The sequence below is a fragment of the Roseivivax sp. THAF30 genome, assembly GCF_009363575.1.
In the GTDB taxonomy this organism is placed as follows: domain Bacteria; phylum Pseudomonadota; class Alphaproteobacteria; order Rhodobacterales; family Rhodobacteraceae; genus Roseivivax; species Roseivivax halotolerans.
Genome location: NZ_CP045389.1, coordinates 285597 through 396164 on the forward strand (window position 1 = coordinate 285597; position 110568 = coordinate 396164).

115 protein-coding genes, 1 tRNA gene and 1 pseudogene (2 of these 117 running past the window's edge) are annotated in these 110568 nt (G+C 64.4%); 68 read left to right on the top strand and 49 right to left on the bottom strand.

What is annotated here, in order from left to right; all coding sequences use genetic code 11:
• From mbfA to FIU91_RS01315, 8 genes are all read left to right on the top strand, one after another.
• Positions 1–378: the 3' portion of an iron exporter MbfA gene (gene mbfA, locus FIU91_RS01280; protein ID WP_152461112.1), read on the top strand. 597 nt of this gene lie to the left of the window's left edge; the window shows 378 of its 975 coding nt (coding positions 598–975); its start codon lies beyond the left edge, outside the window; it ends in the stop codon at positions 376–378.
• A 47-nt stretch (positions 379–425) separates the two neighbouring features.
• Entirely contained in the window at positions 426–1121 is a 696-nt protein-coding gene (locus FIU91_RS01285) for a nitroreductase family protein (protein WP_152461113.1), read from the top strand.
• Between the two features lie 45 nt (positions 1122–1166).
• Entirely contained in the window at positions 1167–2093 is a 927-nt protein-coding gene (locus FIU91_RS01290) for an AEC family transporter (RefSeq protein ID WP_093012288.1), read from the top strand.
• Between the two features lie 69 nt (positions 2094–2162).
• Positions 2163–2993 (top strand): S-formylglutathione hydrolase, encoded by an 831-nt coding sequence (gene fghA / locus FIU91_RS01295; RefSeq protein WP_152461114.1) that lies wholly within the window; start codon positions 2163–2165, stop codon positions 2991–2993.
• Positions 2990–3448: a YaiI/YqxD family protein gene (locus tag FIU91_RS01300; RefSeq protein ID WP_093012294.1), complete on the top strand. Its 459-nt coding sequence runs from the start codon at positions 2990–2992 to the stop codon at positions 3446–3448. Before fghA ends, FIU91_RS01300 begins: the two co-directional genes overlap by 4 nt.
• Positions 3445–4068 (top strand): HAD family phosphatase, encoded by a 624-nt coding sequence (locus FIU91_RS01305; protein WP_152461115.1) that lies wholly within the window; start codon positions 3445–3447, stop codon positions 4066–4068. Before FIU91_RS01300 ends, FIU91_RS01305 begins: the two co-directional genes overlap by 4 nt.
• Positions 4065–4976 carry an ornithine cyclodeaminase family protein gene (locus FIU91_RS01310; protein ID WP_152461116.1) on the top strand — a complete coding sequence of 304 codons (912 nt, stop codon included), beginning with the start codon at positions 4065–4067 and terminating at the stop codon, positions 4974–4976. The genes FIU91_RS01305 and FIU91_RS01310 overlap by 4 nt, the downstream gene beginning before the upstream one ends.
• The gene (locus tag FIU91_RS01315) at positions 4973–5908 is read left to right on the top strand and encodes an alpha/beta fold hydrolase (RefSeq protein WP_152461117.1); all 936 of its coding nucleotides are present in this window, start codon (positions 4973–4975) and stop codon (positions 5906–5908) included. The genes FIU91_RS01310 and FIU91_RS01315 overlap by 4 nt, the downstream gene beginning before the upstream one ends.
• On the opposite strand, the gene FIU91_RS01320 is transcribed toward FIU91_RS01315, so the two are convergent.
• Both FIU91_RS01320 and FIU91_RS01325 read right to left on the bottom strand, forming a co-directional pair.
• Complete coding sequence (locus FIU91_RS01320) at positions 5883–7133, bottom strand: MFS transporter (protein WP_093012303.1); 1251 nt, start codon at positions 7131–7133, stop codon at positions 5883–5885. The two genes, FIU91_RS01315 and FIU91_RS01320, sit on opposite strands and share 26 nt — an antisense overlap.
• Positions 7134–7209: 76 nt before the next feature.
• Positions 7210–7635: a tellurite resistance TerB family protein gene (locus tag FIU91_RS01325; protein ID WP_152461118.1), complete on the bottom strand. Its 426-nt coding sequence runs from the start codon at positions 7633–7635 to the stop codon at positions 7210–7212.
• A 137-nt stretch (positions 7636–7772) separates the two neighbouring features.
• On the opposite strand from FIU91_RS01325, the gene FIU91_RS01330 reads away from it, so the two are divergent.
• The 6 genes from FIU91_RS01330 to FIU91_RS01355 all read left to right on the top strand — a co-directional run bounded on the left by FIU91_RS01330 (position 7773) and on the right by FIU91_RS01355 (position 19365).
• Positions 7773–9350, top strand: a complete 1578-nt coding sequence (locus FIU91_RS01330; RefSeq protein WP_152461119.1) for a lysine--tRNA ligase — start codon at positions 7773–7775, stop codon at positions 9348–9350.
• 141 nt (positions 9351–9491) lie between these two features.
• Positions 9492–9911 (top strand): DUF4864 domain-containing protein, encoded by a 420-nt coding sequence (locus FIU91_RS01335; RefSeq protein ID WP_152461120.1) that lies wholly within the window; start codon positions 9492–9494, stop codon positions 9909–9911.
• Positions 9912–10015: 104 nt separating this feature from the next.
• Positions 10016–12298 carry a right-handed parallel beta-helix repeat-containing protein gene (locus FIU91_RS01340; RefSeq protein WP_152461121.1) on the top strand — a complete coding sequence of 761 codons (2283 nt, stop codon included), beginning with the start codon at positions 10016–10018 and terminating at the stop codon, positions 12296–12298.
• 76 nt (positions 12299–12374) lie between these two features.
• Positions 12375–15872: a DNA polymerase III subunit alpha gene (dnaE, locus tag FIU91_RS01345; RefSeq protein WP_152461122.1), complete on the top strand. Its 3498-nt coding sequence runs from the start codon at positions 12375–12377 to the stop codon at positions 15870–15872.
• Positions 15873–16345: 473 nt separating this feature from the next.
• Positions 16346–17767, top strand: coding sequence for a tetratricopeptide repeat protein (locus FIU91_RS01350; RefSeq protein ID WP_152461123.1), 1422 nt, complete (start codon positions 16346–16348; stop codon positions 17765–17767).
• Positions 17767–19365, top strand: coding sequence for a hypothetical protein (locus FIU91_RS01355; RefSeq protein WP_152461124.1), 1599 nt, complete (start codon positions 17767–17769; stop codon positions 19363–19365). The genes FIU91_RS01350 and FIU91_RS01355 overlap by 1 nt, the downstream gene beginning before the upstream one ends.
• A 298-nt stretch (positions 19366–19663) precedes the next feature.
• Here the strand turns inward: FIU91_RS01355 and FIU91_RS01360 are convergent, their stop codons facing one another.
• The 3 genes from FIU91_RS01360 to FIU91_RS01370 all read right to left on the bottom strand — a co-directional run bounded on the left by FIU91_RS01360 (position 19664) and on the right by FIU91_RS01370 (position 23903).
• Complete coding sequence (locus FIU91_RS01360) at positions 19664–21910, bottom strand: hypothetical protein (RefSeq protein ID WP_152461125.1); 2247 nt, start codon at positions 21908–21910, stop codon at positions 19664–19666.
• A gap of 202 nt (positions 21911–22112) precedes the next feature.
• Positions 22113–22427 carry a hypothetical protein gene (locus FIU91_RS01365; protein ID WP_152461126.1) on the bottom strand — a complete coding sequence of 105 codons (315 nt, stop codon included), beginning with the start codon at positions 22425–22427 and terminating at the stop codon, positions 22113–22115.
• A gap of 144 nt (positions 22428–22571) precedes the next feature.
• Positions 22572–23903, bottom strand: a complete 1332-nt coding sequence (locus FIU91_RS01370; RefSeq protein ID WP_152461127.1) for a plasmid recombination protein — start codon at positions 23901–23903, stop codon at positions 22572–22574.
• Positions 23904–24382: 479 nt separating this feature from the next.
• Between FIU91_RS01370 and FIU91_RS01375 the strand changes: the two genes are divergently transcribed.
• From FIU91_RS01375 to FIU91_RS01400, 7 genes and pseudogenes are all read left to right on the top strand, one after another.
• Complete coding sequence (locus FIU91_RS01375) at positions 24383–24913, top strand: hypothetical protein (protein ID WP_152461128.1); 531 nt, start codon at positions 24383–24385, stop codon at positions 24911–24913.
• The gene (locus FIU91_RS01380; protein ID WP_152461129.1) at positions 24906–25307 is read left to right on the top strand and encodes a hypothetical protein; all 402 of its coding nucleotides are present in this window, start codon (positions 24906–24908) and stop codon (positions 25305–25307) included. The genes FIU91_RS01375 and FIU91_RS01380 overlap by 8 nt, the downstream gene beginning before the upstream one ends.
• Positions 25308–25433: 126 nt before the next feature.
• Entirely contained in the window at positions 25434–25616 is a 183-nt protein-coding gene (locus FIU91_RS01385) for a hypothetical protein (protein WP_152461130.1), read from the top strand.
• Complete coding sequence (locus tag FIU91_RS01390) at positions 25613–27196, top strand: recombinase family protein (RefSeq protein WP_152461131.1); 1584 nt, start codon at positions 25613–25615, stop codon at positions 27194–27196. Before FIU91_RS01385 ends, FIU91_RS01390 begins: the two co-directional genes overlap by 4 nt.
• Positions 27197–27567: 371 nt before the next feature.
• A pseudogene (locus FIU91_RS19765) lies at positions 27568–27864 on the top strand (peptidoglycan-binding protein); the annotation flags it as partial.
• A gap of 363 nt (positions 27865–28227) precedes the next feature.
• Positions 28228–28707 carry a hypothetical protein gene (locus FIU91_RS19610; protein WP_254702013.1) on the top strand — a complete coding sequence of 160 codons (480 nt, stop codon included), beginning with the start codon at positions 28228–28230 and terminating at the stop codon, positions 28705–28707.
• A 4-nt stretch (positions 28708–28711) separates the two neighbouring features.
• A complete protein-coding gene (locus FIU91_RS01400; protein ID WP_152461133.1) occupies positions 28712–28996 on the top strand; it encodes a hypothetical protein in 285 nt (94 codons plus the stop codon).
• A 132-nt stretch (positions 28997–29128) separates the two neighbouring features.
• On the opposite strand, the gene FIU91_RS01405 is transcribed toward FIU91_RS01400, so the two are convergent.
• Positions 29129–29620, bottom strand: a complete 492-nt coding sequence (locus FIU91_RS01405) for a HugZ family protein (RefSeq protein WP_152461134.1) — start codon at positions 29618–29620, stop codon at positions 29129–29131.
• A gap of 20 nt (positions 29621–29640) precedes the next feature.
• Positions 29641–30300, bottom strand: coding sequence for a hypothetical protein (locus FIU91_RS01410; RefSeq protein WP_152461135.1), 660 nt, complete (start codon positions 30298–30300; stop codon positions 29641–29643).
• 145 nt (positions 30301–30445) lie between these two features.
• Between FIU91_RS01410 and parA the strand changes: the two genes are divergently transcribed.
• The 3 genes from parA to zapE are packed head-to-tail and all read left to right on the top strand — an operon-like array spanning position 30446 to position 33024.
• Positions 30446–31087, top strand: coding sequence for a ParA family partition ATPase (parA, locus tag FIU91_RS01415; RefSeq protein WP_152461136.1), 642 nt, complete (start codon positions 30446–30448; stop codon positions 31085–31087).
• Between the two features lie 34 nt (positions 31088–31121).
• Positions 31122–31967, top strand: a complete 846-nt coding sequence (locus FIU91_RS01420) for a DUF6206 family protein (RefSeq protein ID WP_152461137.1) — start codon at positions 31122–31124, stop codon at positions 31965–31967.
• On the top strand, positions 31960–33024 hold the full coding sequence (gene zapE, locus FIU91_RS01425; protein WP_093011149.1) for a cell division protein ZapE: 1065 nt from the start codon (positions 31960–31962) through the stop codon (positions 33022–33024). Before FIU91_RS01420 ends, zapE begins: the two co-directional genes overlap by 8 nt.
• Before the next feature lie 299 nt (positions 33025–33323).
• On the opposite strand, the gene FIU91_RS01430 is transcribed toward zapE, so the two are convergent.
• From FIU91_RS01430 to FIU91_RS01445, 4 genes are all read right to left on the bottom strand, one after another.
• Entirely contained in the window at positions 33324–34598 is a 1275-nt protein-coding gene (locus FIU91_RS01430; protein WP_152461138.1) for a folylpolyglutamate synthase/dihydrofolate synthase family protein, read from the bottom strand.
• On the bottom strand, positions 34595–35548 hold the full coding sequence (gene accD, locus FIU91_RS01435; protein ID WP_152461139.1) for an acetyl-CoA carboxylase, carboxyltransferase subunit beta: 954 nt from the start codon (positions 35546–35548) through the stop codon (positions 34595–34597). Before accD ends, FIU91_RS01430 begins: the two co-directional genes overlap by 4 nt.
• 72 nt (positions 35549–35620) lie before the next feature.
• A complete protein-coding gene (locus FIU91_RS01440) occupies positions 35621–36499 on the bottom strand; it encodes a CPBP family intramembrane glutamic endopeptidase (protein WP_093011158.1) in 879 nt (292 codons plus the stop codon).
• The gene (locus FIU91_RS01445) at positions 36496–37440 is read right to left on the bottom strand and encodes a fatty acid desaturase family protein (protein ID WP_152461140.1); all 945 of its coding nucleotides are present in this window, start codon (positions 37438–37440) and stop codon (positions 36496–36498) included. Before FIU91_RS01445 ends, FIU91_RS01440 begins: the two co-directional genes overlap by 4 nt.
• A 103-nt stretch (positions 37441–37543) precedes the next feature.
• Between FIU91_RS01445 and FIU91_RS01450 the strand changes: the two genes are divergently transcribed.
• Complete coding sequence (locus tag FIU91_RS01450; RefSeq protein WP_172974890.1) at positions 37544–38161, top strand: HAD family hydrolase; 618 nt, start codon at positions 37544–37546, stop codon at positions 38159–38161.
• Positions 38162–38316: 155 nt separating this feature from the next.
• Complete coding sequence (locus FIU91_RS01455) at positions 38317–38868, top strand: helix-turn-helix transcriptional regulator (protein WP_093011169.1); 552 nt, start codon at positions 38317–38319, stop codon at positions 38866–38868.
• Between the two features lie 33 nt (positions 38869–38901).
• Here FIU91_RS01455 and FIU91_RS01460 read toward each other — a convergent pair whose 3' ends face one another.
• The 8 genes from FIU91_RS01460 to FIU91_RS01495 all read right to left on the bottom strand — a co-directional run bounded on the left by FIU91_RS01460 (position 38902) and on the right by FIU91_RS01495 (position 47168).
• Entirely contained in the window at positions 38902–40689 is a 1788-nt protein-coding gene (locus FIU91_RS01460; protein WP_172974891.1) for a pilus assembly protein TadG-related protein, read from the bottom strand.
• Positions 40676–41095, bottom strand: a complete 420-nt coding sequence (locus FIU91_RS01465; protein ID WP_172974892.1) for a TadE/TadG family type IV pilus assembly protein — start codon at positions 41093–41095, stop codon at positions 40676–40678. Before FIU91_RS01465 ends, FIU91_RS01460 begins: the two co-directional genes overlap by 14 nt.
• Before the next feature lie 5 nt (positions 41096–41100).
• Positions 41101–42072, bottom strand: coding sequence for a type II secretion system F family protein (locus tag FIU91_RS01470; protein ID WP_152461144.1), 972 nt, complete (start codon positions 42070–42072; stop codon positions 41101–41103).
• Positions 42065–43009, bottom strand: coding sequence for a type II secretion system F family protein (locus tag FIU91_RS01475; RefSeq protein WP_172974893.1), 945 nt, complete (start codon positions 43007–43009; stop codon positions 42065–42067). Before FIU91_RS01475 ends, FIU91_RS01470 begins: the two co-directional genes overlap by 8 nt.
• A gap of 9 nt (positions 43010–43018) precedes the next feature.
• Positions 43019–44656 carry a CpaF family protein gene (locus FIU91_RS01480; RefSeq protein WP_152461146.1) on the bottom strand — a complete coding sequence of 546 codons (1638 nt, stop codon included), beginning with the start codon at positions 44654–44656 and terminating at the stop codon, positions 43019–43021.
• A gap of 8 nt (positions 44657–44664) precedes the next feature.
• Complete coding sequence (locus FIU91_RS01485; protein ID WP_152461147.1) at positions 44665–45879, bottom strand: hypothetical protein; 1215 nt, start codon at positions 45877–45879, stop codon at positions 44665–44667.
• A gap of 76 nt (positions 45880–45955) precedes the next feature.
• Entirely contained in the window at positions 45956–46159 is a 204-nt protein-coding gene (locus FIU91_RS01490) for a Flp family type IVb pilin (RefSeq protein WP_152461148.1), read from the bottom strand.
• A 520-nt stretch (positions 46160–46679) separates the two neighbouring features.
• Complete coding sequence (locus tag FIU91_RS01495) at positions 46680–47168, bottom strand: peroxiredoxin (protein ID WP_152461149.1); 489 nt, start codon at positions 47166–47168, stop codon at positions 46680–46682.
• A gap of 76 nt (positions 47169–47244) precedes the next feature.
• On the opposite strand from FIU91_RS01495, the gene FIU91_RS01500 reads away from it, so the two are divergent.
• Positions 47245–48456: an NAD(P)/FAD-dependent oxidoreductase gene (locus FIU91_RS01500; protein ID WP_152461150.1), complete on the top strand. Its 1212-nt coding sequence runs from the start codon at positions 47245–47247 to the stop codon at positions 48454–48456.
• Entirely contained in the window at positions 48453–49010 is a 558-nt protein-coding gene (rsmD, locus tag FIU91_RS01505; RefSeq protein WP_152461151.1) for a 16S rRNA (guanine(966)-N(2))-methyltransferase RsmD, read from the top strand. The genes FIU91_RS01500 and rsmD overlap by 4 nt, the downstream gene beginning before the upstream one ends.
• 32 nt (positions 49011–49042) lie before the next feature.
• Here rsmD and FIU91_RS01510 read toward each other — a convergent pair whose 3' ends face one another.
• From FIU91_RS01510 to sfsA, 3 genes are all read right to left on the bottom strand, one after another.
• Positions 49043–50215 (bottom strand): MFS transporter, encoded by a 1173-nt coding sequence (locus tag FIU91_RS01510; protein WP_152461152.1) that lies wholly within the window; start codon positions 50213–50215, stop codon positions 49043–49045.
• Entirely contained in the window at positions 50208–51020 is an 813-nt protein-coding gene (gene map / locus FIU91_RS01515) for a type I methionyl aminopeptidase (RefSeq protein WP_093011204.1), read from the bottom strand. Before map ends, FIU91_RS01510 begins: the two co-directional genes overlap by 8 nt.
• Before the next feature lie 114 nt (positions 51021–51134).
• Positions 51135–51842, bottom strand: a complete 708-nt coding sequence (sfsA, locus tag FIU91_RS01520; RefSeq protein WP_152461153.1) for a DNA/RNA nuclease SfsA — start codon at positions 51840–51842, stop codon at positions 51135–51137.
• Positions 51843–51891: 49 nt separating this feature from the next.
• Here sfsA and FIU91_RS01525 point away from each other — a divergent pair, with 49 nt between their 5' ends.
• The 7 genes from FIU91_RS01525 (at position 51892) to FIU91_RS01555 (ending at position 57072) form a co-directional block, all read left to right on the top strand.
• Positions 51892–52614, top strand: coding sequence for a molybdopterin-binding protein (locus FIU91_RS01525; protein WP_152461154.1), 723 nt, complete (start codon positions 51892–51894; stop codon positions 52612–52614).
• Positions 52611–53330 carry a GNAT family N-acetyltransferase gene (locus tag FIU91_RS01530; RefSeq protein WP_152461155.1) on the top strand — a complete coding sequence of 240 codons (720 nt, stop codon included), beginning with the start codon at positions 52611–52613 and terminating at the stop codon, positions 53328–53330. The genes FIU91_RS01525 and FIU91_RS01530 overlap by 4 nt, the downstream gene beginning before the upstream one ends.
• Positions 53327–53899, top strand: coding sequence for a peroxidase-related enzyme (locus tag FIU91_RS01535; RefSeq protein ID WP_093011216.1), 573 nt, complete (start codon positions 53327–53329; stop codon positions 53897–53899). Before FIU91_RS01530 ends, FIU91_RS01535 begins: the two co-directional genes overlap by 4 nt.
• Positions 53874–54800, top strand: coding sequence for an OmpA family protein (locus tag FIU91_RS01540; protein WP_152461156.1), 927 nt, complete (start codon positions 53874–53876; stop codon positions 54798–54800). Before FIU91_RS01535 ends, FIU91_RS01540 begins: the two co-directional genes overlap by 26 nt.
• Before the next feature lie 70 nt (positions 54801–54870).
• Entirely contained in the window at positions 54871–55821 is a 951-nt protein-coding gene (gene ispH, locus FIU91_RS01545) for a 4-hydroxy-3-methylbut-2-enyl diphosphate reductase (RefSeq protein WP_152461157.1), read from the top strand.
• Positions 55822–55947: 126 nt separating this feature from the next.
• On the top strand, positions 55948–56562 hold the full coding sequence (locus FIU91_RS01550; protein ID WP_093011225.1) for a LysE family translocator: 615 nt from the start codon (positions 55948–55950) through the stop codon (positions 56560–56562).
• Positions 56563–56619: 57 nt separating this feature from the next.
• Complete coding sequence (locus FIU91_RS01555) at positions 56620–57072, top strand: DUF3429 domain-containing protein (protein WP_152461158.1); 453 nt, start codon at positions 56620–56622, stop codon at positions 57070–57072.
• A 1-nt stretch (position 57073) separates the two neighbouring features.
• Here FIU91_RS01555 and FIU91_RS01560 read toward each other — a convergent pair whose 3' ends face one another.
• Positions 57074–57514, bottom strand: coding sequence for a YqaA family protein (locus tag FIU91_RS01560; protein ID WP_152461159.1), 441 nt, complete (start codon positions 57512–57514; stop codon positions 57074–57076).
• A gap of 9 nt (positions 57515–57523) precedes the next feature.
• On the bottom strand, positions 57524–58093 hold the full coding sequence (locus FIU91_RS01565; RefSeq protein ID WP_093011234.1) for an NYN domain-containing protein: 570 nt from the start codon (positions 58091–58093) through the stop codon (positions 57524–57526).
• Between the two features lie 133 nt (positions 58094–58226).
• On the opposite strand from FIU91_RS01565, the gene folK reads away from it, so the two are divergent.
• From folK to FIU91_RS01650, 17 genes are all read left to right on the top strand, one after another.
• The gene (folK, locus tag FIU91_RS01570; protein ID WP_152461160.1) at positions 58227–58829 is read left to right on the top strand and encodes a 2-amino-4-hydroxy-6-hydroxymethyldihydropteridine diphosphokinase; all 603 of its coding nucleotides are present in this window, start codon (positions 58227–58229) and stop codon (positions 58827–58829) included.
• An 80-nt stretch (positions 58830–58909) separates the two neighbouring features.
• Entirely contained in the window at positions 58910–59266 is a 357-nt protein-coding gene (gene rpoZ / locus FIU91_RS01575) for a DNA-directed RNA polymerase subunit omega (RefSeq protein ID WP_152461161.1), read from the top strand.
• Between the two features lie 38 nt (positions 59267–59304).
• A complete protein-coding gene (locus FIU91_RS01580; protein ID WP_093011243.1) occupies positions 59305–61446 on the top strand; it encodes a bifunctional (p)ppGpp synthetase/guanosine-3',5'-bis(diphosphate) 3'-pyrophosphohydrolase in 2142 nt (713 codons plus the stop codon).
• A gap of 15 nt (positions 61447–61461) precedes the next feature.
• Positions 61462–62118, top strand: coding sequence for a DUF2062 domain-containing protein (locus FIU91_RS01585; protein WP_152461162.1), 657 nt, complete (start codon positions 61462–61464; stop codon positions 62116–62118).
• 34 nt (positions 62119–62152) lie between these two features.
• Positions 62153–62905 carry a pyridoxine 5'-phosphate synthase gene (locus FIU91_RS01590; RefSeq protein WP_152461163.1) on the top strand — a complete coding sequence of 251 codons (753 nt, stop codon included), beginning with the start codon at positions 62153–62155 and terminating at the stop codon, positions 62903–62905.
• Positions 62902–63348 carry a hypothetical protein gene (locus FIU91_RS01595; protein WP_152461164.1) on the top strand — a complete coding sequence of 149 codons (447 nt, stop codon included), beginning with the start codon at positions 62902–62904 and terminating at the stop codon, positions 63346–63348. The genes FIU91_RS01590 and FIU91_RS01595 overlap by 4 nt, the downstream gene beginning before the upstream one ends.
• Positions 63345–63809, top strand: a complete 465-nt coding sequence (locus FIU91_RS01600; protein ID WP_245760223.1) for a nucleoside deaminase — start codon at positions 63345–63347, stop codon at positions 63807–63809. The genes FIU91_RS01595 and FIU91_RS01600 overlap by 4 nt, the downstream gene beginning before the upstream one ends.
• Positions 63806–64207, top strand: coding sequence for a holo-ACP synthase (gene acpS / locus FIU91_RS01605; protein WP_093011256.1), 402 nt, complete (start codon positions 63806–63808; stop codon positions 64205–64207). The genes FIU91_RS01600 and acpS overlap by 4 nt, the downstream gene beginning before the upstream one ends.
• 53 nt (positions 64208–64260) lie before the next feature.
• Positions 64261–65094, top strand: coding sequence for a signal peptidase I (lepB, locus tag FIU91_RS01610; protein WP_093011259.1), 834 nt, complete (start codon positions 64261–64263; stop codon positions 65092–65094).
• On the top strand, positions 65091–65777 hold the full coding sequence (rnc, locus tag FIU91_RS01615) for a ribonuclease III (RefSeq protein ID WP_093011262.1): 687 nt from the start codon (positions 65091–65093) through the stop codon (positions 65775–65777). The genes lepB and rnc overlap by 4 nt, the downstream gene beginning before the upstream one ends.
• Complete coding sequence (locus tag FIU91_RS01620; RefSeq protein ID WP_245760224.1) at positions 65774–66694, top strand: DMT family transporter; 921 nt, start codon at positions 65774–65776, stop codon at positions 66692–66694. Before rnc ends, FIU91_RS01620 begins: the two co-directional genes overlap by 4 nt.
• Entirely contained in the window at positions 66691–67599 is a 909-nt protein-coding gene (gene era, locus FIU91_RS01625) for a GTPase Era (protein ID WP_093011265.1), read from the top strand. The genes FIU91_RS01620 and era overlap by 4 nt, the downstream gene beginning before the upstream one ends.
• Positions 67592–67927, top strand: a complete 336-nt coding sequence (locus FIU91_RS01630) for a DUF1491 family protein (protein WP_093011268.1) — start codon at positions 67592–67594, stop codon at positions 67925–67927. The genes era and FIU91_RS01630 overlap by 8 nt, the downstream gene beginning before the upstream one ends.
• Before the next feature lie 109 nt (positions 67928–68036).
• Positions 68037–68774: a DNA repair protein RecO gene (recO, locus tag FIU91_RS01635; protein ID WP_152461165.1), complete on the top strand. Its 738-nt coding sequence runs from the start codon at positions 68037–68039 to the stop codon at positions 68772–68774.
• A 44-nt stretch (positions 68775–68818) separates the two neighbouring features.
• Entirely contained in the window at positions 68819–69484 is a 666-nt protein-coding gene (gene pgsA, locus FIU91_RS01640) for a CDP-diacylglycerol--glycerol-3-phosphate 3-phosphatidyltransferase (protein WP_093011274.1), read from the top strand.
• The gene (moaD, locus tag FIU91_RS01645; RefSeq protein ID WP_093011277.1) at positions 69484–69729 is read left to right on the top strand and encodes a molybdopterin converting factor subunit 1; all 246 of its coding nucleotides are present in this window, start codon (positions 69484–69486) and stop codon (positions 69727–69729) included. Before pgsA ends, moaD begins: the two co-directional genes overlap by 1 nt.
• A complete protein-coding gene (locus FIU91_RS01650; RefSeq protein ID WP_093011280.1) occupies positions 69729–70166 on the top strand; it encodes a molybdenum cofactor biosynthesis protein MoaE in 438 nt (145 codons plus the stop codon). Before moaD ends, FIU91_RS01650 begins: the two co-directional genes overlap by 1 nt.
• 9 nt (positions 70167–70175) lie before the next feature.
• On the opposite strand, the gene FIU91_RS01655 is transcribed toward FIU91_RS01650, so the two are convergent.
• Both FIU91_RS01655 and FIU91_RS01660 read right to left on the bottom strand, forming a co-directional pair.
• Positions 70176–71570: an aspartate aminotransferase family protein gene (locus FIU91_RS01655; RefSeq protein WP_152461166.1), complete on the bottom strand. Its 1395-nt coding sequence runs from the start codon at positions 71568–71570 to the stop codon at positions 70176–70178.
• A gap of 57 nt (positions 71571–71627) precedes the next feature.
• Positions 71628–72317, bottom strand: coding sequence for a GntR family transcriptional regulator (locus FIU91_RS01660; protein ID WP_152461167.1), 690 nt, complete (start codon positions 72315–72317; stop codon positions 71628–71630).
• Positions 72318–72469: 152 nt separating this feature from the next.
• On the opposite strand from FIU91_RS01660, the gene FIU91_RS01665 reads away from it, so the two are divergent.
• From FIU91_RS01665 to FIU91_RS01685, 5 genes are all read left to right on the top strand, one after another.
• On the top strand, positions 72470–73555 hold the full coding sequence (locus FIU91_RS01665) for a polyamine ABC transporter substrate-binding protein (RefSeq protein WP_152461168.1): 1086 nt from the start codon (positions 72470–72472) through the stop codon (positions 73553–73555).
• Positions 73556–73622: 67 nt separating this feature from the next.
• On the top strand, positions 73623–74747 hold the full coding sequence (locus FIU91_RS01670) for an ABC transporter ATP-binding protein (RefSeq protein ID WP_093011292.1): 1125 nt from the start codon (positions 73623–73625) through the stop codon (positions 74745–74747).
• Between the two features lie 3 nt (positions 74748–74750).
• Positions 74751–75641 carry an ABC transporter permease subunit gene (locus tag FIU91_RS01675; RefSeq protein WP_152461169.1) on the top strand — a complete coding sequence of 297 codons (891 nt, stop codon included), beginning with the start codon at positions 74751–74753 and terminating at the stop codon, positions 75639–75641.
• Positions 75638–76459, top strand: coding sequence for an ABC transporter permease (locus FIU91_RS01680; RefSeq protein WP_152461170.1), 822 nt, complete (start codon positions 75638–75640; stop codon positions 76457–76459). Before FIU91_RS01675 ends, FIU91_RS01680 begins: the two co-directional genes overlap by 4 nt.
• Positions 76456–77769, top strand: coding sequence for an FAD-binding oxidoreductase (locus FIU91_RS01685; RefSeq protein ID WP_152461171.1), 1314 nt, complete (start codon positions 76456–76458; stop codon positions 77767–77769). Before FIU91_RS01680 ends, FIU91_RS01685 begins: the two co-directional genes overlap by 4 nt.
• A 115-nt stretch (positions 77770–77884) precedes the next feature.
• Here FIU91_RS01685 and FIU91_RS01690 read toward each other — a convergent pair whose 3' ends face one another.
• The 10 genes from FIU91_RS01690 to FIU91_RS01740 all read right to left on the bottom strand — a co-directional run bounded on the left by FIU91_RS01690 (position 77885) and on the right by FIU91_RS01740 (position 88396).
• Entirely contained in the window at positions 77885–78262 is a 378-nt protein-coding gene (locus FIU91_RS01690; protein ID WP_093011304.1) for a hypothetical protein, read from the bottom strand.
• A gap of 13 nt (positions 78263–78275) precedes the next feature.
• On the bottom strand, positions 78276–79046 hold the full coding sequence (locus FIU91_RS01695) for a DUF6478 family protein (RefSeq protein ID WP_152461172.1): 771 nt from the start codon (positions 79044–79046) through the stop codon (positions 78276–78278).
• Positions 79047–79127: 81 nt separating this feature from the next.
• Positions 79128–79826, bottom strand: a complete 699-nt coding sequence (locus FIU91_RS19295) for a dihydroxy-acid dehydratase (protein ID WP_172974894.1) — start codon at positions 79824–79826, stop codon at positions 79128–79130.
• Positions 79826–81589 (bottom strand): dihydroxy-acid dehydratase, encoded by a 1764-nt coding sequence (gene ilvD / locus FIU91_RS01710; RefSeq protein ID WP_152461175.1) that lies wholly within the window; start codon positions 81587–81589, stop codon positions 79826–79828. The genes FIU91_RS19295 and ilvD overlap by 1 nt, the downstream gene beginning before the upstream one ends.
• A 259-nt stretch (positions 81590–81848) precedes the next feature.
• The gene (locus FIU91_RS01715) at positions 81849–82784 is read right to left on the bottom strand and encodes a glyoxylate/hydroxypyruvate reductase A (protein ID WP_152461176.1); all 936 of its coding nucleotides are present in this window, start codon (positions 82782–82784) and stop codon (positions 81849–81851) included.
• Positions 82784–83923: a rod shape-determining protein RodA gene (gene rodA, locus FIU91_RS01720; RefSeq protein ID WP_152461177.1), complete on the bottom strand. Its 1140-nt coding sequence runs from the start codon at positions 83921–83923 to the stop codon at positions 82784–82786. Before rodA ends, FIU91_RS01715 begins: the two co-directional genes overlap by 1 nt.
• On the bottom strand, positions 83920–85863 hold the full coding sequence (gene mrdA / locus FIU91_RS01725; protein ID WP_152461178.1) for a penicillin-binding protein 2: 1944 nt from the start codon (positions 85861–85863) through the stop codon (positions 83920–83922). The genes rodA and mrdA overlap by 4 nt, the downstream gene beginning before the upstream one ends.
• Positions 85860–86396: a rod shape-determining protein MreD gene (gene mreD, locus FIU91_RS01730; RefSeq protein ID WP_093011325.1), complete on the bottom strand. Its 537-nt coding sequence runs from the start codon at positions 86394–86396 to the stop codon at positions 85860–85862. The genes mrdA and mreD overlap by 4 nt, the downstream gene beginning before the upstream one ends.
• Positions 86393–87319, bottom strand: coding sequence for a rod shape-determining protein MreC (gene mreC, locus FIU91_RS01735; RefSeq protein ID WP_152461179.1), 927 nt, complete (start codon positions 87317–87319; stop codon positions 86393–86395). The genes mreD and mreC overlap by 4 nt, the downstream gene beginning before the upstream one ends.
• Positions 87320–87349: 30 nt before the next feature.
• The gene (locus FIU91_RS01740) at positions 87350–88396 is read right to left on the bottom strand and encodes a rod shape-determining protein (protein WP_093011331.1); all 1047 of its coding nucleotides are present in this window, start codon (positions 88394–88396) and stop codon (positions 87350–87352) included.
• A gap of 307 nt (positions 88397–88703) precedes the next feature.
• On the opposite strand from FIU91_RS01740, the gene FIU91_RS01745 reads away from it, so the two are divergent.
• The gene (locus FIU91_RS01745; protein WP_152461180.1) at positions 88704–91205 is read left to right on the top strand and encodes an FAD-dependent oxidoreductase; all 2502 of its coding nucleotides are present in this window, start codon (positions 88704–88706) and stop codon (positions 91203–91205) included.
• 100 nt (positions 91206–91305) lie between these two features.
• Here the strand turns inward: FIU91_RS01745 and FIU91_RS01750 are convergent, their stop codons facing one another.
• Together FIU91_RS01750 and FIU91_RS01755 are read right to left on the bottom strand one after the other, a co-directional pair.
• The gene (locus FIU91_RS01750; protein WP_152461181.1) at positions 91306–92268 is read right to left on the bottom strand and encodes an acetyl-CoA carboxylase carboxyltransferase subunit alpha; all 963 of its coding nucleotides are present in this window, start codon (positions 92266–92268) and stop codon (positions 91306–91308) included.
• Positions 92269–92326: 58 nt separating this feature from the next.
• Entirely contained in the window at positions 92327–92920 is a 594-nt protein-coding gene (locus FIU91_RS01755) for a LysE family translocator (RefSeq protein WP_152461182.1), read from the bottom strand.
• A 198-nt stretch (positions 92921–93118) separates the two neighbouring features.
• Between FIU91_RS01755 and FIU91_RS01760 the strand changes: the two genes are divergently transcribed.
• Genes FIU91_RS01760 through FIU91_RS01780 form a run of 5 tightly spaced genes read left to right on the top strand, consistent with a single transcriptional unit; the run spans position 93119 to position 96378 of the window.
• A complete protein-coding gene (locus FIU91_RS01760; protein WP_152461183.1) occupies positions 93119–93577 on the top strand; it encodes a GAF domain-containing protein in 459 nt (152 codons plus the stop codon).
• Complete coding sequence (locus FIU91_RS01765; protein ID WP_152461184.1) at positions 93574–94185, top strand: LysE family translocator; 612 nt, start codon at positions 93574–93576, stop codon at positions 94183–94185. Before FIU91_RS01760 ends, FIU91_RS01765 begins: the two co-directional genes overlap by 4 nt.
• A 9-nt stretch (positions 94186–94194) precedes the next feature.
• Complete coding sequence (locus FIU91_RS01770; protein ID WP_152461185.1) at positions 94195–94806, top strand: LysE family translocator; 612 nt, start codon at positions 94195–94197, stop codon at positions 94804–94806.
• Between the two features lie 23 nt (positions 94807–94829).
• Positions 94830–95726 (top strand): homocysteine S-methyltransferase family protein, encoded by an 897-nt coding sequence (locus FIU91_RS01775; RefSeq protein ID WP_093011353.1) that lies wholly within the window; start codon positions 94830–94832, stop codon positions 95724–95726.
• On the top strand, positions 95719–96378 hold the full coding sequence (locus FIU91_RS01780; RefSeq protein WP_371418232.1) for an RluA family pseudouridine synthase: 660 nt from the start codon (positions 95719–95721) through the stop codon (positions 96376–96378). The genes FIU91_RS01775 and FIU91_RS01780 overlap by 8 nt, the downstream gene beginning before the upstream one ends.
• Positions 96379–96462: 84 nt before the next feature.
• Here the strand turns inward: FIU91_RS01780 and truB are convergent, their stop codons facing one another.
• From truB to FIU91_RS01825, 9 genes are all read right to left on the bottom strand, one after another.
• A complete protein-coding gene (gene truB / locus FIU91_RS01785) occupies positions 96463–97368 on the bottom strand; it encodes a tRNA pseudouridine(55) synthase TruB (RefSeq protein WP_152461187.1) in 906 nt (301 codons plus the stop codon).
• Between the two features lie 52 nt (positions 97369–97420).
• On the bottom strand, positions 97421–98806 hold the full coding sequence (locus FIU91_RS01790; RefSeq protein ID WP_254702014.1) for an MATE family efflux transporter: 1386 nt from the start codon (positions 98804–98806) through the stop codon (positions 97421–97423).
• 40 nt (positions 98807–98846) lie between these two features.
• The gene (locus FIU91_RS01795; protein WP_152461188.1) at positions 98847–99038 is read right to left on the bottom strand and encodes a Trm112 family protein; all 192 of its coding nucleotides are present in this window, start codon (positions 99036–99038) and stop codon (positions 98847–98849) included.
• Positions 99035–99682: an LON peptidase substrate-binding domain-containing protein gene (locus FIU91_RS01800; RefSeq protein ID WP_093011362.1), complete on the bottom strand. Its 648-nt coding sequence runs from the start codon at positions 99680–99682 to the stop codon at positions 99035–99037. The genes FIU91_RS01795 and FIU91_RS01800 overlap by 4 nt, the downstream gene beginning before the upstream one ends.
• A gap of 27 nt (positions 99683–99709) precedes the next feature.
• Positions 99710–100630 carry a thioredoxin gene (gene trxA, locus FIU91_RS01805; RefSeq protein ID WP_093011365.1) on the bottom strand — a complete coding sequence of 307 codons (921 nt, stop codon included), beginning with the start codon at positions 100628–100630 and terminating at the stop codon, positions 99710–99712.
• 171 nt (positions 100631–100801) lie between these two features.
• Positions 100802–101590 carry an exodeoxyribonuclease III gene (locus FIU91_RS01810; protein ID WP_152461189.1) on the bottom strand — a complete coding sequence of 263 codons (789 nt, stop codon included), beginning with the start codon at positions 101588–101590 and terminating at the stop codon, positions 100802–100804.
• 17 nt (positions 101591–101607) lie between these two features.
• Complete coding sequence (locus FIU91_RS01815; protein ID WP_152461190.1) at positions 101608–102633, bottom strand: succinylglutamate desuccinylase/aspartoacylase family protein; 1026 nt, start codon at positions 102631–102633, stop codon at positions 101608–101610.
• Between the two features lie 60 nt (positions 102634–102693).
• Positions 102694–103968, bottom strand: a complete 1275-nt coding sequence (locus FIU91_RS01820; RefSeq protein ID WP_152461191.1) for a multidrug effflux MFS transporter — start codon at positions 103966–103968, stop codon at positions 102694–102696.
• Positions 103969–104107: 139 nt separating this feature from the next.
• A complete protein-coding gene (locus tag FIU91_RS01825) occupies positions 104108–104761 on the bottom strand; it encodes a peroxiredoxin (RefSeq protein WP_152461192.1) in 654 nt (217 codons plus the stop codon).
• Positions 104762–104903: 142 nt separating this feature from the next.
• On the opposite strand from FIU91_RS01825, the gene FIU91_RS01830 reads away from it, so the two are divergent.
• Positions 104904–106349: an aldehyde dehydrogenase family protein gene (locus FIU91_RS01830; protein WP_152461193.1), complete on the top strand. Its 1446-nt coding sequence runs from the start codon at positions 104904–104906 to the stop codon at positions 106347–106349.
• A gap of 7 nt (positions 106350–106356) precedes the next feature.
• Here the strand turns inward: FIU91_RS01830 and FIU91_RS01835 are convergent, their stop codons facing one another.
• Both FIU91_RS01835 and FIU91_RS01840 read right to left on the bottom strand, forming a co-directional pair.
• On the bottom strand, positions 106357–107031 hold the full coding sequence (locus FIU91_RS01835) for a GntR family transcriptional regulator (RefSeq protein ID WP_093011385.1): 675 nt from the start codon (positions 107029–107031) through the stop codon (positions 106357–106359).
• A gap of 33 nt (positions 107032–107064) precedes the next feature.
• The gene (locus FIU91_RS01840; RefSeq protein WP_152461194.1) at positions 107065–107757 is read right to left on the bottom strand and encodes a M48 family metallopeptidase; all 693 of its coding nucleotides are present in this window, start codon (positions 107755–107757) and stop codon (positions 107065–107067) included.
• A 117-nt stretch (positions 107758–107874) separates the two neighbouring features.
• Between FIU91_RS01840 and FIU91_RS01845 the strand changes: the two genes are divergently transcribed.
• The 4 genes from FIU91_RS01845 to bchJ all read left to right on the top strand — a co-directional run.
• A complete protein-coding gene (locus FIU91_RS01845) occupies positions 107875–108195 on the top strand; it encodes a TIGR02300 family protein (RefSeq protein ID WP_093011391.1) in 321 nt (106 codons plus the stop codon).
• A 101-nt stretch (positions 108196–108296) separates the two neighbouring features.
• A tRNA-Ala gene (locus tag FIU91_RS01850) sits at positions 108297–108372 on the top strand.
• 171 nt (positions 108373–108543) lie between these two features.
• Entirely contained in the window at positions 108544–110169 is a 1626-nt protein-coding gene (gene bchE / locus FIU91_RS01855) for a magnesium-protoporphyrin IX monomethyl ester anaerobic oxidative cyclase (protein ID WP_152461195.1), read from the top strand.
• A gap of 2 nt (positions 110170–110171) precedes the next feature.
• A protein-coding gene (bchJ, locus tag FIU91_RS01860) for a bacteriochlorophyll 4-vinyl reductase (protein WP_152461196.1) crosses the window boundary here: on the top strand, positions 110172–110568 show its 5' portion. The gene runs 326 nt beyond the window's last position; only the first 397 of its 723 coding nucleotides appear in the window; the start codon lies at positions 110172–110174; the stop codon falls past the right edge of the window.

Here is a 110568-nt window from a genome sequence, read left to right on the forward strand (position 1 = left end):
ACGGCCTTCGCGACGCAGGACACCTGGACCACCTTCCTCGTCGGACTTGCCGCCAGCGTCGGCGCGGGCATCTCGATGGGCTTTACCGAGGCTGCGTCCGATGATGGAGAGCTTTCCGGCCGCGGCTCCCCCGTCAAGCGTGGCATCGCCTCGGGCGTGATGACGACTGTCGGCGGGCTCGGGCACGCGCTGCCCTATCTCATTCCGCATTTCTGGACCGCGACGATCACCGCCATCATCGTCGTCTTCATCGAGCTCTGGGCCATTGCGTGGATCCAGAACCGCTTCATGCAGACGCCATTCCTGCGCGCGACCTTCCAGGTCGTCCTCGGTGGCGCGCTGGTCTTCGCTGCCGGGGCGCTGATCGGGTCCGGTTGACGGGACGGGGAAAAGCGGCTCTCGTCCGGGCTGAGAGGAGAGAGCCGATGCCCAAAGACGACCAGCCGGTCTATACCCCCTTGCCGCTGCCCGACCGGGTGCAGCTCCCGCCCGAAGAGGCGCTCTCCGCCGCAGAGGCGTTCCGCGTCTACATGCAAAAGCGCCATTCGGTGCGCGACTACGCGGAGACGCCGGTCCCCGAAGCGGTCATCCGCGCCTGCATCGCCGCGGCGCATAGCGCGCCGTCCGGGGCAAACCGGCAGCCTTGGCATTTCGTGGCGATCTCGGACCCGGGGATGAAGGCGCGCGTCCGCGAAGGTGCTGAAGAAGAGGAACGTCAATTCTACGGCGGCGGCGCCGGGGACGCGTGGCTCCAGGCGCTGGAGCCCATAGGCACAAGCGTCGAGAAGCCCCATCTCACCCGCGCCCCTTGGCTGATCGTCGTTTTCGCAGAGCGCTGGGGCGTCGATGCGGAGGGCGCTCGCTACAAGAATTATTACGTGCCCGAAAGTGTCGGCATCGCGACGGGCATGCTCATTGCAGCGATCCATCACGCGGGGCTCGTCTGCCTCGAGCACACGCCGAACCCGATGAAGTTCCTTAACGAGATGTGTGGCCGGCCCGAGCGCGAGAAGCCGGTGATGATCCTGCCCGTTGGCTACCCTTCCGAGGATGCGACGGTGCCGGAATCGGCAAAACGCAAAAAACCCCTCGACGAAGTGATGACGATCCTCGCCGAGTGAACCGATCGCGTTGACCCCGCGCGAAAGCTCGCTCAAAAACGTTCCATGCTGGCGATCTTCCTCAAGACCCTGCCTTTTTTCGCGTTGATCGGGCTGGGTTACGGCGCGGCCAAGACGCGTTTCTTCACCGAGGAAGCCAGCGCGTACCTCACGAAATTCGTGTTCTACTTCGCGCTCTCGGCGATGCTGTTTCGCTTCTCGGCGAACCTGTCCTTTGCCGAGATCTTCGATGCCTGGCTGGCAATGGCCTATCTTTGGGGCACGGCCTTCGTCTACGCGGTCGGGCTTCTGGTCGCGTTCTGGCGGCGCGTGAAGGTCGAGACCGCGGCGATCGAGGCGCAATGCGCGGCCATCGGCAACACCGGCTTTCTCGGCGTGCCGATGCTGGCGCTTCTCTTGGGCGACGAGGCGGTCGGGCCGATTATCCTCGTTCTGTCGATCGACCTTATCGTGTTCTCCTCGGCTCTCGTGATCCTCGTTGAAGGCTCGCGCGACGGACGCATGAGCCTTGGCGTTCTGAAGACAATCGGCATGGGCCTTGTGAAGAACCCGATGATCGTCTCGATCACCCTTGGGCTCGCGGTCGCCGCGTCGGGCTGGACGTTGCCGGTGCCGGTCAACGAGTTCGTCACCATCCTTGGCAACGCGGCGACACCGGGCGCGCTTTTCGCCATCGGCGCGTCCCTCGCCTCGAAATCGGCGGAGCGCCTCTTTATCGCGGGCTGGCTCAGCTTCGCCAAGCTCATGCTGCATCCCTTGTTCGTGGCGATTGCCGCGCTCGTCCTGTTTCCGGTCGAGCCTTATGCCGCGGCGGTCGCGGTCTCGGCGGCCTCGCTGCCGGTCGCGGGCAACGTCTTCATCCTCGCGCAGCATTACGGCACCTCGCCGCAGCGGGTCTCGGCCTCGATCCTGATCTCGACAGCGGCGAGCATCGTCACCGTTTCGGCCTGGATCGCCTGGGTCACGAGCTGAGTCACTTGCGCCGCACGGACGCGCCCGCTAGCCGTTCGGGACAGCACCGACAAACGTCAGGAGACGCGCATGGAAACGAAATCCGAGAACCGGTCCTTCGGCGGAACGCAGGGCGTCTACAGCCACGCCTCCGAGGCCTGCGGTTGCGACATGACCTTCGCGCTGTTTCTGCCCGAGGAAGCGCGCACCGCGCCGGTGCCGCTTCTGTGGTTTCTCTCGGGGCTGACATGCACCCACGAGAACGCCATGACCAAGGCAGGCGCGCAGGCCTGGGCCGCCGATCACGGCGTCGCTCTGTGCTTTCCCGATACCTCCCCGCGCGGTGACGATGTCGCCAATGACGAGGCCTTCGATCTCGGGCAGGGCGCGGGGTTCTACGTCAACGCGACGCAAGACCCTTGGGCGACGCACTTCAAGATGTGGGACTACATCACCGAGGAATTGCCGACGCTTCTGGAGCGGAACTTCGCACTCGACATGGAGCGGCAAGCGATCAGCGGGCACTCGATGGGCGGGCACGGTGCGCTGACGATCGCCATGCATCTTCCGGACCGCTTCCGCTCTGTCTCGGCCTTCGCGCCCATCGCGAACCCGACTGAGAGCGATTGGGGGCGGAAGCAATTCACCGCCTATCTCGGCGGCGATGCCTCCACCTGGGCACTGCGCGATTCCACGCGCCTCATGGAGGAGCGGGGCTTCGACGGGCCGGTGCTGATCGATCAGGGAACAGACGACCAGTTCCTGCACCTTCTGAAGCCCGAAGCGCTCGCCCACGCGATGACGGCCCGGCGGCAGGACGGGGCGTTCCGGATGCAGAAGGGCTACGATCACAGCTACTTCTTCATCTCGACCTTCATGGAGGAGCATGTCGCCTTCCACGCCGAGGCACTTTACGCGTGAGCGTACTCTACGTCGATGCCGATGCCTGCCCGGTCAAGGAAGAAGCCGAGCGCGTCGCGACCCGGCATGGGCTCGAGATGAAGCTCGTCTCGAATGGCGGCTTGCGTATGTCGCGCAACCCGCTGGTCGAGGTGGTGATCGTGCCCGACGGCCCGGATATCGCCGATATGTGGATCGCGGATCGCGCGGGGCCGGGCGATGTGGTCGTCACCGGCGATATCCCGCTTGCCGCACGTGCGATAGAGAACGGCGCGCGGGTCTTGGCGCATAACGGCGAGGCCTTCACCGAGGCCAATATCGGCCAGCGCCTCGCGACGCGCGATCTGATGAGCGATCTGCGTGCCGCCGATCCGTTCCGGCAGGGCGGTGGCCGCGCGTTCTCGAAGGCGGACCGCGCGCGCTTTCTCGACGCGCTCGAACGCGAGCTGCGTGCGGCGCAAAGGGTCGCCCGATGAGCGCGCCGGACGCCGTCGTCTTCGATATCGGCAACGTGCTGATCGAATGGCAGCCCGAGCGCTATTTCGACGCTAAGATCGGCGAGGCGCGGCGCAAGCGGCTCTTCGCGGAGGTCGATCTGCACGAGATCAACGACCGCGTCGATCGTGGCGGCGATTTCCGCGAGACGATCTACGGTGCCGCCGAGGGTTACCCCGAATGGCGCGAAGAGGTGCGGCTCTGGCACGACGATTGGGGCAAGATCGCGGGCCCCGAGATCCCGGAATCGGTCGCCCTCCTGCGCCGCTTGCGCGACAAGGGCGTGCCGGTCTTCGCGTTGTCGAATTTCGGCGTCGCTCCATTCGAGATTGCCCGGGTGATCTGGCCGTTCCTCGAGGAATTCGACCGCGCCTACATCTCGGGGCATATGGCAATGGCAAAGCCCGACGCGGAGATATACGCCGCACTCGAGGCCGACTCCGGGATACGCCCGGACAGGCTCTTTTTCACTGACGATCGTGCGGATAACATCGAGGCAGCGCAGGCGCGCGGCTGGCGCACTCACCACTTTAACGGCCCCGACGGGTTCGGGCGCGCGCTCGTCGAACAGGGGCTTCTGGAGAAAGGCGATCTTCCGTGACAACACCGGCCGTGATCCCCTTCGAGGACGGCGAAGCGAGGCTCGACTGGCTCGGCCTTTGCGATGCCTTCGAGGCCGGGCACCGGCTGCCCAAGGCCGAAATCGCGGACAAGTTCCTCTACCGGGGTGACGACACGCTGCTCAACCGCTCGGCCTGGATCGACGGGTTGGGTCTGGCCGTGAAGGCCGCCACGATCTTTCCCGGCAACGGCGCCAATGGACTGCCGGCGATCAACGGTGCGGTGAACCTTTTCTCCGATACGACGGGTGAGCTGGAAGCGGTCGTGGATTTCCACCTCGTCACGAAGTGGAAAACCGCGGGAGACAGCCTTCACGGTGCGCGCAAGCTTGCTCGGCCGGATAGCCAGAAGATCCTCCTGGTCGGCGCGGGCACGGTCGCACGCTCCATGGTCGAGGCCTATGGCGCAGTCTTCCCGAATGCCGAATTCACGGTCTGGAACCGCTCGCCCGAGGGCGCGGCGCGTATGGCCGAAGATATTCCGGGGCTGAACGTGGCCGCCGACCTCGAAGCGGCGGTCGGCGAGGCCGACATCATCCTGACGGCGACGATGGCGAAGGAGCCGGTGATCCGCGGCGAGTGGCTGCGCCCCGGCCAGCATCTCGACCTCATCGGCGCATTCCGGCCCGATATGCGGGAGGTCGACGACGCGGCGCTGCAAAAAGCGCGGATCTTCGTCGACAGTTTCGAGACGACGCTCGATCATATCGGAGAGCTCAAGATCCCGCTGGCCTCGGGCGCGATCCGCCGCGAGGACGTGATCGCGGATTACTACTCGCCCGAGGCCTTCACGCGGAGCGACGACGATATCACCATCCTGAAGAACGGCGGCGGCGCGCATCTCGACCTGATGTGCGCCCGCTACATCCACCAGGCCTGGGCCGGATGATCTGGGCGCTCGCGCTTGCCCTGGCGGTGGTCGCGGCCCTGCCGGTCATGCGGGAGCGGATGCGGCAGGATGTGCGTACCCTTCGCGACACCGCGCCGGGCGAGCTGGTGCCCCTCAGCCAGGGTGTCACCCATTGCCGCTGGCTCGGGCGAACGCGCGGGCCGGTGGCTGTCTGCATCCACGGCCTGACCACGCCGTCGACCGCGTGGGAAGGACTTGCGCGGCAACTCGACGAGACCGGATTTCGCGTCTTGGTCTACGATCTCTACGGGCGCGGCCTGTCCGACGCGCCGCGCGCCCGGCATACGCCGGGCTTCTACGTGCGGCAGCTCCAGGACGTGCTGGATCACTACGATCTGACCGAGGATCTGACGCTCATCGGCTATTCCATGGGCGGAGTGATCGCGACCGCCGCGGCGGCCCAAGAGCCGGGCCGCTATCGACAGGTCGCGTTGGTGGCGCCTGCCGGGCTCGGGATGCCGTTCAGTCGTTTCCAGCGGTTTGTCATCGACTGGCCCTGGATCGGCGACTGGCTGTTTCACATGCTCTGGCCAGGCCGGCACCGTGCCGCGATCGATAGGGGGCAGGCGCCGGAGCTCGTGCGGGAGGCGCAGCGCGATGCGCTGGACCGGCGGGGCTTCGTCGGCGCGGTGCTCTCGAGCCTCAGGCACAGCCTGTCGAAGCCCGTGCCGCGCCTGCATCGCGCGCTTGCCGAGACGGGGCTTCCCGTTCTGGCGGTCTGGGGCAATGTCGATCCGGTCATCCCGCTGTCTGGCATGGGGCAACTCGCCCAGGCGAACCGCGAGGCCCGGCAGGAGGTCGTTGCCGGGGCCGATCACGGTCTGCCCTTCACCCATCCCGAGGAGCTTGGGCTCGCGCTCGCACGGCTGATGGACGAAGTCCGCGTCAGGTCGTCGCAACAGGACGCATAGGCGGCGCGTCGCGGTTTTCCTTCACGCCGAGATGCACAAGCGCCGAGAGCGCGCCGACCCCGACGCCAACCCACCAGACCATCGTGTAATCGCCGGTGAGGTCGTACATCCGCCCGCCCAGCCAGACGCCCACGAAGCTGCCAAGCTGGTGCGAGAAGAAAACGATGCCGTAGAGCGTGCCCATGTAGCGCAGCCCCCAGATATGCGCGACGAGCCCGGAGGTCAGAGGCACGGTGGCAAGCCAGAGCGCGCCCATGACAGCGCTGAAGACCAAGACCGAAAGCGGCGTGATGGGCAGTGCGATGAAGAGTGCCGCCGCGATGGTTCGTCCGGTATAAATCGCTGCGAGGAGGTATTTCTTCGGGAAGTAATTGCCGAGCCAGCCCGCGATCAGCGTGCCCGCGATATTGAACAGCCCGATGAGCGAGATCGCCACCGCGCCAAGCGCCGAGGTCGTGGTGATGCCGATGGAATGCAGAACGCCGCCCTGCAGGATCGGCCCGCACATCTCGGTCACGAGGGCCGGGAAATGCGCCGTGACGAAAGCCAACTGATAGCCGCATGAGAAAAAGCCGATGAAGATCAGCGAAAAGGACGGATCGCGGAAGGCCCGGCCGAGGATATGGCCCAATGTTTCCTCGAGCTCGGCCTTGGACGCCTCGGGCGCGCGGATCATCGGAAGGCAGAGAAGCACGCAGAGGATCGCTGCGGCGAAGACGAGGAAGATGTCCTGCCAGGCCATGAAGCCCAGCATCCATTCGGCAAGCGGCGCACCGAAGACCTGACCCGCGCTGCCGGCCGCGGTCGCGATCGCCAGCGACATCGAGCGGTTCTTGGCCGATGAAGATCGCCCGACCACCGCGAGGATGACGCCGAAGCCCGTGCCCGCGACGCCGAAGCCCACGAGCACCTCCAGCATCTGATGCGCCTCGGGTGTCGTCGCGAAGGACGACAGCACGAGCCCCGCCGCATACATCAGCGCGCCGATGATGATCGCGAGGCGGTCGCCCATCTTCTCGGCGAGCGCGCCGAAGATCGGCTGCCCGATCCCCCAGGCGAGGTTCTGGATCGCGATGGCGAGTGAGAACTCCGCGCGCAGCCAGCCGAATTCCTCTGCGATGGGGATCTGGAAGACGCCGAAGCTCGCGCGGATCGCGAACGACACGAGAATGATGATACAGCCCGCGATGAGAACGGGCGTGACGAGCGGTGCGGGACGGTCCATGACGTCTCTCCTTCGACGTCATGAATTACCGGCAGGGGCCCGCTACGGCAATTTCTTCATTGTATTGGTGACGATTTCACGCCCGCATGTGCCGTGCGCGGGCTCCGCGCTCGATCGCGGCGGCGTGCAGGCGGTCGAGCTCGAGTTCGTAGCGCAACTCCTCGAGAAGCCGCAGCTCGGTGTCGGTGAGCGTTCCGTCCGCGGCGGCGACATCGCAGGAGAGCGCGTAGGCGGTCTCGTGCAGGCGCTCGGGCAGCGCTTCGCGCATCAGGCCGAACAGCGCGTCGAGCCCATCATCCTGATCGAAGAGGTCGAAGACCATCTGCGAGAGATGCTTGATCCGGTCGGTGTCGTAGCCAAGGAAAACGGGCAGGGTGCCGACGATGGACTGGATCTTCACCAGCTCGGAGGTGCGGATATTCTCGTCCGAAGCCGACACCGCGACCATCAATGCAACGAGCGCATCCTGCGGGGACATCGAGTGTTCTACGCTATCGGGCATCGTGCGTCATCCTTGGGGGTCACGGGAACTCGTCGTAGAAATATTGACCCGGTCCCGACACCGCAATAGGTAGCGCACGCTTGAGCACCTGGGGCCCGTGAAACAGGCGGTGCCCCGCCACAAAAGGAAAGAGCAAGATGTCGGACTTCCGCGACGCCGCGATGAATTCGAAGGCCTGGCCGTTCGAAGAGGCGCGCCGCCTTCTCAAACGCTACGAGGCGGGGAAGGTGAAGAAGGACCACATCCTTTTCGAGACGGGTTACGGACCCTCTGGCCTGCCGCATATCGGCACCTTCGGTGAGGTCGCGCGCACCACGATGATCCGCCGCGCCTTCGAGGCGATCTCCGATGTGCCGACCCGTCTCATCTGCTTTTCGGACGATCTCGACGGTATGCGCAAGGTGCCTGACAACGTGCCGAATCCCGAGGCGCTGAAAGAGCATCTGCAAAAGCCGCTGACATCGGTGCCGGATCCGTTCGGCAAGTTCGAAAGCTTCGGGCATCACAACAACGCCATGCTGCGGCGCTTCCTTGATACGTTCGGCTTCGAATACGAGTTCTATTCGGCGACCGAATACTATCGCTCGGGCGCTTTCGACGAGGTGCTTCTGCGCGCCTGCGAGCGCTATGACGACATCATGGAAGTCATGCTGAAATCGCTCCGCGAAGAGCGCCAGCAGACCTATTCGATTTTCCTGCCCATTCATCCCGAAACGGGCCGCGTCCTCTATGTGCCGATCAAGAACGTCGACGCAGCGAACGGCGAGATCACCTTCGACGACGAAGGCGGTCGCGAATGGACGCTGCCGGTCACCGGGGGCAACGTAAAGTTCCAGTGGAAGCCCGATTTCGGCGCGCGCTGGGCCGCGCTGGGCGTCGATTTCGAGATGTATGGAAAGGACCATTCCACCAATACGCCTATCTACGACCGGATCTGCGAAATTCTCGGCGGCGCGAAGCCCGAGCATTTCACCTATGAGCTTTTCCTCGACGCGTCGGGTGAGAAGATCTCCAAGTCGAAAGGCAATGGCCTGTCGATCGACGAATGGCTGACCTATGCCTCGACTGAGAGCCTTGCCTATTACATGTTCCTCAAGCCCAAGACCGCCAAGCGGCTGAGCTGGGACGTGATTCCCAAGGCCGTGGACGAATACCACCAGCAGCTCCGCGCCTATCCGGGGCAAAGCCCCGAGCAGCAGGCCGCGAACCCCGTTTGGCATATTCACGGCGGCGATGTGCCGGCCTCCACGATGGTCGTGCCCTTCGCGATGCTCCTCAACCTCGCCTCGGTCTCGGGCGCCGAGGACACGGAAACGCTTTGGGGCTTCATCATGCGCTATGCGCCGGATGCCTCGCCCGAGGCCAATCCCGACCTCGATCAGGCGGCCGGCTTCGCGATCCGCTACTACGAGGACTTCGTGAAGCCGCAGAAGGTCTATCGGGCGCCCGACGAAAAAGAGGAAGCCGCGATGCGCGATCTTGCCGCGCGGCTTCAGGCGCATGACGGGCCGACCGACGACGAGACGCTGCAGAGCCTCGTGTTCGCAGTCGGGAAAGAGCACGAGTTCGACCCGCTCCGGGACTGGTTCAAAGCTCTCTACGAGGTGCTTCTGGGCGCAAGCCAGGGCCCGCGTTTCGGCGGGTTCATCGCGCTTTATGGTATCGAGGAGAGCGTACAGCTCATCGAGCGGGGCCTGCGCGGCGAGCTCGGCTGAGGTTGGTCTGGCAGGGCGGATGCCCGGTTTCCGGGCGCAGGCTTCGCGCGCCTTCCCGAAACTCTTGTCGTGACACATGCGTGACTTTGGCTGATGCCGGGGTCGCGCTATCTTCCCTTGCGTCAGCAAGAGGAGGACCTCATGAGACATGCGCGTATCCTTGGGCCCGTCGCCGCGCTCTGGCTTGCCCTGCCGGCCTGGGCGCAGGAAGTGGTGGCCCCGGTACCCGGCATCGAACAGACGATCTCGGGCCAGATGCAGGCGTTCGACGCGGGCGACGTGGAAGGCGCTTTCGACTTCGCAAGCCCGATGATCCAAGGCATTTTCCGCACGCCGGAGATGTTCGGCCGCATGGTCGAGCAGGGCTACCCGATGGTCTGGCAACCCTCTGACGTCGATTTCGGCGATCTGCGCGAGGTGGATGGCCGGCTGACCCAGCGGGTGATCGTCACCGACGACGCAGGCCGGGTCCACATGCTCGACTACAGAATGCTCGAGACCGAGAACGGCTGGCTCATCGACGGCGTCCAGATCCTGCCGCAGCAAGGCTTCGCCGCCTGATCCGCGCAACGCTCGGCTGCCCAAGCCCCCGTTAATGCGGCACAGCTACCCCTGACCCTTGCAAGGTAAACGCAGCGGGCGTTTCGGTCAGGAAAGGGGTAGCGATGAACAAGGCGATCACCGACGGCTGGGAGATCATGCCGCCGCCATTTGCGGACGGGCTCGGCGTCTGGTCGAGCCAGGATGGCACGCCCGGCTCCGACACCTACGCCAATATTCCTACCGCAGCTTTCGTCTCGGCCGACCAGGATTTCGGTGGCTGCCTCGAACTTCTGAAGACCGAAGCGACACAGCGCCTGCGCTACATGGGCGACACGCGGATCGAGCCGGGCGTCTACCTGCGCGTGACCGCACGGGTAAAGGTGCTGTCTGGCAGTCTGCCATCCGTACGGATTGCGGCCTGGGCGGGCCGCGCGAACAATCAGGCGGTCGGCGGGATTCCGACTGCGGGCCCCGCCACGCAGATTCCGGGCTACGGCGAGATCGTCGAGGTGAGCGCGATCATCGGCTCCGGCAATCGCTCTGGCGTTGATCTCGTCTGGGGCGCGGAGCCGACTTTCGGTCATTTCGGGCTCGACCTGACCGGCGCGACCGGATCGGTCGTCCGCATCGACGATCTGGTCATCGAGGATGTCACCTCGGTCTTCCTGCGCGACATGCTGGGCTATGTCGATGTGCGAGACTGGGGCGCGCGGGGCGATGGCGTCACCGATGACAGCGCGGCCTTCGAAGCGGCGGATCAAGCCGCAGGCGGGCGGACGCTGTTCGTCTCGGTGGGCGAGTATCTTCTGGCGCAGGACGTGACCATCGACAGCGAAGTCGTCTTCGAGGGCCGTGTCACAATGCCCACCCATCGCCGTCTGTCGCTGACGAAAAATTTCAGCCTGCCCGCCTATATCGATGCGTTCGGCGACGAGGAGGAGGCGCTCCGCAAGGCTTTGCAGGCGCTGATGAACGACGCCGACCACGAAAGCCTCGACATGGCCGGGCGGCGCGTGACCCTGACCGGGCCGCTCGACGTGCGCGCAGCGGTCGCGAACCGCGCGAGCTACGCTCAGCGGCGGGTTCTCAGGAACGGGCAGCTTCAAGCGGCCCCTGGAGGAAACTGGGGCGAAGTCGTCGTCACCCGGCAGGCAAGCTATTCGCCGTCCAACGCAACCCGTCTCACCGGTATCTCGAATGCCGGGGAAATTCCCGTCGGCGCGCTCGTGGAAGGGGCGGGTGTCGGACGCGAAATCTACGTCCGCAGCGTCAATCCCGGTGCCGGCGACGTTGTTCTTTCGCAGCCGCTCTCGGATGCGACGGGAACGCAGACTTTCACCTTCCGGCGCTTTGCCTACATGCTCGACTTCTCCGGCTTCGACCGGCTCGACGTCTTCCAGCTCGAAGATATCGAATTTCAGTGCGGGATCGAGGCCTCGGGCGTGATGCTTGCACCGACCGGCACGATCATGGTCATCCGTGAATGCACGTTCAATCGACCGAAGAACCGCGGCATCACCAGCCCCGGTGAGGGCTGCCAGGGCATGTTGATCGAACATTGCCAGTTCCTCAGCCACGAAGGCGGCGAGCTTACGCAGAACCGGCAATCCGTTGCGATCAACGTGAACGCCAATGATGTAAAGGTGCGTGACAACCGCGCGTCGCAATTCCGGCATTTCCTCGTGGCCTCCGGCGCGCAAAACATCATTTCCGGCAATCACTTCTTCCAGGGAGACGCGGCGGAGAACGGGATACGCAGCGCGGGCATCGTGATCGCACTTCGGGCCTGCAATACGCAGATCTCGAACAACTACATCGACAATTGCTTCATCGAATGGACCAACGAGCGCGAGCCTGAGCCCGATTTCACCGGGGGCTTCGGCTTTGCGGGCCTCTCGATCACCGACAACGTGCTATTGTGCTCGAAGGTCGCCACGAGCTTCTCATACATCGTCGTGAAGCCCTACGGGACCGGGCATTTCATCAACGGCATGACCGTGACGGGCAACACCTTCCGCGCCTCCTCGGGCACGATAGACCGGGTCGAGCGGCCTGATACGAGCTTCGCCCCGCTCGATTTCAGCCGGATGAAACGGGTCTATTTCGCCGACAACACGTTCCACAACATCGAAAAAGCCTCTCGCAATCCGCTGATCGTCGCGCACGCGCAGAACACTCATGCCGATACGTGGATGGTGGAGACGGGCGGCGAGCTGCCTTTCGACGCTTGGGCGACCGAGGTGGACGGGATCGTGCATACCTCGCGGCTGCGGAACGCGGCCAATGTCAGCGAATGGTGGATGCCCTATGTCTCGACCCGGGAAGGCGGGCAGAGCAACCGTGTGCACCTGATCTATCCCGGACAGGTTCGGGGCGATGCGAACGTGACGATCCGCATGGATTGAGCGGGCACGCGCGGGTGCGTGCGGATCGGCAGATTTATGACTTTTCGCACGCGGCGCACCCAAATACTGTGGCGCCATGGCAGATCCCCGATTCATCCACCTGCGCGTTCACACCGAATATTCCCTGCTCGAAGGGGCGGTACGGCTCAAGAAGCTGCCCGGCCTCTGCGAGAAGATGGGGATGCCGGCGGTCGCCGTGACCGACAAGAACAACCTTTTTGCGGCGCTTGAGTTTTCGGTCACAGCGGCGGGGGCGGGCGTGCAGCCCATCGTCGGCTGCCAGGTCGATCTGCGTTTCTCCGATCCCCAGCCCGGAGAGCGTCCCCGCGATCCCGCGCCGGTCGTGCTGCTCGCGCAGTCCGAGGCGGGTTACGAGAACCTGATGAAGCTCAATTCCTGCCTCTACCTGCGCGGCGACGGGGAGCTTGCGCATGTGACGCTCGATGAGCTCGAACGCCATTCTGAGGGCGTGATCTGCCTGTCGGGCGGGCCGGATGGACCGGTCGGAATGCTGCTTCGGCAGGGCAGCCGGGGCGCGGCCGAGGCGCTGATGGTGCGGCTCCATGCGATGTTCGGGGATCGCCTCTATGTCGAGCTTCAACGCCATCCCGGAGAGGACGGCCAACCCGAGGCCGAACGCCTGACCGAGCGCGGCTTCGTCGAAATGGCCTATGAGATGGGCCTCCCGCTCGTCGCCACGAACGATGTCTATTTCCCGAAATCGGACATGTACGAGGCGCATGATGCGCTGATCTGCATCGCCGATGGCGCCTATGTCGACCAGCAGGAGCCGCGCCGCCGCCTGACGCCGCAGCATTATTTCAAGTCGCCCGAAGAGATGGTCACGCTTTTCGCCGATCTGCCCGAGGCGGTGGAAAACACGGTCGAGATCGCGCGCCGCTGCGCCTTCATGACCTACAAGCGCGACCCGATCCTGCCGCGATTCGCCGATGACGAAGTCGAGGAGTTGCGCCGTCAGGCCAATGAAGGCTTGCAGGCCCGCCTCGCCGTCATCCCCCATGCCGCCAGCGTAGAGGACTACCAGGCCCGGCTCGATTTCGAGCTCGGCATCATCGAGGGGATGGGCTTTCCCGGCTATTTCCTGATCGTTGCGGACTTCATCAAGTGGGGCAAGGAGCATGACATCCCGGTGGGGCCGGGGCGCGGTTCGGGCGCGGGCAGCCTGGTTGCCTATGCATTGACGATCACCGACCTCGATCCATTGCGCTACAAACTCCTCTTCGAGCGGTTCCTGAACCCCGAACGTGTCTCCATGCCCGACTTCGACATCGACTTCTGCATGGATCGCCGCGAGGAGGTCATCCACTACGTCCAGGAGAAATACGGCCGCGACAAGGTCGCCCAGATCATCACCTTCGGCGCGCTTCTTTCGAAGGCCGCCGTGCGCGACGTGGGCCGGGTGCTCCAGATGCCCTATGGACAGGTCGACCGGCTGTCGAAGATGATCCCCGTCGAGGGGGTGAAGCCCGTCTCCATCGAGAAGGCGCTCGCGGACGAGCCGCGCTTGCGGGAGGAAGCCCGGAACGAAGAGGTCGTAGACCGGCTCCTGACCTATGGCCAGCAGGTCGAGGGTCTTTTGCGGAACGCCTCGACCCACGCCGCAGGCGTCGTCATCGGGGATAGGCCGCTCGACGAGCTGGTGCCGCTCTACCAGGATCCGCGCTCGGACATGCCGGCGACGCAGTTCAACATGAAATGGGTCGAACAGGCGGGCCTCGTGAAGTTCGACTTCCTTGGATTGAAAACGCTGACCGTGATCCAGAATGCCGTGGATCTCATCCACAAGTCCGGCCGCGATCTGCACGTCGGAGCCGATGGCACCACGCTCTATGAGCCCTTCGACGGGGCCGAGAACGATATCGGTCAGATCCCGCTCGACGACGAAAAGACCTATGATCTTTACTCGCGGGCCAAGACGGTCGCGGTGTTCCAGGTGGAAAGCTCGGGCATGATGGATGCGCTGAAGCGCATGAAGCCGACCTGCATCGAGGACATCGTCGCGCTGGTGGCTCTCTACCGCCCCGGTCCGATGGAAAACATCCCCGTCTATTGCGAGGTCAAGAACGGGCTGCGCGAGCGGGCGGGCATCCACCCCTCGATCGACCACATCCTCGACGAGACGCAAGGCATCATCGTCTACCAGGAACAGGTGATGCAGATCGCGCAGGAGATGGCGGGCTACTCGCTTGGCGGTGCGGACCTGTTGCGCCGCGCGATGGGCAAGAAGATCCAAGAGGCGATGGACGCCGAGCGCCCCAAATTCATCGAAGGCGCCAAGAAAAACGGCGTCGATGACGACAAGGCACTGGAGGTTTGGAACCTCCTCGACAAGTTCGCCAATTACGGCTTCAACAAGTCCCACGCTGCGGCCTATGCGGTGGTCAGCTATCAGACCGCATGGCTCAAGACGAACCATCCGGTGGAGTTCATGGCCGGCGTCATGAACTGCGATATCCATCTCACCGACAAGCTCGCGATCTACTTTGAAGAGGTGAAGAAGGGGCTTGAACTGCCCTGGGTGCCGCCTTGCGTGAACCGCAGCCAGGCCATGTTCGATGTTCAGAACGGAGAGCTGGTCTACGCCCTCGGCGCGCTCAAGAATGTCGGCGTCGAAGCGATGCGGCTCGTGGTCGAAGGGCGCGGAACACAGCCTTTCGCGACGCTCTACGATCTTGCGCGGCGCGTCGATCTCAAGCGCGTGGGCAAGCGCCCGCTCGAGATGATGGCGCGTGCGGGCGCGTTCGATCAGCTCGATCCGAACCGGCGGCGGGTCTTCGACAGCCTCGATGCGCTGGTCGCCTATTCGGCGGCGGTGCAGGAGCAGAAGACCTCGAACCAGGTCTCGCTTTTCGGCGATGCGGGCGAGGATCTGCCCGAGCCGCGCCTTGCACCGGTGAACGATTGGCTGCCGGCAGAGCGGCTCGCCGAGGAGTTCAAGGCGATCGGCTTCTATCTCTCCGGGCACCCGCTCGACGATTATCTCGCAGCGCTGAAGCGCAAGGGCGTGATGACGCTCGACGAGGTGATGCGGAAAGCCGAGGGCGGCCCGTTTCTTGCCAAGCTCGCTGGAACCGTCGCCGGGCGGCAGGAACGCAAATCGGCGAAGGGCAACCGCTTTGCCTTCTGCCAGCTCTCCGACCCGACCGGGGCTTACGAGGTCACGCTCTTTTCCGAGACGCTGGAGAAAAGCCGCGAGCACCTGGAGACCGGCGCGAAGGTCGTGGTGACGGTGGAGGCGACGCTTGAGAGCGATCAGCTCAAGCTCCTGGGCCGGTCAGTCGCGCCGGTGGACGTGGCGGTCGCCGATGCCGGTGCGTCGGGCCTTCGGATCTACCTCGAGGAGGAAGCCGCGATTCCGCAGATCGCATCCGTTCTCAGCCGTGCGGCCGAGCAGATGCCGAAAGCGGGCCGGGGCCCCGTGCACCTGTGCCTGTCACATCGCGATTTGCCCGGCGAGGTCGAGATCGGGCTGGAGGAAGAGTTTCCCGTCACGCCCGAGATCAAGGGCGCGATCAAGTCGCTCGCAGGCATCATGGACGTCGTGGAATTCTGATCCGAAAGACGCGGACAAGCCGCGACATGTCTGGCCTGCCGATCGTTCCGATCGTCAGGCGGGCGAGGGGCGCTGCTCAAGCGTTGATTGCATGATTCGACGGCTAATCTGAGCCCGTGCGTGGCTTGTTATTGCGGCAAATGTTGCAAGGAGCTTAATTTGCCCTTCATTTGCAGGTTCGGTCCCGCCATCAATGTTGGAGTGAGCGGCCTTTCAGCTAACCGCTGTAAAAGCTCGGTCGCAACGAGCGCGGGAACGGGATCTTCGCTGCAGTAGAGCCGAGAGCCCGCTTGAGCGACCATTCCGTTAATCGCAATAAATTTCCAGCTCAGAATGGCTTCCTTGCCTCAAAATTAGCGATGAAGGCGTTCACGACACACGGGTCTATTCAGACGACCTACACACGACCCTTGATTGACACAATTTTGGCTATTAACGTCAAAGCTTAAAATCCAAATGCTTAAAGGTTTAATATGACACTTAGGCTCTTCATTTTTGTATTCTCTTCCATTCTTTTAAGTGCCGAAGTGATGTTAGCTGACCCTCTGCCACCCGAATGGCAGGTCAAGCGTGATGAGGGCAATCTTCTAACGGATCATGCCTGCAAAGGAAGCGGGTATGCCGACAAGAAATTCTGGAGGAAAGTCGAAGAAGGCGACGCTGTGCTGATGAACAACGTCAACTGGCTGCGCACGAACTGTGGGCGCTCCGAGATTATTTCGGGTGAAGAAGCTTGGGAATACATGCGCAAGTCGGCAGATCTGGGCTATCCAATCGCGCAGAAGAACCTCGGAATGGTGATGCTGACAACTGGCAAATATGGTGTCGGGAAACAGCCTGAGCGCGGAGCCGAACTGTTGGAGTCCGCTGCTCGAGGTGGGTTCGGGGTGGCCGCCCTGGAACTGTCGGAGCTTCTCATCGACGGTGACGTACTGCCGCGCGACATCGGTAAGGCGAAAGAGCTTTTTGAGATCGCCCAGCGTGAGAATATGAAAGGCGACCAATTTCGGATCGTAAGAGCCAAGCTCAATCGCATTGAAAATGAGGAGGCGGAAAGCGGATCAACCGTAGTTGAGGCGGCAGCGAATTCGCAAACGGGACGCGATGACATTGCGGCAGAAGCAATTTTTGCGGATTTAAAAGAACAATTCGGCGAAGGGTTCGGGGCTGATACCGGTTATCTCGAGAACTCCGATGTGTACTACTTCAGTCACTGTAGCGCAACATCATTCGGAAAGCTTGCGGTTTTCCGGCTGCAACAAGGCGGCGAGGCGCAGATCTGGAGCGACGAGAGCGCTTGCGTGAACGGTGTCGACGAGACAGACGTGAACAGCGATGGCGAACCGGAGATACGTTACTACACTCAAGGCGGCGGGTCTGGATTCTACTCGGCATCCGTGAGCTTTCTTCACTGGCCGCAGGGCGATCCTCAGCCGAAAAAGGGGCTGAAATATGAGACCTATGCGTATTCCTGGTGGGATGGGCTTTATGCGCAATATGGTTACGACAAAGGTGTTGCCAGCCTGATGGTTACTACGACCAGGGAGCTGGTTGAGGGACCGAGCTGCGAATGGGACGAGTATTGTCCGAGCAGGCCGAAGGATGCAGAGTGCCGGGCAGCGATACGTTGTCCAGTGACTGTGGAGAAGAAGCTCTTCGTCGCCGGGGAGGATGCACCTTATCCTGACGTGCTTCGCGGCGAACGTGAGTGGGAGCGTTTCGTTCGGGACGTCTATGAAGGTACCGGCTTCAGATTGGCGAACAAGGATGCTCCCGAGGGGATCATTGGCGCTTCACTGAGCCCGTTGGAGAAGGTTCTGGATACCGCTGAGGGCGAGCAGCCGGGTGAGGTCTCAAAAGCACGTAAAGACCTGATCAGCGACTGGCTGAACTGATGTGGATCAAAATGCTTCGTCTATCTCTCTGCGCTGCGTTGACGCTTGGCGCGAGTGGATCCTATGCCGAGATCTACAAGATCGAGAACATCGGTACGGGCGATCTCCGTGGATCGACCGACGGACTGAACTTCAGCTACGATGTCCACCTTCGTCTCGAAACCTTGTTGCGTGAGCCGGTGGTCGGGACACGGTTCCGGTGGCGGCTCAATCCCAATTTCAGTGAGTTCGAGGTATCCGAGCTGATATCGGACGAGCGGCGGAGAGTGAAACTCTTGAACGTGCCACGCGAGGCACAGCTCAAGGCACGTATCTACGACGTAGACATCGAGTTCGAAATGTCGGGGGCCACAGGCGTCTACTACCTGTTGGCCGACGGCGGCGACCCTGGCCCCGGTGATGGCGAGACCTGGAGCTTTAATGTACCTGGCTCGCCAGACTGGGATGAGCTCTTCTACCGTACACCTCTCGATGGGCCGAATGACCGGGCTGACTACGTATCGGAAAGCGAGGCGAAAAGGATCTGGAAGGAGGGGCTGCGCCTGCATACTGCCCGGCTCGTGGATGTAAAGGTTTCGACACATGACTTGGTGCGCTGGTACGTGCAGCAAAGCAAGAAGCCTGAAATTGAAGTGACCAAAAAGGCAATCCGAAACCTGGCGGCGGGGATCCAGCAGGGGTTTGGATACGAGATTGACCCAGAAGAGTTCGCCGAGGTGACCCCGGAGGAGCGCTGGGACACCGAAGGCATGAGCAACCTTCCCGAAGAGGAGGGTCTGCGCGCGGCCGAGATCGACTACAAGATCCTGAGCGAGCGGCTTGGCAAGCTTTTGGCGATGCCCAAGAAGTTCGAGCCGACGGGCGATCTGATCCTGTTCGACGCGGCGGTGGCCGAGTTGCGCTCAGATATTGCGGAGCTGGCGGACAAGCGCACCGATCGCGGCCTCAGAGATTATCCTTTGGCGCTGGGGTTGTCGCCGCGGGAGTTCGAGGAGGGGCGCGATATTGTGACGAAGAAATACCGCTTGCTCTCAATCCCAAACCGAACTGGGCGCCGCGAGATTGGTGACGAGGATTATTTTTATAGTATCGGTAACACAGAGTTTGCCATTTTTGACTCGAGTGGAAGGCAGCTCACGCTGGGAATTGAGAGCGATCGAATAAGTCTAATACTAGATAAGTATGTCGTATATGGTGACTGCATTTATGACTTGGAAACTGGAGACATAATTACAACCAGAAAGGGTGGTAGGGTGCTTTACTTGGGAAACTCGTGCAACAAGAGAGGCTGGCGCGCCGATTACCTGAACATTTTTCTCGAAGGGAGCAAAACAGAAGCCAAGTCTCACGGGAACTGGAGCTTGCTGAATGAGACCTTTAATGCGATGGGCGGACAGCCGAGATGGGCGACCATTGAGATAAATGGTAGCACACGGATTATAAACATTGGTTGCGACACCATTTTCGGGGGATACGACGAATATACATTATATGATGAGGATCTGAATGAGATTTATCATGAGTATGACGATGACAAGACTAAGCGGCTCGCGGAAAGAGAGAATCTGGAGGCAAAAGGAGTTCCTAATTGCCTTTAGTTATAGCGCCACTATTATGAAATAATCTTTCAAGTTGGCGGTCCGAGGATCTACTTAATGACCGTCGGCAGTTTTTCGATCAGCCTTCTCAGAAGTAGCGCGCGCTGGATCCTGGATTTGTACAGCGGGCGTTTCAAACTGACGATATCAAGCGCTCAGATATCCCGGCAAGCGCGAAAGCCTCCTTCTACAGAGTTTTTTGCAAGCTGAAACCATGGATGTGGAACGTGCACCAACCGGCTCCTGAAAATAGTATCAATTCACCTTCAAAAATATTGAAAGATCGCCAAGTTTGCATTTATGGGTGGAGAAGGATCACATCCCGCGTCAAAATGTCCGCCTCATAGATCCGGGTGAACCCGTCATCGAGACAGGGATCGGGGCGATAGGCCTCGGGCGGATCATAGGGCAATATGTCATCCAAAATGCTCGTTCCGATAGGGACGAGGTCATATCCCCATGGACCACTTGATGGCACGCATTCATATCCCGGGCCGGGATTGACCCACGCGCAGGCTGAAACTTCGTAGTCCAGCGATGGTGAGATGTCGGGAGCCCAAGTGATTTCCGGACCAAATGGCCCGTCTTTGCAGCGATCCCCTGGTTGCAGGGTGATCACGGCGCATCCGTTGGGTGGCACTGGATCATACACGACCTCGGGGGCTGGATCGGGGAAAAGTGGCACAATCAATGGCTGACCACCACGAATGACGCAGGTGTAGCCCGGCGCCGGATCGCGCAGGGCGCAGGTCTTCAGGTAAATTTGTGCGTTGATCGCACCCTGATCGGGCATCAACACCCATTTACCGTTCTTGTAGACGCATTTTGTGAACGGTGGACGCGGCATAGCTTCGTTAAAGCACCCACCTTCCATCGTCGTGGTCGCGGGTTTGAGGGCTTCAGCCTCGCTGGCCGCCTTTTCGGCCTCCTTTGCCTGCTTGGTTGCTTCTGCCCGCGCGGCTTCGTTTTCGGCTTTTGACTGATCGACCCTGGCCTGGGCCGCGTCGCGCTGCCGGTTCAGATCTTCGGGGTCTGGCAGTGCATCGCGCTTCTTTTTTGCCTCGTCGACTGCGTCGTCGGCCGCATCAAGCTCTGCATTGCGCTGTTGGAACTGTTCCTCGGTGAGATTGTGCGCATCTTCGTCGATTTTATTCTTTTTCTCGGCACGTCGGTCCTTGGCCGTCGCGACTGCAGCATCGGCCATAGCGCGCCGTTCGGGCAGCGCCTCAATCTGATGATTGATCTGATCCAGCGCAGCCTCGTCCCGACGCAACTCCGTCCGCGCCAAGGATGCAGCATGTCGCGCCTGCGCCAGACTACTGGCCGCCCCGCAGGCATTGGTGCATAGCCGGACAATCTCAGATAGATAGGTCTGTGTATCGGAAAATTCACGCACAACCCCGAAGATTTGATTTCGATCCACACTTCCCGTTACGGCAAAAGTCGAGGTGAATTTCTTCGCTTCCTCTGCTGTGTTCGCAATTCGCTTATAAATCTTTTGACGACCATCGGTGATGTCGTGTTCGCAGGCCGTGTGACAGGTGGCCCGTTGACCGGCGAGTTGAAGAAGGTTTGCGCCCAGATCGCCCGAGGCATACCATTCGAAAGGAATGCGCGCAGGAAGCCCCGGAAAAGCAGTATTCTCCCGAGCGCTCAACGGGTTCCAGTTATGGTCGGCGATCACCTTAGTCGCCATCGCATCAGTGTGGTTGAGCGACATCGATATCTCCGGGAAGTCTCCGTATTGCCCGAGGTAGGCTTCTTCAAAGACTAATCTGAGCCGATTGGAGTCAAAGCCGAACCGCCTTGAATTTCCATCCGGCCAGCCCTCGACCGCGGCCAATGGCCGGACGCCTTCCGTCAAGTCGGATTCGTATCCAACCAGTGCCTGATCCGGAGATGGGTCAAAACAGCGTTGGCATTTGCAAATCTCGCGGGTGGCATCGTCAGGCAAGTAAGAAATACCCCATTCAGACGGCAACACGGCGTCCGGGAAGAGCACATGCGCCAACGCAAGGTTAGCCAGTTCTCGGATATTGTCCCGTCGGACGGCAGAGAGCCCTGCTTCGTCTGTGGCCGCCAGTCGGGCAAGGCTGACCGCAGGCGTGATCAGAGCCATGTCGATTCCGTGGCGGGAAATATCATCATATATTCGCAGCTGCGCCTGTTCAGCCGGAAGGCCGCTGCCTGCCCACTCAAGCCCCACCGCAAGCGCGCGAATGCCCAAGGTGAGCGAGCGCAACTCCAACCTCTCGCGATCCAGCGTGCAAATCGATTTTTGGAGATGTGGGTTGAAGACACCCACTTCATGGGTCACTGGCGTCTCCTCGATCGACGGGTCGCGCAACCGTGCAAGGCAATGCAGAATATCAGGTTTTCCGGTCAGGCGGTCCGTAATCCGCTGTTCGAGATCGGGAATATCATTGAGATCAATGCGCACGTGGCGCGGTTTGAGCTCAGTCAACGTAAAATCAAAGGCAGCAGCTGGCGGCGGCAGGAAGACGATCGTGCCAAAAGCCAAAACAAGCTTAACAAAATTTATCATTTACAGATCCTTTATTAAAATAATTAAATTTTTATCTTGTAATTTCCAATCGGGCCATTCTTTTACGCCAAGGTTGCTAGAATTTACTTACAGCGCAAGCGTTAATCCGATTAACGGCGCCGCCGTCGGTTTTTCGGGCAAACAAAAAGGCGCGGCTCCAGGTGCCGCGCCTTTACCACTGATCGTGGGGAGTGGATCGGCCTCAGTCGGCCTCTCCGCTGTCTTTGGGATTGCACGAGGGCTTTGAGGCTTTCTGCGCATCGATCTCGGCCTTGCGGGCCTCGACCAGCTTGGTGACCTCCTCGGGGCGCAGCTCGTGCACGGCGATCTTCTTCGCCAGGCTGGCAGGTGCATGCACCTCGAGATGCGTGAAGAAGAGGCGGAGGAACTCCACGTCTGCGGTTTCGAGAAGCTTCGGCAGCTTGTTCTGCAAAAGCTTGATCATGGACGCCTCCGCGGTGTTGCGGTCGTCGGTGGCGAGGATCGTGCCGAGGGCACGTTTTTGAGCTGGGGTCATGATTGATCCTTCCTTTTGCTCGATTGAATTTCCGGGCATGGCCCGCGGCCCCGGGGTCGATCTCCTGGACATCTCACCCTCGGCTGAAGGGGACGTGTGTTCCTCTGGGATTGGGCAGAAAAACTTTTTTCAAAGTTTGATTGCTCAGCTCTCATCGCGGTCCGCCTGATCGCGGCCGCCCTTCTGATCGAGGTGCCGCAGACCAAGGAGGCGCTTGGTCAGCCCCTTCCGCAGCCCTGCGATCGTCTCACGGGCAGAGCTTGGCAATTTGCTCGCGATCTCCACGATCGTGTCATCCGCTTTGCGGATTTCCTCGACATCCCGCGCGACACTGCGGCGGGCTGCCTCCTGCGCTTCGCCTCGCAAGCGCGCGAGGGCCTTGCGGAACAGCGTGCGGGCTTTCTGCAGGCGCGGGCTTGCCGGTTTCTCTGAAGCCGGTTTCGGTGACGGACCGCTTTCGCTTGCCGGCTCCTCGTTGCTTGGAGCCTCCGCACGTTCCACCAGATCGATGTCGCCAGACGCCACGGCAGTGGCAAGGTCCAGAACCTCGTCGGCTTCGCTCTCGCGCTGCGCGACGACGCCTTCGCGGGTCTCAAGCTCGGAAGCCCGCGTAGAGAGCTTGCGCTCTTCTTTTCGTCGCCAATCCCGCGGCGAGACATGCTGCCGCTTTTCCGGCACATCGACCTTTGGCGCGTCGCCGCGACGCGTGGCATTCTTTTCGATCGCGTCCCGGATCGCCTTGGCGCGTTTCTCGCCCCGCACCAGGCCGATCTGGCTGAACCAGGCGCCAACGCTGTCCTGCGCCAATTCATAATCCTCGATCATCGCGTGCTTGGACGGCTGCAGCATATGCCGGCCATCCTTGGTTCTGGCCCGCGGCAGGATCACCGCATGGATGTGATAGGCCTCCTCGTCGAGATCCGCGCGGGCATGCACGACATCCTCGCCGAAGTGCTCTTGCAGCCAGGCGACCGCCAGCTCTTCGAACTGGGCCTCGTGCCTGTTGAGGGCGCGCGCCTCGCCCTCGTCGCCGAAGAGTTCGTCGATGGGTTGGAAGCCTGGCGCTGTCGGCTGGGCGGCTTGACGTGTCTCCGGTGACGTCTTTGCGTTGCCCGCTTCGAACCACTTCCGGTTCACCGTCAGGATGACCTCTCGCATCGGCCCATGCTGGGTCGCCCGCCAGGGATCGCGCGGGCCTTCCGTGATGCGTTTGTGCAGCTCGCTCTTCCGCCGCCGCCTCTTCAGCTTATCGAGCTCATCGGCAAAGTTCTCCGTCGCCATCTCCCGCACTTCGTCCTGCACCTCGCGCGCCCAGCCCACCGAGCCGAGAAGACGCCGGTTGTCCTTTGAGCGCGTCTTGTCCACATGCCCGAGATCGCCGCCCTTGCGCGTCCGGTGGCCCTCGTAGCCTCCGAGATCCTTCGGCCAAAGCCCCGTCATGCGCAGCACCACGGGCGTGCCTGTCGTCTCTGTCATTGTCCGTCCTCCGTTGTGGAGGTCGGGACATCTGGTCGGGCCGAGTTCCGCAGAAACGGGTTGGGATCAGCGCTTCGCGTCAAAGGCTGCGCGAGCGGTGCAGTCTCCCTTACTCACTAATCAGCCCGCGCAGTCGGCGCGCTGCGCGCGCCTTGGTGCTCGGGCTGTCGTTCGCCGGGGCGCTGCCCCGGACCCCGCTCTCCGAGGGGCAGGAGGTCGTTCGCCACTCTCCTGCACCGCTGGCGTCTCCGACGGCTCGGAGCATCGTTCCGCACTCCTCCGAGACCACCTGCTCGCAGCTCCCCGCGCGGGGCCGAGAGGGTCTGCCCTCTCGACGCTCTCCCAAAGTGAAGCCGGAGCCCGGGCCCGGGATCCTCTTTGAAGCGACGCGCGGCTTGTGCCGCGTCGCTTCAAAGAGGCCCCGAGCCTCGGAGACAGGAGCAACGCGGTGTTTCTCATCCCAGAAAGGAAGACACCGCATGAACACGTCCCAACCCCACACCGCCTGGAAAGACAGCCTCGCCCCGGGCGATGTCGTCTCGTTCTGCTTTCCGCATGAGCGGGAAGGCTCCAACGCGCCCAAGGTGCGCCCGAGCCTCGTCCTCGACGTCGAGATGCGAGACGGCCAGCGCTACGCCCATCTCGCCTACGGCACGACCTCGCCCACCACCCGCCGGGCGGGCTATGCGATCGACGTCACCGATGCAGACGAGATCGCATTCGCGTCGCTGCACAAACCGACCCGGTTCGATGCTGGCCGCCGCATCATCGTCTCGCTCGCCAACCATAACTTCGATGTCAGCCCGACCCGCGGCACGCCGGTTCTCGGCCGTCTGACCGGCCGCGCCATCGAGCGCATGCACCGCATCCGCGCGCGCATTCACGCCGAGCACCACATGCGCCGGGCCGGGCTCTTCCGGACACGGCGCGGGTATAACCCGGCGCGCGAGATCACCGTCGAGCGACGGAAGGACGGGCGGATCATGGCCCGGGAGACGCGCAATGTCTGATCCGCTGCAGAGCGCTCTCCTCGCCGTCATCGAACTGGTCCCCGCCGCCAAGAGCGCTCTCGCCGAGGCGGGGGCACAGTTGGATGCAAGCCAGCGCAAGGCTGCGTTCAAGTTCTCGGGCAAGCTGGACGACGGCAAGGTGTTCCATGACCGCCACCTCGAAGAACTGGAGCGGCTGCTGAAGCCGCTCCAGAAGATCATCGAGGCCGGTGAGCGCACCGAGGTGATCGTCGACGAGGGCTATGTCGACGAATCCTGGATCCAGACGATCCTGATCCCCGAGGTCCGCGAGCTGCAAGAGACCTGCGCGCCGCTCTTCAAGCTGCGCGACGCGCTCCGCCATGTGCGGGATCTGCGCCGCGTCGATCGGATCTATTCCCAGCTCGCACACTGACCCCCTGCGGGGCATCTCCGGGTGCCCCGCAAAAAAATCAAAATCGATCCAAACCTCGATTTCTCGGTTTCTGGGCCGAGACCGACGTCCTCCTCGAGCCAAACAAAGCACCGAGAAGGACACAACATGCAGGCCCAGACAGATCGAGCAACACTTCACGCCGCAAACGACAACCCGGGCGGAGACCAGAGCGCAGAAGTCGCGCTCTGCGGTCTCGTCACGCTCCTCGCGCGTGCAGAGATCCGCCGCGCCTCCGAGGCCGCGGCCAACACAAACACCGACAAGAACAAGAAAGGAGGCCGCGCATGACGACCCGTGTCGCCGTTTACGCCCGCTATAGCTCTGGACTTCAAAAGCCGACGTCGATCGAAGACCAGATCGCGATGGCAGAGGTTCTCTGCAAACAAAAAGGCTGGACCATCGTCGAGACATTCGTCGACATGGAAAAGACCGGGCGGAATACCAATCGCGCCGGCTACCAGGCCATGAAGGCGGCGGCACAACGCCGGCAGTTCGACATCGTCGTCACTGAGTCCATGAGCCGCCTGAACCGCAATGTTCGGGACTCCATCGACATCTATACACTGCTCTCGTTTCAAGACGTTAGCCTCTACACGATAGAGGAGAAGCATCAGGATTTCCTCGGGGTCCTGTTCCTCGGCTATGGCTCGCAAGCGCAAAGCGAGAAGATCGGCGAAGCCACGCTTCGCGGCATGAAAGGCGCAGCGAAGCGGAAGCGCCTTCATGGCAAAACGTTCGGCTACCGCAAACGCGACGCAGAGGACGGATGCAACCGCGAGATCGATGAGGAGAAGGCAGCTGTCGTGAGGCGCATCTTCGAGGCATTTGCCTCTGGCCAGAGCGCAAACGCCATCGCGGAAAGCTTGAACGCGGATCGTATCCCCGCACCGAAGGGCGGAAGCTGGGAAGGCTCGACGATCCGAGGCAACCCCGCCGGCGGGGAAGGCATCCTGCGCAACCGCCTCTATATCGGCATCGCCAGTATCTGCAGAACGAAGCACACCTATCATCCCGAGACGTTCAAGAAGAGGATCAAACCGACACCGGACCAACTGGTCGAGCAAGAGATTCCTGAACTCCGGATCATCGATCAGCCGCTCTGGGAGGCTGTCGAGGCCGAACTCGCGCGGCGGGCCGCCGCCTCGCCGAAGGCAGCGCGGGCTGCGCGGCGGAAGACGTACCTGCTCTCCGGTCTTCTGACCTGCGGCTGCTGCGGTGGTTCCTACATCACGATAAACAAGACGAGCTACGGCTGCAGGGAGGCGCGCAGAAAAGGCTGCAGCAACAAGGTTCTGATCTCCCGTAAACGCATCGAGGCGCGGGTGTTTGCAGCCCTCGATCAGGCCTTCCGGTCGCCCGAGCTCATCGCGCAGTTCGAAGCCGCCATGGAATCCGAGCGGAAAGCGCTCGCAGACGGCAGCCTCGATACAGAACGGGCGCGCATCAGCGCCGCGCTCAAAAAGGCGGATCAGGGCAAGACCAACATCCTGAACGCGATTGCCGAGGGTGCGCCCTATGCGATCTTCAAGGAGAAAGCGGAAGCCTTGGAGCTCGAGATCACCGAGCTCACGCAGCGCGTCTCGGACATCGAAACACAGATCGAGAACAGCACGCAGGTCATGGAAAGTGGCGCGGCCGTCTATGAGCGCGTCCTGAGCCAGCTGACGCAGCTCCTCTCCGATCCGGACTTCGTGGAGGAGGCCCACGGCTATCTCGCGGCGCTCATCCGGAAGATCGTGCTCATGCCGGACGAGACCGCAGAGCACGGGTTGAGCGCTACCATGGAGCTCTCCAGCGAGGCGTTGCTGCCGGGGGTCAGCGGTGATCGAGGCGCAAGCTCGAAGAGCGGCACCAAGGTCGTTTGCTGACGAGCGGCGCATGCGCTCGAGAAGCGCCGATCTCGACTTCGAAAAGCACCTCCGTCATGCATCTGGCGGAGGTGCTTCTGCGTTCTTGGGCCGGAGGCAAACATTCTTCTGAACCTGATCCGTGAGAACTGCTCGTCGAGTGCGAGTGTCGAAAAGATCTTGTACGCTGCCGCCCCTATCCTCTCTCTTGATTTGCGAGACTATGACTCACCGGCTCTGAAGGTCCGAAATTCTTGATTTTCTGAGGCCGGTCGGGCACGATTTGATAATTGAAGTGCGAGTTCGGCAGCTTTTGGATCGCCGTATTTGCAAGACATATCGAACTTTCAAGCGGCAGATGCCTCCCTTCGCACACCTCAAGGCAGGTGCTCATGTTTAGGTTTTTTGATGGTCTACTTGGTTCATCGAGCCGCGCGCTCATCGTAACAATTCTGTTGACGACAACTCCGGTTGCGCGCTCCCAAGATTTGAGTGAGACGACCTCCGATAGCGATGTGCTTCCCAGTATCAGCGAAACTGTGCGTGTCGGACAAGGCACGACTACCGAAGCGAACGGGCCATGCGTACACACAGCTGATGAGCCCTGCATAACCCCACGAACTATCCGTGACCTACAAAACAGCCTTAAAGCTTTAGGGTATAATGCGGGCCCGGCAGATGGTCTGTTTGGTCCTCGGACCAACAGCGCTCTCAATGAATTTAGAGCCTCCCGAGGCGTACCGCCGAGCAACTCCCTTAAGCTGAATGAGGCTTTTGCAGTAATTCGAACCGCAGGTCAGATCAGTGACCTTTCTGCCGGCGTGTATGTGGGAACCGGAACCACTACCGCGGATACTGGGGGGCGCATTCGCACTGCAGCGGCGTCCGCGGCGCAAACGTCGACCACAAGCCAGGCACCCATTCCGACCCGCATATTCGCTGGGCCTGACCAATTTCCGCCTTCCAGATTTCGAGGGTACGGCTTCTTAGCCTTTCCTGCGCAGGCCTCGGAATATGATCTCGACCGTCATATGTTGCTCTGCCAAGCTTACATGAACAGCCTGCCGGAAAGCTCTGCCGTGCAGCAGCCGCGCATGGATCAATTCGTAACGGTTTGGCCCCTCAGGGATAAGTCTCTTGCAACCGGTCTTAACCGGATAATGCATCGATCGGAGGCGTCGTCTTTCTGCGATAGGGCCATCAATGCTTACGACGTGATGTATGCGAGGAAGGTCATCGCCGACGTACGCGCCGTCAAGAATACGGCGCTCGATGGTCGCGGGCCATACCTCTTTGGATGGATTCCGGCTGACGATTTCGGCAAGAGCCCCGAGCTCATCCTGATGCTGGATCTTTCCCGCGTCACCACCTACGAGCAAGCTCTTGTTCAGTTGCAGAGTTGGCAGCAAAAGATTGCAACCAACGAAGAATTATTGCGCAGGGGACTCTCAGTCGAACTCGCACGCCGAATCGTCAGGGACTGGGCGGATCAGCATGGCCAGGCCTTCCTGATCCTCATTGGGGCGGTATAGACTGATGGGCATCGCACAGCTCTCACGTGGTCTGCTTTTGTCCGTCATATTGGGCATGCTTTTCACTTTCTGGGTCAATCCGGGCACCACAGGTGGGCTTCTACTTCTTCTGACTGTATCGACCGGGGTCATCTACCTGATCGTCTCCATGATCCATTTGATCTTGCTGACCTTGCGAAAAGGCAGATCAACTGCCTCCGAGCAGGTTGAGAACGCTCCGGCAGAGAGAGCGCAAGCCACCGGTGCGACCTTTGTCTCACGTCGAAGCGAGACGTCGGACACCGAATGACACACATAGCGCCGTTTTTGGGAGGCGCGTCTCATGCAACGCACGCTCATTGTTTCTGTGCAAACAACGCTTGAGCAAGGGGCGCTGCCCCTCGCGCTCCCCGGAGTATTTTTCGCCAGATCATGAGCAAATCTAGGGCGCGAGATCGGCCGGTGTCAGGCGAAAGGCTTTGCCGAAACCGCCATTCAGATGTGCCTCCACCGGAGTGAAGCGCAGGAGCGAGAAATCCGAGAAGCCGATATAGAGGCGGGCCTTGGGGTAGTGCGCGAGATAGTGATCGGCGAGGGAGGCATGGTCGGGATCGCCGTGACGGATGAAGCTCGCGCGCGCCTGAAGCGTCAGGCGCGGATGGGTCAGCGGATCGCCTTTCGCGCCGGGCTGCCCGACCAAGAGCGAGCAACGTGGATCGCCCTTGAGGGCGCGGGTGTGGTGTGAGAGTTCCGAGACGAGAGCCAGCGGCAACCCGTCCGGCCCCGGCACGCAGCCGATCCGGGTCGCCATCGGGAAGGCCGTTTCGGGATCGAAAACCGCGAGCGCTGCGTATCGGGCGGCCTGGATCAACTCTCTGGCGAGGGTGCGCGCTTCGTCGTCGGTGGGCCTGATCGGATCTTGCGTGTCGGTCATGGCGCGAAGCTAGGCGGTGCTCAGAACTCCGTCCAGAGGCCGAGCTTGAGACCCATGCTGGTATCGCCAAGAACGCCGTAGCTTACGCCGAGTTCGAGATCGAAGCGCTTGCCGAGCGGCGTCGTCACCGATGGTACGATTCGCAGGAAGGCCTCGTCGCCGGTCTGCTGCCCGGTCTGGAACTGGACCATCGCGCGCCGTGCGCCAAGGTTCATTCCCAGAGTGAGATCGAGCTTCGCGTCGGCATTGCCCGTCTCCGGAAACAGCTCAGCCGCGAAATCCGCCGCCGCCCATCCGCGCGCCACGCCTTTGCCCAAGGACAATCCCGGGCGGATCACGGTCTTGCCCTCGATCTGGCCGATGCCGAGTTCCGGCGCAATCTGCATGCCGAGCCGTTCGCCAAGCGGGTATCTCACGAAGGCTACGAGCTTGGTGCCGCCCGAGACCGAACGGCCGAGATCGAGCCCGACCGTCCAGCGATCCGTCAGACCGTATTCGAGATAGAGCGTGTCGTAGCGCGCGGCGGGCGCGTAGCTGACCCATGTCGTGTAATCCTGCGCCCAGGACAGGTACGAGGTCGCCGAGGCAAAGCCGGTGCCTTTCTCGCGCGGCCAGGCACCTGCCGCGGCCAGGCCAGGTAAGAACAGGGTCAGAGCAAGGGCGAGACACACGCGGATCATGACCGCGAGCTATCCCGCGTTAAGGTTAATGAGCTGTTAAATACGCAAGTCCGATTCAATAGCCGTAGACGAATAGGCGTGGCGTGGTCATTTCCATGCTGCAGGTGCAAAATGCGCCCGCGTCAGGCAAGAGGGGCGATTCGCGATGACCGGCTCGATCATTACCGTAGCTCAGCAAAAAGGCGGCTCGGGCAAGACGACGCTGGCCGCCAATCTCGCGGTCGGGTTCCTGCGTCAGGGAAAGACCGTGGCGCTGGTCGATACCGACCCGCAAGGCAGCCTCGGGCGCTGGTTCATGACGCGCGTCGAGGAACACCCGGACGCCACGGTCGGCCTCGATTTCGCGACCTCTTCCGCCTGGGGGATCACCTACGAGACCCGGAAGCTGGCGGGCGCCTGCGACATCGTCATCGTCGACACTCCGCCCAAGGCCGACAGCGATCTGCGGCCCGCGCTTCGGGTGGCGGACCTTGTCGTCGTGCCCGTGGCGATGAGCCATGTGGATCTCTGGGCAACAGAAGGCGTGCTGGATCTCGCGCGGCGCGAGGAGAAGGACGCGCTTGTCGTGATGAACCGCACCCGTGCGCGCACGCGTCTTGCGGGCGAAGTGGCGGAAGCGGCGGCACGGCTGGAGGCCGCCATCGCCGAGACGCAGATCGCCAATCGCACGATCTATGCCGAAGCGATGGGCAAGGGATTGTCCGGGGCCGAGGGTCGCAAGACACCGGCGCGCGCCGAGGTCGACGCGCTGTCGCAAGAGGTGGCGGATCGGCTGGCAAAGGGGTAGACCGGAGGGCAAACCGCCCGAGACCGGAGAGATCATGACCGACCTCGCTGCCCTTGCCGACCTCATTCGATCCGACACCGAGACCCGTGGCAGGGCGATCTCGCGGCTGGGCTATTTCTGCGCGCCGTTCCAGCCCCTAGAAGGTCCGTTCTCGGACAAGGTCATCAAGGTCTATCGTGGCGCGGCCAAGCCGGCGGAGCTGACACGCCTTGCAGAGGCGCATGACGATTACGTTCGGGTGCTGACCGAGTGCGGCGTCACGCTGCCCGAGACCGAGTTCCATCTCGTTGATCTCGGAGGGTCCACAAGAACGCCGGTCATCGTTCAGGAGGCGTTGCCTCTCAGCAGCCTGATGCGGCCGCGGATGCGCGAGGACAGCAAGGAAGAGACGCTGGCAATGATGCAGGCCGCCGGCGAGGTCATCGCGTCCTTCTGGACCGAGGCGCAGAGGGTGAAGACGCGCGTCGGCTTCCATCCCTCGATCCGCAATTTCGCGATCAGGGACGGGCGCGCGGTCTTTTTCGACACCTTCCCGCCGCTCATCCATTACAGCCGCGAAGAGATGGGCAAGCTGCTGCTGCAATTCTCCGAGAAGCGGATGATGCGACTTGTCGGGCCAATGATGCAGAAGCGTGTGACGGGTATCCAGGACGAATGGTATTCGCCGCCCGAGACACTTGTCGGGCTCGTCGGCTCGGCCTGCCGTCTGCGGCCCGAATTCGCCGAGGATTACCTCGAATGGGGACGGCTGTTCGCGCGCTCTCACATGCCACGCTGGGCGGAGCCCGCTATCGAAGGCCTGGACGGGCCGCCGCAGCTTCCGGGCTACTGGACGGGGTTCCGCAAGCTTCTTGGCCTTCAGGGCGAGCCGAATGTCTGAGCCCCTCTCTGCGCTTTACGAGGCGCGGGTGGCGGCTGGCAGCATCGAGGACGACCCCGCACAGCGTGCCATCCTGCCCGAGTTCGACCGGATCGCCGAAGCGGTGAACGCGCCGCAAAAACGGGGGTTCTTCCGAAAGGCACCGCCGCCGCCCAAGGGTCTGTATATCTGGGGCGGGGTCGGGCGCGGGAAGTCGATGCTCATGGATCTCTTCGTCGAAAGCCTCGATGTGCCCGCCCGCCGCGTGCATTTCCATGCCTTCATGCAGGAGGTGCAGGACGCGGTGCATCGCGAACGGAAGGCGGGCACCGAAGATCCGATCAAACCGGTGGCCAAGGCCGTCTCCGACAGCGTGAAGGTCTTCGCCTTCGACGAGATGCAGATCACCGACATCGCCGACGCGATGATCGTCGGGCGGCTCTTCGAGCGGCTTTTCGAAGCGGGCTGCGTTGTCGTCACGACCTCCAACCGCGTGCCTGACGATCTTTACAAGGACGGGCTCAACCGCGAGCTGTTCCTGCCCTTCATCGCGCTTTTGAAAGAGTGGATGGTCATCCATGAACTCGCGGCCGAGAAGGATTATCGGCAAGACCGGATCGCCGGGAGTGAGAGCTATTTCACGCCTGCCAACGCCGAGGCGCGAACCGCCATCGACACCCTGTGGCAGCGTCTGTCAGGCGGACAGGAGGAGCCTCTGACCCTGACGGTAAAAGGCCGCCAGATCGAGCTGCCACGCTATTCGGGCGGGGCCGCGCGCGTGCCGTTCTACGAGCTGTGCGGCAAACCTCTGGGACCGGCGGATTACCTCAAGCTCGCCGAAACGGTGCGGGTCTTGATCCTCGAGAACGTGCCGCAGCTCGGCCGGTCGAACTTCAACGAGGCTAAGCGCTTCGTGACGCTGATCGACACGCTTTACGAGGCGGGAACGCAGCTGATCGTCTCGGCGGCCGCTGAGCCGGAATATCTCTATGTCGAGGGGCCGGGTGCGTTCGAATTCGAAAGGACGGCGAGCCGTCTGCGCGAGATGCAGTCAGAGGGGTGGGGCGCGAAGGCGTGACAAAAAAAGGGGCCCCGAAGGACCCCTGAAATATTCTGTCTGCTGCTGCTCGATCCGGCTTTTATGCGCCTGTTTTGTCGTCGTTCGCCCGATGACGCGGTGCTGGAGCCGGGCAATAGCCGGCAGCTCGCGCAACGCGGTCATCGCATGGGCGATGTCCCTCGTGCCGTGGTCTGGTTTCGGTCGTTTTCGGCAAGATATTGACCGAATCATACGTGACGAACGGATGGTGCGTCAACATATAGTATGGCCATCAAGCGCTCGCGGTGGACTTTTTCTGTGCCGCAACAGGTGGCGTGTCAGCCGTTCTCGCGCAGCACCCATCCAGCCAGGTAGAGAGAGCCGCAGATCAGGATGCGAGCATGCGGGGCGTCGGCGACGATCCCCTCGACGGCTGAAAGCGGCGAAGCAGCCGTCCGCGCGGCAAGGCCGGCATCGCGGGCGCACTCCGCCGTCTCTTCCGCCGAGAGCGTGTTCGCTTCGCCGGGGATCGATACGGCGCTGAGGCCGCGCACCTGGCCCTCGAATGCACGCAGATAGCCGCGCACGTCCTTCGTGTTCAGCATTCCGCAGACCATGTAGGTGGGCCTCTCCGGCAGATCGCCGAGATGCGCCGCAAGCGCGACGCCCGCCGCTGGGTTGTGACCGCCATCGAGCCAAAGCTCGGCCGCGCCCGCGGCCTCGACAAGCGGCCCATACCGTAGGCGTTGCATTCGGGCAGGCCATTCGGCGCGCGTGACCGCCGCCTCGCAGCCCGCCTCCTCCGCGCCGAGGTGCCGGAGCGCCGCCAGCGCTGCGCCCGCGTTGTCGAACTGGTGCCGCCCCGGCAGGTTGGGTTTCGGCAGATCCAGGAGACCTTGCTCGTCCTGGAAAACGAGGCGGCCATGCTCTTCGTTCACATGCCAATGCTGGCCTTGGGCGATAAGCGGTGCACCGAGCGCCGCCGCGCGCGCTTCGATCACTTCGAGCGCTGCCTCCTCCTGCGGGCCCACGACGCATGGCGTGCCGCGCTTCAGGATGCCCGCCTTCTCGCCAGCGATCTTGGCGAGCGTGTCGCCGAGATAGCTTTCGTGGTCCATCGCCACCGGCGTGATGATCGTCAGGGCTGGGTGCTCGACCACGTTGGTCGCATCGAGCCGTCCGCCGAGCCCTGTCTCTAGAAGGAGGTAGTCCGCCGGAATACGGCTGAACGCCAACAGCGCCGCGCAGGTCGTGATCTCGAAATAGGTGATCGGGTCAGAGCCGTTGATCGCATAGACCTCGTCGAGCAGCACCGCGAGATCGGCTTCCGAGATCAGGTCTCCGGCGAGCCGGATCCGCTCGTGGAACCGGGCAAGATGCGGCGAGGTATAGGCGTGGACGCGGTTGCCCTGCGCCTCGAGCCCCGCGCGGATCATCGCCTGGGTGGAGCCTTTTCCGTTCGTGCCCGCCAGGTGGATGACCTTGGGCAACGACCGCTCGGGATGGCCGAGCTTTTCAAGAAGCTGCCAGACCCGATCCAGCGTAAGGTCGATGTATTTGGGGTGCAGGGCCATCATCCGCATGAGGATGTGATCCGACGTGTTCCCGTTCATTCCCCGGACTTCGCGGCCGTCTCTGCGCCGTCGTCGCTGTCATCCGCGTGGTCTTCGAGAACGGGATCTGCGGGCGGCGGTAGGTCGCCCCAAACCGGCGGCGGCTGCTGCATCAGCATTCGCAGTATTCCTACGAGCTCGTCGCGAAGCTCGCGCCGGTCAGTGACCCGGTCGAGCATGCCGTGCTCGAGTAGGTATTCTGCGCGCTGGAAGCCTTCGGGAAGCTTCTCGCGGATCGTCTGTTCGATCACGCGGGGGCCTGCGAAACAGATGAGCGCGTTCGGCTCCGCGATTTGAATATCGCCCAGCATCGCGTAGGAGGCCGTCACGCCGCCGGTCGTCGGATGGGTCAGGACGACGATATAGGGCAGACCCGCCTCGCGCAGCATCTGGATCGCCACCGTGGTGCGCGGCATCTGCATCAGCGAGAGGATACCTTCCTGCATCCGTGCACCGCCCGCGGCCGAAAACAGGACGAGCGGACGTTTGAGCTTCAGCGCCTCTTCGGCCGCAGCGATGATCGCGTTGCCGACATACATGCCCATCGAGCCGCCCATGAACGAGAAATCCTGCGCCGCGGCCACGACGGGCGTTCGTCCGATCTCACCGGAGGCAACAAGCATCGCTTCCTTCTCGCCGGTGGATTTTTGCGCCGCGCGCATGCGGTCGGGATATTTCTTCTGATCTCGGAATTGCAGAGGATCGGCCACCGGCTCCGGCACGGATACTTCCGTGAAGATGCCGCTGTCGAACAATGCCCGGAACCGCGCACGCGGCGTGATCTGCATATGGTGCCCGCAATTGGAGCAAACATGGAGATTGTCGGTCAGTTCGCGATGGAACAGCATCGTTCCGCAGCTATCGCACTTGGTCCACAGGTTCTCGGGCACTTCGCGCCGCGAGAAGATGGAGTTGATGCGCGGGCGGACGTAGTTCGTGATCCAGTTCATGCGGCTCTTCCGGGGCTGCGACACGTGCGCCCGACTTATGACGCGAAACCGTGAAATGCAATCGAGTGCGGCTCAGACCCGAAGGGCGAGGCGCGCGGCAAGCCAGCTCACGATCAGCGAGGCGAATTCAAGCGGCAGCGCCGCCGCCACCGCTGCCTCGTCGGAGGGCGAGAACGGGAACGTATAGAGCGACAGCCCAGACAGCACGCCGTTCATGGAGATCAGCAGAATCACCACCGCATTGTTGGCGAAATGGAGCGCGATGGCCGGACCGAGCGTGCCCGACCGTGCCGTCAGATCGCCAGCGAGAAGCCCGAACGCCCCTGCCCAGAGCGCGATGCCAAGCGCATTCGACCCGAACGTGCCCGCCGCGTAATGGCCCGCCGCGAAAAGCGCCGCTTGCGGGATCAGCCAAAGCGCGGGATGCCGGAACCGCCCGGCGAGCTGGCTTTGCAGGTAGCCGCGAAAGAAGACCTCCTCCGCGCCGGTCTGGATCAGGAGGCCAAGAAGCGCGAAGGGCAGGAAGATCAGCCAGCGCGACATGGGCACGTTGCGCGACAGCTCCTGCCCCGAGCCCAGCGTCAGCAGCGCCAGAAGCACCGCTTGCAGGATCGCGATGGCAACGAGCACCCGCAGCCCTTGGTGCAGTGCCAAAGGCAACGGACCCATCACGCTGGCGATGCCGCGCCCATGCAACAGCCGGGCCGCGAGGAAGGCTCCGATGGCCAGCGCTCCCATCGCGTAGAGGATCACCAAGAGCCCGCCCGGTGTCGTTCCGCTGAGCGCGCCCTGGATCAGCTCGCTGCCGCCAAGGGCCAGCGCGCCGAAAAGCGCCGCCTGGCTTATGGCGAGGGCGGTGAGGCCCGCAAGCGCGAGCCCGGCCAGAAGCCGCCAGATCTGCGGCTTGGCGCGGGCCTCCTCGATCACGGGGCCATAGGCGGCATAGCTCATGCGGGTTTCGACGACGCACGCGCCAGGACAGAGAGATAGTTCGGAGCGGTGGTCATCTTCTCGCCGTGGCCTTTCTCGATCATCAATCTGTGCAACTTCGGCAGGTTATGCGCCGGGATATGCATCACCAGGTGATGTTCGAGATGGTAGTTCACCCAGTAGGGCGCAACCAGGGCGCGCTCGATCGGGTTCGCCAATGTCGTTCGGGTGTTCCGAAACGGATCGTTCGAGAACTCCACAGCGCCGTGCTCGGCGATGTTGCGGATCCGCAGGACGAGCTGGAACCAGGTCAGGAGCGGCAGCAGCCAGAAGGCGAGCCACGCCCACCAAAGGCCAGAAACCGCCCAGAAGAGCGCGAAGATCAAGACATTCGCGATGATCGCTCGTCCGATCACCGGCCCCGAGAACGCCTGCGCGAGATCCTGGCTCGACGGACTGCCCTCGACCTCGCCGGCCATCTTGAAGGCAAACATGATCTGCTGCGCCCGCTGCTTGAGACCCGTCTGCCCGGTGATGTCCCGCAGAAATTTCCGCATCAGCGAGGCGCGCGTCGTCGGGAACGGCTTCGACAGGCGCAGGTCGGGATCTTTCTCGGTCTGCGTGTGCCGGTGATGTGTGAGGTGGTAGTGCCGGTATTCCGGCAGGTCTGCCACGATGGGCCGCCCGCAAAGCCACTCACCCGCCCATTCGTTCACGGACTTCGTCTTGAAAAGCGCGTTATGCGCCGCCTCGTGCATCAGGATCGCAAGACCGAGCTGGCGCGAGCCGATCAGGATCACGGCGAGAAGGAAGGTCAGCGCATTCGGCCAGACAGCGAAGAGGGCAAGCGCGCCGAGAATCACGCCCCAGGCATGGGTCACGAGCCACGCGCCCCAGAGATCGGACCGGGCCGAGAGGCTGCGGATTTCTTCGGATGTCAGGTAGGCTTTGCCGGGTGTCATGTTCGAATGTCCTCCCCATACGAGCCTGCGGCCCATATTGTGCCCGGTCAAGCCGGACGCGGCGTCCCTTGCCGGGGGCGCCGCGCACGATATCTCGCCGCCGATGACACAGGATCTGCAACTCATCGCGTGGGACTTCGACGGCGTTCTCAACCGCAACATCGTGAACGGGCGCTTCGTCTGGGCGGACGGCTTCGAGGCCGATTTCGGCCACCCCTTCTCCTCGCTGCAGGCATATCTGTCCGGTGACACCTTTGAAGCCATCGTGACCGGCCGCCGCGATCTGCGCGACGCTGTCGGGGCATGGACCCGCGACGTCGGCTTTGCGCCCGGACCCGATGTCGTTCTCGACTACTGGTTCGCCCAAGACAGCCTGGCGGACCCCGACATGTGGGCTCGCCTCGATGCCATGCGCGCACGCGGTCTGCGGCAAGTCATCGCCACCAACAACGAGGACCGCCGCTGCACCTATATCGAGCAAGAGATGGGCTTTGGCCCGCGCATCGACGGCATGTTCTCTTCGGGCCGGATGGGCGTTCGCAAGCCTGATGCCGGGTTTTTCGAGATCATCGAGCGCGAGACCGGCGTGCCTCCGTCCGCGATCCTTCTCGTGGATGACACCGGGGAGAACATCGCCGCCGCTCGCGCGCGGGGCTGGACCACTTTCCACTATACCGAAAATGCCGGCCCCGACCTCGACAAATGGCTCGATCTCGACTGACGCGCGGCTTCGCGGCTATGCATGTGCGGGTTGAGGCATCTGCCGTGCTTCTTGCGCGGCCCGTTCAGCAGCGCGGACCTCCCCCAGAACAAGACCGGGACAAATTTTAGACATGTTCGGCAGACACCTTCGCGGCACAGAAGGAGAATCTCGTCATGTCCCGCATCTTGATTACAGGCACAGCGGTCGTCGCAACGATTGCCGCGATTAAGACACTTATCTTGCTGACATTCGTCTTTCCGAAGGCCTCTGTCGGCGTCGTGACGATCACCGGACTATACGTTCTGTTCTTCGCGCTGACGGCTGCGGTCGCCTACGTGAGCTTCATTCAGCTCCGCGCGTTCCTTGAGCGGCAGCGCAAGGAGAAGCTGGTGCCCGGCGCCGGTGAGCCGATTGCGAAAGAAACCGTCGTTCTGCGCTACGCGACCGATTGGCGGCTCTCGCAAGCCGAGGCCGATATCGCGATCTTCGTCGCGAAAGGTTTCTCCAACAACGAGATCGCCGAGATGCGTGGCTGCGCCGTCTCCACCGTCAAATCCCAGCTTGGCAAGATCTATCAGAAGTCGGGTCTCGAATCGCGCTATCAGTTGATCTCCTTCGTCACCGACGAGGTCTGTGCAATGGCCAGCGAATCCGCCGATGACACTGCGCAGATCGAGACGCGGAAGGTCTTGCCGCTGACAGGGCGGGTGACCGAGGCGGCCTGATCCCACGTCCGAAGCCTCGGCTCGCGACATATCTCAGCGCACCAGCCTGACGGTTTCGCAATGAAGCCCCGTCAGCGTCAGCTCACCCGCGCCGAGCTCGATGCCAATCTCGGCAAGCGCTGCATCCAGAACACTGTCGACCGGTGCTGTCACCTGTCCCAGAAGCTGCGTGCGCAGAACCGGCAGCAGGCCCGAGACGATGGGGCCTGCCACGCCGCTCACGAGACCCGTTTGCTCGGGATCCACCCGCAGTTCCAGATGCTCCGGCGCGAAAAGGTCGCCGACAGCGCTGCTCAAGAGGTCCGCTGATCCGAAGCTCTTGGAAATCTTTTCGTCCTCGAGGTCGCTATGCGTGATCTCGCCATGCGAGAAGGTAAGCGTCTCGGCGCGCGAGGTGCCGACCTCGACATGCGAGCGCGCCTGGATCGTGATGCCGGGGATGACGATGTCGGGAAGAAGCGGCACGGCGATCGTCACGTTGACCTCGACGATATCGGCAAATTCCAGATTGGCGGGATCGATGAGTCCCGCGCCGGCGCCGTGCGATCCAAGATAAAGCGCCGCGACCGAAGTGCCGTTGCCGGGGTGGAGCGGTGTCGGCGCGGTGATGAACCTCGCGGCGAGATCCGTGCTTTCGGTGGGCGCGCAGGCGATCTCGTCCAACTGTGCCGTCGCGCCGGCAATCTCTGCCGCGATGGGCAGATTGATCCGCGCGACATCCACGCCGAGACCGAGATTGCCCAGGATCGCGGTCGAAAGCTCGATATCGGTGGAGAGGCGGACCGCGGCCCGGCTGAGCTGAACACCATCCTCGCCAAGCGCGATCCAACCCGACCGGGCGGGCGGCTCGTTCGCTGTGACCTGCACATCCGCGGAAAGAAGGCCCGGCACGGCGAGATTGACTGGCACGTCGAGGTCTCTGCCGCCGCTTCTTGCAGCGACCGTGGCGCGCACCACGTCCAGCGCGGAGATATCGATCTCCGCAAGCGTCTCGGTGGCGGTCATTCCCAGGGCGCTATCGATGCCGCCGACGAGATCCGAAACGGCGAAGCTTTGTCCGCCGGCCCCGTCCGCCATGCCATCGAGCGCTGAAGCGAGGGTGCCGGGCAGAAGGGATTGCAGTGCCGCGACCATTGTTTCGGTCGGCACGGCTTCATCGAAGATCGCGGCGGGATTGCGGGGCGGGTTTTCCATCAGGCCTGACAGCGCTGCGATTAGGGCGCCGGAATCCAGTCTGCGCTCTGCGAGAAGGTCCATATCGCCAGCCGTGATCCGAGCGTTCACGCCGAAACTCTGCGCGAGAAGATCGTTCAGCGCCTCGCCGTCGAGATGCGCGACGTGACTGTCGAGCGTGAAGCTGGCAAGTGCGGTCCGTGAGGCCATCGCCGTGCGGTCGAGGGTGACATGGCTTGCTTCGCTGAAGACACGCGCGAAATGCAGGGGGCTTTCGTCTTCCAGTACGACGCGCACGGCATTGTTGCCTGGATTGCCCGCGGGCTGCACCGAGAACCGGCTTTCCGCCGGGATCGCGGGGTTTCGCAGGAAACGCCCGTGTTCGAGCCGTGCCAGCGTAGCATCCGGTGCCCCGTTGCGTGCGATCGCGGCCAAAGCGCGGCTTTCGGCGTTGCCTTGATCCGATATGGCGCTCATCGCGGTGAGGTCGCTCGTCGCTTGAAGCCGTGCCCGGTCGCGGTAGAGCGAGGCGACATCGACCCCGAAGGCGACGAAACCGAGGAGGACCGTCAGGACCAGCGAGACGATGACGGCCACGCTGCCATCCTCGTCCGAAACCATCCGGCGAACGAGATCAATACGCGACATAGGCCTGTCCCTTGATGGTCGAGAGGTCCAGCCCCAGGAACCCATTGGCGATATCGAGAAGCGAGCCGTCGATGTCGTAGTCGATATTGACGGTGATACCGCCGGCTGTGCTGTCCTCGTCGAAAGCGACCTTGGCGACGACCGCCTCCTGGATCAGAAGCGGATAGCGCTCTCCCGCCTCCTCGAGATAGGTGGTCGCGAGGGCCTCGCGTTCGTCCTGATCGAGCCCGGCCACCGAAGTCCGGGCCGCGCCGGCGGCGAGCTGATCGACCGAGTGGCTGACGCCCATGAAATAGCCCAGCACGACGGTCCCGAAGAGGAGCGCCAGAAGGAACGGCGCGATCAGCACGAACTCGACCGCAACGGCGCCCGATGTATCACGGCAAAAGGCTCGGAGGCGGCTCATCACACTCATCCTCCCGACAGAATATTGTCGAAGACGCTCAGCGCGGCAGGACCGACGAGGACCACGAAAACAGAGGGCATGATGCAGAAGATCAGCGGGATCGTCATCAGGACGGGCAGGCGCGCGGCCTTCTCTTCGATCGCCATCAGCCGGTTGGCGCGCTGTTCGTTGATGAGCGTCCGCATGGCGCGCGAGAACGGCGTGCCGTAGGTGTCTGACTGGTCGAGAGTCTGGGTAAAGACGCCGATTTCAGGCAGCGGGACGCGCGCTGTCAGTCGCTCATAGGCCGCGCGGCGGTCATTCGTCATCGCCATCTCGGAGACCATTTCGTGGATGTCCTGGGACAATTCAGGGCAGATGGATGCCATCTCCCGCGCGACGCGATGCAGCGCCGGTTGCGGGCCAAGCCCCGCCTCGGACGAGATCACCAGCAATTCGAGCATATCCGGAAACCCCTTGCGGATGCGCGTCAGGCGGAGCTGGCGTTGTCTGCCGACAACCGCATCGACCCCTTTCGACAGCCCGAGCGCAATGGCGATGACGGCGGCGGCGGGCATCATCATCTCAAGGCCGGGCGTGCGCGTCGCCAGAAGCCAGGCAAGCCCCGCGACGACGGCGAGAAGCGGCAGAACGGTCTTGAGGAAGGCGTAGATCAGAAGCGCATCCCGGCTGCGATAGCCTGCGGAGGCAAGCTCTGCCGTGGTCTCGATCGCTTCGCCGCCAAGGACTGCCGAGAACCGCTCTCCGATCCGGGCGACGATCCGGCGCAATTGCCGCAACGCATGGGCAACGCTGCCGCCACCAGTCTGCCGTGCAGGCGCGCGCGTTGCGGGCGCGGTCCCCGTCGCGCGCATCAACCTGAGCGCCAGGCGGCGTTGGACGCGTCCTGCCTGCAAGAGGGCGCCGAAGCCGCCGAGCATCAGGCACAGACCACCAAGCGCGATCAGGAAGACGAGATGCGTCAGAGGATCAGACATCGAGCCGCCCCATCCGCGTCATCGAGAATATGCCCAGACCGATACTGATCAGAGCGACAGCCGCCATGACCCGGCCGCGTCCGTCGGTCCAGAGCGGCGCCAAGTAGTCGGCGTTCATAAGAAACAGGACAAGCGTGATGGCGAAGGGCAGGGACGCAAGGATCACTGCGCTCGCCCGCGCCTCCGAGGACAAGGCCCGCGCCTTCTTGCGCAGCTTGCGGCGTTCGCGAAGCTGCGAGGCGAGGCTCTCCATCGTTTCGATGAGGTTGCCGCCGGTCTCGGCCTGAAGGCTCGTTGCGACAGAAAAGAAACTGACTTCCGCGGTGGGCATCCGCTCTTCCAGCCGCGAGAGGCTTTCTGCGAGGCTGGTGCCCATCGAAATCTCGTCGTGGCAGATCGTGAACTCGCGCTGGATCGGGCCCTTGGCGTTCTTCACGACGATATCGAGCGACGCCGAGACCGGACGGCCCGCTCTGAGACCGCGCGCGAAGACGTCGAGGGCTTCAGGCAGATCGGCGGTAAAGGCAGCCCGATACCGCGCTTTCGCCATGCGAAGGACAAGCACGGCCACGGCGGGCGGGATCACGATCGCAATGGGCAGGGCGATAACCGGATGGAAATGTCCGACCAGGACGGCAAGCGCGTAGAGCGAGAGCGTGCCCAGCGATACCTGCAGAAGAAGTTCCGACACGCTCGTTCGCAAGTTCGTCTGTGCGAGCTGTTGCTCGATCCGCGTGAGCAACGGTGACGCCTCGCGCGTGGCGCTCTTCCTGGCGCGCGGTGCGATGGGTGCAGCGCTACGGGGCGTGCGGTCATCGGTACAGATCCGGGCAAGTCGTCCGTCATGCCGGCGGCGACGGCGATCGGCCATCACGATCAGGCACAAGGCGCTGGCGACGAACATGAGCGCCGCCGCGCCTGCGAGGAGGGTGGGCATATTCATCGCCTAGTGCCCCAAGACCGCGTTCAGGTCGTCAATTACGCCGTAATCGGCGGCTCGCGCGGCGCATTTTGGGCGGAACCCCGTGTATCGAAAGTCTCCGATGACGCGGTTGCGGGTGCTGCGCGGATCTGTCTCGAAGGTGAAGATATCCTGTAGCGTGATGACGTCCTCGGCCATCCCGGCGATCTCCGAGATCGACGTGATGCGGCGCTTGCCGTCCCGCATCCGCGACACCTGGACCACCAGATTGACCGCCTCGGCGAGTTGGCGGCGGACCACGCCGGTTCCGGGGTTGAACCCGGCAAGCGACGCCATGCTCTCGACGCGGGTCAGGGCCTCGCGCGGGGAGTTGGCATGGAGCGTGCTCATGGAGCCATCGTGCCCGGTATTCATCGCCTGCAGGAGGTCCAGCACCTCGTCGCCGCGGATCTCGCCGATGATGATGCGGTCAGGCCGCATCCTGAGCGCGTTGCGAACCAGCGTCCGCATCGTCACCTCGCCGGTGCCCTCGACATTGGGCGGGCGCGTCTCGAAGCGCACGACATGCGGCTGCTGCAGGCGCAGCTCGGCCGCGTCCTCGATGGTGACCAGACGCTCGTCCTCGGGGATGTATTGCGACAGCGCGTTCATCAGGGTCGTCTTGCCCGACCCGGTGCCGCCCGAGATCAGGATGTTGAGCCGCAGATGCGCCGCGAGGCTGAGAAAGCCCGCCATCTGCGAGGTGAGGCTGCCACCTTGCACCAACGTGTCGAGGCCGATGGGATGGGCCGGGAACTTGCGGATGGTGATCGTCGGTCCGTCAATCGCCAAGGGCGGGATCGCGACGTTCACGCGGCTGCCATCGGCAAGGCGCGCATCGACCATGGGCTGGCTCTCGTCGATCCGGCGGCCCACTTCGGAAACGATGCGGCTGGCGACGGCGCGCACATGGGTGTCGTCGCGAAACCGCACATCGGTCAGCTCCAGCTTGCCGTTCCGCTCGATGAAGACGCGGCGGGGGCCGTTCACCATGATATCGGTGATCTCGTCATTGCTGAGCAGCGCCTCCAAAGGGCCAAGGCCCAGCATGTCGGCCAGAACCGCGCGGACGAGATCGGCGATCTCGCGTCCGTTCAGGTGCAGTTTGCGCTCGTCGGACAGCGCCCGGATCGCCTGATGGATCGCGGATTCCTGCTCTTCGCGGGATTGGGCGGCAAGATCGGAGAAGTCGAGCGTCCGCGACAGGCTGCGGATGACATCGCCCGAAAGAGCCGTGACGTCGGAAGAGTCCATCGATGCGGATGGCGCGGATGGGGACGCAGGAACAGGGACCGGCATGGGCGCCGGCGTCCGAGCGGGTCGCGGCATCTCGGCAACCGGCTGAAGCTGCGGGCGCGTCTCCGGCCCGGGTGTGGCTGTCGTGGGCCGTCCTTCAGGTTTTGCCGACGCTTTGTTGTCCCGCTCGGCTTGCGCCTCAAGTGCCGCTGTCGCCGCGTGCAGCAGATCGATCTGGCTGGCGAGGGGCCAATGCTCGTTCGAGCTTTCCACGAAGAAGCTGACCGCGTTGTTGGCCCGCTCCTGTGCCGAAAGGCCGGGAATATCTATCCGTGCCGCGATGGCATTGATCTTCTCTAGAGCCTCGCGGTGGGACGGCTGGAACATGTGCACGCTCATTTGCCGAACCTGCGTAGCAAGGATGGACGGCCGGATGTCTTGCCGGCCGGTGATGGCGGGGTGGTCGCGGCGGACGAAATCTTGCGAACGGCCTTGGCATAGGCGCTTCGCGGCACGCATTCGAGAAGCGGGCGGCCCGCGCGCTGCGCCCGGACGATCTGGCGGTCCGCGCGCGGCAAGACCGCGACCGCATCGACACCCAGTGCCTTTTGAACCGCCTTGGATGACAGCTTCGCATCGCTGCGTACTTCGGAGAGAACGACATGCACCCGGACATCCGGTGCCTCCGCCCCGATCCGTGACATCAAGCGGCTTGCGGCATTCACGCCCGCAAATCCGGCGGGGACCACCAGGAGCAGGGCATCGAACAACTCGGCGATCTGCGGATCGCGCATGAGCACGCTGCGGGGCAGGTCGGTGACGACCGCGTCGAATTCGCGGCGCAGCCGCGTGTAGAGAGGTGGCAATCCCGCTTCCAGCGCGAGGGTGTTCTGGCCTGCGCGCGATTGCCCGGAATAAAGGAAGAGCTGATCGCCGATCTCCTCCATCGTGGCGGCAAGGAAAGTGCCGTCCACCCGCTCGGGCGCACTCAGCGCTTCGAAAAGTCCTGCTGTGCCGTCACGATCGAGGGTCACGGCCTGCGAGCCGAACTCGAGATCCGCATCGATCAGCGCCGTGCGAAGGCTCTTGCTTTTGGTGCCCGCGAAATCGACTGCGAGGCTTTGGGAGAGCAGGCTCGCGCCGACGCCGCCGCAGCTTCCGACAACGGCGATGGAGGGGGCAGTCGCCCGAGGCTGCGGCATCTGCAGCACCTGCGCGGAAGGGCGGGGCGCCGGCTCGACGTTCAGGATGTCCTCGGCTTCGACCGGCATGGCGAAGTATTCCGACGCGCCCGCCCGGCGGAGCGCCCGATAGGTCTCGATATCGTCGTGCTCTCCCAGAACGATGACGTCGGCGCCGTTGTCACAAAGGGCCGTCACGTATTCGCAGGCCATCGAGAGAGAGATCTGGCCCATTTCGGCGATGATCTTGCTTGCAACCGGGCGCTCGGCGCTGACCCGCGCCGCACCGCCCAGGCCGCCGCCATGTATGACCGCATCGCCAAGGCCGGCGCGTTCGATGGCGGCCCGAACGGATCGCGCACCTGCATCCGTGCAAACGAAGGTGGCAAGACGGGCCGTCTGTTCTGAATTTTGAATGTTGATAGGCATCACGATTCACCCGTTCAGCGACAGAAAAGGCGGGCCGCCGCACGCGCGGAACAGACGCGCGACGGTCCGAACGGCATCACTGTTCGTCAGCTGCGGCCTGCATCGCGGTGCTGACGGATTCGAAACCGGTTCGCGTATCTGTGCCGAGCGTTGCCACTGCACCAACGATCACCGCACCGATCAGAGCGGCGAACAGGCCGTATTCGATGGCGGTGGCTCCGTCTTCGTCCCGAGCAAAGGTGCGGGCGATGGTGGCGATGGTTTTGCGTGTGAAGGTCATGGTTCGTCTCGCTGTTTGTGTGATGGACCCGAATGATCCGGGAATGCCGCATTCCTGATCCTAAACGTGATCCCACGATATCCACCGATGGTCTCGAACCTGGCCTCTCGACCCCTTGTCGGACGTCTGTCGTACCAAGGTCGGATGCCTTTCCGGCGGGAATCCGGCGGACCGCGGTGGGTTTGAGGCGACATTGCGGCAAGGCGCGATGCGACGTGTCCCCGCTTTCCGGTCGCGGCGAGACCGGGCCGGGCGCCTTGGGGAATATGCGGGGTTTAACGGCCGTCAGGATGACACAGATTCGGAAAAGACTCGCCCGCCGCAGCTCACCACGCGTCCCGCTTGGCCAGCCGCATCGACTGATCGCCCTGCGCGCGGCGCCTTTCCTCCAAGCTTTTCGGGATGTGTTCGGGCGTTGCATTCCCGAATGCCGGATCACGCCGGTATCGGAGCCTCATGCTCTTGCATCGCTGCAGACGCAAGCAACGCCGGGGCAAGCAGCCTCGCCCCGGCGCGGCGTTCAGATCGCTTGGAGCATCGCCTCGCCGCCCGACACGTCGCAGACGCCGGGGCCTTCCTCTTGCTGAAGCACTTTCACGACGCCCGCTTCGACGAGCATCGCGTAGCGCTTCGAGCGTGCGACGAGACCTGCGGGAGGGGCTGTGAATTCCATGCCGATCGCTTGCGTGAAGGCGCTTTCGGGATCGCCTAGCAGCGTGATCCCAGCCTCGCTCGCGCCCGTTGCCTCGCCCCACGCCTTCAGCACGAAGGGATCGTTCACCGAGATGCAGATGATCTCGTCGACGCCTTTCTCCATCAAGGCGTCCTTGGTGCGGATGAAGCTCGGCACATGGGCGGAATGGCAGGTCGGCGTGAAGGCGCCAGGCACCGCGAAGATGATGACGCGCCGTCCGTCGAGCTTGTCTCCGAGGCGGACCTGCTCCGGGCCGTCGGGGCCCATCTGCACCATCGTCGCCCCTGGCAGCGTGTCTCCTGTCTTGATCGGCATGCCCTGTCTCCCTTTAAGCTCCCGTCTCTGCCCGATATAGGCAGGGGACGCCCGAGGAAAACAAGCGAGAACGTCCATGCGCCATGTCGTCGTCATCGGAGCGGGCCAGGCCGGGGCCGCCTGTGTCGCGCGTCTGCGGAGCAAGGGATACGAAGGCCGGATCACACTGATCGGCGAAGAGCCGGTCCCGCCTTACCAGCGTCCGCCCTTGTCCAAGGCTTACCTTCTGGGAGAGATGCCGCTCGAACGGCTCTATCTTCGCCCCGAAAGTTTCTATGCCGAGAACGGAATCGAGCTGCGCCTCGGTGCGCGGGTCGAGGCAATCGACCCCGCCGCCAAGACTGTGACGGTCGAGGGCGAGATGCTCACCTATGACGATCTCGTTCTGACCACCGGCTCTTCGCCGCGCCGCCTGCCGCCAGAGATGGGCGGCGACCTCGACGGCGTTGTGACCGTCCGCACCCTCGACGATGTCGATGCAATGGCGCACAGATTCGGAGCGGGGGCGCGCGTCCTGATCGTCGGCGGCGGATATATCGGCCTCGAAGCGGCGGCTGTCGCGGCGAAGCGCGATCTCGATGTGACGCTTGTCGAGATGAGCGACCGCATTCTCTCGCGGGTCGCGGCACCTGAGACCTCCGATTTCTTCCGCGCCCTGCACGAGCGAAACGGCGTGACGATCCGCGAAGGAACCGGTCTCACGCAGCTTATCGGCGAGAACGGGCACGTGATTGGGGCGGACTTGTCCGACGGCACGCGTCTCGATCTCGATTTCGTGGTTGTGGGTGTCGGCATCTTGCCTGAAACCCAACTCGCGGAGGCGGCGGGTCTGGAGATCGAGAACGGGGTCAAGACTGATCTTCAGGGGCAGACCTCCGATCCGTCGATCTGGGCGGCGGGCGATTGCGCCTCCTTCCCGCATGGCGAGACGCGCCTGAGACTCGAAAGCGTCGGCAACGCCATCGATCAGGCCGAATGCGTTGCGGATAACATCGCGGGCGCGGCGCGCGATTATGCCGCCAAACCGTGGTTCTGGTCGGATCAGTATGATGTGAAGCTGCAAATCGCAGGGCTCTCGTCGGGTTACGACCGTGTCGTCATGCGCCCCGGTGAGGAGGGCGCGGTGTCTTTCTGGTATTACGCTGGCACGCGCCTGCTTGCTGTCGACGCGATGAACGATGCGCGTGCGTACATGGTCGGCAAGCGTCTCATCGAGGCGGGCAAGTCGCCCGATCCCGTCGCAGTGGCCGATCCCGCGACCGATCTCAAGGCATTGCTGAAAGCGTGAGGATCATCGCGGGCGCATATCGCGGGCGGCCGCTGACCGCCGTGGGCAAGGGCGATCCCGGCGCACATCTGCGCCCGACGACCGACCGCGTGCGCGAGAGCCTTTTCAACATGCTCGCAGGCGGGCGCTTCGGCGATCCATTCGAAGATGCCGTCGTGCTGGACCTCTTTGCCGGGACCGGGGCGCTCGGCCTAGAGGCGCTCTCGCGCGGGGCGGCGCGGGCGGTCTTCGTCGATGAGGGGCGCAAGGCGCAGGCGCTTTTGCGGAAGAATGTCGCGCTTCTGGGCTGCGGTGAGCGGGCAAAGGTCATCGGCATGGACGCAACGCGCCTGCCAAGGGCGGAGGAAACGGCGAGCCTCGTATTTCTCGATCCGCCTTACGGTCGCGATCTCGGTGCGCGAGCGCTGGTCGGGGCGAAAGAGGCGGGCTGGATCGCGGAAGGCGCGCTCATCGTCTGGGAGGAAAGCAGCCCGCAAGAGGCACCCGACGGCTTCGATCGGCTCGATACGCGGCGATACGGCGACACGCACGTGACGGTGCTCGAGGCGGACTGAGTGGGCCGCACAGGCTCGGGCGCGTCTGCCGCCTAGCTTTCCCGTCCCGCAAGTTTCGCCGACCGGTGCGACCAGAGGATATGTGTCAGTGCCCAGAGCGCTGCGACACTCGCGCCGATCCCCAGCGCGTCGAGACCGGCCATATCGAGCACCAGCCCGCCGAAGGCCGACCCGCAAGCCGTGCCCACATAGATCGCCGCCGCGTTGAGGGCGAGCACGACGCTCGCCTCCTCGGGGGCGAGGCCGAGAAGGCGTACCTGCTGCGCCGCCATGAACGACCAGCCGAGGATCGACCAGAGGAAGACCAGTGCCATCAGCGCCCAGACCGGGTAGGGCAGCCCCGAGAAAAGCGGCATAGTCAAAAGCTGGCCCGCAACCAGAAGCAGAAGCGTGCGGAGGAACCCCAGATTGTCGGCCATCCAGCCGCCGAGCAGATTGCCGAGCACCGCACCCACCCCGAAGACAACGAGCGTCAGGGTGATCGCATCGCGTCCAAAGCCCATCGTCTCGCTCAGAAGTGGCGCGATGTAAGTGTAAAGGACGAAGATCGAGCCGAGGAAGGAGGCGGTATAAAGAATTGCCCCCATTGCGATCCCGTCTCGAATGACACGGCCGAGGTCCGACAGCGAGACCGGCGCGAAGCTGAGGCCGCGAGGCACGCGCGTCCAGACGAGCGCGATGCCGACCACGGCCAGTGCGGCGACAAGCCAGAACGCCACGCGCCAGCCGAAGGTAAACGCGATCCAGCCGCCCGCGGGCACGCCCGCGACCTGTGCGAGCGTCAGCCCGAAGACGACAGCGGCAAGGACGCGGCCCCGCTCTTCAGGAGCGGCGAGCGCCGCCGCGACGGCGACCGAGACAGGCGTGAACATCCCCGCGCCCGCCGCCGCGACACCTCTGGCGAGGAGGAGCCAGCCCATCGACGGCGCGAGGGCTGCGCCCGTCATGCCGACCCCGAACAATGCCATACCGAGCGCCAGCACACGCCGCCGCCCGATCCGGCCGGTGGCGGAGACGAGGAGCGGTGAGAAGATCGCGTAGGAGATCGCGTAGATCGTCATCACCCAGCCCGCGCCGCTGCGCGAGACAGAGAGCGCCTCGGACATCGGGTCGATCAGCCCGATCACCACGAAGGCGCCCATGCCGATGACGAAGTTGCAGGCCGACAGCGTTGCGATGACGCTCCGGCTTGCGCCGTCAGTCATAAGTGGGGTGGAATTTGCCCGCCGGGGATTGCGTGAAGATCTCGACCCCGTCCGAGGTCACGCCGACCGAATGTTCGAACTGTGCGGAGAACGACTTGTCCCGCGTCACCGCCGTCCAGTCGTCGGACAGCACCTTGGTCTCGTGACGACCGAGATTCACCATCGGCTCGATGGTGAAGAACATGCCTTCCTCGAGCTGAGGGCCGGTGCCTGCGCGTCCATAATGCAGAACGTTCGGCGGCGCGTGGAACACCCGGCCCAACCCGTGTCCGCAGAAATCACGCACGACCGACATGCGCTGGCTCTCCACGTAGGTTTGAATGGCGTGGCCGATGTCGCCGAACGTGTTGCCCGGCTTGACCGCCTCGATCCCCATCATCAATGCGTCATAGGTGACCTGGATCAGCCGTTCGGATTTGCGCGGCAGCTTGCCCGCGACATACATCCGGCTTGTGTCGCCGTACCAGCCATCCACGATAACGGTGACGTCGATGTTGAGGATGTCGCCATCCTTCAGCTTCTTGTCGCCGGGGATGCCGTGGCAGACCACGTGGTTCACGCTGATGCAGGTGGCGTGCTGGTATCCCTTGTAGCCGATCGTCGCAGAGGTCGCGCCTTCTTCCTCGATCCGCTTGCGAATGTAGTCGTCAAGCGCGCCGGTGGTCTGGCCGGGATAGATATGCTCGGCCACCTCGTCGAGAAGCTGCGCCGCAAGACGCCCGGCCGCATGCATTCCCGCGAAATCGCCGGGTTCATAAATGCGGATCCCGTCTCGGGTCAGTCGTCCGGGGCTGGCTTCGTTCAAGGTTTATCTCCAAACATCTCTTGACGCGGAATTTAGGACCAAAAAGCGGGTATTTCCACCCGCTTGCTGCGATGCAGCTTGAAAGGGGCGTTCAAGTGGCCTGCGAGATGGCTTTCAGGGCTCCGAAAAAGGCAGCGGCGTCGTGGTTTTGATGCCGTCTGGCCCGATCTTGGTGGCCAGCGCGATGACCTCGACACCCGCGGCTCGGGCCTCGCGGAACGCCTTTGCGTAAGCGGGATCGATATCGGCGGCGAGGGCCACCTCGCGCGCATCATCGCGCGCGACGAGGTAGAGCATGATGGCCCGCCCCTCCACTGAAGCGATTTGGCCCAGTTCTTTCAAATGCTTGGTGCCGCGCGCTGTCACGCTGTCGGGAAATTCCGCCACGCCCGGCGTTCGGGAGAGGGTGACGGACTTCACCTCGACATAGGCGGCGGGCAGGCCCGCGCCTTGGAGGAGGAAATCGATTCGGCTCGCCTCTCCGTATTTCTGCTCGGGGCGGACGCTGTCATAGGCGTCGAGTCCTGCGATTCGCTTCGCCTCGAGCGCCTCGCGAACGATCCTGTTGGCGAGCGCGGTATCGACGGCGACGCGCGCGCCGGTCTCCAGTTCTGCGATCTTCCAGCTCCATTTGAGCTTTTTCTTCGGATCCTCGTTGGGCTCGAGCCAGGCAATCGTGCCCGGCTCTGCAAGGCCAAGCATGGAGCCGGGGTTGGCCACGTGCGCGGTGATCTCGCGTCCGTCCTCGAGACGGCAATCGGCGAGAAAGCGTTTGTACCGCCGAAGCAGCGTCGCGCGGACGAGAGGGGTTTGAAAGCGCATGGCGCAGGCCTATAGCTATGCCTCCAGCCGAGGCCAAGGAGGAGACGAGATGCCCAACCCCACAGCTGCCATGCTCGTGATCGGCAACGAGATCCTCTCGGGGCGGACGCGCGATGCGAACATGCATCATCTCGCGGGCGAATTCACCAAGCGCGGTATCGACCTCGCCGAGGTGCGGATCGTCTCGGACGAAAGCGCCGCCATCGTCGAGGCGCTCACGGCACTGAAAGATCGGTACGACATCGTCGTGACCTCCGGCGGGATCGGACCGACCCATGACGACATCACGGCCGATTGCGTGGCCGACGCGATGGGCGTCTCCATCGACGTGCGGGACGACGCCCGTGCCATCCTGGCCGAACATTACGAGCGCACCGGCAAGGAACTGAACGACGCGCGCCTGCGGATGGCCCGCATCCCCGATGGCGCGACCTTGATCGAGAACCCGGTCTCCGCCGCGCCGGGCTTCTCCATCGGCAATGTGCATGTGATGGCCGGCGTGCCGCAGGTCTTCCAGGCGATGGTGGCGAGCGTCCTGCCGACGCTGACCGGCGGCGCGCCTCTGCTGTCGCAATCCATCCGGGTCGAGCGCGGCGAGGGCGATATTGCCGGACCGCTTCGCGAGCTTGCAAAGGAATTCCCGGACCTGTCGTTCGGCTCCTATCCGTTCCACGAAAACGGCATCTACGGCGCGCATGTGGTTGTCCGCGGAAGCGACGGAGCGCGGGTCGATGCGGCGGTGACGCAGCTGGCAGAAACTTTCGCGGAATGACCGATCTCTTCGAGATCGCCGAGGCGACATGGCCGCCCCTGGTGCGCCATGACGTGCCAGGCTTCACGCTTCGCGACGGGGCGGGCGGCGGCAAGCGCGTCTCGGCTGCAACAGCACGGGACGGGTGGACCGAGGCGGATATCGCAGGCGCGGAGACGCGGATGCGCGGTCTCGAGCAGACGCCGCTTTTTATGGTGCGGAGCGGTGAGACGGCTCTCGACGACGCGCTCGAGGCGCGGGGATACCGCGTGATCGACCCGGTGGTGATCCGCGCGGCGCCGGTCGAGGCAATCGATGATCGCCCGATCCCGCGCGTGACCGCCTTCACCATCTGGGAGCCGCTCGCGATCATGCGCGAGCTTTGGCAGGCTGGCGGGATCGGGCCGGCGCGGCTCGATGTGATGGCGCGCGTGGATGGCCCGAAGACGGCGATCCTCGGGCGCATGAAAGACACGCCCGGTGGCTGCGCCTTCGCGGCGATCCACGGCGAGACGGTCATGGTTCACGCGGTGGAGGTCACGCCCGCGCTCCGCCGTCTCGGGCTTGCCGCCTGGATGATGCGGCAGGCCGCCCGCTGGGGGCGCGAGCACGGCGCGTCGCGGATCGCGATCCTCGTCACGCGCGCGAATGAGGGCGCGAACGCGCTCTATGCTTCCCTTGGGATGGAGGAGGTGGGAGAGTATCACTACCGCATCCACGCCGAGGAGGAACCGTGACCGACACGACCCAGCCGACCGCGCTCGATCTGCCCCAGGTCGATCCGCTGCCCGACGAGACGCAGCGCTATTTCGACATTTGCCAGGAAAAGCTCGGCATGGTGCCGAACGTTCTTCGCGCCCATGCTTTCTCGATCGAGAAGCTGAACGCCTTCACCGGGCTCTATAACGAGCTGATGCTCGCCGAGAGCGGCCTTAGCAAGCTCGAGCGCGAGATGATCGCGGTCTGCGTTTCCTCGATCAACAAATGCTTCTACTGCCTGACCGCGCATGGCGCGGCCGTACGCGCGCTTTCCGGCGATCCGAAGCTTGGCGAGATGATGGTCATGAACTGGCGGGTCGCGGATCTTTCTCCGCGCCATCGCGCGATGCTGACCTTCACAGAAGCCGTGACCAAGGCCTCCGCCGAAGTGCAGGAAGCAGACCGCGCGGCGTTGCGCGATGTCGGCTTCACCGACCGCGACATCTGGGACATCATAAATGTCGCCGCTTTCTTCAACATGACGAACCGGGTCGCGAGCGCGACCGATATGCGTCCGAACGATGATTATCATTCTCAGGCGCGCTAGCCTTCTTCTTGCCTGCCTCGCGGGGCCGCTTGCCGCGCAGGATCTGCCTCTGCCGGAAGCCGCCGAAGAAACGGTGTCGCTCACCGAGGCCGGGGTCAGCTACGCGCTGCCGAGCGGACCCTGGACGGCCGACAGCGGTCTGCCCGCACTGCGTGTCGACGGCACGCTCTCGCTGCGCGCCTGGCGGATCGACGATAGCGCCGCAACGCCGGCCGATCTGATGGGGCCGATTCGCGAGAGCCTGGAAGGGTCGGACTACGAGATCCTGCTCGATTGCGCTGCTGCGCGGTGCGGCGGGTTCGACTTCCGCTTCGCAACGCGCGTTGCGCCCGCGCCGGGCATGTATGTCGACCTGACCGATTATCGGTTCCTCTCCGCACGAAAGGGCGACAGGGCCATATCTGTCCTCACGAGCCGAAGTGCGGCGGCGGGCTTCGTGCAGAGCATCCAGATCTCCGAGAACGAGACACCTTCGGGCGGGATCGTCACGACACGTGCGGGCACATCGGCACCTGACGTTGCCACCGGCGACTTGATCGCGCGGCTCGAGGCGCAGGGGCATGTTCCGCTCGAGGATGTGACCTTCGCCAGCGGTGACACTTCCCTCGGTCAGGACGGGATCGCCTCTCTCGATACATTGGCCCGGTATCTCGCTGACACGCCCGACCGGCGCATCCTCTTGGTCGGGCACACGGATGCGGAAGGCTCGCTCGCGGGCAATCGCGACTTGTCCCTTGCGCGCGCGCGTTCGGTCGCGGCCTATCTGCGCGAGGCGGGTGCACCTGCCGATCAGGTCGCTGCCGAAGGCGTCGGATACCTCGCGCCGCGCGCCTCGAACCTGTCGCCGGAGGGCCGCGCGCTCAATCGCCGTGTCGAGGCTGTGCTGCTTGCACGCGAATGAGCCGCACCCGGGGTGGATTCAGTACCGACCTTCCCTTACCTGTGACAGGTAAGACGACCGGAGAGCCCTAATGACGACCCCGCCCCTCACGCTGTACCTCGCCGCGCCGCGCGGCTTCTGCGCCGGCGTCGACCGCGCGATCAAGATCGTGGAGATGGCGCTCGAGAAATGGGGCGCGCCGGTCTACGTGCGCCACGAGATCGTGCACAACAAGTTCGTCGTCGACGGATTGCGCGAGAAAGGCGCGGTCTTCGTCGAGGAGCTGGACGAATGCCCGCCGGACCGTCCGGTGATCTTCTCGGCGCATGGCGTGCCGAAGGCCGTGCCCGCCGAGGCCGCCGAGCGCGAAATGGTCTATGTGGACGCGACCTGTCCGCTTGTTTCGAAAGTGCATATCGAGGCGGCGCGGCACCACGAGAATGGTCTCCAGATGGTCATGATCGGCCATGCCGGGCATCCCGAGACGGTCGGCACGATGGGGCAGCTGCCCGAGGGCGAGGTACTGCTGGTGGAGACGCCGGAGGATGTCGCGCATCTCGACGTGCGGGATCCCGAGAAACTGGCTTTCGTCACGCAGACGACCCTGTCTCTCGACGACACCGCCGAAATCGTCGCCGCTCTCAAGGCGCGTTTCCCGGCCATCGTCGGCCCGCACAAGGAAGACATCTGCTACGCCACCACGAACCGGCAGGAAGCGGTGAAGGCGATGGCTCCCGATTGCGACGCGCTTCTGGTGGTCGGCGCGCCGAACTCGTCCAACTCCAAGCGGCTCGTCGAAGTCGGTGCGCGGGCAGGCTGCCGTTATGCCCAACTCGTCCAGCGAGCCGCTGACATCGACTGGCGCGCGCTCGAGGGTATCCGCTCCATCGGCCTCACGGCGGGCGCCTCCGCGCCAGACGTGCTCATCGAAGAGGTGATCGACGCCTTCCGCGCGCGTTACGATGTGACCGTGGAGACGGTGACGACGGCCGAGGAGAACGTCGAGTTCAAGGTGCCCCGCGTCCTGCGTGAGCCTGCCTGAAGCAAGCGCGGCTTGGCCTTAGCGTTCGTCCCCCCGAGTATTCGGGCTATCCCGGAAAAGAACGCGCCTTGACCGCGGTCCTGGCCCGACGGAGAGTCGGGCGGTTCGAACCGGGAAAGCCGCTCCATGTCGCTACAATTCCTTCTGACCGCTTTCGTTGTCGTGATCGCTCCCGGAACGGGTGTTCTCTATACGCTGGCGATCTCGCTCGGGCAGGGGCGGCGCGCGGCGCTTTGGGCGGCGCTGGGCTGCACGTTCGGGATCGTACCGCATCTGGCTGCGGCAATCCTTGGGCTTGCGGCGCTCCTGCATACCTCGGCGCTTCTTTTCACGGCGGTGAAGTGGGCGGGCGTGGCCTATCTTCTGTATCTCGCCTGGCAGTCGTTGCGCGCGGGCGGCGCGCTGGCCGTTTCCGAGGACCGGACGGCGGAGCCGGGCATTCGCATCGCGCGACGCGGAGCGCTCATCAACATCCTGAACCCGAAACTGTCGGTGTTCTTCCTGGCACTGCTGCCGCCGTTCCTCTCGGGCAATCCCGCGACCGCGACCCTCGAGATGACCACGCTCGGCGCGATCTTCATGGCACTCACCTTCGTTGTCTTCGTCGGATACGGGCTGCTTGCCGCCGAGGCACGCGACCGTCTTCTGGCGAGCGCCCGCGCGATGCGCTGGCTCAACCGATCCTTCGCAACGCTGTTTGCCGCGCTGGCCGGCAGACTGGCGCTCGAACGGGCCGGGTGACAGGAGAGGCCGCTCGCGCTATCTCGCGCTCCGCAGACCTGTTCGCCGAGAGACGTGATGACCCAAATTCCCCGCTCCGCCCTGATCCTTGGACTGGCAGGCGTGATCCCGTTCGCCTGGGGCGCGCTGACGCTTCTGGCGCCCGCTCTGGCCGGCTGGGGTCAGCAGACGCTGGGGCCGCGCTTCATCGGGCCGTATGTGCAGCTTTACTACGGGGCGATCATTCTGAGCTTCATGTCGGGGGTGCTCTGGGGCTTTGCGACGAAGGCCGAAGACAGCCGCGCCGCCACGGGCTATGCGCTGTCGGTGATCCCGGCGCTCTGGGCCTTCTTCATGACGGGGGGTGGGCCCACCTCGGCGGCGATCAATCTGATGACCGGGTTCGCGGGGCTCCTGATCCTCGATTTCGCCTTCTGGCGCTGGGGACTCGCGCCGGGCTGGTGGATGCAGCTGCGCGTGCTTCTGACTGCCCTTGTCGTGCTCTGTCTCGCGATCGGACCGATCTTCTGACCTAGCCCGCCGCAGCGGCGGTCGCCCAGGCAAGGACAATGTAGCGGCCGGTCTTCGCGACGCTCACGAGTGCCAGGAATTGCCAGAGCGGCACGCGCATGATCCCGGCGATGACGGTGAAGGCATCGCCGAAGGGAGCCCAGCTCAGGAGCAGGGTCCAGAGCCCGTAGCGCTGCCACCAGTCCTGTGCGCGATCAAGCTGCCGGCCAGAGGCGGGAAACCAGCGGCGGTCGCGGAATCGCTCAGCATAAAGGCCCATCACGAAATTGACGACCGCGCCGAGAATGTTGCCGATACTTGCGACGAGAACCAGGAGCCAGACCGGCCAGCGCCCGCCGAGTTGCAAGCCGACGAAGACCACTTCGGACTGGAACGGCAGGATCGTCGCAGCCCCGAAGGCCGCAAGAAACAGGCCGCCAAGAGCCGCGATAGCTGCCATCATCGGCTGAGATCAGCCGTTCGAGGCCTGCCGCTCGGACGCCTCGTCCTGATCGCGCGGCGGACGCCCGATCACGGTGCGAAGCTCATCGAGTTCGATGAAGTTGTCAGCCTGGCGGCGCAGCTCGTCGGCGATCATCGGCGGCTGGCTGCGGATCGTGGAGACGACCGAGACGCGCACGCCCTGACGCTGCAAGCTTTCCACGAGCGGACGAAAGTCGCCGTCGCCGGAGAACAACACGATGTGATCCACCCGCGGGGCAAGCTCCATGGCATCGACGGTCAGTTCGATATCCATGTTGCCTTTCACCTTCCGGCGCCCCTGGCTGTCGGTGTATTCCTTGGCCGGCTTGGTCACCATCGAGAAACCGTTGTAATGCAGCCAGTCCACCAGAGGGCGGATCGGCGAGTATTCTTCGTTTTCCAGAAGCGCGGTGTAATAAAAGGCGCGAATCATGCGTCCGCGCCGGACAAATTCCTGCCGCAGAAGCTTGTAGTCGATGTCGAAGCCTAGGGACTTGGCTGCTGCGTACAGATTCGACCCGTCGATGAACAGCGCCAGCCGTTCGTCCTTGTAAAACATGAAATTCCTCTTCAATGAATGCGGGCTGCCGTCGGGCGAACGAAAGCAATCCTCCGAGTGCCAGACGTGCGATTATAATTGGAACATATTACCGCGAAACTGCACTGCAAGCGAGCGTAGACGTAACGGCAACATGACGTTCACGCAAGAAACCCCCTTCCTGTCTGGCGAACACCGCACCGCGCTGATCGCGCTTGGTGCGAATCTGCCTTGGAATGACGCGCCACCCGAGGCGACTTTGGCCGAGGCCCTGGTCGTGATCGCTCAGGGACCGCTCGGTCTTCGGGCGGCAAGCCGGTTCTACCGGACACCATGTTTTCCCGCGGGGGCAGGCCCGGATTACGTGAATGCCGCGATCCTCTGCGACGTGCCGGACGGGCTCGAAGCACGCGACGTGCTGGCCGAGCTTCACCGGATCGAGACGCATTTCGGTCGGGCGCGGGCGCAACGATGGGGGATGCGGACGCTCGACCTCGATCTGGTCGCGATGGACGGTGCGGTTGCGCCTGACGAGCATACTTGGCGCCAATGGCACGATCTTCCCGCGGCGGAGCAGCGCCGCGTTGCGCCTGATGAGCTGATCCTGCCGCATCCGAGGCTTCAGGACAGGGGCTTCGTGCTGGTGCCGCTGGCCGATATCGCGCCCGCCTGGCGGCACCCGATCCTGGGGCGAACGATCTTCGAGATGCGAGCCGCGCTGCCCCGTGAGGCCTGCGACGAAATCGCGCCGATGTAAAAAGAAGGCTTCTTGTCAAGCCTTAGCTTGCGCGTTACATACCACCTTTCTGACGTCAGACCCGAAGACTGGAGACATACATGGCCCGCGTGACGGTTGAAGATTGCGTCGACAAGGTTCCGAATCGCTTCGAGCTGGTTCTCCTGTCCGCCCATCGCGCCCGCGAAATCTCGTCCGGCGCCGCGATCACGGTGGACCGTGACAACGACAAGAACCCCGTCGTGTCGCTCCGCGAGATCGCCGAGGAAACGCAGTCCGCAGAAGAGCTGCGCGAGCGCCTCATCGAGTCCAAGCAGACCCAGATCGAGGTGGACGAGCCCGAGGACGACGCAATGGCGCTCCTGATGGGCTCCGAGCCGGACAAGCCGCAGCAGGACGACGACATGTCCGAGGAGAAGCTGCTCCGCGCGCTGATGGAGGCGCAGGGCGAGAACTGATGCCTCGCGCGCGTCGGGCATCTTGAGGATGATGGCGCATGATTGCCGCCGAGGATCTCATTGCGCTCGTCCGCAACTACAATCCCAGAACGAATGAAAAGCTCATTCGCGCGGCCTACGAGTACGGTCGCGCGATGCATGAAGGGCAGATGCGGCAGTCGGGCGAGCCCTACTTCACGCATCCCGTCGCTGTGGCGGCGATCCTGACCGAGCAACAGCTCGACGACGCCACAATCATCACCGCGCTCCTTCACGACACGATCGAAGACACCAAGTCGACCTACAACGAGATCTCCGAGCGTTTCGGCGCGGAGACCGCGATGCTGGTGGACGGGGTGACGAAGCTCACCAACCTTCAACTCTCCTCGACCGAGACCAAGCAGGCGGAGAATTTCCGCAAGCTTTTCATGGCGATGTCGAAGGATTTGCGGGTGATCCTCGTCAAGCTCGCCGACCGGCTGCACAACATGCGTACCATCAAGGCGATGCGTGAGGAGAAGCAGCTCCAGAAAGCGCGCGAGACGATGGATATCTACGCGCCGCTCGCAGGCCGGATGGGGATGCAGTGGATGCGCGAGGAGCTCGAGGATCTCGCCTTCCGCGTCATCAACCCCGAAGCGAGGCTGTCGATCATCCGCCGCTTCATCACCCTTCAGCGCGAGGCCGGCGACGTCATTCCGCGTATCACGTCCGACATGCGCCATGAGCTGGACCAGGTCGGGATCGACGCGGAGGTCTTCGGGCGCGCGAAGAAACCCTATTCGATCTGGCGCAAGATGCAGGAGAAGGAGCTGTCCTTCTCGCGGCTGTCGGACATCTACGGCTTCCGCGTCATCACCGCCAGCGAGATGGATTGCTACCGCGCGCTCGGCGCCATCCACCGCCGCTGGCGTGCCGTGCCGGGCAGGTTCAAGGACTACGTGAGCCAGCCCAAGACGAACGGCTACCGCTCGATTCACACCACCGTTTCGGGCCGCGACGGCAAGCGCGTCGAGGTGCAGATCCGCACCCGGCAGATGCACGAGGTCGCAGAGACCGGCGTCGCTGCGCATTGGTCTTACCGCGACGGTGTGCGGGCGCAGAACCCGTTCGCGGTCGATCCGGCCAAATGGATCGCCTCCCTGACGGAGCAGTTCACCGCTGAGGAGGATCACGACGAATTCCTCGAGGCGGTCAAGCTCGAGATGTATTCCGACCAGGTCTTCTGCTTCACGCCGAAGGGCGACGTGGTGAAGTTGCCGCGCGGCGCGACGCCGCTCGATTTCGGCTACGCGATCCACACCCGCATCGGCTCGGCCTGCGTCGGCGCGAAGGTGGACGGGCTGCGCGTGCCGCTCTGGACCCGTCTCAAGAACGGTCAATCGGTGGAGATCATCACCGCCGAAGGACAGACGCCGCAGGCGACCTGGCTCGATATCGCGCAGACCGGCAAGGCCAAGACCGCGATCCGGCGGGCGCTGCGCGAGGCGCGCAAGGAGCGTTTCGTCAAGCTCGGTCACGAGATCGCGCGCTCCGCTTTCGAGCATGTGGGCAAGAAAGCCTCCGATAAAGTGCTTGAGAAGGCGGCGAAGACCCTGCGCCTCGAGGACGGCGAAGAGCTTCTGGCGCGGCTCGGTTCGGCCGAGATCTCCGCCCGCGAAGTGGTGGCCGCGGTCTATCCCGACCTCTCGCCGCGTCCATCCTCCGAAGTCGACACGGCTCGGGCTGTCATTGGTCTGGCCCATGACCAGGGGTTCGCACGTGCGAAATGCTGTCAGCCTCTGCCCGGCGAGCGGATTGTCGGTATCGCGCGGCGCGGTCACGGCGTCGTGGTCCACGCGATCGATTGCCCGAGCCTTGCCGAGTTCGAGGACGAGCCGGACCGCTGGCTCGACCTGCAATGGGCCGAAGGGCGGCATCCGCCGCTCTATGATGTCACCCTCGAACTGACGATCGGAAACGATGCGGGCGTATTGGGGCGGATTTGCACATTGATCGGAGAGCGCAAGGCCAATATCTCGGACCTTGAGTTCCGTGACCGGAAGCCGGACTACTACCGGCTCGAGGTCGAGCTGCAGCTCAGCGATGCCGAACACCTTCACTCGGTGATCTCGGCTCTCGAAGCCGAAAGCGACGTCGCACAGGTCGAGCGCCGCCGGGACACGGACCGAAGCGAAAAGGCCCGCACGGCCGCCGAATAGGATTGGGATCCCTCCTTGGTCTTCAGGAGACGCGAACAGCAGCCGTACTGGAAGCAGGGCTTGCGCTTTCTCTGGCCGAAAGGCGGGTGGGGCCGCGCGGCACGCTATATCCGTCACCGGCTGCAGCGCCTGCCCGACCCGCCGGACAAGATCGCGCGCGGCATCTTCGCCGGCGTCTTCATGACCTTCACGCCGCTCTACGGGTTGCACTTCTTTCTGGCGGCGCTTTTGGCATGGGTGCTGCGCGGGAATATCGTCGCGGCACTGATGGGCACCTTTTTCGGCAACCCGCTGACCTACGTGCCGATCGCGGTGGTCTCGCTGCAGACCGGGCATTGGATTCTCGGCGATGAAAGCGATCCCGAGGATCACCGCTGGGTCGGCGACAAATTCGCGGCCGCTGGCCGCGACCTGTGGGACAATTTCGTCGCGATCTTCACGTCCGACCGGGCCGACTGGAGCGATCTGGCGCTTTTCTACGACGATGTCTTCTTTCCCTATCTCGTGGGAGGCATCATTCCCGGGATCGTCACGGGGCTCATCTGCTACTACATCTCGCTGCCGCTGATCCGCGCCTACCAGAACCGGCGCAAGGGGATCATCGCGGCCAAGATCGCGGCGATGAAGGCGAAAAAGCAGAAACAGGCTGACGGCAACGCCTCCGCGGACTAGCTTTCCCGCCACAGACAGGACGGAGACCCCCGCCATGGCGACCGAGGATCAAACACTCAGGCTCGGTGTGAACATCGATCACGTTGCGACCGTACGAAACGCGCGCGGCAGCGCCTATCCCGATCCCGTCCGTGCGGCAGAGATAGCCGAGAAGGCCGGGGCCGACGGCATCACGGCGCATCTGCGCGAGGATCGCCGGCACATTCGCGACGGCGATATCGAAGCGCTGATGGCGTCGCTCCGCACACCGCTCAATTTCGAGATGGCCGCGACCGAGGAGATGCAGAAAATCGCCCTTCGGCATCGTCCGCACGCGGTATGCATCGTGCCCGAAAAGCGCGAGGAGCGCACGACCGAGGGCGGGCTCGAAGTTGCGAAGGATCAGAACCGGCTCGCCGATTTCATCGTCCCCCTGCGCGAGGCAGGCGCGCGCGTGTCGCTGTTCATTGCGGCCGATCCCGAGCAGATCGAGGCCTCCGCCCGCATCGGCGCGGCGGTCGTGGAGCTGCACACGGGCGCTTATTGCGACCTGCACTACGAGGAGCGGTTCGAAGAACGCGACGCGGAACTCGAACGGCTGCGGGCGGCGGCGGCTCAGGCTCACGGGCTGGGGCTCGAGGTCCATGCAGGCCACGGGCTCACCTTCGAAACGGTCGGGCCGATCGCCGCGATCCCCGAGATCCGCGAGCTCAATATCGGGCATTTCCTGATCGCAGAGGCGATCTTTCTCGGTCTTGACGGGGCGATCCGCGAAATGCGCCGACTGATGGACGAGGCGCGGGCATGATCCGCTCTTTCGCTCTTGCGAGCGTCTTCGCGCTGGCCGGGCAGGCCGCCCTGGCCGATGTCACGCGCGATTGCGACACGTTCGAGGCGAATGCGCGCAATCTCGTCCTGCCGCCCGAGATCGGCATACGTACCTTCGCTCAAGGTGCGATCCGGATGTTCTATCTCGACACCGGCGGCGAGCCGGCCTGCTGCTCCTCGCACCTGATGGTGGTCCTGCCATCGCCTGAAGATCCGGGTGATATCTGCACCCTGATCTCGAATGAACGCAATTTTGGCTATGGCGGGCTCGATCTTGCAGGGGCTGTCGCCTCCTACGATGCCGCGACCGGTCTCAGTGTCGATGTCCCCGTGCGCGTCTTCGACGGTGCGGATTTCGTGGACGAAACGCTGACCGTCACCATCAATCAGCAAAGCGGCGTCGTCGCGACCTCGCAGCGATGAGCTTCGAGCTGACCCCGACCGAGGCGGATGCGCTTGGCCGCGTGATCGACGAGGCGCGACGGCTTTACACGCCCGGTGGCGGCCCCGTCTTCACCGCGGCGATCGTCCGAAACGACCGGATCGTGATGCTGGCCCGGAACGAGGTCGGTGACGAGCGCGATCCTTCCCGGCATGCCGAGATCGTCGCCATCGCCCGCGCCTGCCGCACGCTCGGCACGAAGGATCTGTCGGGCGCGAGCCTGATCGCTTCGATGCAGCCCTGCGAGATGTGCCTGGCCGCGATGCGCTGGGCGGGCATCGACCGTCTGGCGTTCGCGATGACGCAGGAGGCCGCGCCGGATTTCTTCCAGTTTCCAGGCCTCGGAATCGCGGATTACGCCCGCGCCTCGGGCGATGCCTTCATCTGGACGGGCGGGCTCCGGCAGGACGACGTCGCGCATATCTATCGGGGAGAGACATGATCCTCGGCGTCGGCACAGATCTGGCGAATATCGAGCGCATCCAGGGCACGCTTGACCGCTTTGGCGACCGCTTCCGCAACCGTGTCTTCACCGAGACCGAGCAGCGCAAGGCGGAACGCCGCGCGGATGTCGCCGGCACCTATGCCAAGCGCTGGGCGGCGAAGGAGGCCTGCTCCAAGGCGCTTGGCACCGGGCTTCGCATGGGGATCGCCTGGAAGGATATGGCCGTGACCAATCTGCGAACGGGCCAGCCCGTCATGCATGTCACCGGCTGGGCCGCCGACCGGCTGGCCGAAATGACCCCCGAAGGACACGAGGCGATCATCCACGTCACCCTGACCGACGATCATCCCTGGGCGCAGGCCTTCGTCGTGATCGAGGCGCGCCCTCGCGCTTGACTTCGCGGGTGCCGGTCGGCACTTAACCGGCGCAAAGGGCAAAGGGGCAGAACATGGCATCGAAAGCATCGTCGGGCGGCTTTGTCGAGACCGTCAAAACGGTGGTTTACGCGCTCCTGATCGCGGGTGTGTTCCGTACGTTGTTCTTCCAGCCCTTCTGGATTCCCTCGGGCTCGATGAAGGACACGCTGCTGATCGGCGACTTCCTTTTCGTCAACAAGATGGCCTACGGCTATTCCTACGCCTCCTGCCCTTCAGTGCGGATTCCGAGCATCGGCATCGACATCGATGCCGAAGACATCTGCGGCATTTTCGACGGCGACAACGAACGCTTTCTCGGCTCTGAGCCCGAGCGCGGCGATATTGTCGTCTTCCGCCACCCGGTGAACGGGTCGGATTTCATCAAACGCCTCATCGGCTTGCCTGGCGACCGCGTGCAGGTGCGCGACGGCCGCATCTTCATCAACGACGAGCCGGTCGGCCTCGAACCTGACGGCACCTTCGAAGAGATCGCTCGTCCGCAAGGCCCGCAAGGGGTCCGGCCGCGCTGCGCCAACGGACCCGTCGGCGAGGGCGGCACCTGCATCAAGGAAAAGTTCGTCGAAACGCTGCCGAACGGCGTCAGCCATTCGGTTCTGAACATCACGTCCCAGGGTTCGGACAACACGCCCGTCTATACCGTCCCCGAAGGCCACTACTTCTTCATGGGCGACAACCGCGACAATTCGGCCGACAGCCGTGTGCCGAGCGTCGCGGGCGGCGTCGGCTTCGTGCCTTTCGAGAACCTCGTCGGTCGTGCCGATCGCGTGATCTTCTCCTCCGCAGGGCGCTCGATGCTGTATTTCTGGACCTGGCGCGGGGACAGGTTCTTCGAGGCGCTGGATTGAAGCGGTCAGCCGAGATTGCCGACCTCGAAGGCCGGATCGGCGTGCGTTTCGACCGGCCGGAGCTCTTGCGTGAGGCCCTGACGCATCCTTCGATGTCCAGCCCCACGCGCAGCGACAACCAGCGCCTGGAATTTCTCGGTGACCGCGTGCTCGGTCTCGTCATGGCCGAAGCGCTTCTGGAGCGTGACCCCAAAGCGGCCGAAGGCGCGCTCGCGCCGCGCTATAATGCGCTTGTGCGGAAAGAAACCTGCGCCGATGTCGCGCGCGAGTTCGGCATCGGCGATGCGCTGAAACTTGGCCGGTCGGAGCGCCTCTCGGGCGGGCGCCGCAAGATGGCGCTTCTGGGCGACGCAATGGAGGCGGTGATCGCCGCGATCTACATCGATCAGGGGTTCGAGGCCGCCAAAACCTGCATCCTGCGCCTCTGGGGCGAGCGGATCGCCTCGGTCGAGGAGGATGCCCGCGACGCCAAGACCGCGCTGCAGGAATGGGCTCAGGCCCGCGGCCTTCCGCCCCCGGCCTATGTCGAGACCGCGCGCAGCGGCCCCGATCACCAGCCTGTCTTCACCATCGAGGCGCGCCTGGAGACGGGACAGAGTGCCAGTGCGACCGCCGGCTCGAAACGCCAGGCCGAGCAAGGTGCCGCCCAGTCGCTCCTGGCAGAGGTCGAGGCGAAGGCGTGAGCGACAACCTCCGCGGCTCTCTGTTCATGATCGCCGCGATGCTGGGCTTTGCCATCGAGGATTCGCTTTTCAAGGCGGCGACAGCCGGTATTTCGCCGGGGCTCGGGACATTCTTCTTCGGACTGACGGGGCTCGTGATCTACGCCGCGCTTGTGCGCCGGAGCGGGCTGCCGGTCTGGACGCGGGGCTATCTCGGCCGCACGATGCTCATCCGCTCGGCTTTCGAGGTGATGGGGCGGCTCTTCTTCGCGCTTGCGCTGGCCTACGCGCCGCTCTCGGTGACCTCGTCGATCCTGCAGGCGGCTCCGCTGGTCGTGACGCTTTGCGCGGCGCTGATCCTTGGCGAGCGGGTCGGGGCGGGGCGCTGGATCGCGATGGCGGTCGGATTTGCCGGCGTCCTTCTGATCCTGCGCCCGTCGCTGGACGGGATCGAGCTTTCGGCGCTCTACGGGCTTCTGGGCATGATCGGCTTTGCCTGCCGGGATGTCGCCACGCGCGCGAGCCCGCCCGAGATCTCCGCGATGCAACTCGGTATTCCGGGTTTTCTGACGGTGACACTGGCCGGGCTGGTGATCCTGGCGTTCGAGCCCGGGCTTCCGGCCATGCCGACGCCGCGCGCCGCGCTTTTGATCCTCGCAACGGGGCTCACCGGCGTTTTGGCTTACACCGCGCTCACGCGGGCCATGCGCACGGGCGAGGTCTCGGTCGTCGCGCCGTTCCGCTACAGCCGGCTCCTCTTCGCGCTGATCCTGGCATTCCTCGTCTTCGGTGAACGGCCCGACGCGCTGACGCTCGTGGGCGCGGCGTTGATCGTCGTGTCGGGGCTCTATACGCTCGTCCGCTCTGGCGCGGGCTCTGGCCAAATGCCGCGCACTCGGCTAAGCGAGCGGGCCTCAGGCAAGGAGCGCCGCCCATGACCACCCGCGCCGGTTTCGTCGCGCTGATCGGAGAGCCCAATGCGGGCAAATCGACCCTGACCAACCGGATGGTCGGGGCGAAGGTCTCGATCGTGACGCACAAGGTTCAGACGACGCGCACGCGCATCCGGGGCGTCGCGCTGGAAGGCGATGCGCAGATCGTCTTCGTCGATACTCCCGGGCTCTTCAAGCCGCGCCGCAGGCTGGACCGGGCGATGGTCAAGGCCGCGTGGGGCGGCGCTGCGGATGCCGATATCGTCGTGCTGCTCATCGAGGCGCATCGCGGCGTGACCGAAGGGGTCGAGGCGATCCTCGAGGAGCTCGACACGGTCGGTCACGGCCGGCCCGTAGCGCTCGCCATCAACAAGATCGACCGGGTGAAGGCGGAGACGTTGCTGGCGCTCTCCAAGACCCTCAACGAGCGGTTCACCTTTGCCGAGACCTTCATGATCTCGGCAGAGAAGGGACACGGCGTCGAGGATCTGCGCCTCTGGCTCGCAGGCAGTCTGCCCGAGGGGCCGTGGCTTTATCCCGAAGACCAGATCGCCGATCTGCCCATGCGTATGATCGCCGCCGAGATGACGCGCGAGAAGCTGACGTTGCGGCTGCATCAGGAACTGCCCTACCAGCTCACCGTCGAGACGGAGAGCTGGGATGAGCGCAAGGACGGCTCGGCACGGATCGACCAGGTGATCTATGTCAGCCGGGACGGTCACAAGGGCATCCTGCTCGGTCACAAGGGCGAGACGGTCAAGGCAATCTCCAAGGCCGCGCGCGAAGAGCTCGAGGATTTCCTGGGCCGCAAGGTGCACCTGTTCCTGCAGGTGAAGGTCCGCGAGCGCTGGCAGGACGAGGCCGAGCGCTATTCCGAGATGGGTCTCGATTTCCGCGACGGCGATGGCTGAGCCGCGCCTCACCGCGCGGTTCTGGGTCGATGCCTACCGGCGGCGACTCGCCTTCCACGACATCCCCTGTTTCGTGGTCGCCCATGGCGACGATACGGCGGGCGCGGTCCTCGTCAAGCTCGCAACGCTCGACGGGCGGGCGCGCGCCTTCACGCGAAGCTTCGATCTTGCGAGCGGCGCGCGTGTCTGGGCCGAGCTTTCCTCGGGGCCCGAGGCGGAGGTCGACGCGGCCATCGCCAGGCAGCGCGGCTTCGATCCCGATCTCTGGGTCATAGAGGTCGAGGACCGAGCGGGGCGGCACCTTCTGGACGAGGACGGGCTCGCCTGATGCGATCCCGACGAGAGGCGCTGCCTCTCGTGCTCTCCGCGGTATTTTTGCCAACCCAAAGACAGGATGGCCCCTTGCGCTTGCCTGCCGCTCGGCCAACGTTGCCGGGATGGAATGGCGCGATACCGGCATATTGCTTTCGACGCGGCGGCACGGGGAGAGCTCGGCCATCCTCGAGGTATTTACTGCAGGGCATGGACGCCATGCCGGGGTCGTGCGGGGTGGGGCCAGCCGCAAGCTCGCGCCGATCCTGCAGCCGGGGGCGGAGCTGGATCTTGCCTGGAGGGCGCGGCTCGAGGATCATATCGGCACCTACACGGTCGAGCTCAATCGCTCGCGCGCGGCCATCGCGATGGCCGACCGGCTCACGCTGGCGGGGCTGAACGCGCTCCTTGCGCTTTTGTCCTTCACCTTGCCCGAGCGGGAGGCTCAGCCCGACATCTATGCGCGGACCGCGACGCTGCTCGACCTGCTCGACCGGCCCGATATCTGGCCGCTGGCCTACTTGCGCTGGGAGATGGCGCTTCTGGAGGATATGGGCTTCGGGCTCGACCTGTCGCGCTGCGCGGCGGGCGGGAACGCCAATGACCTCGCCTACGTTTCTCCGAAGACGGGCCGGGCGGTGAGCCGGTCGGGCGCGGGCGACTGGGCGCCGCGGCTCTTGCCTTTACCGGCGGTGATGATGGGAAGCGGGTCCGGAGAGGATGCAGAGGTCCTCGCCGCTCTCGGCACAACGGGACATTTCTTCGAGGCGCACCTCGCTCCCTCGCTGGGCGATCGGCCGGTGCCACCGGCGCGGGCGCTCTTTCTGGATCGGCTGGCGCGGCGTGCGCGGGCCACAAGCTGAGCTGGCGTCTTTCGCGTGACGCAAAGGCAGGATAGGACAAAGACATGCAATGGACGCTGCCGAACATACTGACCGCCCTGCGCCTTCTGGCCGCGCCTGGCCTGGCGGTCATGTTCCTCTATTTCTCGCGCCCCTTCGCCGATTGGTGTGCGCTGATCCTGTTTCTCGGCGCGGCGATTACCGACTGGTTCGACGGCTATATCGCGCGGTCATGGGGGGCCGAGACCAAGATCGGCGCAATGCTCGACCCGATCGCGGACAAGGCGATGGTCGTGATCGCGCTCATGGTGATCGTGGGCTATTCCTCCTACACGCCGTGGATCGTGCTGCCCGCGACGGTGATCCTGTTTCGCGAGGTCTTCGTGTCGGGCTTGCGCGAGTTTCTGGGCGACACCGCGGGCCTTCTCAAGGTGACCAAGCTCGCCAAGTGGAAGACAACGCTGCAGATGGTCGCCATCGCGGTGCTGTTCGGGCAGGGCATTTTCGAACATTATCTCATCGCCGCGACCTACGGGATGGATTCGGATCTCGTCACCTCGATCCTCGCCGGTGAGACGGAGGATGAACTCGGGCTCGCCTGGCGGCAAACCGGCATGATCTGGACCGGCTATCTCGGCCTGACGCTCTTGTGGATCGCGGCGCTGCTGACGGCGATCACGGGCTGGGATTATTTCCGAAAGGCCGTGCCACATCTCAAGGAGACGCGCTGATGGATGTACTCTACTTCGCCTGGGTCCGGGAGCGGATCGGCATCCCGAAGGAACGGATCGAGACCGAGGCCGCGACGGTGAGCGAGCTCGTCGACGAGCTGCGCTCCCGCGAGGCGCGCTACGCGGCGGCTTTTGCCGATCTGTCTGCGCTGCGCGTGGCGGTCGACCAGGAACTTTCCGATTTCGACGCAACGCTGTCGGGTGCGCGCGAGGTTGCCTTCTTCCCGCCGATGACGGGGGGCTGATGCGGATCGTCGTTCAGGACGCGCCCTTCGATTTCGGGGAGGAAGCCGAACGCTTCGCCGCGGGGCGCAGCGATGTGGGGGCGATCGTCACCTTCTCCGGCATCGTGCGCGGCGATGGCGATCTCGACGTGATGGAAATCGAGCATTACCCTGGTATGACCGAAAAGGCGCTGGAGCAGATCGCAGGCGAGGCGAAAGAGCGCTGGTCGCTTGGCGACGTCCTGGTCATTCACAGATATGGCCCGCTGCGGCCCGGCGAGAAGATCATGATGGTCGCTACCGCTGCCCCGCATCGCAAGGATGCCTTCGAGGCGGCGGAATACCTCATGGATTACCTCAAGTCCCGCGCGCCCTTCTGGAAAAAGGAGCGCGCAGGCGAAGATGCATCCTGGGTCGCCGCGAAGGACGAGGACGAAGCGGCGCTCGACCGCTGGTGAGGCTTCCGCTCAGGCAGCTTCGAAGAGCCCTTTTTCCTTGGCCTCGACCATGGCCTCGTCGAGGCTTTTCCAGGCGCGGGCGATCAGCGCGTCGATCTCTTCCTTCGAGATGACGAGTGGCGGCGAGATGATCATCCGGTCGCCGACATGACGCATAACCAGGTTGTTCGCGAAGCAGCGCTCGCGGCAGAGATAGCCCACCGTGCCCGCATCGGCCTTGAACGCGGCACGTCGCGCCTTGTCGGGCGTCAGCGCGATGGAGCCCATCATGCCGACGATCTTCGCCTCGCCCACCATCGGATGCTCGGCGAGGCTCTCGAATTTTTCCTTGAGGTAGGGGCCCGTCTCTTCGCGGACGCGGGTGACGATGCCCTCCTCATCGAGGAGGCGCAGGTTCTCGAGCGCGACCGCGGCGGCCACCGGGTGACCCGAATAGGTGTAGCCGTGGTTGAACTCGCCACCGCCGATCACGCCCGCCACCTCGGAGGACACGATGGATCCGCCGATCGGCAGGTAGCCCGAGGAGAGGCCCTTCGCGACTGTCATGATGTCCGGCTCGATCCCGACGGTCTGGCTGCCGAACCAGTTGCCGGTACGTCCGAACCCGCAGATCACCTCGTCGGCAATGAGAAGGATGCCGTATTCCTTCACGATCCGGCTCACCTCGGGCCAGTAGCTTTCGGGCGGGACGATGACGCCGCCTGCGCCCTGCACCGGCTCGGCGATGAAGGCCGCGACATTCTCGGGGCCGAGCTCGAGGATCTTTTCCTCGAGCTGTCGCGCGCGGGCGATGCCGAAATCGTGCTCGCTCATCTCGCCACCCTCGGACCACCAATTCGGCTGGTCGATATGATGGATGTCCGGGATCGGCAGGCCGCCTTGGGCGTGCATGCCCTTCATGCCGCCGAGGCTGCCCGAGCCGACGGACGAGCCGTGATAGGCGTTCCACCGCGAGATGATCGCACGGCGCTGCGGCTCTTCCTTCATCTCCCAATAGGTCCGCACGAGACGGATATTGGTATCGTTCGCCTCGGAGCCCGAAGACGCGAAGAAGACGTGATCGAGATCGCCGGGTGCCAGCTGCGCCAGCCGCTCGGCAAGCTGGATCGCGGGAAGGTGGCTGGTCTGGAAGAAGGTGTTGTAGAAGGGCAGCTCGCTCATCTGGCGCGTTGCCGCGTCAACGAGTTCCTGCCGTCCATAGCCGATGTTCACGCACCAGAGGCCGGCCATCCCGTCGAGGATGCGGTTGCCTTCGCTGTCGGTCAGCCAGCAGCCATCGGCACTGGTGATGATGCGCGCGCCCTTCTGGCCGAGCTCCGCGCCATGCGTGAAGGGATGCATGTGATGCGCGGCATCGAGCGCCTGCAATTCCGCGGTCGGACGCGTGTTCGTGAGCTGTGCCATGGGCGCACCTTTCCTGTTCGGTGAGTTGCGCTCAAAATATGATCAAATTCTGCGCTGTCAATCAGAAGGCCGCGCAGGGCCGAGCCCGAGAGCGATCTGCTCCATGCCCTGACAGACATCGGCATCCATCGCACTGGCCGCCGCATCGGCATCGCCTGCCGAGAGCGCGTTCAGCAGATCCTTATGTCGGTCGGGCAGGCCTTCAGTGCCGAAACGGCCGCAGACCACCCGCAAAGACGGACCAAAGCGCAGCCACAGACCCTCGACGAGGCCGGTCAGGATCGCGGCATCGGCGCAGGCGTTGATGCGCGCATGAAATGCATGGTTGCCAATGAGGTAGCCCGGCACGTCGCCACGCCTTATGGCGGTGTCGATGGACGTGTCGATCTCGCTCAGTGCCTCGACGACGTCGGGCGATGCCCGTTCTGCCGCGCGGCGCGCAAGCTCGGGCTCGAGCGCGCGTCGGGCGATGGTAAGTTCCTCCAGCGCGGCGTGATCGAGCACCGGCACCGCGATCCGCCGGTTGCCCTGGAAGTCGAGCGCGCCTTCCGCCGTCAGCCGCCGCAGCGCCTCGCGCACCGGTGTCATGCCGGCACCAAGCGTCTCCGTCAGACCCTGGATCGTGACCGCCTGGCCCGGAGCAAGCTCGCCGAAGAGAATCATCTCGCGCAGGTGCCGGTAGACCTGTTCGTGCGCGGGCAGACCCGCAGGGCCCGACATGTCCTCGCGCGATGCCGTTTTATTCATCGAATGCTCTCTCCGGACCCTGCATGTGCGCTCAATCTTGCACGCGCCCGTGCGAGGTGAAAACATCCCATTGTTGCCAGAGGCGGCAATATTTGATCAAATTGCCACGGTCAGAGCGGAGAAACCGCCTCACGACCTAGGGAGAATGAAGAATGACACTCAAGCTCACGACCGGCGTCGCCGTGTTCGCGCTTACGGCCGGTGCGGCCTCGGCGCAGGAAGTTCGGGTCTACAATTGGTCGGATTACATCGACGAAGACCTGCTGACCCAATTCGAGGAAGAGACCGGGATCGACCTGATCTATGACGTCTTCGACTCCAACGAGGTGCTGGAGACGAAAATGCTCGCGGGCTCCTCCGGCTATGACGTGGTGGTGCCGACGGGCACGTTCCTGCAGCGTCAGATCCAGGCCGGGGCGTTCCAGAAGCTCGACACCGAGCAATTGCCCAACCTCGACAACATGTGGGACGTCATCGAAGAGCGCACCGCGACCTACGATCCGGGCAACGAATATTCGATCAATTACATGTGGGGCACGACCGGCATCGGCGTGAATGTCGGCCGCGTGCAGGAAATCCTCGGCGAGGATGCGCCGCTGACCTCCTGGGATCTCGTGTTCGACCCCGCCAACATGGAGCAGCTCGCAGAATGCGGCGTGCATTTCCTCGATGCACCGGCAGAGATGATCCCCGCCGCGCTCAACTATCTGGGGGAGGATCCCGACAGCCACGATCCCGAGGTGATCGCCCGTGCGAGCGAAGTGTTCGAGCCGATCCGTCCCTATATCCAGAAGTTCCACTCGTCCGAGTATATCAACGCGCTGGCAAACGGCGACATCTGCGTGGCCGTCGGCTGGTCCGGTGACATCCTGCAAGCGCGTGATCGTGCCGCCGAGGCCGGCAACGGCGTGGAGATCGCCTACAACGCACCGGACGAAGGCGCGCAGATGTGGTTCGACCAGATGGCCATCCCGGTCGATGCCCCGAACCCCGAAGCGGCGCATACCTTCCTGAACTTCATCATGGATGCCGAGAACATGGCCCAGGCGTCCAACTACGTCTATTACGCCAACGGCAACGAGGCTTCGCAGGAATACCTCAACGAGGACGTGATCGGTGATCCGGCGATCTATCCCTCCGAGGCGGCGCTCGACAACCTGTTCACGACGACGCCCTATCCGCCGCGCGTGCAGCGTGACGTGACGCGGCTCTGGACTGCGATCAAGTCCGGCGTCTGATCCGACGCTCCAAGGCCCGCGCCTCACCCTGGCGCGGGCCGCTTCCTCCGATCATCGGGACATCTTCATGAGCCAGACCGTCTTCGCCCCCTGGGAGAACCCGGAGGAAAAGCCCCTCATCGAGTTTCGGAACGTCACCAAGCGGTTCGGCAGCTTCACAGCCATCGACGATCTGTCGCTCGACATCTACGCGCGGGAATTCTTCGCGCTGCTCGGCCCGTCGGGCTGCGGCAAGACGACCATGATGCGGATGCTTGCGGGCTTCGAGAACGCGACAGAGGGCCAGATCCTGCTGTCGGGTCAGAATATTGGGCCGATCCCGCCGAACCGGCGCGCGGTCAACATGATGTTCCAGAGCTACGCGCTTTTTCCGCATCTCTCCGTCTGGGAGAATATCGCCTTCGGCCTCAAGCGCGAGAGCAAGGACAAGGAGGCGATCTCGGCCCGCGTCGAGGAGATGCTGCGCCTCACGCGCCTGACCAAGTTCGCCAAGCGCAAGCCGCACCAGATATCCGGCGGCCAACGTCAGCGCGTCGCGCTCGCGCGCAGCCTTGCCAAGGCCCCGAAGCTTCTTCTGCTCGACGAGCCGCTGGGCGCGCTCGACCGCAAGCTTCGGGAAGAGACGCAATTCGAGCTCATGGATATCCAGGAGAAGACCGGCACCACCTTCGTCATCGTCACCCACGACCAGGAAGAAGCGATGACCGTCGCCTCTCGCGTTGCGGTAATGGACGAAGGCAAACTCATCCAGGTCGCCACGCCCGACGTGATCTACGAAGCGCCGAACTCCGTCTATGTGGCCGATTTCATCGGTGACGTGAACCTGATCGAGGGGCGCGGCACGACGGAGGGCGAGCGCATCCGCCTCGATTGGGCGGAAGGGCAGCCACCAATCTGGGCGACGCCGCGCGGACCGGTCGACACGGACCGCGCGCTGACCTTCGCGATCCGCCCCGAGAAGGTCTCCATCGCCAAGGACAAGCCCGAGGACCGGCGTAATCTCCTTGAGGGAGAGGTGATCGACATCGCCTATCTCGGCAATATCTCGACCTATCACGTGAAGATCGCGGGCGGTCAGATCATCAAGGCGCAAACCGCCAATACTCGCCGTCTCGCCAATCGCGACATCACCTGGGAGGACCGCGTCTGGCTCTCCTTCACCGAGACCTCCGGCGTTTTGTTGGAGCACTGAACGATGCGGCGTCTGGTTCTCATCGCGGTTCCCTATATCTGGCTCCTGGCACTGTTCCTGGTGCCGTTCATCATCGTTCTGAAGATCTCGCTCTCGGATATCGCGCTGGCGATCCCGCCCTATACGCCGACCCTCGATCTGTCCGGCGGCTGGAGCGCGATCCGCGATTTCTTCGGTGCGCTCGATTTCGAGAACTTCGTGTTCCTGACGACCGACGATCTTTACTGGCGCGCTTACCTGTCTTCGCTCCGGATCGCCGCGATCTCGACACTCATCACCCTCACAATCGGGTATCCGATTGCCTACGCGATGGCCCGATCCGCGCCCGAATGGCGGCCGACGCTGCTGATGCTGGTGATCCTGCCGTTCTGGACCTCGTTCCTGATCCGCGTCTATTCGTGGATGGGCATCCTGTCCTCGGAGGGCGTGCTGAACCAGTTCCTCATTGGGATCGGACTGATCGATACCCCGCTGCAGATCCTGTCGACGAACATCGCCGTCTATATCGGCATCGTCTACACCTACCTGCCTTTCATGATTCTGCCGATCTACGCGACCCTCGAGAAAATGGACGAATCGCTCCTCGAGGCGGCCGAAGACCTCGGCTGCTCGCGCCTCTCGGCCTTCTGGCTCGTCACGATACCCCTGTCCAAAGGCGGGATCATCGCGGGATGCTTTCTCGTCTTCATCCCCGCTATCGGCGAGTTCGTCATTCCCTCGCTGCTCGGCGGCTCCGACACGCTGATGATCGGCAAGGTTCTCTGGGAGGAGTTCTTCTCCAATCGTGACTGGCCTGTCGCGAGCGCGGTGGCGATCGTGCTCCTGCTGATCCTGATCGTGCCCATCGTGCTCTTCCAGCGGAACGAGCAGAAAGCGCGGGAGGCCGAGGGATGAGACGCTTTTCCTGGTTCAACGCCACGTCCCTGACGCTCGGCTTCGCCTTTCTCTACCTGCCGATGATCATCCTGGTCATCTACAGCTTCAACGCCTCGAAGCTGGTGACGGTCTGGGCGGGCTTCTCGACCCGCTGGTACGTGGAGCTTTTCCAGGATCAGGAATTCCTGGACGCGGCCTGGGTCACGGTCCGGGTCGCGGTCTTCTCCTCCACCATCGCGACCGTTCTCGGCACGATGGCAGCGAGCGTCCTCGTGCGTGCGGGCCGCTTCCGGGGGCGGACACTCTTCTCGGGCATGATCTACGCTCCGCTCGTCATGCCGGAGGTGATCACCGGCCTGTCGCTGCTTCTTCTCTTCATCGGGATCGGTCTCGACCGCGGGATCTTCACCATCGTGCTGGCGCATACGACCTTTTCGATGTGCTACGTCTCCGTGGTCGTCTCCTCGCGGCTCGCGACGTTCGACCGCTCGCTCGAAGAGGCGGCGCTCGATCTCGGCTGTTCGCCGTTTCAGGCTTTTCGCCTCGTCACCTTGCCAATCATTGCGCCGGCGGTGATCTCGGGCTGGCTTCTGGCCTTCACGCTGTCGCTCGACGATCTCGTCATCGCGAGCTTCACCACGGGCCCGTCGGCGACCACGCTGCCGATCAAGATCTTCTCCGCGGTGCGGCTCGGTGTCAGCCCGCAGATCAACGCGCTCTCTACGATCATGATCGCGATCGTGGCGGTCGGCGTCATCACGGCCTCGCTCATCACCAAGCGTGCGGCGGTCACCCAGGCACGGGATGAACAGGCTGCGGTGCGCGCCACCGGATGAGGCGGATCTACGAGCCCGGCGCCTACGAGACGCCCCGGCGCTGCTACTGGGACGAAGGCGTCACGCCACCCGTCTGGCCGCGCCTCGAGGGCGCAGACCGGGCAGTTATCGCCATCATCGGTGGTGGCTATACCGGTGTCTCAGCGGCGCTCACCCTCGCCGAAGCCGGAGCCGAGGTCATCCTCGTGGACGCCGAGACCCCCGGCTGGGGTGCATCCGGCCGCAATGGCGGGTTCTGCTGCCTTGGCGGCGCGAAGGCCCCCGCCAGCCTCCTGCGCCGCCGCTTCGGCGAGGACGGGCTTGCCGAGTGGCGCAGCACGGAAATGGCCGCGATCGAGACCGTCGCCGCACGCCTTTCGCGATACGGCATCGAGGCTGACACCCATTCGGACGGGGAGACGCTTCTGGCCCATACGCCCCGGCAGGCCCGCGGTTTCGAGGCAGCCGCGCGCGAGATCGAGGCGGCATACGGGCTCGCGCCCCGGATCCACGCGCGCGAGACGTTGCGGCAGGGCGGCTTCGGCGGCACGTTCCATGGCGCGATGACGACACCGCTCGGCTTCGCGCTGCATCCTCGCAAGTACCACGGCGGTCTGGCCCGCGCGGCGCAGAAGGCCGGAGCAAGGCTCTACGGCCAAAGCCCCGCGATCGGTCTCAAGCGTGGGCGCGACTGGCGCATCGACACGCCGCATGGCCAGATCCGCGCGGACAGCGTTCTGATCGCGACCAACGGCTATTCGTCAGAAGATCTGCCGGATTGGCTTCGCGCGCGCACCTTGCCGGTGCAAAGCTCCGTGATCGTCACGCGTCCGCTCACCGATGCCGAACGCGAGGCGCAGGGCTGGACCACGCGGCAGATGGCCTACGACACGCGCCAGCTTCTGCACTATTTCCGCCTTTTGCCTGACAACCGCTTCCTTTTCGGGATGCGCGGCGGCCTGACCGCCCGCCCGTCCGCCGCGACGGCGATCTCGGCGCGCATCCGGCGCGATTTCGCGCGGATGTTTCCCGCTTGGCGCGATGTCGCGATCACCCATGAATGGTCCGGCCTTGTCTGCCTCATGGCGAATCTTGCGCCTTATGCAGGGCCTGTACCCGGTCATCCCGGCCTCTTCGCGGCGCTCGGCTATCACGGCAACGGCGTTGCGATGGCGAGCCACACGGGCGGGCTCATCGCCGAAGATATCCTCGGCCGAGGCCCCGCGATACCTGCGGTCATGCGCCATCAACCGGGGCGATTTCCACTTGGGCGGTATCGCCGTGCCCTTCTCGCGCCGGCCTATCTCGCGGCGGAGTGGTTCGATCTCTGACCTTCTGCATTTTGGGTTGGCCGAAATACCGCGGGGTTCGGGGCAGCGCCCCGATCCGCCCGGGGATCGGAACGATCCTCGGGCCAGAAAAGTGCGCGGCTCTGCCGCGCTCCGCCTAACTGGTCTCGAGGCAATGACGCCGGAAAGCGCGTTTCAGCATGTCGAGCTCGGCCCGCAGAAGCGCCATCTCGGCGCGGATATCCTCGGCGAGCGCGTCGTCTCCGATCATGGTGAAGGAGCCCATCACCTCCTCGGTAACCGCATCGGCCACGAGAAAAGTCATCACGCCGTCGCCGATCGCTTCGGGCGGAACGGGAACTTCGAGGAGCCATTGCCCCGACTCGCCGACCGGTGCGACGCTCGCGCCGCGGATCGGTGTGTCAAAGAGCGAGACGACCACGTCCGGGGCGGGTGCATCGCGCGCCTCGCTCGAGATCAATCCCTCCCAGACACCTTCCTTGAAACGGGTTTTCGTCAGGCTGTAGCGGCTCATCGGGCTTCCTTCGTCACAACTCGGCGCGGGGGCGGCGCGAAAAGGTCAAGTCGCGCAGGATCACCTGGTTCATCTGCGGTCCCTCGAAGATCACATCGAGCCAGAGCTTTTCCACGCGCTTTTCGTTGAGCTTGGTATAGGCGAGGTCGAATTCGACGATCACATCGCTCTCGTGAAGCGGCAATTCCCGCACGACCTGTTCGGTGTTCGGCCCGTTCTTGATGTTGAGGCGCGCGAAGATCTCGATCGGCTTTTCGAGCTCGACAATGGTCTCGAGCCGGATGAGGTGCCGTCGCATCAGGCCCTGTGCGGCTTCCGGCGGCAGATCAATGGCGAGCGAGAGGTACGATCCGTCGAACCGAAAGACATCCATCCGGAGTCCATAGGCCGCGAGATCGGCCTGCCGCGTGTTCCTGAGCTGGCGTAAGGTCAGCTCGGAGCGGTCGCAATCGTGAAACAGCGTCGCTTCGCGGCCCAGCATGGATTTCGTCGCCACCGACGAGATCCCCTGCACCGGCAGCGGACCGGACCAGATCTCGGGCCGCCACGCCCAGTCCGCATCATGCGGTCGGGGAAAGGATTGCGTGCCGATGGCAGGCAGCGCGAGGCGATTGTCGGCGACATGCAGAAGTTCGTCGATTTCCCGCTTCAGGTTGCGCGCCCAGCCGCGCTGCCGGCGAAGGCGGGGCAGGGCGGTGTCGGGCGCGGCCTTCGCCATGCGCCGCAGCCGCCGCACCGCGCCGCGCTGAATGAGGTTGTCGAGAATCCCCTGACGATCCGCCATTTTGCCCGTTATCTGCCCGCGGCCTCGAGTGCCGGTCGTTTCCGTTTTCGCAACAAAGTGTTTCCGGTTTCCGCGCAGAGATCAACCGCGCGACGTGCCGGCTCCGTTGCCTGAGACCGGGATCGGTGCGTCCGGGCTCGCGCGCCGGATCCGTTCCGCGGTGAGCTCCAGAAGACGCCGGCCTTCGGCGCGGGTCAATCCGCTATTCGGTGGCGCGTAGACGGCGATGCCGATCAACCGCGCCCCGACAAGGAAGGCGCCGCGCCAATATTGCGGTGCCCCGCCGGGCAGGAGCGCATCCCCGCCTTCAGCGAGATAGACCATCGTGAGCGTGTCGCTTTCGTCCGCTGCCAGCGCCGAGGCATCCGACAGGCGGGCCAATGTTTCTGCGCCCGGCTGCACCGGCTGCGCTTCGCGCGGGCCTGCCGAAACCGTCACCAGGGCCGGTGTCACCGCCGCTCCCGACTGGCCCGCCGAGAGAATGTTGCAGCTTGCCAGCACGGCGAACCCGCCGCGCGGTGAGGACTCCACCGTCGAGGTGTCAATGCAGTAGCCCGGCGGGCCCGCGACCACGACGTCGCCGCCCGCGATCGCCGCGGCCTCGACAAGATCCGCGCCGCCGCCCGGTTCGGCCCGCGCGCTCGGCCCGCCGCTCACATCCGGAGGGGCGAAACCGCTCAGGAAACCGCGCTGCGGGGCGATCTCGCCCTCGGGCGTGACTTCGCAGGCGGCCAGAGCCAGCAGGACGGGCAGAACGAGGGCGGCGCGCACAGGCAGCATCAAAGATCCATGTAGACGTGTTTCTCGGCAGCGCCGCCCGGATGGGTTACGGCGCCCTTGTAGGTGGCTCCGACGAGCTTGGCGAATTTCCAAAGCGCGCCGCTCGAATAGATCGTTTCGCGGGGGCCGGACCATGCGGCGCGGCGCTTTTCGAGCTCGTCCTCCGAGAGGTCGACAGACAATTCGCCCTTGATCGCGTCGATGGTGATGACGTCGCCGGTCTTCAGAAGCGCGATCGGTCCGCCCTGGGCCGCTTCGGGCCCGACATGGCCGACGCAGAAGCCTCGGGTCGCGCCCGAGAAACGCCCGTCGGTGATGAGCGCAACCTTCTTGCCCATGCCCTGACCCGAAAGCGCGGCGGTGGTGGCCAGCATCTCGCGCATGCCCGGCCCGCCTGCGGGGCCTTCATTGCGGATGACGATGACCTCGCCCTCGTTGTATTCGCGGTTCTTGACGCCCTCGAAGGCGTCTTCTTCGCATTCATAGACCCGCGCCGGACCGGTGAAGACCTGGTTCTCGGCCGCGATCCCGGCGACTTTCACGATCGCACCTTCGGGTGCGAGATTGCCCTTCAGGCCGACGACTCCGCCGGTCTTGGTGATCGGGTTGTCGATCGCGTGGATCACGCGGCCATCGGCCTCGCGCGCGGTGCGGTCGAGCTCTTCGCCGATGGAGCGGCCGCTCGCGGTCATGCAATCCTCGTGGACAAGGCCCGCCTTTCGCAGCTCCTTCATCACGACCGGAAGGCCGCCGGCCTCGTAGAGATCCTTGGCGACGAACTGACCGCCCGGCTTGAGGTCGACGAAATAGGGCGTGTCCCGGAAAATCTCGCAGACATCGTCGAGGTAGAACTCGATACCCGCTTCATGGGCGATGGCAGGCAGATGCAGGCCGGCATTGGTCGACCCGCCGGTGCAGGCCACAACCCGCGCCGCGTTCTCGAGCGATTGCCGGGTGACGATGTCGCGGGCACGGATGTTGTTCTCGATGAGGTCCATCACCGCCCGGCCCGACGCTTCGCCATACTGGTCGCGGCTCTCGTAGGGCGCGGGCATGCCGGAAGAGTTGAAGAGCGCGAGGCCGATGGCCTCGGAGACGCAGGCCATCGTGTTCGCGGTGAACTGGCCGCCGCACGCCCCCGCTGAGGGACAGGCCACGCGCTCGAGCATCTCGAGGGCAGCGTCCGACAATTCGCCGTTCTGGTGACGGCCGACCGCCTCGAACATGTCCTGCACGGTCAGGTCGCGGCTCGCGAAATCGGCCGGAATGTCTGCATGGGCCGGCGCCTTGCCCGGCAGGATCGAACCGCCGTAGATGAAGACGGAGGGCACGTTCAGACGGACCATCGCCATCATCATGCCGGGCAGCGACTTGTCGCAACCCGCAAGGCCGACAAGCGCGTCGTAGCAATGCCCGCGCATCGTCAACTCCACCGTGTCGGCGATGGCTTCGCGCGAGGCGAGGCTGGAGCGCATGCCCTCATGGCCCATCGCGATGCCGTCGGTCACGGTGATCGTGGTGAACTCGCGCGGGGAGCCGGAGGCCGCCTTCACGCCGAGCTTGACCGCCTGAGCCTGTCGCGACAGCGCGATGTTGCAGGGTGCGGCCTCGTTCCAGCAGGTGGCGACGCCGACGAGAGGCTGGTGGATCTCGTCCTCCGTCATGCCCATCGCGTAGTAATAGGAGCGATGCGGCGCGCGCGCGGGCCCTTCGGTCACATGACGGCTGGGCAGTTTGGTCTTGTCGAAGGGGCGCTTCAGCATCGGATCCTCCCAATGGGCATTGTTCGCGTTTCAATCCGCATACAAAAGCGCCTTTGGCTTCACAAGAACGAAGGAGTTCACGAAAGCCTGCCGAGCCTTGTCCGAGAAGGCCAGCGCCGGGCGAGTTCGTGCGTGGATCTGAGCCGGATCATGCCGATCCTGCGGCATGTGGCGCCCGGGGCGAGGGGGCTTGCTGCCCCCTCGAGCTCCCCCGCCGGTATTTGGGCCAACCCAAGGAAGAGAGCGCGCCGCGCCCGGATCAGTAGCCTGCGTCGCGGTCCACCACGTAGAGAAGCGGCTCACCCGCCTCGCTCCGGCGGATATTCTCGGCGATGACGCGCGAGGCCGAAGGCGGCCGGGTTTCGGAGGCGATATGCGGCGTGACGGTGACCTTGGGATGCGCCCAGAACGGGTGATCCTGTGGCAGGGGTTCCGTTCGGAAGACATCCAGCGTCGCATGCGAGAGCTGGCCGCTGTCCAGCGCCGCGATCAGGTCGGCCTCGTCAATAAGCGGTCCGCGGCCGGGATTGACGATCACGGCGCCCGGCGCGAGCAAGGCCAGCGTGCGCGCATTGATCACGTCGCGCGTGTCGCTCGTATCGGGCAGTAGCAACACCACGATCTCCGCGCCCGAGAGCGCGGCGTCGAGCCCGTCCTCGCCCGCGTGGCACGCGACACCGTCGAGCGCTTTTTGACTGCGCGCCCAGCCCCGCAGGGTGAAGCCGAGATGGCGCAGCATCCCTGCCACGGCAGAGCCCAGCGCGCCAAGCCCGAGGATCGTAACGACGCGCTCGGAGGCGAGCGGCGGGATCGTCTTGTCCCAGGCATGGTCCGGGTTCACGATATGCGCGTCCATGCCGAGATGGTGGCGCAGCACATGGCCCGTCACCCATTCGACCATGCCTTGCGTGAGACCCTCCTTGTCGACCATGCGCGTCAGCGGCACGGTCAGGGTCTCGTTGCCGGTGATGCCCTCGACGCCGGCCCAGAGGTTCAGCACCGCCTTGAGGCGGGTATAGGGACGGAAATCCTGCACATCGCTGTTGGGCGCATAGACGATGTAGTCGACCTCCTCGGGCGGCATCTCGGTGTCGATGGCGTAGTCGAGTCCGGTCTCGTCCAGCGCGCGCCGCAGATGCGCCTCGTATTGCGTCCAGCGGTCAGCTTGCGCGGCGAAAAGGATATTGATGCTCATTAGCGGGGCCTGTGAATATGCGCGCTTTGCACGAGGCCGAACGCGGCCATGAGAACCAGCATGGCCGAGCCGCCGTAACTCACGAGCGGCAGCGGCACGCCGACGACCGGGGCAAGGCCCATTACCATCGACATGTTCACCGCGAAGAACAGGAAGAAGGTCAGCCCGACGCCGAGGATCAGGAGCGAGGAGAAGCGATCGCGGTTCTGCAGCGCCGCCACGATGCAGAAGACAAGCACGAGCACGTACAGCGCAAGGAGAGACATGCCGCCCACGAACCCGAACTCTTCGGCCAGCGTGTTGAAGATGAAGTCGGTGTGCTTCTCGGGCAGGAAGTTCAGACGCGACTGCGTGCCTTGCATGAAGCCGCGACCCGTCCAGCCGCCCGAGCCCATCGCGATCTTGGCCTGCGTAATGTGATAGCCTGCACCCAGCGGATCGGTCGACGGGTCGAGGAAGGTGTCGATCCGGCGGAACTGGTAATCCTTGAGGAGCTGCCAGTCAGTGCCGCGGCTCTTGAAGATGGTGGAGATGCCCGCCGCGCCTGCCGCGATGACCAGCCCGAAATAGGCCCAGTGCACGCCGGCGAGAAACATCATGAGACCACCCGCGATCAAAAGCAGGATCGCCGTGCCGAGATCAGGCTGTGTCAGCACGAGGCCCGTCGGCAGGATGATGAGGACAATCGGCAGGAGCACCCAGAACGGGCGCGAGGTCTTCTTGAGCGGCAGCCAGTCATAATAGGCGGCCAGCGCCATGACGAGGGCGATCTTCATCAGTTCCGACGGCTGCAGCTGCATGAACCCCAGATCGATCCAGCGCTGCGCGCCCATCCCCACGGAGCCGATGAACTCGACCGCGATCAAGAGCGCGAAAGCCCCGAGATAGGCAACGAAGGCCATGTTGCGCCAGATCCAGATCGGAACCAGCGCGACGACGAACATCACGATGAGGCCGAGGATGTAGCGCTTCATCTGAGGCTCCGCCCAGGGCGAGAGCGATCCTCCCGCGACGGAGTAGAGCATCAGGAACCCCACGCCGGCCACCGCGGTCAGAAGCACCACGATCGACCAGTTGAAATAGAGCACCTTGCGCCATCCCGACGGTGTCGTCTTGACCGTGTATTCGAGATAGCTCATGCGCGGCTCTGCGCGGATTTGAGGCGCTCTTCGCGCTCCGCGGCGAGGCGGTCCTGCAACTCGCGGATGCGGTCGCGATCCTTGGTCGGATACGCCTCAAGCGGTGGATCACCGCCGAAGAGGGCCTGCAACGTCACGTCGCGGGCGATGGGCGCGGCCGCCGAAGAGCCGCCGCCGCCATGTTCGACGACGACCGAGACCGCGATGCGCGGTGCCTCGTAGGGCGCGAAGTTCACGAACAGAGCGTGGTCCCGCCGATTCCACGGTAAGTCCTCATTCCGCACGACGCCCCGCGCGCGTTCGGCAGCGGTGATGTTGCGAACCTGACTCGTCCCGGTCTTGCCCGCCATCCGCATCGCGTCGTCGATGATGCGCGATCCGTAGGCGGTCCCACGGCGGTTGTTCGACACCGAGAACATCGCCTCGCGCAGCCGGGCGAGATGGGCTTCATTGAAACCGAGATCTTCGCCGGGGCGTCCCGGCGTCTCGACCCCGTCGACCGATTTCACGAGCCGGGGAGAGATCGACCGCCCGGTGGCGAGTCGTGCCGACATGACCGCCTGTTGCAGCGGGGAAGAAAGAACGAAGCCCTGGCCGATAGAGGCGTTTACCGTATCCCCGATCACCCATCCCGCGCCGCGGTTGATGCGCTTCCAGTCCTTGTCGGGGATCAGCCCGTCGGTGACCGCCGACATCGGGATGTCATGCACCTCGCCCAGGCCGAGGCGGCGCGCGGTCTCGGCGATCTTCTCGATCCCGACCTTGAGCGCGAGATCGTAATAATAGACATCGCAGCTTTCCCGCAGCGACTGCTCAAGGTTCATCCAGCCGTGTCCTGCGCGTTTCCAGCAGTGGAAGCGGCGGCCGCCCACGGTCAGGTGCCCCGGGCACCAGACGGTCTCGGACGGCGAGACGACGCCTGCATCCATCGCCGCGAGCGCCGTGATCATCTTGAACGTCGAGCCTGGCGGGTAGGCATCCTGCACCGCCTTGGACGCCAGCGGGCGGCGGATGTTGTCCCGGTAGATGCCGTAATCGGCGACCGAGATCCCGCGCACGAACTTGTTCGGATCGTAGGAGGGCGAGGAGGCGATCGCGGTCAGGTCGCCCTCCGCGAGGTCCATGACGACCACGCTCGCGCTTTCCTCTCCGAGCCGGGCGCGGATGTAGTTCTGCAGCTCCACATCGATGGTGAGCTGCACGTCGGAGCCAGCCTCACCTTCGCGGCGGTCGAGCTCGCGCATCACGCGGCCGACGGCGTTGACCTCGACCCGCTTGGCGCCGGCGCGGCCACGCAGCTGTTCCTCGTAGTTCCGCTCGACACCGACCTTGCCGATCTGGAAGCGCGGGATTCGCAGGACCGGTTCGGGCTCCTCGTAGCGGGCGAGATCGCGTTCCGAGACGGGGCCCACATAGCCGACCACATGCGCGAAGGTCTCGCGGTGCGGATAGATGCGACTGAGGCCCACTTCGGGTGTGATTCCGGGCAAGGCGGGAGCGTTGACCGCAACGCGGCTCACCTCGTCCCAGGTCACGCGATCCGCGACGCTGACCGGAAGGAACGGGGCGGAGCGGGCCATCTCGGCCTTGGCACGCTCGATCTCGTCGGGATCGAGCGAGACGAGCTGGGCCAGCCGGTCCAGCACGGCGTCGACATCGTCCGCCTCCTCGCGGACCATGGTGATCCGGTAGGCCGGCTCATTGGCGGCGATGACACGCCCTTCGCGGTCGAAGATCTGCCCGCGAGACGGCGGAATGAGCCGCAGGTTGATCCGGTTCTCCTCGGCCAAAAGACGGAATTCGTCGGCCTGGTCGACCTGCATATAGCGCATCCGCATCGCCAGCGCGCTGGCGAAGCCAAGCTGCACGCCGCCGAGGATCAGCCCGCGGCGGGTGATCCGTGCCCAGCTTTCGCTCTTCTCCTTGGCGGTGCGTTTCATGCGCCTTGCCCCAATCTATCTCCGTCGCCGCGACCATGACGTGACACGCCGAGCAGGCGGCTCAGCGCCACGACCGCGGGATATGCGAGGATGGAGGTCAGTCCGGCGGAGAGCGCCAGCACCCATCCGATCGGCTCGATAATAAGCAGAAGCTTGATCAATTGATAGACCAGACCCATCGCGAAGATGCTGAAGGAGACCGACAGCCATTCCAGCAGGAAATTGGTCTCTCGCTGCCGGCGCTCGCCGTTCTTCAGCGTTTCGGCGACGATCACCGTCAGCGCCGCCCAGAGACCCGGCGGCCGCTGTAGAACCAGGTCCGCCAGAAGGGCCACCAGCGCCACGAGCCACACCGGAACGTATTCCGGACGGCGGAGCGCCCAGGCGAAGACCATCAGCGTGATGAGATCCGGCCCGGCCACGCGCGGTGGCAGGTGCGAGAGCGGCAAGAGGTGAAAGAAGATCACCGCGAAGGACAGCCCCACGAAGAGCGCGCGCATGGTCCAGATGCGGACGAGATCGGCGTCGATCATTGCCCGACCTCCTCCGCGTCGGCATCCAAGCCGGTCTCCTCGGGCTGCACGGGGCCAGGCAACGGCGAGACGGGCGCGATCAGACCGCCCTGTTCGGACACGCGCCGCGCTCCGTGATCGCGCAGCACCCGCAGGAACTCGAGCCGCTCGTAATCGGCCGCGAGGCGAACGCGCAGCCGCCCGTTCGGGTCTTCGGCCACCTGCCCGACCAGCAGGCCCGGCGGGAAGACTTCACCATCCCCGGAGGTCACGATCCGGTCGCCGGGGCGGACGAGGTCGGGATTTTCCAGGAAGTCGATGGGCGGTGCCGCGGAATTGTCGCCCGCGATGATCGCGCGTTGTCCCGAAGGCTGTATGACCGCCGGGATCCGGCTCGTCGCATCGGTCAGAAGCAAGACGCGCGACGTGTTCGCGCCGACTCCGGAGATCCGTCCGACAAGGCCGATCCCGTCCATCGTTGCCCAGCCATCCACGATCCCGTCGCGGCTGCCGACATTGATGAGCACCGATTGCCGGAACGGAGAGCCGGAATCGGCGAGGACAACGCCGGTGATGTAGGTGAGCTTCGGATCGAGTTGCACGTTGTTGAGATCGCGCAGCCGGGCGTTCTCCTGCTCGAGCTGCAGCGCGGCTTCCTTCCAGGCGGTCATCTGGCGCAGCTCGCGGCGCAGCTCCTGATTCTGCTCGTAGATTTGTTGGTAGGAGCGGAAATCGCCCGCGAGATCGACAACAGCCGTGACCGGCGCCATCGCCCAGGAGAAGCTCGGCACGATGCTATCGACAACCTGCGCGCGGAACCGTTCCACGCGCGGGCTGTCGATACGCCAGACGAGGAAGATGGCGATCAGGCACAGGACCAGAACCGCAACAAGCAGTCGCTTCAGCGGACCGGTAAAATCGTCTCCTGATCTCTCCCGTGCCATTCAGTCATCCCCGGGGCAAAGGGGCGGTCGTCAGCTGTCGTAGTCGATAGCGTGACGCAGCTGCTTTTCATATTCCAGCGCCTTGCCGGTGCCGAGCGCCACGCAGTTGAGGCTTTCGTCCGCAATCGAGACGGCGAGACCCGTCTGCTCGCGCAGCGCAAGGTCCAGATCGCCCAGAAGCGCGCCGCCGCCGGTCAGCATCACGCCCCGGTCGACAATGTCGGCAGCGAGGTCCGGCGGGGTCGCCTCGAGTGCGGTCATCACCGCCTCGCAGATCGATTGCACCGGCTCGGACAGCGCCTCGGCGACCTGTGCCTGGCTGATCTCGGTCTCTTTCGGCACGCCATTCAGAAGATCGCGCCCGCGAATCTGCAGCGATGCGCCGCGACCGTCATCGGGCATCCGCGCGGTGCCGATGGATGTCTTGATCCGCTCGGCCGTCGATTCGCCGATGAGGAGGTTCTGCTGGCGGCGCAAATAGTTGATGATCGCCTCGTCCATCCGGTCGCCGCCGACGCGCACCGAGCGCGCGTAAACGATGTCACCGAGCGACAGGACCGCAACCTCGGTGGTGCCGCCGCCGATATCGACGACCATGTTGCCGGTCGGATCGGTGATCGGCATGCCGGCGCCGATGGCCGCCGCGATCGGTTCCGCGATGAGACCCGCCTTGCGCGCGCCCGCCGAAAGCACCGAGGAGCGGATCGCACGTTTTTCGACCGGCGTTGCGCCATGCGGAACGCAGACGATGATCTTCGGCTTGTGGAAGGTCGAGCGGCGATGAACCTTGCGGATGAAGTGCTTGATCATCGCCTCGGCAGTGTCGAAGTCGGCGATCACGCCTTCGCGCATCGGGCGAATCGCCTCTATGGATCCAGGCGTCCGCCCCAGCATCAGCTTGGCGTCCTCGCCCACGGCCAGAACCTTCTTCACGCCATCCTTGACGTGATAGGCGACCACGGACGGCTCGGACAGGATTATGCCGCGTCCCTTGACGTAGACCAGCGTATTCGCGGTGCCGAGGTCGATGGCCATGTCCGCCGAAAAGGCGCCCATGAGCTTGTCCAAACCAAACATGATTGCGTTCCCCTAAAGCGTCATCGGCCCGCGTTACCTCGCAAGGCCGAGCGGGGGCCTTATAGGTCCGTCGCGATGCAGACGAAAGGGCTGTCGCGGGGCACATCAGCGTGAATTTGCCGCCGACCCGCGCATGGAGGCGCGTCGCGACAGGGCCGAGTGCACCGAGTCACCGCGAATTCGGCAGAGTCGTCCCAGGCCGCGAGCGCCGCATGTCGTTTTCCTGCCGCGACTTGTCGGGCGCAATCTGAGAGCGCCCCGCGTGAGCCGATAGGAGGGGTCGAAACGGACAGGGAGTCTCGCTCCGATGAAATCACATGTAAAAGCCCTCGTGGTCGGCGGCGGCGCCGTCGGAACCTCCATCGCCTATCATCTGGCCCGCGCCGGCTGGGAGGATGTGGTTCTTCTGGAACGCGACGAGCTGACATCGGGCTCGACCTGGCATGCCGCGGGGCTTCTGCCCTATTTCAACATGTCCTACGCGACGACCCACATCCATGACTATTCGATCAAGTTCTACAAGACGCTCGAGGAAGAGACTGGCCTCAATGCGGGCTTTTCAGTGGTCGGCAACCTGCGGATGGCGCAGACGAAAGAGCGGATGGACGAGTACCGTCTCTACGCCACAACCGCCGAGACCTGCGGCGTGCCCTTTGAATGGATGACGCCCGCAGAGATCAAGGAGCGCTGGCCGCTGGTCAATACCTCCGACCTCGAAGGCGCGATCTACCACCCGACGGACGGCTACATTAACCCCGCTGACGTCACGATGGCGATGGCCAAGGGCGCGCGGCAGCGTGGCGTATCCATCGAGCGCAAATGGCAGGTCGATGGCTACGACTGGACGGGCTCCGAATGGCGCGTCACGCTCACCAAGATGGTCGAGAAGGGCGGCAACCTCGTCCCCTCCGAGGAACAGACCACGATCACCGCGGAGCATGTGGTCACCGCCACCGGCAACCACGCGCAGCGCACGGCGAAACTCCTCGGCATCAAGATCCCGGCGATCCCGGTCGAGCACCAGTTCATCGTGACCGAGCCCGATCCGGCGCTTGTGGAATACCGCAAGACCCACGGCGAGCACCCGGTTCTGCGCGATGCCGACGCCAAGTGGTATGTCCGCGAAGAGCGCGGCGGCTGGATCCTCGGCCCCTACGAGCGCAATGCGCCCGCGCGGTTCGAATACGGTGTGCCCGACAGCTTCCGTGCCGACCTCTTCCCGCTCGACCTCGAGCGGATCGAGGAAGAATACATGTCGATGATCCACCGCATCCCGTCGTCTGAGGAGGTGGGCCTCAAGGACGATTTCAACGGCCCGATCTGTTACACGCCCGACGGCAATCCGCTGATCGGTCCGGCGCCCGGCCTGCGAAACATGTGGCTCGCGGAAGGCTTCTCCTTCGGGATCACTGCAGCGGGCGGCGCCGGCCACTACCTCGCGCAGATGATGGTGGAAGGGGAGGCCGAGATCGACATGGCCTCGCTCGACCCCAAGCGCTACGGCTCCTGGATGACGACCGAATACGCCGCCCGCAAGAACGAGGAAGCGTATGAGCACGTCTACATCATCCACCACCCCGACGAGGAACGGCCCGCCTGCCGTCCCTTGCGGACGGCACCGGTCTACGACCGCCAGAAGGCGCTCGGCGCGCAGTTCGGACAGGTGAACGGCTGGGAGCGGCCGAACTATTACGGCCCTCTCGATGCGGACGAGAATTTCGACCATGACGCGCGCTCCTTCCGTCGCGGCGGCTGGTGGCACTACGCCAAGGAAGAGGCCGAGGCGATCCGGAACGGTGTCGGCATGATCGACGCGACCGCCTTCACCAAGCATGTGGTCAAAGGCCCGGGTGCTGCGGCCTTCATCGACTGGTTCACCTGCAACAAGCTGCCCAAGGTCGGGCGCATCAACCTGACCTACGCGCTGACCGAAGCGGGCACGACGCGCACCGAATACACCGTTGTGCGCCTCGCCGACGACGAGTTCTACCTCGTCTCCGCAGGGGCCTGGACCGCGTATGACGGCGACTACCTGCGGAAAGCCGCCGAGGACAAGCGCGACGAGATGGGCTGGATCGAGATCCAGGATGTCACGACGCAATGGGGCGTCCTGGCGGTCGCGGGGCCGAAATCGCGCGATCTTCTGAACGCGCTTGTCAAGGATGCCGATCCGGCCACCGTGCTTTCGAACAAGCGCTTCCCCTGGCTCTCCTGCCGAGACATCGAGCTCGGCATGTGCCCGGTCCGCGCCATTCGCGTCGCTTATACCGGCGAGCTCGGCTGGGAGCTGCACCACCCGATCGAGATGCAGAGATATCTCTGGGATCTGATCACGACCGAGGGCGAGACGCACGGGCTCAAGCTCGTCGGCGCGCGGGCGCAGAACTGGCTCCGTCAGGAAAAATCCTACCGTGCCTTCGGTCACGAGCTTGGCCGCGACGCGACCCCGCTCGAGGCGGACCTGCCGCGCTTCGTCGATTTGTCGAAGGACTTCCACGGCAAGGCCGCGATGGAGAAAACCGGTATCCGCTCGAAATGCGTCACGGTCCTTATCGACGGGCCGGATGATACCGACCCCTGGGGCCGCGAGGCGCTTTACCTCGAGGATGGCACCCGCGTCGGACGCCTGACCTCGGGCGGCTATTCGGTCGCCTTCGGCAAGTCCATCGGCATGGGCTACGTCTCACCCGAGGTGGCGAAGACCGGCCAGGCGCTCAAGGTGAAGATGCTCGACAAGCTCTGGGATGCGACGGTCACGGAAGACAGCCCGTACGATCCTGAGAACGCGCGCATCCGTCAGGACGGCTGACGCCCTAACTCGGCCCCGGCGGTGACCTGCCGGGGCCATACTCGCCGCTTGTTCGTCCTGGATCGGCCCAAATCTCCTCGGGGACCGGTATCGCGCAGTCTCAGGCGGCGAGGCCCTTGGAGCCGAGATTCAGGAACTTCTTGCGGCGCGCCTCGACCAGCGCGTCGGGCGCGCTGCCGTCGAACTCACCCAGCATCGCGGAGATCGCTTCGCCCACGGCCTCGATCGTCGCCGCCTTGTCGCGATGCGCGCCGCCCAGGGGCTCGGGGATGATCCGGTCGCAAACACCGAGCTTTTTCAGATCCTGTGCCGTCAGTCGCAGCGCCTCGGCGGCCTCCCGCATCTTTTCGGCGTTTTTCCACAGGATCGACGCGCAGCCTTCGGGCGAGATCACCGAATAGACCGAATACTCCAGCATCGCGATCCGGTTGGCGGTGGCAAAGGCCACCGCGCCGCCCGAGCCGCCCTCGCCGATGATGACCGACACGAGCGGTACGCCGATCTGCAGACATTTTTCGGTCGAGCGGGCAATTGCCTCGGACTGGCCGCGCTCTTCGGCGCCCTTGCCGGGATAGGCGCCGGGCGTGTCGACAAGCGTGATCACCGGCAGGCCGAAACGGTGCGCGATATCCATCAGGCGGATCGCCTTGCGATAGCCTTCGGGACGCGCCATCCCGAAATTATGCGTCAGGCGCGAGGACGTATCGTGGCCCTTCTCGTGCCCGATCACGACGACGGGGCGATCGTTGAAACGCGCAAGCCCGCCCAGGACCGCGTGGTCGTCACCGAAGGCACGATCGCCCGCGAGGGGCGTGTATTCGGTGAAGAGCGCCTCGATGTAGTCGCGACAATGCGGCCGTTCGGGGTGGCGCGCGATCTGGCATTTCCGCCAGGGCGTGAGCTTGGAGTAGAGATCCTTGAGAAGGTTCGTCGCCTTCTGATCGAGCGCGCGGGCTTCGGCCTCGATATCCATTTCCTCGTTCGACCGCGCCATCGCGCGCAGCTCTTCCGCCTTGCCTTCGATCTCGGCCAGCGGTTTCTCGAAATCCAGATAATGGGTCATCGCAATGTCCTTCGCTCTTGTGCCGATATGCCGCTGCAGGGGGCGCTTTGCAACCGCCCTAGCGCAGGATCACCGGGATCAGGGATGCCACCAGAAGCGCTGCCATCGTCCAGTTGAAAATCTTGAGACGGCGCCCTTCCTGCAGGAAACGACGCAAGCTCGTGCCGATCGCGGTCCAGGTGGAGGTCGAGATGACCGAGCAGGCGACATAGACGCCGACCACCCAAAGAACCGCGCCCACCGACCGGCCCGGCGCGTAGAGCGTGATCGCCGACAGCGCCATCGACCAGGCCTTGGGATTCACCCACTGGAACGAGGCGGCCTCGAAGAACGTGAGCGGCTTGCCTGTCACCGCGCTCTTTTCGGGGGCGGAGGCATTCGCGATCTTCCACGCAAGATAGAGCATGTAGCCGACCGACAGCACGGTCAGGATCGTGTAGAGCGGTGGCCAGAGATCGAAGAGCCGCATCACGCCGAGGCCGACGCAAAAGCACATCGCCGGAAAGCCGAGCCCGACACCGAGCATATGCGGCAAGGTGCGGCGGAAGCCAAAATTCGCGCCCGAGGCCATCAGCATGAAGTTGTTCGGCCCCGGCGTGATTACCGTGACGAGCGCGAAGGCCACGAGGGCAGAGAGAAGATCGAGCGTCATAAGCGCCTCCTTCCCCGAATTGCCCCGCAACGCAAGAGGGAGCGCGGCGGACCGGGCATCGAGCCCGGCCTGCCCCGGGCGAGAGGCCCTGCCTCTCGCGCTCTCCGCGGTATTTTCGCCAATCCAAAGGGGGCAGGGCGGCGCTTGCACTCGGGCCTTGCGCGGGGCTAGAGGCGAGGAAAGGCAAAGGAGAGGGCGATGCGCGCGGATTACGACGAGCTGGCCAAGACGATCGCGTCCTTGACCGAGGGCGAGACCGACAGCGTCGCGCTGATGGCGACCATCGCTTGCGAGCTTCACCACGCCGATGCGCGCTTCGACTGGACCGGGTTTTACCGGGTGACCGCGCCCGCGCTCCTGAAGATCGGGCCCTACCAGGGCGGGCATGGTTGCCTCGTGATCCCGTTCGACCGGGGTGTCTGCGGAGCCGCGGCGCGCACCGGCGAGGTGCAGATCGTGGACGATGTCGAGGCGTTTCCGGGGCATATCGCCTGTTCGTCCTCGACGCGGTCCGAGATCGTGTTGCCGGTTTCGGACGGATCCGGGCGGCTCCTCGGTGTGCTCGACATCGACAGCGATCAGCCGGGGGCGTTCGACGCGGCGGATGCCGAGGCGCTCGGGGCCATCCTCGAGGCGAGTTTCCGGGACGCCGAATGAGCGTCGAGAGCTGGCTCGTCTTCGCCGGGTTCTGGGTTCTCTTCGTGACCTCGCCCGGGCCGAACGCGGTCAATTGCATCCGCAACGGCATGGCGTTCGGATTGCCGCGCGCGCTCTGGGCCGTCCTTGCGATCCTGACGCAGGCGGCGCTGTTCCTGACGCTCTCCGCGCTCGGGATCACGGCGCTCCTGATAACCGCGCCCACGCTCTTTCTGTTGGCGAAGATCGCAGGCGCGGCGGTGCTCATCTGGCTCGGCGTCCGCGGGTGGATGCGTGCGGGTCAACCTATCGCCGATGCGCCTTACGGGGCGGCCCCGATCTGGATGCGCGCTTTTCTCGTCGCGACGATCAATCCCAAGAGCGTTGCGGGCTATCTCGCCGCGTTCTCGCAATTCGTGGCACCGAACGTGCCCATCGGCCAGCAGATGTGGGTCATCGTCCCGACAGCGCTGACCATCACGGCGGCGAGCTACACCGGCTACACGCTCCTTGGCGTCTGGATCGGACAGGCGGCGCTGGGCGCGGTTGCGAACACGATGGTCCGGCGTATCCTCGCGGGATGTTTCATCTTCTACGGCGTGGCGCTGGCCGCGACGATTTTCGTCTGAGGAGCCGCCGTGATCGCCTTGCCTGACCTTGCCACGCTGATAGCGTTCCTCGGCGCGGGGATTTTGCTGAACCTGACGCCGGGCGCGGACGTGATGTTCGCCATCGCCTCCGGCGCGCGCGGCGGCGCTAAGGCGGGCGTGGCGGCTGCGGCGGGGGTCGCTTCGGGGAGCTTTGTGCATATAGCGCTCACGGCGCTTGGGGTGGCAGCGGCGATTCGTGCGATGCCGGGCGCGTTCGAGGTGATCCGCTGGGCCGGTGCCGGGTATCTTCTTTATCTTGCCGTGCAGAGCTGGCGGGCACTCCCGCAGGAGGCGCGCGCTGGCCGGGACGGGCTCGCGGCAGCGTTTCGGCGGGGCTTCGTGACGAACCTGCTCAATCCCAAGGTCGCGCTCTTCATCCTGGCCTTCCTGCCGCAATTCGCAGATCCGGCGCGCGGGCCACTCTGGAGCCAGCTTCTCGCGCTGGGGCTCGTTTTCGTGCTGACGGGCTTCTGCATCACCGCCGCCTATGGCGCGGCCGGCGGGGCGCTCGCGGGCCGGATCGCGCGGCACGGCCGGGCACTGAACCGGATCGCGGCGCTGGTCTTCGGCGGACTGGCGGTTAGGTTGGCCTCTGGATAGCGCAGCAATCGAAGGAGCGGAGAATGGCGAAGATCACCTTGCTCGATGGCGGGCTCGGACAGGAGCTCATCCGCCGGTCCGGGCAGGCGCCGACGCCGCTCTGGGCGACGCAGGTCATGATCGACCGGCCGGGTCTCGTGCAACAGGTCCACGAGGATTTCTTTCGCGCGGGGGCGAGCGTTGCGATGACCAATACCTACGCCCTCCTGCCCGACAGGCTGGAGCGCGCGGGGCTTCAGGACCGGATCGAGGAGTTCCGCGCGGCCGCGCTTGCCGAGGCCGAATGGGCGCTCGAGGCCTATCCCAAGGGGCGTATCGCGGGCGCGATCGGCCCTTTGGGCGCCTCCTACCGGACGGATCTTTTCCCCGGCATGGACATCGCGGTCGAGACCTATTCCGAGATTGTTCGCAAGATGTCGCCCGAGGTCGACGTGATCGTCTTCGAGACGTTGGCGACGCTAGAGAACCTCGAGGCGGCGCTGAAGGCGGGAGAGGTCTCCTCGCGGCCCGTCTGGGTCGCGGTGACGCTCGATGACGAGGATGGCAGCGTGCTGCGTTCGGGCGAGAGCGTGGCGGAGGCTGCGCGGATGGCGGAGCGCTACAAGGCGGGCGCGATCCTCGCCAATTGCTCTGCCCCCGAGGCGATGGCCCCGGCGCTGTCGGCCTTTGCCGAAACCGATCTGAGGTTCGGCGCCTATGCCAATGCCTTCGCGCAGATCACCAAGGATTTCCTCACGCCCGATCCAACGGTCGATGCGCTCTCCACCCGCCGCGACATGGGGCCGGAGCGCTATGCGGGCTTCGCGCTCGACTGGGTGCGGCGGGGCGCGAGCATCGTCGGCGGGTGCTGCGAGACTGGCCCCGACCATATCCGCGCCATTGCAGAAGCGCTGAAGAATGACGGGCACGAGATTGTCTGAACCGCTTCTTACCGATTACGCGCCGCCCGAGGGCGAGATCCCGGTCCTGCATGCCGATCACGAACTGCTCGTCGTCGACAAGCCGGCGGGGCTTCTGACGGTGCCCGGCAAGGGACCGGATCTGACCGATTGCCTGATCGCGCGGCTTGCGGAGGCCTTTCCCGAAGTGCTGCTCGTGCACCGGCTCGACCGCGATACTTCGGGCGTCATGGTTTTTGCGCTGACCCATCACGCGCAGCGGCATCTGGGGCTGCAATTCGAGAAGCGGCAGACGAAAAAGACCTACGTGGCGCGTGTCGCGGGCCGCATGGAGGAGAAGGCGGGCGAGGTCGATCTGCCGATCGGTGTCGATTGGCCGAACCGGCCGCGGCAGATGATCGACCCCGAGAACGGGCGGGCGGCGCTGACGGGATGGAAGGTGCAGCGCGCGCGCGAGGAAGAGACGCGCGTGCGGCTCTACCCCAGGACCGGGCGGTCACATCAGCTCAGGGTTCACATGCTCTCGCTTGGCCATCCGATCCTCGGCGATCCGCTCTATGCGCCGGAGACGGCGGCCGATTATCCGCGCATGATGCTGCATGCCGAGGAATTGCGGCTGCGGCATCCTGATGGCGGGCGGGGCATGCAATTCCGGGCGAAGCCGCCGTTCTGAGGCCGCGCATGCGGAGAGGGGGCAAGCGAGGGGCCAGCCCCTCGCGCTCCCCGCGGGTATTTGGGCCAATCCAAAGAGAGGGCGTCAGCCTGCGAAGACACGCGCGGGGTGCAGCGCCCCGGCCTTGAAGCGGCCCACCGCCACCGCGCGGCCGTCGCAGGATGCCCAGCATTCCTCGCCGTATTCGAGGCCGGAGGCGAAGACCATTCCGGGATTGCCGTTGCGGATGCGGGTGGCCTCTTCGGGCGTGCAGCGCGCTTCGGGCAGATCGGCGAGGCCCGCTTCCACGGGCAAAAGATATGCATCGAGCGCGGGGTCTTTGGCGAGGCGGTCGATCTCGTCGAGGGAGAGGCCGTTTTCCGCCTCGAAAGGACCCGACCAGATTCGGCGCAGCTCGCGCACATGGCCGAGACAGCCGAGCGCGTCGCCGAGATCGCGGGCGATCGAGCGCACGTAGCCGCCCTTGCCACAGACCATCTCAAGGGTGACGTGGTCGGCATCCTCGCGCCCGGTCATGGTTAACTCCTCGACCCAGAGCGGGCGGGCCGCGATCTCCATCGCCTCGCCGTCGCGCGCGCGTTTGTAGGCGCGTTCGCCGTCGATCTTCACGGCGGAGAATTGCGGCGGCACTTGCATGATCTCTCCGACGAAGCCATGCAGCGCTTCTTTGATCTGCGCGTCGCAGGGCCGGGTGTCCGAGCGCGCGATCACCTCGCCCTCGGCGTCGTCGGTATTGGTTGCCGCGCCGAACGTGACGGTAAAGCGGTACGCCTTGAGTGCATCGGTGATATAGGGCACGGTCTTCGTCGCCTCGCCGAGCGCCACTGCGAGAACGCCGGTTGCCTCGGGATCGAGCGTGCCCGCATGTCCCGCCTTTTTCGCCGAGAAGGCCCAGCGGACCTTGTTCACCACAGCGGTGGAGCTGATGCCCGCCGGCTTGTCCACGACCAGCCAGCCCGAGATATCGCGTCCCTTGCGCGCGCGCCCCATGATGCCTCCTGCGTTTCAGAGGCGCGGGAGGTAGCCGAAGGCGTCATGCCTGTCAATCGGCGCGGGCGGCGCTTTTGGCCTCTGCAATCGGATGGCCCGGATCGGCGCGGAAAAGGCCGACGCGGCGGGTCAGGATCAGTGCACCCGCGACCGCGGCGAGATTGGCGGCGACCGCGCCTGCGAGGATGCCGCCGTAGCCGAAGACCGAGGCTCCGATCCACGCGACCGGCACATAGACGAGCCCGATCCGCCCCAGGCTGAGGCTCAGCGAGTGCAGCGGCTTCTCGCGGGCGTTCATCGCGGCATTGGCGGTGACGAGGATGCCGTAGCCGAAAAAGCTCAGCGACACCCAGCGCAGGTAGTCGGTGGCGTATGGCACGGCGTCAAGCCCGTCGGTCATCACCCGCGCCACGGGCTCGGCCAGGAGCCAGAGCGCGGCTGACAGGATCGCGCCGTAGCCAAGGCAGAGAAGGAAGGTCAGCCGCACCGTCGCTTCCGCGCGCGCCCTGTCGCCCGCGCCCCAGGCCTGGCCCACAACCGGGCCGATCCCGGCGGAGAGCGCCAGCATCGGCACGAACAAGAGGTTTTGCACCCGCGTCGCCGCGCCGAAGCCGCCGACCGCCGCCTCGCCGATCATCGCGACAGCGGCTGTGACGATCGCCATGCCGGCTGGGTTGATCGCGTTGGAAAAGGCCGCAGGTCCGCCGATCTTCGCGATCCGCGCAACCGAGCGGTTGAAGCCCTCGAACGAGCATTCGGACAGGTCGATGCGCCCGGTTTTGATCGCGAATACGAGACAGCCTGCAAAGGCGAGGACCCGCGCCGCCGCCGTGGCGATGCCCGCGCCTTCTATGCCCATCGCCGGCACCGGGCCGAGCCCGAAGATCAAGAGCGGATCGAGAGCGACATTGATGAGCGCTTGAGACACCATGACCGTCGCTGCGATCCGCGCCTCGCCGCCTGCGCGGAATACCGAGTTCAGTGCCTGGCCCGCGACGATGAAGGGAAAGCCGAGCGCCCACCAGGGCGTATAAGCGCGAATGCCGTCGAGGACCGCGCCTTCGGCCCCCATCGTGGCGAAGAGCAGGGGCGAGAAGAGCCAGAAGATTAGCGCGACGAGCGTCGCCGCCGACGCCGCGACGATGAGCGCGTGCAGCGCAAGCCGGGCGCTGACACTCTCGTCGCCCCGCGTTGCGCCGAGCGATTGGCTGACGACGGCGCTCGTGCCCGCCGAGAGGCCGATGGACAGAGACGTGATCGCGACGATCACCGGGTAGATGAAGCCGATCGCGGCGAGCTCGTCGGCACCGGCGCGGGCGAGGAAGAAACTGTCGGCAAGGCCCACCGACAGGACGCCGAGGATGCCGATCGCCATCGGGGCACTGACACGCCAGAGGGCGCGCGGGACGGAAATATCGTTCAGATCGAGATTGCTCACCGGTCGGGGCTCCTGTCGCGGTCAGGAGCGACCTAGACGGTCAAGCCGGATCGTCCAGCGTCCGTGCCTCGGAAACGAGCATGACCGGGATTCCGTCGCGGATCGGATAGGCCAGGTTCGCCGTCTTGCTGACAAGCTCCTGGCGGTCAGGATCGTAGTCGAGAGTGCCGTGGCTCTCGGGGCAGATCAGCGCTTCGAGCATGTGACGGTCGAAACCGGGGCCTTCGGTCATTGCAGGATGCCTCCCTCGCCGGTGTCCCCGGAGCGTAGCGCATATTCCAGAAGCGTAACCAGCGTCTCGCGCCGGGTCGAGAGCGAGGGCGCTTCGAGAAGCGCCTGCTTTTCCTCGGCGTCGAATTCCAGAAGCATCGCGAGCGAATTGATCAAGAGCTCGTCATCGGCTTCCTTGAGCGATTCCCAATCCGCCGACAGCTCGCGAGAGGAAAAGAAGCGATTGAGGAGCGCGAGAAACGCGGCGCGGTCGAAGTCGTGATCGTATTCCGCCTTGCCCTTGTCGCGGTCGAACCCTGTCCAGTTCACCTTGGCGCGGCGGTAGGGGGTGAAGCCGTCCACCTCCTCGATGACGCGGAAGCGCGATATGCCGGTCAGGGTGATCATGTAGCGTCCGTCCTCGGTCTCCGAGAACTGGGTGAGGCGTCCCGCGCAGCCGATCTTGTGCAGCGCCTTGTCGTTGCCGGGAACCGGGTTCGGCTGAACCATCCCGATCAGCCGCGCGTCGGTCTTGATGATGTCGTCGAACATCTGGAGGTAACGCGGCTCGAACAAATGCAGCGGCAGGTGCGCCCTCGGTAGAAGGAGCGCACCCGGAAGCGGGAAAATCGCAATGGTCTCGGGAAGATCCGTGGGCCTTGGCATGACGGTTCAGCTAGCGTCGCCGGAGCCTCAGGCAAATATCATCGACGAGAGTTTTCGCCGACCGTTCAAAACGATCGGATCGTTGGGCTTGAGGGCGTCGAAAATCGTGAAGAGCTGCTGCTTCGCGGCACCGTCATTCCACTCGCGATCGCGGCGGAACAGCTCCAGGAGCTGGTTGACGGCGTCTTCCGTCCGACCGCCTGCGTAGAGCGCCTGCGCGAGGTCGAAGCGGGCCTGGTGGTTGTCCGGCTCGGCATCGACCTTTTCTTGCAGCTCGGCGATCGGTCCGGCCTGCTCGGCCTGGCGGGCAAGCTCGATCTGGGCGCGCGCAGCCTCAAGCTCGGCATGGTCCGCGATCTCGGCGGGAGCTCCATTCAGGATCGCCTCTGCCTGCTCTACATCGCCTGCCGCGATAGCGACCCGCGCGAAGCCGCCATAGGCTTTCGCATTGGTTGAATCCTCGGCCATGACAGCCTGGAAGATCTGCGCGGCATCTTCGAGTTGGCCGGCCTCGAGCATCTCTTCAGCGGCAGCCAGTGCATCGTCGAGCCCGCCCGACGTATCGCCACCGCCCATCTTGGCGATCTGCTCCACGAATTGCTTGAGCTGGCTTTCGGGGACCGCGCCCTGGAAGCCATCGACCGGCTGGCCCTTGTGGAAGGCATAGACCGTGGGGATCGACTGGATGCGAAGCTGCCCGGCGATGGCTTGCGCCTCGTCCACATTGACCTTGGCCATCTTCACCGCGCCGCGCTGGGCGCGCACCGCCGCTTCAAGCTGGGGCCCGAGCGTCTTGCAGGGGCCGCACCAGGGTGCCCAGAAATCGACGATGACCGGCACGTCCTGGGACGCTTCGATCACTTCTTTCATGAAGTCCTGTTCGGCGACGTCCTTGATGACGTCATCCGTTGCGGCGGCATTCTGCGTCGAAGTTCCGAGCTCGATCATCGGGCGGATCCCTCTTGTCTGTCGGGGTGGGTCAGTTGCCTGCTAGATGGCGCTCGCAGCTTCGTGATGCAAGGGGCGCCGGGCAAGCTTTGCGGCATGCGTCATTGGGCCCCTGCAGAGCCGCAGCAGGCCGTGCTCAAGAAGAACGGTCCAAGGACGCACCGGGTGATCCTAGAGATCGAAGGTGGCGAAGACGGGCGCATGGTCCGACGGCTGCGTCCAGCCGCGCACCTCGCGCAGGATCCGGCTGCCATGCGCTGCGCCCGCGATGTCCGGGGTCGCCCAGACGTGATCGAGGCGGCGGCCCTTGTCGGCGGCGTCCCAGTCGGGCGAGCGGTAGGACCACCAGGAATAGAGCTGGCCTTCGGGGATGTCCTTGCGGGTCACGTCGACCCAGCCGCCGGCCTCTTGCGCGGCACCCAGGTGTTCGACCTCTATCGGCGTGTGCGAGACCACTTTCAGAAGCTGCTTGTGCGACCAGACATCGTCCTCGCGCGGCGCGATGTTGAGGTCGCCGACGAGGATCGCCCGCTCGGGGCGCTCTGCGTGAAACCAGTCGCGCATCTCCGTGAGATAGTCGAGTTTCTGGCCGAACTTCTCATTGACCTCGCGGTCGGGCTTGTCGCCACCCGCGGGCACGTAGAAATTGTGGATCGTCACGCCGTTCTCGAGCCGCCCTGCGATGTGACGGGCATGGCCGAGCGAGGCGAAATCCTTGTCGCCCGCATCTTCGATCGGCAGCTTTGACAGGATCGCGACGCCGTTATAACCCTTCTGGCCCCGCGCGATCATGTGCGTGTAGCCGAGCGCGCGAAAACGCTCCATCGGGATCTTTTCGACCGGGCTCTTGCATTCCTGAAGGCAGAGAATGTCGGGCGCTTCAGTCTCTAGAAGGTCTGCGACGAGCCCCTCTCGCAGGCGGACCGAGTTGATGTTCCATGTGGCCAGGGTGAAGGGCATCGGCGGCTCCTCGGAATTCAGATGATTTCGTCTTCGTCGTAGAGTTGCGGCAATTCGAGATGATCCGACATCGCGTCGGGGCCCATCGGCCGCGCGGGCACGGCGATGTGGAAGCAGGCGTCGCCCTCGTTCACGACTGGCAGGTTCGTGCGTCCGATCACCACGCCGGCAGCGGGGGCCGCGATCTCGTCGTCGACATGCCCGAACGGGTCCGAAACGATCCCGAGCGTCTCTCCCTCGGAGACGTAATCGCCCGCAGCCTTGAGCGTCCGCAGAAGCCCGCCCGAGGGGGTCCGCACCCAGGTCGAGGTTTCGCAGAACACCGAAGGTCCGCGCGTTTTCGGCACGCCGCGTCCGGCGATCATGCCGAGATGGTGGAGAACTCGCAGAATGCCCGCAACACCCGCCCGGGCCGCGGTCTCGTCGAAACGAAGGCCCTCGCCCGCCTCGTAGAGTAACACGTCCACCCCGGCGTCATCGGCAGCTTCGCGCAGGGACCCGTCGCGCACGCGCGAGGTCAGCGTCACGGGCGCGCCGAAAGCGCGGCCAAGTTCGGCGAGGCGCGGATCGTTTGGCGTCAGCCGGATCTGGGGCAGGTTCGTTCGTCCGACCGCGGCCGAATGCAGGTCGATCCCCACATCGCAGCGCGTGACGATCTCGGTCATGAAGATATTGGCAAGGCGCGCGGCGAGCGATCCATCTCCGTGGCCCGGAAAGCAGCGGTTGAGATCGCGCCGGTCAGGCAGGTAGCGGGACTGGTTCAGAAAGCCGAATGTGTTGACCACCGGCACTGCGATCAGCGTACCGGCCAGACGCGTCAGGGGCTGCGCGCGCAGGAGACGTCGGACGATCTCTACCCCGATCACCTCGTCCCCGTGGATCGCCGCAGAGACGAAGACCGTGGGGCCGGGCTTCCGGCCGTGCAGCACCTCTGCCGACAGCGTGACCGGAGTGTGATCCGAAAGGACGGAGACCGGAAGGTCGACCGAGGCGCGGTGACCGGGCGCGATGGAGATGTCGCCGATCTCGAACGGGTCTTGCATGGTTTCGGCTCCTGCTGGCTTGCGCCCGGATACGATGCAAGGGACGGGCAGGCAACCGGGTCAGCCGCGGCGGCGCTGGTAGAGCCCCCATCCCTCGGCATACGCCGCAAGCGTCAGCGAAATGACCCCGAGGATGGCAAAGCCGCCGAACATCGGAAGGATGGTGCCATTGTAGAGCAGCCCCAGCGCCGATCCGATGATGCCGCCGCCCAGCGTCTGCACGGTGCCGAGAACCGCCGAGGCGGTGCCTGCGACATGGCCCAGCTCTTCCATCGCGAGCGAATTGAAGTTTGCCGGGATGAAGCCGAAGAAACAGAATTGCGGGATCAGAAGGACGAGGAACAGCCAGAACGGCGTCGCCCCGCCCATCGAGGCCGCGAGCGCGAAATGGATCGCGCCGAGGATCGCGAACCCGGTCAATGCCGAGTGGCTGAGCCGCCGCGTGCCGAAAATCCTGACAAGCCGCGAGTTGGCGAAACTGGACGCCGCCATGAAACAGGCCACCAGCGCAAAATAGAGCGTGAACTCCGCGCCGATCCCGAAGACTTCGACATAGATCTGCTCGGCCTGAGCGATAAAGGAGAAGAGAACGCCGAAGAACGCCCCTGTCGCCAGCGTGTAGCCGAACGCGCGACGGTTGGTGAAGATGATGCGGAACGCCTCCCAGACGCGCGCACCGCTGAGCTCGCGCCGATCCTCTTCGCGCAAGGTTTCCGGCAGGCGGAACCACGTCCAGAGGAACGCCGCTGCCCCGAAAAGAAACATCACCGCCGCCAGAACGCGCCAATCTCCGAAGAGCAGGACCGCCGAGCCGATATTGGGCGCAAGCACCGGCATGACCATGAAGACCATCATCACCAGCGACATGACCGAGGCCATCGCCTCGCCCTTGAAGCGGTCGCGCACCACCGAAAGTGCCACCACCCGCGTCGAGGCCGCGCCGATCCCCTGCAAAAGACGCAGCGCAAGAAGCGTGCCGAATGTCGGCGCGAAGACCGCCGCGATGGCCGCGGCGCAATACAGCCCGAGCCCGAAGAACAGGACCGGTCGCCGCCCGAAGCGGTCCGAGAGCGGCCCGTAGATCACCTGCGCGCCGCCGAAGCCGATGACGTAAGCTCCGATCACGAGCTGCCGCGTATTGTCGTCGGCCACGCCGAGCGCTGCACCGATTTCCGACAGACCCGGAATGTAGACGTCGATGGCCGCCGCGTTGAGCGCCATGAGGAACGCGATCATGCCGACGAATTCCCAGTAGGGGATGCGCTCTGCGGCGCTTGTCGGCTCACGGTCGTGCGGAGCCTGGGAGGGCGCTGGGGATGCGACGGGATGTGTCATGACGAGGGACCAATACGGCAAACGAATGAAAAAGGCCGGTGCGGAACACCGGCCCTCTGTCAATGTATAACTGAACCGAGCGGTTCAACCCAAGGAAAGTGCGGGATTGCACAAACTCATATGCGCGTCCGCACGGGCCTCAGCCCGGAAGCTTTGTCATCCGCAGGTAGGGAAGAACCGTCTGGTATTGACCGAACTTCTCGCGTGCGTCCTCTTCGCTGACCGTCGCGGGGATCACGACATCGTCGCCGACATTCCAGTTGGCGGGCGTCGCGACGGTGTGGGTCGCCGCGGTTTGCAGCCCGTCGAGCGCGCGCAGCACCTCGGCGAAGTTGCGGCCGACGTTCATCGGATAGGTCATCGAGAGCTTCAGCGTCTTGTCCGGTCCGATGATGAAGACCGCGCGCACGGTCGCGGTGTCGTTGGGCGTGCGGCCGTCGGGCAGATACGCCTCGGCGGGCAGCATCCCGAACGCCTTGGAGACGGCGAGATCGCTATCGGCGATGATCGGGAATTCGGGATCCGCGCCGCCTGCGGTCTTGATGTCCTTCTTCCAGCCCTTGTGCTCCTCGACGCCGTCCACGGACACGCCGATCACCTTGACGCCGCGCTTGTCCCACTCGTCCTTGAGCTGCGCGACCGCACCGAATTCGGTGGTGCAGACCGGCGTGAAGTCCTTCGGGTGCGAGAACACGATAGCCCAGCTGTCACCGATCCACTCGTGCAGGCTGAACGTGCCGAGATCGGTCTCGACGGTAAGGTCGGAGATCGTTTCGTTGATACGCAAGGACATGGCATCCTCCTGTCTGTTAACTTCGTGGCTCTACTTAAGACGCGATCCGGACCATTGCATCCCCCGATTGCGGGCGGCATGCTCAGCGGCAATATGATCAAATTTCGCGCGGCCTGTTCGCGCGCCATTGCGGGAGAGAGCGATGATCGAAAAGCGGCAGTTCTATATCGGTGGTGCATGGGTGGACCCCAAGGAGGGTACGGATCACGCGGTCATCGACCCGTCGACCGAAGAGGCCTTCGCGACGATCTCGCTTGGTGGTCAGGCCGATACCGACGCGGCCGTCGCGGCGGCGAAAGACGCGCTGCCTGGCTGGATGGCGACGCCGCCCGAAGAGCGGATCGCGGCGGTAGAGCGGCTGCGCGACGCCTACAAGGCCCGCGCCGAGGACCTCGCCCATGCGATGAGCCAGGAAATGGGCGCGCCGATCGATCTTGCACGCAAGAACCAGTTCCTCGCCGGGGCCTTCCACCTCAAGAATTTCATCGAGGCGGCGAAGGCGTTCTCCTGGGAAGCCCCGCTCGGCGATCACGCGCCGAACGACCGGATCATCCACGAGGCCGTCGGTGTCTGCGCGCTCATCACGCCGTGGAACTGGCCGATGAACCAGATCACGCTCAAGGTGGGCGCGGCCGCGGTCGCAGGCTGCACGATGGTTCTGAAACCCTCCGAGGAGAGCCCGCTTTCGGGTATCGTCTTCGCCGAGATCATGGATGCGGCGGGCTTTCCGCCGGGCGTCTTCAACCTCGTGAACGGAGATGGCGCGGGCGTTGGCTCGCAGCTATCGGCGCATGAGGATGTGGACATGGTCAGCTTCACCGGCTCCACGCGGGCTGGCAAGCTTATCTCCAAGGCTGCGGCCGATACGCTGAAGCGGGTGCATCTCGAGCTTGGCGGGAAAGGCGCGAACCTGATCTTCGCCGATGCCGACGAGAAGGCCGTCAAGCGCGGCGTCCTGCACATGATGCAGAACACCGGGCAGAGCTGCAATGCACCGTCGCGGATGATCGTCGAGGCATCGGTCTACGACCGCGTCGTCGAAGAGGCCGCCGAGATCGCGAGCAAGGTCGAGGTCGGCCCCGCGGCGGAAGAGGGCCGGCATATCGGTCCCGTCGTGAACCGCACGCAATGGGACAAGGTGCAGGGCCTTATCCAGACGGGTATCGACGAAGGCGCGCGACTTGTCGCGGGCGGTCCGGGTTTGCCCGACGGCATGAACAAGGGCTTCTTCGTCAGGCCCACCGTCTTCGCGGATGTCACGCCCGACATGACCATCGCCCGCGAAGAGATCTTCGGGCCGGTTCTTTCGATCATGCGCGTCGAGACCGAAGAAGAGGCGATCCGGCTCGCCAACGACACGCCGTACGGCTTGACGAACTACGCCCAGACGCAAGACGGCGCGCGGCGCAATCGGCTGGCGCGGGCGCTGCGCTCGGGCATGGTGGAGATGAACGGACAGGATCGCGCGGCTGGCGCGCCCTTCGGCGGCATGAAGCAGTCGGGCAACGGCCGCGAAGGCGGTGCCTGGGGCATCCACGATTTCGTCGAGGTGAAAGCGGTGTCCGGCTGGGATCCCGAGGCGGCCTGATCGCCGCTCAGCCGATCAGCATCTTGAGGCCCTGCGTCACGTCGGAGCGGACGGCGAGGCGCAGGGACGGCTCGTCGCCCGCCTTCAGTGCCGCGATGATGAGCCGGTGATATTGCGGCGCCTCGGTGCGGCGCAGCCGCGCATAAAGCGCCCGCATCGTCGGTCCGAGCTGCAGCCAGACGGTCTCGGCCATCGCGAGCATCGCCGGAGCCTGCGCGCGCAGGTACAGCGTGCGGTGAAATTCGAGATTGGCGCGAATATACCCCACCGCATCTCGGTTCGAGACGACGTCGCTTATCCCGCCATTGATCGTCTGCAGCCGGTCGATGAGCGCGATATGCGCGCGGGGAAGGGCGCGCGAGGCAAGTTCCACCTCGATCAGCGCGCGCAGAGCGGCCAATTCCTCGATCCTCTCCGAGGACAGCTCCGGCGTCGCGACACGGCCCGAGCCCGACATCGACAGCGCGCCTTCGGCCACAAGCCGGTTCACCGCTTCGCGGGCGGGCGTCATCGAGACGCCGAATTCCCGTCCGATCCCCCGCAATGTCAGCGCCGCGCCGGGCGCGATCTGGCCGAACATGATCCGCGAGCGCAGCCCGCGATAGACGCGGTCATGGGCCGAGGGCGCGGCTTCGGCGACGCGAGGCGCGGTGACGGGGATGGATCGGGGCGGCGTGATCATGAGACGGAATTTGTGATCACGTTCGCGCCTTGGTCAATCCTGAAAACGGTAGCGGTGCAACTCGCCGCCGTTCTCGCGCAGCCAGCGACGGGGTGCGCGCCAGTCGCCGTGGATTTGGGTCAGCGTATCCCAGTAGGCGCGGGAATGGTTCATGTGCGCCAGATGCGCGACCTCGTGCGCGGCGACGTAGTCGAGCACCTCCGGGGGCGCGAGGATCAGCCGCCAGGAATAGGACAGCGCCCCTTGCGAGGAGCAAGACCCCCAGCGCGAGCGCGTGTCGCGCAGTGTGATCCGGGTATAGTCTTTGCCCAGGACCGCCGCGTAGCGGTCAGAGGCGGCCGCCAGCCGCTCTCGTGCGAGGGTCTTGAGATAGCCGAGACTGCGCGCGGCGATCCGCTCTTCGGGGCCGGGAACAAGCAGCGCGCCCGTCTCAAGGACGACGGAGCGCCCGCTGCCTGGGCGAATCTCGCGTGGCTCCCCGGCGATCGGCAGCATCGCTCCGAGGCCGATCCGCACCGGCTCGCCCCGGTTTTCCAGGTGCCCGCGCAGCCAGGATTCCTTCTCGCGCAGGAACGCCATGCCCTCGCGCTCCGGGACGCGTGGGGGCAGGGTCAGCGTGACGCGCCCATCGACGCCCGACAGCCGCAACGAGATCCGCCGCGCCCGTGAGGAGCGTCGCAACGTGACGGCAATCGGCGGGTTGCCGGAGAGTTCGATCACACCCATATCGGCTCCGTTCACGGGGGATGCGTGCGGGGGCGTCAAAGCCTTTGACACCGCCCGGGCCTTATGGCAGGTGCCCCGAATTGTCCGCAAGAGTGACCAGAGTGAAAGGGACTTCCCATGGCCAAGGAAGAATGGGGCGTCAAACGGCTTTGCCCGACCACCGGCAAGCGGTTCTACGACATGAACCGGGATCCGGTCGTCAGCCCCTACACGGGCGAAGTGGTCGAGATCGAGACCGGCAAGCGCAGCATGATCGCCGCCGATGCCGAGGACGGCGCGACCCGCAAGTCGAAGTCCAAGGAAAAAGAAGAGACCGAGAACACCGACGACGATGATGTCGACGTCGATCTCGGCGATGACGATGTTCTTGACGACGAGGATGACGATAACGTCTCGCTCGACGAGATCGCAGACGTCTCCGACGACGACGAGGACTGAACCTCGAAAACGGGCCGCGGCGGGTCGATTTTGGTCTTGAACCCGCCCCGGTCCCCCGATAATTGATCCGCCACGCGAGAGGGTCCGCCCTCCGGCGATCCGGGGCCTTAGCTCAGCTGGGAGAGCGCTTGCATGGCATGCAAGAGGTCAGGGGTTCGATCCCCCTAGGCTCCACCAATTTCCCTCAGAAAATGTCAGCTGGCCGTGGGCTTGCCCATTTCCGCGGAATCCGGTCTTCGCCGAGTGCCGCTTGTCCGGCAATGACGCCCTCCGGCCGTCCTTGATGTAAATCAAGGCTGCGTCGCGCCCTGCGTGTCAACTTAGGTTGACACAAACGAGGGGCCAGCCATGCGGATTCTGTTCGTCCATCCCAATTACCGCTCCGGCGGCGCGGAGATCGCGGGCACCTGGCCGCCAGCCTGGGTGGCGTACCTGACCGGGCATCTGAGGCAGGCCGGGTTCGACGACATCCATTTCATCGACGCGATGACGGACAACGTCTCAGACGAAGCGCTGGCCGAACGGATGGCCGAGATGCGGCCGGATATCGTAGGCGTGACCGCCATCACGCCGTCGATCTACCGCGCCGAGGACGTTCTGAGGATCGCGCGGGACACTGTGCCGGGCGCGGTGCGCGTTCTGGGCGGGGTCCATGCGACCTTCATGTTCCGGCAGGTTCTCTCCGAGGCGCCGTGGGTCGACGTGATCGTGCGCGGCGAGGGCGAGGAGGTCTGCACGGATCTTTTCCAGACCATCGCGGCGGGGCGCTGGCCGGAAGATCGTAGCCGGATCAAGGGGCTGGCCTATCACGACGGCAACGAGATCGTCGCGACACCTGCAGCGAGCACCGTGAAGGATCTCTCCAAGATCAAACCGGACTGGGCGATCCTCGACTGGGAGAAATACATCTACATTCCGCTCGGCACCCGCGTTGCGATCCCGAACCTCGCGCGCGGCTGCCCGTTCACCTGTTCCTTCTGTTCGCAATGGAAGTTCTGGCGCGATTACCGCGTGCGCGAGCCGAAAGACGTGGTCGACGAAATCGAGGACCTGGTGACGAACCACGGTGTCGGCTTCTTCATTCTCGCGGACGAGGAGCCGACCATCAATCGCAAGAAATTCGTCGCCTTCTGCGAGGAGCTGATCGCCCGCGGCCTGCCGGACAAGGTCAAATGGGGCATCAATACCCGCGTCACCGACATCTACCGCGACCGTGAGCTTTTGACGTTCTACCGCAAGGCGGGACTCGTGCATGTCTCGCTCGGCACCGAGGCCGCGGCCCAGATGAAGCTCGACCTGTTCAACAAGGAAACGAAAGTCGACGAGAACAAGACCGCGATCCGACTTCTGCGCGAGGCCGATATTCTCGTCGAGGCGCAGTTCATCGTGGGGCTCGACAACGAGACGCCAGAGACGCTGGAAGAAACCTACCGGATGGCCTGGGACTGGCAGCCGGACCTCGCCAATTGGTCGATGTACACCCCCTGGCCGTTCACGCCGCTCTTCCAGGAGCTGCGTGACCAGGTCGAGGTGCATGATTTCAGCAAGTACAACTTCGTGACCCCGATCATGAAGCCCGCTGCGATGGAACGCGGGGAATTGCTCGACGGCGTGATGAAGAACTACCGGCGGTTCTACATGCGCAAAGCGCTGTTCCATTACCCCTGGCGCGGCACGGGCTTCCGCCGCCGCTACCTGCTCGGATGCCTTTACGCCTTCATGAAAGCGGGTTTTGCGCGCACCTTCTACGATCTCGGCAAGGCGGGCTATTGGGGGCCGCAGACGAAGAACTCCGTGGATTTCCATTTCGACGAGACGCGGCAGATCGCCGACGCCCAGCTCGCCGATTGGGAAGCCGCGGCAGACCGCGCGGCACGGGCCACCGAACGGCGCGATGCGCTTCGAGCACAGATGAAGGACCGCGCCGAGCTGCGCGCCTGCGGTGGCGGCGATCTGCAGATGGAGGAGCGCTGATCATGCCGGTCGCAGGCACGCCTCTCGCGAGGATCGGGCCGAACGCGATCCTGCAATTGCTCGCGGTGCTCGAAGCGCGGGGCGGACCACGCCTGTGCGAGCGCGTGATGTCGCGCGCGGGGATTGCAAGCCTGCCCGATTGCAGCGCCATGATCGACGAGTGCATCGCGGTCTCGCTGCATCATGCCGTGCGCGCAGAACTTGCCGAAAGCGCCGAGGACATCCTGCGCGAGGCCGGAGAGCGCACCGCCGCCTATATCCTCGCGCACCGGATCCCGCCTCTCGCGCAGCGGATCCTGAAGATCCTGCCGCCACCGCTTTCGGCGCGCCTGCTCTCCGGCGCGATCACGCGGCACGCCTGGACGTTCGCAGGCTCGGCCGGGTTCCGGACGCTTGGCC

What these genes read in the sequence shown, in the direction of transcription:
- FIU91_RS01285 (WP_152461113.1), top strand. Translation starts at nt 426, where the DNA reads ATGCCCAAAGACGACCAGCCGGTCTATACCCCCTTGCCGCTGCCCGAC.
- FIU91_RS01290 (WP_093012288.1), top strand. Translation starts at nt 1,167, where the DNA reads ATGCTGGCGATCTTCCTCAAGACCCTGCCTTTTTTCGCGTTGATCGGG.
- fghA (WP_152461114.1), top strand. Translation starts at nt 2,163, where the DNA reads ATGGAAACGAAATCCGAGAACCGGTCCTTCGGCGGAACGCAGGGCGTC.
- FIU91_RS01305 (WP_152461115.1), top strand. Translation starts at nt 3,445, where the DNA reads ATGAGCGCGCCGGACGCCGTCGTCTTCGATATCGGCAACGTGCTGATC.
- FIU91_RS01315 (WP_152461117.1), top strand. Translation starts at nt 4,973, where the DNA reads ATGATCTGGGCGCTCGCGCTTGCCCTGGCGGTGGTCGCGGCCCTGCCG.
- FIU91_RS01320 (WP_093012303.1), bottom strand. Translation starts at nt 7,133, where the DNA reads ATGGACCGTCCCGCACCGCTCGTCACGCCCGTTCTCATCGCGGGCTGT.
- FIU91_RS01325 (WP_152461118.1), bottom strand. Translation starts at nt 7,635, where the DNA reads ATGCCCGATAGCGTAGAACACTCGATGTCCCCGCAGGATGCGCTCGTT.
- FIU91_RS01330 (WP_152461119.1), top strand. Translation starts at nt 7,773, where the DNA reads ATGTCGGACTTCCGCGACGCCGCGATGAATTCGAAGGCCTGGCCGTTC.
- FIU91_RS01335 (WP_152461120.1), top strand. Translation starts at nt 9,492, where the DNA reads ATGAGACATGCGCGTATCCTTGGGCCCGTCGCCGCGCTCTGGCTTGCC.
- FIU91_RS01340 (WP_152461121.1), top strand. Translation starts at nt 10,016, where the DNA reads ATGAACAAGGCGATCACCGACGGCTGGGAGATCATGCCGCCGCCATTT.
- dnaE (WP_152461122.1), top strand. Translation starts at nt 12,375, where the DNA reads ATGGCAGATCCCCGATTCATCCACCTGCGCGTTCACACCGAATATTCC.
- FIU91_RS01350 (WP_152461123.1), top strand. Translation starts at nt 16,346, where the DNA reads ATGACACTTAGGCTCTTCATTTTTGTATTCTCTTCCATTCTTTTAAGT.
- FIU91_RS01355 (WP_152461124.1), top strand. Translation starts at nt 17,767, where the DNA reads ATGTGGATCAAAATGCTTCGTCTATCTCTCTGCGCTGCGTTGACGCTT.
- FIU91_RS01360 (WP_152461125.1), bottom strand. Translation starts at nt 21,910, where the DNA reads ATGATAAATTTTGTTAAGCTTGTTTTGGCTTTTGGCACGATCGTCTTC.
- FIU91_RS01365 (WP_152461126.1), bottom strand. Translation starts at nt 22,427, where the DNA reads ATGACCCCAGCTCAAAAACGTGCCCTCGGCACGATCCTCGCCACCGAC.
- FIU91_RS01370 (WP_152461127.1), bottom strand. Translation starts at nt 23,903, where the DNA reads ATGACAGAGACGACAGGCACGCCCGTGGTGCTGCGCATGACGGGGCTT.
- FIU91_RS01375 (WP_152461128.1), top strand. Translation starts at nt 24,383, where the DNA reads ATGAACACGTCCCAACCCCACACCGCCTGGAAAGACAGCCTCGCCCCG.
- FIU91_RS01380 (WP_152461129.1), top strand. Translation starts at nt 24,906, where the DNA reads ATGTCTGATCCGCTGCAGAGCGCTCTCCTCGCCGTCATCGAACTGGTC.
- FIU91_RS01385 (WP_152461130.1), top strand. Translation starts at nt 25,434, where the DNA reads ATGCAGGCCCAGACAGATCGAGCAACACTTCACGCCGCAAACGACAAC.
- FIU91_RS01390 (WP_152461131.1), top strand. Translation starts at nt 25,613, where the DNA reads ATGACGACCCGTGTCGCCGTTTACGCCCGCTATAGCTCTGGACTTCAA.
- FIU91_RS19610 (WP_254702013.1), top strand. Translation starts at nt 28,228, where the DNA reads ATGAACAGCCTGCCGGAAAGCTCTGCCGTGCAGCAGCCGCGCATGGAT.
- FIU91_RS01400 (WP_152461133.1), top strand. Translation starts at nt 28,712, where the DNA reads ATGGGCATCGCACAGCTCTCACGTGGTCTGCTTTTGTCCGTCATATTG.
- FIU91_RS01405 (WP_152461134.1), bottom strand. Translation starts at nt 29,620, where the DNA reads ATGACCGACACGCAAGATCCGATCAGGCCCACCGACGACGAAGCGCGC.
- FIU91_RS01410 (WP_152461135.1), bottom strand. Translation starts at nt 30,300, where the DNA reads ATGATCCGCGTGTGTCTCGCCCTTGCTCTGACCCTGTTCTTACCTGGC.
- parA (WP_152461136.1), top strand. Translation starts at nt 30,446, where the DNA reads ATGACCGGCTCGATCATTACCGTAGCTCAGCAAAAAGGCGGCTCGGGC.
- FIU91_RS01420 (WP_152461137.1), top strand. Translation starts at nt 31,122, where the DNA reads ATGACCGACCTCGCTGCCCTTGCCGACCTCATTCGATCCGACACCGAG.
- zapE (WP_093011149.1), top strand. Translation starts at nt 31,960, where the DNA reads ATGTCTGAGCCCCTCTCTGCGCTTTACGAGGCGCGGGTGGCGGCTGGC.
- FIU91_RS01430 (WP_152461138.1), bottom strand. Translation starts at nt 34,598, where the DNA reads ATGAACGGGAACACGTCGGATCACATCCTCATGCGGATGATGGCCCTG.
- accD (WP_152461139.1), bottom strand. Translation starts at nt 35,548, where the DNA reads ATGAACTGGATCACGAACTACGTCCGCCCGCGCATCAACTCCATCTTC.
- FIU91_RS01440 (WP_093011158.1), bottom strand. Translation starts at nt 36,499, where the DNA reads ATGAGCTATGCCGCCTATGGCCCCGTGATCGAGGAGGCCCGCGCCAAG.
- FIU91_RS01445 (WP_152461140.1), bottom strand. Translation starts at nt 37,440, where the DNA reads ATGACACCCGGCAAAGCCTACCTGACATCCGAAGAAATCCGCAGCCTC.
- FIU91_RS01450 (WP_172974890.1), top strand. Translation starts at nt 37,544, where the DNA reads ATGACACAGGATCTGCAACTCATCGCGTGGGACTTCGACGGCGTTCTC.
- FIU91_RS01455 (WP_093011169.1), top strand. Translation starts at nt 38,317, where the DNA reads ATGTCCCGCATCTTGATTACAGGCACAGCGGTCGTCGCAACGATTGCC.
- FIU91_RS01460 (WP_172974891.1), bottom strand. Translation starts at nt 40,689, where the DNA reads ATGTCGCGTATTGATCTCGTTCGCCGGATGGTTTCGGACGAGGATGGC.
- FIU91_RS01465 (WP_172974892.1), bottom strand. Translation starts at nt 41,095, where the DNA reads ATGAGCCGCCTCCGAGCCTTTTGCCGTGATACATCGGGCGCCGTTGCG.
- FIU91_RS01470 (WP_152461144.1), bottom strand. Translation starts at nt 42,072, where the DNA reads ATGTCTGATCCTCTGACGCATCTCGTCTTCCTGATCGCGCTTGGTGGT.
- FIU91_RS01475 (WP_172974893.1), bottom strand. Translation starts at nt 43,009, where the DNA reads ATGCCCACCCTCCTCGCAGGCGCGGCGGCGCTCATGTTCGTCGCCAGC.
- FIU91_RS01480 (WP_152461146.1), bottom strand. Translation starts at nt 44,656, where the DNA reads ATGTTCCAGCCGTCCCACCGCGAGGCTCTAGAGAAGATCAATGCCATC.
- FIU91_RS01485 (WP_152461147.1), bottom strand. Translation starts at nt 45,879, where the DNA reads ATGCCTATCAACATTCAAAATTCAGAACAGACGGCCCGTCTTGCCACC.
- FIU91_RS01490 (WP_152461148.1), bottom strand. Translation starts at nt 46,159, where the DNA reads ATGACCTTCACACGCAAAACCATCGCCACCATCGCCCGCACCTTTGCT.
- FIU91_RS01495 (WP_152461149.1), bottom strand. Translation starts at nt 47,168, where the DNA reads ATGCCGATCAAGACAGGAGACACGCTGCCAGGGGCGACGATGGTGCAG.
- FIU91_RS01500 (WP_152461150.1), top strand. Translation starts at nt 47,245, where the DNA reads ATGCGCCATGTCGTCGTCATCGGAGCGGGCCAGGCCGGGGCCGCCTGT.
- FIU91_RS01510 (WP_152461152.1), bottom strand. Translation starts at nt 50,215, where the DNA reads ATGACTGACGGCGCAAGCCGGAGCGTCATCGCAACGCTGTCGGCCTGC.
- sfsA (WP_152461153.1), bottom strand. Translation starts at nt 51,842, where the DNA reads ATGCGCTTTCAAACCCCTCTCGTCCGCGCGACGCTGCTTCGGCGGTAC.
- FIU91_RS01525 (WP_152461154.1), top strand. Translation starts at nt 51,892, where the DNA reads ATGCCCAACCCCACAGCTGCCATGCTCGTGATCGGCAACGAGATCCTC.
- FIU91_RS01530 (WP_152461155.1), top strand. Translation starts at nt 52,611, where the DNA reads ATGACCGATCTCTTCGAGATCGCCGAGGCGACATGGCCGCCCCTGGTG.
- FIU91_RS01540 (WP_152461156.1), top strand. Translation starts at nt 53,874, where the DNA reads ATGATTATCATTCTCAGGCGCGCTAGCCTTCTTCTTGCCTGCCTCGCG.
- ispH (WP_152461157.1), top strand. Translation starts at nt 54,871, where the DNA reads ATGACGACCCCGCCCCTCACGCTGTACCTCGCCGCGCCGCGCGGCTTC.
- FIU91_RS01550 (WP_093011225.1), top strand. Translation starts at nt 55,948, where the DNA reads ATGTCGCTACAATTCCTTCTGACCGCTTTCGTTGTCGTGATCGCTCCC.
- FIU91_RS01555 (WP_152461158.1), top strand. Translation starts at nt 56,620, where the DNA reads ATGACCCAAATTCCCCGCTCCGCCCTGATCCTTGGACTGGCAGGCGTG.
- FIU91_RS01560 (WP_152461159.1), bottom strand. Translation starts at nt 57,514, where the DNA reads ATGATGGCAGCTATCGCGGCTCTTGGCGGCCTGTTTCTTGCGGCCTTC.
- FIU91_RS01565 (WP_093011234.1), bottom strand. Translation starts at nt 58,093, where the DNA reads ATGTTTTACAAGGACGAACGGCTGGCGCTGTTCATCGACGGGTCGAAT.
- folK (WP_152461160.1), top strand. Translation starts at nt 58,227, where the DNA reads ATGACGTTCACGCAAGAAACCCCCTTCCTGTCTGGCGAACACCGCACC.
- rpoZ (WP_152461161.1), top strand. Translation starts at nt 58,910, where the DNA reads ATGGCCCGCGTGACGGTTGAAGATTGCGTCGACAAGGTTCCGAATCGC.
- FIU91_RS01580 (WP_093011243.1), top strand. Translation starts at nt 59,305, where the DNA reads ATGATTGCCGCCGAGGATCTCATTGCGCTCGTCCGCAACTACAATCCC.
- FIU91_RS01590 (WP_152461163.1), top strand. Translation starts at nt 62,153, where the DNA reads ATGGCGACCGAGGATCAAACACTCAGGCTCGGTGTGAACATCGATCAC.
- FIU91_RS01595 (WP_152461164.1), top strand. Translation starts at nt 62,902, where the DNA reads ATGATCCGCTCTTTCGCTCTTGCGAGCGTCTTCGCGCTGGCCGGGCAG.
- FIU91_RS01600 (WP_245760223.1), top strand. Translation starts at nt 63,345, where the DNA reads ATGAGCTTCGAGCTGACCCCGACCGAGGCGGATGCGCTTGGCCGCGTG.
- acpS (WP_093011256.1), top strand. Translation starts at nt 63,806, where the DNA reads ATGATCCTCGGCGTCGGCACAGATCTGGCGAATATCGAGCGCATCCAG.
- lepB (WP_093011259.1), top strand. Translation starts at nt 64,261, where the DNA reads ATGGCATCGAAAGCATCGTCGGGCGGCTTTGTCGAGACCGTCAAAACG.
- era (WP_093011265.1), top strand. Translation starts at nt 66,691, where the DNA reads ATGACCACCCGCGCCGGTTTCGTCGCGCTGATCGGAGAGCCCAATGCG.
- FIU91_RS01630 (WP_093011268.1), top strand. Translation starts at nt 67,592, where the DNA reads ATGGCTGAGCCGCGCCTCACCGCGCGGTTCTGGGTCGATGCCTACCGG.
- recO (WP_152461165.1), top strand. Translation starts at nt 68,037, where the DNA reads ATGGAATGGCGCGATACCGGCATATTGCTTTCGACGCGGCGGCACGGG.
- pgsA (WP_093011274.1), top strand. Translation starts at nt 68,819, where the DNA reads ATGCAATGGACGCTGCCGAACATACTGACCGCCCTGCGCCTTCTGGCC.
- moaD (WP_093011277.1), top strand. Translation starts at nt 69,484, where the DNA reads ATGGATGTACTCTACTTCGCCTGGGTCCGGGAGCGGATCGGCATCCCG.
- FIU91_RS01650 (WP_093011280.1), top strand. Translation starts at nt 69,729, where the DNA reads ATGCGGATCGTCGTTCAGGACGCGCCCTTCGATTTCGGGGAGGAAGCC.
- FIU91_RS01655 (WP_152461166.1), bottom strand. Translation starts at nt 71,570, where the DNA reads ATGGCACAGCTCACGAACACGCGTCCGACCGCGGAATTGCAGGCGCTC.
- FIU91_RS01660 (WP_152461167.1), bottom strand. Translation starts at nt 72,317, where the DNA reads ATGAATAAAACGGCATCGCGCGAGGACATGTCGGGCCCTGCGGGTCTG.
- FIU91_RS01665 (WP_152461168.1), top strand. Translation starts at nt 72,470, where the DNA reads ATGACACTCAAGCTCACGACCGGCGTCGCCGTGTTCGCGCTTACGGCC.
- FIU91_RS01670 (WP_093011292.1), top strand. Translation starts at nt 73,623, where the DNA reads ATGAGCCAGACCGTCTTCGCCCCCTGGGAGAACCCGGAGGAAAAGCCC.
- FIU91_RS01675 (WP_152461169.1), top strand. Translation starts at nt 74,751, where the DNA reads ATGCGGCGTCTGGTTCTCATCGCGGTTCCCTATATCTGGCTCCTGGCA.
- FIU91_RS01680 (WP_152461170.1), top strand. Translation starts at nt 75,638, where the DNA reads ATGAGACGCTTTTCCTGGTTCAACGCCACGTCCCTGACGCTCGGCTTC.
- FIU91_RS01685 (WP_152461171.1), top strand. Translation starts at nt 76,456, where the DNA reads ATGAGGCGGATCTACGAGCCCGGCGCCTACGAGACGCCCCGGCGCTGC.
- FIU91_RS01690 (WP_093011304.1), bottom strand. Translation starts at nt 78,262, where the DNA reads ATGAGCCGCTACAGCCTGACGAAAACCCGTTTCAAGGAAGGTGTCTGG.
- FIU91_RS01695 (WP_152461172.1), bottom strand. Translation starts at nt 79,046, where the DNA reads ATGGCGGATCGTCAGGGGATTCTCGACAACCTCATTCAGCGCGGCGCG.
- FIU91_RS19295 (WP_172974894.1), bottom strand. Translation starts at nt 79,826, where the DNA reads ATGCTGCCTGTGCGCGCCGCCCTCGTTCTGCCCGTCCTGCTGGCTCTG.
- ilvD (WP_152461175.1), bottom strand. Translation starts at nt 81,589, where the DNA reads ATGCTGAAGCGCCCCTTCGACAAGACCAAACTGCCCAGCCGTCATGTG.
- FIU91_RS01715 (WP_152461176.1), bottom strand. Translation starts at nt 82,784, where the DNA reads ATGAGCATCAATATCCTTTTCGCCGCGCAAGCTGACCGCTGGACGCAA.
- rodA (WP_152461177.1), bottom strand. Translation starts at nt 83,923, where the DNA reads ATGAGCTATCTCGAATACACGGTCAAGACGACACCGTCGGGATGGCGC.
- mrdA (WP_152461178.1), bottom strand. Translation starts at nt 85,863, where the DNA reads ATGAAACGCACCGCCAAGGAGAAGAGCGAAAGCTGGGCACGGATCACC.
- mreD (WP_093011325.1), bottom strand. Translation starts at nt 86,396, where the DNA reads ATGATCGACGCCGATCTCGTCCGCATCTGGACCATGCGCGCGCTCTTC.
- mreC (WP_152461179.1), bottom strand. Translation starts at nt 87,319, where the DNA reads ATGGCACGGGAGAGATCAGGAGACGATTTTACCGGTCCGCTGAAGCGA.
- FIU91_RS01740 (WP_093011331.1), bottom strand. Translation starts at nt 88,396, where the DNA reads ATGTTTGGTTTGGACAAGCTCATGGGCGCCTTTTCGGCGGACATGGCC.
- FIU91_RS01745 (WP_152461180.1), top strand. Translation starts at nt 88,704, where the DNA reads ATGAAATCACATGTAAAAGCCCTCGTGGTCGGCGGCGGCGCCGTCGGA.
- FIU91_RS01750 (WP_152461181.1), bottom strand. Translation starts at nt 92,268, where the DNA reads ATGACCCATTATCTGGATTTCGAGAAACCGCTGGCCGAGATCGAAGGC.
- FIU91_RS01755 (WP_152461182.1), bottom strand. Translation starts at nt 92,920, where the DNA reads ATGACGCTCGATCTTCTCTCTGCCCTCGTGGCCTTCGCGCTCGTCACG.
- FIU91_RS01760 (WP_152461183.1), top strand. Translation starts at nt 93,119, where the DNA reads ATGCGCGCGGATTACGACGAGCTGGCCAAGACGATCGCGTCCTTGACC.
- FIU91_RS01765 (WP_152461184.1), top strand. Translation starts at nt 93,574, where the DNA reads ATGAGCGTCGAGAGCTGGCTCGTCTTCGCCGGGTTCTGGGTTCTCTTC.
- FIU91_RS01775 (WP_093011353.1), top strand. Translation starts at nt 94,830, where the DNA reads ATGGCGAAGATCACCTTGCTCGATGGCGGGCTCGGACAGGAGCTCATC.
- truB (WP_152461187.1), bottom strand. Translation starts at nt 97,368, where the DNA reads ATGGGGCGCGCGCGCAAGGGACGCGATATCTCGGGCTGGCTGGTCGTG.
- FIU91_RS01795 (WP_152461188.1), bottom strand. Translation starts at nt 99,038, where the DNA reads ATGACCGAAGGCCCCGGTTTCGACCGTCACATGCTCGAAGCGCTGATC.
- FIU91_RS01800 (WP_093011362.1), bottom strand. Translation starts at nt 99,682, where the DNA reads ATGCCAAGGCCCACGGATCTTCCCGAGACCATTGCGATTTTCCCGCTT.
- trxA (WP_093011365.1), bottom strand. Translation starts at nt 100,630, where the DNA reads ATGATCGAGCTCGGAACTTCGACGCAGAATGCCGCCGCAACGGATGAC.
- FIU91_RS01810 (WP_152461189.1), bottom strand. Translation starts at nt 101,590, where the DNA reads ATGCCCTTCACCCTGGCCACATGGAACATCAACTCGGTCCGCCTGCGA.
- FIU91_RS01815 (WP_152461190.1), bottom strand. Translation starts at nt 102,633, where the DNA reads ATGCAAGACCCGTTCGAGATCGGCGACATCTCCATCGCGCCCGGTCAC.
- FIU91_RS01820 (WP_152461191.1), bottom strand. Translation starts at nt 103,968, where the DNA reads ATGACACATCCCGTCGCATCCCCAGCGCCCTCCCAGGCTCCGCACGAC.
- FIU91_RS01825 (WP_152461192.1), bottom strand. Translation starts at nt 104,761, where the DNA reads ATGTCCTTGCGTATCAACGAAACGATCTCCGACCTTACCGTCGAGACC.
- FIU91_RS01830 (WP_152461193.1), top strand. Translation starts at nt 104,904, where the DNA reads ATGATCGAAAAGCGGCAGTTCTATATCGGTGGTGCATGGGTGGACCCC.
- FIU91_RS01835 (WP_093011385.1), bottom strand. Translation starts at nt 107,031, where the DNA reads ATGATCACGCCGCCCCGATCCATCCCCGTCACCGCGCCTCGCGTCGCC.
- FIU91_RS01840 (WP_152461194.1), bottom strand. Translation starts at nt 107,757, where the DNA reads ATGGGTGTGATCGAACTCTCCGGCAACCCGCCGATTGCCGTCACGTTG.
- FIU91_RS01845 (WP_093011391.1), top strand. Translation starts at nt 107,875, where the DNA reads ATGGCCAAGGAAGAATGGGGCGTCAAACGGCTTTGCCCGACCACCGGC.
- bchE (WP_152461195.1), top strand. Translation starts at nt 108,544, where the DNA reads ATGCGGATTCTGTTCGTCCATCCCAATTACCGCTCCGGCGGCGCGGAG.